Annotated in this window: 108 protein-coding genes and 3 pseudogenes (1 of these 111 running past the window's edge); 60 read left to right on the top strand and 51 right to left on the bottom strand. The window is 62.1% G+C overall.

Translation table 11 applies throughout. The features are described 5' to 3' along the window. A protein-coding gene (locus CXY83_RS15540; protein ID WP_104198220.1) for an NAD(P)/FAD-dependent oxidoreductase crosses the window boundary here: on the top strand, positions 1-1,773 show its 3' portion. 18 nt of this gene lie to the left of the window's left edge; only the last 1,773 of its 1,791 coding nucleotides appear in the window; the start codon falls outside the window, past its left edge; the stop codon is at positions 1,771-1,773. A 245-nt stretch (positions 1,774-2,018) separates the two neighbouring features. On the opposite strand, the gene CXY83_RS15535 is transcribed toward CXY83_RS15540, so the two are convergent. Next, positions 2,019-4,076: a transketolase gene (locus tag CXY83_RS15535; RefSeq protein ID WP_104198219.1), complete on the bottom strand. Its 2,058-nt coding sequence runs from the start codon at positions 4,074-4,076 to the stop codon at positions 2,019-2,021. Positions 4,077-4,127: 51 nt separating this feature from the next. On the opposite strand from CXY83_RS15535, the gene CXY83_RS15530 reads away from it, so the two are divergent. From CXY83_RS15530 to CXY83_RS15515, 4 genes are all read left to right on the top strand, one after another. After that, the gene (locus tag CXY83_RS15530) at positions 4,128-5,288 is read left to right on the top strand and encodes an ROK family protein (RefSeq protein WP_104198218.1); all 1,161 of its coding nucleotides are present in this window, start codon (positions 4,128-4,130) and stop codon (positions 5,286-5,288) included. Between the two features lie 134 nt (positions 5,289-5,422). Beyond that, positions 5,423-5,902: a PTS sugar transporter subunit IIA gene (locus CXY83_RS15525; protein WP_104198217.1), complete on the top strand. Its 480-nt coding sequence runs from the start codon at positions 5,423-5,425 to the stop codon at positions 5,900-5,902. After that, positions 5,899-6,171: a PTS sugar transporter subunit IIB gene (locus CXY83_RS15520; RefSeq protein WP_104198216.1), complete on the top strand. Its 273-nt coding sequence runs from the start codon at positions 5,899-5,901 to the stop codon at positions 6,169-6,171. The genes CXY83_RS15525 and CXY83_RS15520 overlap by 4 nt, the downstream gene beginning before the upstream one ends. 46 nt (positions 6,172-6,217) lie before the next feature. Further along, positions 6,218-7,762, top strand: a complete 1,545-nt coding sequence (locus tag CXY83_RS15515; protein ID WP_104198215.1) for a PTS ascorbate transporter subunit IIC — start codon at positions 6,218-6,220, stop codon at positions 7,760-7,762. A gap of 70 nt (positions 7,763-7,832) precedes the next feature. Here CXY83_RS15515 and CXY83_RS15510 read toward each other — a convergent pair whose 3' ends face one another. After that, the gene (locus CXY83_RS15510; RefSeq protein ID WP_104198214.1) at positions 7,833-8,810 is read right to left on the bottom strand and encodes an NAD(P)H-quinone oxidoreductase; all 978 of its coding nucleotides are present in this window, start codon (positions 8,808-8,810) and stop codon (positions 7,833-7,835) included. Positions 8,811-8,834: 24 nt separating this feature from the next. Further along, positions 8,835-9,080 (bottom strand): hypothetical protein, encoded by a 246-nt coding sequence (locus CXY83_RS15505; RefSeq protein ID WP_146069956.1) that lies wholly within the window; start codon positions 9,078-9,080, stop codon positions 8,835-8,837. Between the two features lie 65 nt (positions 9,081-9,145). Here CXY83_RS15505 and CXY83_RS18395 point away from each other — a divergent pair, with 65 nt between their 5' ends. Together CXY83_RS18395 and CXY83_RS15500 are read left to right on the top strand one after the other, a co-directional pair. Next, complete coding sequence (locus CXY83_RS18395; protein WP_255408783.1) at positions 9,146-9,268, top strand: hypothetical protein; 123 nt, start codon at positions 9,146-9,148, stop codon at positions 9,266-9,268. Between the two features lie 41 nt (positions 9,269-9,309). Then, a complete protein-coding gene (locus CXY83_RS15500) occupies positions 9,310-10,452 on the top strand; it encodes an MFS transporter (RefSeq protein WP_158251903.1) in 1,143 nt (380 codons plus the stop codon). Positions 10,453-10,562: 110 nt separating this feature from the next. On the opposite strand, the gene CXY83_RS15495 is transcribed toward CXY83_RS15500, so the two are convergent. The 4 genes from CXY83_RS15495 to CXY83_RS15480 all read right to left on the bottom strand — a co-directional run bounded on the left by CXY83_RS15495 (position 10,563) and on the right by CXY83_RS15480 (position 13,363). Continuing rightward, positions 10,563-11,057, bottom strand: a complete 495-nt coding sequence (locus tag CXY83_RS15495; protein ID WP_104198211.1) for a DNA alkylation repair protein — start codon at positions 11,055-11,057, stop codon at positions 10,563-10,565. After that, positions 11,054-11,578: a hypothetical protein gene (locus CXY83_RS15490; protein ID WP_233200999.1), complete on the bottom strand. Its 525-nt coding sequence runs from the start codon at positions 11,576-11,578 to the stop codon at positions 11,054-11,056. Before CXY83_RS15490 ends, CXY83_RS15495 begins: the two co-directional genes overlap by 4 nt. 262 nt (positions 11,579-11,840) lie before the next feature. Further along, positions 11,841-12,464, bottom strand: coding sequence for a LysE family translocator (locus CXY83_RS15485; RefSeq protein WP_104198210.1), 624 nt, complete (start codon positions 12,462-12,464; stop codon positions 11,841-11,843). Positions 12,465-12,565: 101 nt separating this feature from the next. After that, positions 12,566-13,363 carry a hypothetical protein gene (locus CXY83_RS15480; protein ID WP_104198209.1) on the bottom strand — a complete coding sequence of 266 codons (798 nt, stop codon included), beginning with the start codon at positions 13,361-13,363 and terminating at the stop codon, positions 12,566-12,568. Between the two features lie 114 nt (positions 13,364-13,477). On the opposite strand from CXY83_RS15480, the gene CXY83_RS17695 reads away from it, so the two are divergent. The 3 genes from CXY83_RS17695 (at position 13,478) to CXY83_RS15470 (ending at position 14,354) form a co-directional block, all read left to right on the top strand. After that, positions 13,478-13,627, top strand: a complete 150-nt coding sequence (locus tag CXY83_RS17695) for a hypothetical protein (protein ID WP_158251902.1) — start codon at positions 13,478-13,480, stop codon at positions 13,625-13,627. 80 nt (positions 13,628-13,707) lie between these two features. Next, the gene (locus CXY83_RS15475) at positions 13,708-13,962 is read left to right on the top strand and encodes an AbrB/MazE/SpoVT family DNA-binding domain-containing protein (RefSeq protein ID WP_104198208.1); all 255 of its coding nucleotides are present in this window, start codon (positions 13,708-13,710) and stop codon (positions 13,960-13,962) included. After that, positions 13,959-14,354 carry a PIN domain-containing protein gene (locus CXY83_RS15470; protein ID WP_104198207.1) on the top strand — a complete coding sequence of 132 codons (396 nt, stop codon included), beginning with the start codon at positions 13,959-13,961 and terminating at the stop codon, positions 14,352-14,354. The genes CXY83_RS15475 and CXY83_RS15470 overlap by 4 nt, the downstream gene beginning before the upstream one ends. A gap of 89 nt (positions 14,355-14,443) precedes the next feature. Here the strand turns inward: CXY83_RS15470 and CXY83_RS17895 are convergent, their stop codons facing one another. Beyond that, a complete protein-coding gene (locus CXY83_RS17895; RefSeq protein ID WP_199184983.1) occupies positions 14,444-14,782 on the bottom strand; it encodes a hypothetical protein in 339 nt (112 codons plus the stop codon). 417 nt (positions 14,783-15,199) lie between these two features. On the opposite strand from CXY83_RS17895, the gene CXY83_RS15460 reads away from it, so the two are divergent. The 4 genes from CXY83_RS15460 to CXY83_RS18670 all read left to right on the top strand — a co-directional run bounded on the left by CXY83_RS15460 (position 15,200) and on the right by CXY83_RS18670 (position 19,534). Next, the gene (locus CXY83_RS15460; protein ID WP_158251900.1) at positions 15,200-16,252 is read left to right on the top strand and encodes a thermonuclease family protein; all 1,053 of its coding nucleotides are present in this window, start codon (positions 15,200-15,202) and stop codon (positions 16,250-16,252) included. Positions 16,253-16,328: 76 nt separating this feature from the next. Then, a complete protein-coding gene (locus CXY83_RS17690; protein WP_158251899.1) occupies positions 16,329-16,811 on the top strand; it encodes a nuclease-related domain-containing protein in 483 nt (160 codons plus the stop codon). A gap of 979 nt (positions 16,812-17,790) precedes the next feature. Then, positions 17,791-19,056, top strand: coding sequence for a DNA (cytosine-5-)-methyltransferase (gene dcm / locus CXY83_RS15450; protein ID WP_104198203.1), 1,266 nt, complete (start codon positions 17,791-17,793; stop codon positions 19,054-19,056). A gap of 4 nt (positions 19,057-19,060) precedes the next feature. Beyond that, positions 19,061-19,534: a very short patch repair endonuclease gene (locus tag CXY83_RS18670; RefSeq protein ID WP_104198202.1), complete on the top strand. Its 474-nt coding sequence runs from the start codon at positions 19,061-19,063 to the stop codon at positions 19,532-19,534. Between the two features lie 48 nt (positions 19,535-19,582). On the opposite strand, the gene CXY83_RS18665 is transcribed toward CXY83_RS18670, so the two are convergent. Continuing rightward, the gene (locus tag CXY83_RS18665; RefSeq protein WP_369831180.1) at positions 19,583-20,221 is read right to left on the bottom strand and encodes a helix-turn-helix domain-containing protein; all 639 of its coding nucleotides are present in this window, start codon (positions 20,219-20,221) and stop codon (positions 19,583-19,585) included. A 368-nt stretch (positions 20,222-20,589) separates the two neighbouring features. On the opposite strand from CXY83_RS18665, the gene CXY83_RS15435 reads away from it, so the two are divergent. From CXY83_RS15435 to CXY83_RS15420, 4 genes are all read left to right on the top strand, one after another. After that, the gene (locus CXY83_RS15435; RefSeq protein WP_104198200.1) at positions 20,590-22,371 is read left to right on the top strand and encodes a DEAD/DEAH box helicase; all 1,782 of its coding nucleotides are present in this window, start codon (positions 20,590-20,592) and stop codon (positions 22,369-22,371) included. After that, positions 22,355-22,822, top strand: coding sequence for an EcoRII N-terminal effector-binding domain-containing protein (locus tag CXY83_RS15430; RefSeq protein ID WP_104198199.1), 468 nt, complete (start codon positions 22,355-22,357; stop codon positions 22,820-22,822). The genes CXY83_RS15435 and CXY83_RS15430 overlap by 17 nt, the downstream gene beginning before the upstream one ends. Further along, positions 22,813-24,483 (top strand): ATP-binding protein, encoded by a 1,671-nt coding sequence (locus tag CXY83_RS15425; protein ID WP_104198198.1) that lies wholly within the window; start codon positions 22,813-22,815, stop codon positions 24,481-24,483. The genes CXY83_RS15430 and CXY83_RS15425 overlap by 10 nt, the downstream gene beginning before the upstream one ends. Before the next feature lie 196 nt (positions 24,484-24,679). Beyond that, positions 24,680-25,342: an HNH endonuclease gene (locus CXY83_RS15420; protein ID WP_158251898.1), complete on the top strand. Its 663-nt coding sequence runs from the start codon at positions 24,680-24,682 to the stop codon at positions 25,340-25,342. 153 nt (positions 25,343-25,495) lie between these two features. Here CXY83_RS15420 and CXY83_RS15415 read toward each other — a convergent pair whose 3' ends face one another. The 3 genes from CXY83_RS15415 to CXY83_RS15405 all read right to left on the bottom strand — a co-directional run bounded on the left by CXY83_RS15415 (position 25,496) and on the right by CXY83_RS15405 (position 27,324). After that, positions 25,496-26,092, bottom strand: coding sequence for a hypothetical protein (locus tag CXY83_RS15415; RefSeq protein WP_146069954.1), 597 nt, complete (start codon positions 26,090-26,092; stop codon positions 25,496-25,498). Further along, complete coding sequence (locus tag CXY83_RS15410; RefSeq protein WP_104198195.1) at positions 26,085-26,609, bottom strand: hypothetical protein; 525 nt, start codon at positions 26,607-26,609, stop codon at positions 26,085-26,087. The genes CXY83_RS15415 and CXY83_RS15410 overlap by 8 nt, the downstream gene beginning before the upstream one ends. A gap of 280 nt (positions 26,610-26,889) precedes the next feature. Beyond that, positions 26,890-27,324 (bottom strand): DUF262 domain-containing protein, encoded by a 435-nt coding sequence (locus tag CXY83_RS15405; protein WP_158251897.1) that lies wholly within the window; start codon positions 27,322-27,324, stop codon positions 26,890-26,892. Positions 27,325-28,058: 734 nt separating this feature from the next. Between CXY83_RS15405 and CXY83_RS15400 the strand changes: the two genes are divergently transcribed. The 4 genes from CXY83_RS15400 (at position 28,059) to CXY83_RS15385 (ending at position 30,184) form a co-directional block, all read left to right on the top strand. Then, on the top strand, positions 28,059-28,661 hold the full coding sequence (locus tag CXY83_RS15400; RefSeq protein ID WP_146069953.1) for a hypothetical protein: 603 nt from the start codon (positions 28,059-28,061) through the stop codon (positions 28,659-28,661). A gap of 166 nt (positions 28,662-28,827) precedes the next feature. After that, complete coding sequence (locus CXY83_RS15395; RefSeq protein WP_104198192.1) at positions 28,828-29,163, top strand: hypothetical protein; 336 nt, start codon at positions 28,828-28,830, stop codon at positions 29,161-29,163. Between the two features lie 165 nt (positions 29,164-29,328). After that, on the top strand, positions 29,329-29,616 hold the full coding sequence (locus tag CXY83_RS15390; protein WP_199184982.1) for a DUF3253 domain-containing protein: 288 nt from the start codon (positions 29,329-29,331) through the stop codon (positions 29,614-29,616). Positions 29,617-29,812: 196 nt separating this feature from the next. Continuing rightward, positions 29,813-30,184 carry a PH domain-containing protein gene (locus CXY83_RS15385; RefSeq protein WP_104198190.1) on the top strand — a complete coding sequence of 124 codons (372 nt, stop codon included), beginning with the start codon at positions 29,813-29,815 and terminating at the stop codon, positions 30,182-30,184. Positions 30,185-30,466: 282 nt separating this feature from the next. On the opposite strand, the gene CXY83_RS15375 is transcribed toward CXY83_RS15385, so the two are convergent. After that, complete coding sequence (locus tag CXY83_RS15375) at positions 30,467-31,216, bottom strand: IclR family transcriptional regulator (protein WP_199184981.1); 750 nt, start codon at positions 31,214-31,216, stop codon at positions 30,467-30,469. 169 nt (positions 31,217-31,385) lie between these two features. Between CXY83_RS15375 and CXY83_RS15370 the strand changes: the two genes are divergently transcribed. The 6 genes from CXY83_RS15370 to CXY83_RS15345 are packed head-to-tail and all read left to right on the top strand — an operon-like array spanning position 31,386 to position 36,926. Next, the gene (locus CXY83_RS15370) at positions 31,386-32,204 is read left to right on the top strand and encodes an ABC transporter ATP-binding protein (protein ID WP_104198189.1); all 819 of its coding nucleotides are present in this window, start codon (positions 31,386-31,388) and stop codon (positions 32,202-32,204) included. A 1-nt stretch (position 32,205) separates the two neighbouring features. Further along, a complete protein-coding gene (locus tag CXY83_RS15365) occupies positions 32,206-33,060 on the top strand; it encodes an ABC transporter permease (RefSeq protein WP_199184980.1) in 855 nt (284 codons plus the stop codon). A gap of 30 nt (positions 33,061-33,090) precedes the next feature. Further along, on the top strand, positions 33,091-34,131 hold the full coding sequence (locus tag CXY83_RS15360) for an ABC transporter substrate-binding protein (protein WP_158251896.1): 1,041 nt from the start codon (positions 33,091-33,093) through the stop codon (positions 34,129-34,131). Between the two features lie 39 nt (positions 34,132-34,170). Next, complete coding sequence (locus tag CXY83_RS15355) at positions 34,171-35,409, top strand: CaiB/BaiF CoA-transferase family protein (protein WP_104198186.1); 1,239 nt, start codon at positions 34,171-34,173, stop codon at positions 35,407-35,409. Continuing rightward, positions 35,409-36,332, top strand: a complete 924-nt coding sequence (locus CXY83_RS15350) for a hydroxymethylglutaryl-CoA lyase (protein ID WP_104198185.1) — start codon at positions 35,409-35,411, stop codon at positions 36,330-36,332. The genes CXY83_RS15355 and CXY83_RS15350 overlap by 1 nt, the downstream gene beginning before the upstream one ends. A 54-nt stretch (positions 36,333-36,386) precedes the next feature. After that, positions 36,387-36,926, top strand: a complete 540-nt coding sequence (locus tag CXY83_RS15345) for a DUF2256 and DUF3253 domain-containing protein (RefSeq protein ID WP_233200997.1) — start codon at positions 36,387-36,389, stop codon at positions 36,924-36,926. Positions 36,927-36,978: 52 nt separating this feature from the next. Here CXY83_RS15345 and CXY83_RS15340 read toward each other — a convergent pair whose 3' ends face one another. Then, the gene (locus CXY83_RS15340) at positions 36,979-37,353 is read right to left on the bottom strand and encodes a YccF domain-containing protein (protein WP_104198183.1); all 375 of its coding nucleotides are present in this window, start codon (positions 37,351-37,353) and stop codon (positions 36,979-36,981) included. A gap of 9 nt (positions 37,354-37,362) precedes the next feature. After that, entirely contained in the window at positions 37,363-37,689 is a 327-nt protein-coding gene (locus tag CXY83_RS15335; RefSeq protein WP_104198182.1) for a hypothetical protein, read from the bottom strand. A 170-nt stretch (positions 37,690-37,859) separates the two neighbouring features. On the opposite strand from CXY83_RS15335, the gene CXY83_RS15330 reads away from it, so the two are divergent. The 4 genes from CXY83_RS15330 (at position 37,860) to CXY83_RS15315 (ending at position 42,136) form a co-directional block, all read left to right on the top strand. Then, positions 37,860-38,408, top strand: a complete 549-nt coding sequence (locus CXY83_RS15330; RefSeq protein WP_104198181.1) for a PadR family transcriptional regulator — start codon at positions 37,860-37,862, stop codon at positions 38,406-38,408. A gap of 55 nt (positions 38,409-38,463) precedes the next feature. Continuing rightward, positions 38,464-40,119 carry an AarF/ABC1/UbiB kinase family protein gene (locus CXY83_RS15325; protein WP_104198180.1) on the top strand — a complete coding sequence of 552 codons (1,656 nt, stop codon included), beginning with the start codon at positions 38,464-38,466 and terminating at the stop codon, positions 40,117-40,119. A gap of 552 nt (positions 40,120-40,671) precedes the next feature. Then, on the top strand, positions 40,672-40,890 hold the full coding sequence (locus tag CXY83_RS15320; protein ID WP_104198179.1) for a hypothetical protein: 219 nt from the start codon (positions 40,672-40,674) through the stop codon (positions 40,888-40,890). Then, positions 40,883-42,136, top strand: a complete 1,254-nt coding sequence (locus CXY83_RS15315; RefSeq protein ID WP_104198178.1) for a lysine N(6)-hydroxylase/L-ornithine N(5)-oxygenase family protein — start codon at positions 40,883-40,885, stop codon at positions 42,134-42,136. The genes CXY83_RS15320 and CXY83_RS15315 overlap by 8 nt, the downstream gene beginning before the upstream one ends. 135 nt (positions 42,137-42,271) lie before the next feature. On the opposite strand, the gene CXY83_RS15310 is transcribed toward CXY83_RS15315, so the two are convergent. The 7 genes from CXY83_RS15310 to CXY83_RS15280 form a co-directional block, all read right to left on the bottom strand. Further along, complete coding sequence (locus tag CXY83_RS15310) at positions 42,272-42,817, bottom strand: HAD domain-containing protein (protein ID WP_104198177.1); 546 nt, start codon at positions 42,815-42,817, stop codon at positions 42,272-42,274. Between the two features lie 246 nt (positions 42,818-43,063). Then, positions 43,064-44,278: a M20 family metallopeptidase gene (locus tag CXY83_RS15305; RefSeq protein WP_104198493.1), complete on the bottom strand. Its 1,215-nt coding sequence runs from the start codon at positions 44,276-44,278 to the stop codon at positions 43,064-43,066. Between the two features lie 61 nt (positions 44,279-44,339). Next, positions 44,340-45,110, bottom strand: coding sequence for an amino acid ABC transporter ATP-binding protein (locus tag CXY83_RS15300; protein WP_304466255.1), 771 nt, complete (start codon positions 45,108-45,110; stop codon positions 44,340-44,342). Beyond that, positions 45,107-46,069 carry an amino acid ABC transporter permease gene (locus CXY83_RS15295; RefSeq protein ID WP_104198176.1) on the bottom strand — a complete coding sequence of 321 codons (963 nt, stop codon included), beginning with the start codon at positions 46,067-46,069 and terminating at the stop codon, positions 45,107-45,109. The genes CXY83_RS15300 and CXY83_RS15295 overlap by 4 nt, the downstream gene beginning before the upstream one ends. Before the next feature lie 2 nt (positions 46,070-46,071). After that, the gene (locus tag CXY83_RS15290) at positions 46,072-47,004 is read right to left on the bottom strand and encodes a transporter substrate-binding domain-containing protein (protein WP_104198175.1); all 933 of its coding nucleotides are present in this window, start codon (positions 47,002-47,004) and stop codon (positions 46,072-46,074) included. Positions 47,005-47,119: 115 nt separating this feature from the next. Continuing rightward, positions 47,120-48,043 (bottom strand): IclR family transcriptional regulator, encoded by a 924-nt coding sequence (locus CXY83_RS15285; protein WP_104198174.1) that lies wholly within the window; start codon positions 48,041-48,043, stop codon positions 47,120-47,122. After that, on the bottom strand, positions 48,040-49,317 hold the full coding sequence (locus tag CXY83_RS15280) for an amidohydrolase family protein (protein ID WP_104198173.1): 1,278 nt from the start codon (positions 49,315-49,317) through the stop codon (positions 48,040-48,042). The genes CXY83_RS15285 and CXY83_RS15280 overlap by 4 nt, the downstream gene beginning before the upstream one ends. 473 nt (positions 49,318-49,790) lie before the next feature. Between CXY83_RS15280 and CXY83_RS15270 the strand changes: the two genes are divergently transcribed. The 3 genes from CXY83_RS15270 (at position 49,791) to CXY83_RS15260 (ending at position 57,737) form a co-directional block, all read left to right on the top strand. Then, complete coding sequence (locus CXY83_RS15270) at positions 49,791-51,149, top strand: M20/M25/M40 family metallo-hydrolase (RefSeq protein ID WP_104198171.1); 1,359 nt, start codon at positions 49,791-49,793, stop codon at positions 51,147-51,149. Between the two features lie 509 nt (positions 51,150-51,658). Next, positions 51,659-52,534 (top strand): hypothetical protein, encoded by an 876-nt coding sequence (locus CXY83_RS17890; RefSeq protein ID WP_199184979.1) that lies wholly within the window; start codon positions 51,659-51,661, stop codon positions 52,532-52,534. Positions 52,535-52,886: 352 nt separating this feature from the next. Beyond that, a complete protein-coding gene (locus CXY83_RS15260; protein ID WP_104198491.1) occupies positions 52,887-57,737 on the top strand; it encodes an NAD-glutamate dehydrogenase in 4,851 nt (1,616 codons plus the stop codon). A 78-nt stretch (positions 57,738-57,815) separates the two neighbouring features. Here the strand turns inward: CXY83_RS15260 and CXY83_RS17685 are convergent, their stop codons facing one another. The 4 genes from CXY83_RS17685 to CXY83_RS15245 all read right to left on the bottom strand — a co-directional run bounded on the left by CXY83_RS17685 (position 57,816) and on the right by CXY83_RS15245 (position 59,216). Beyond that, positions 57,816-57,971 (bottom strand): hypothetical protein, encoded by a 156-nt coding sequence (locus CXY83_RS17685; protein ID WP_158251895.1) that lies wholly within the window; start codon positions 57,969-57,971, stop codon positions 57,816-57,818. 242 nt (positions 57,972-58,213) lie between these two features. Further along, complete coding sequence (locus CXY83_RS15255) at positions 58,214-58,537, bottom strand: hypothetical protein (RefSeq protein ID WP_104198170.1); 324 nt, start codon at positions 58,535-58,537, stop codon at positions 58,214-58,216. Positions 58,538-58,594: 57 nt separating this feature from the next. Then, the gene (locus CXY83_RS15250) at positions 58,595-58,867 is read right to left on the bottom strand and encodes a glutaredoxin domain-containing protein (protein ID WP_104198169.1); all 273 of its coding nucleotides are present in this window, start codon (positions 58,865-58,867) and stop codon (positions 58,595-58,597) included. Positions 58,868-58,919: 52 nt separating this feature from the next. Beyond that, positions 58,920-59,216 (bottom strand): hypothetical protein, encoded by a 297-nt coding sequence (locus tag CXY83_RS15245; protein ID WP_104198168.1) that lies wholly within the window; start codon positions 59,214-59,216, stop codon positions 58,920-58,922. A 62-nt stretch (positions 59,217-59,278) separates the two neighbouring features. Here CXY83_RS15245 and CXY83_RS15240 point away from each other — a divergent pair, with 62 nt between their 5' ends. Continuing rightward, positions 59,279-59,569 (top strand): hypothetical protein, encoded by a 291-nt coding sequence (locus tag CXY83_RS15240; protein WP_146069952.1) that lies wholly within the window; start codon positions 59,279-59,281, stop codon positions 59,567-59,569. Positions 59,570-59,646: 77 nt separating this feature from the next. On the opposite strand, the gene CXY83_RS15235 is transcribed toward CXY83_RS15240, so the two are convergent. Together CXY83_RS15235 and CXY83_RS15230 are read right to left on the bottom strand one after the other, a co-directional pair. Then, positions 59,647-60,423 carry an ice-binding family protein gene (locus CXY83_RS15235; RefSeq protein ID WP_104198166.1) on the bottom strand — a complete coding sequence of 259 codons (777 nt, stop codon included), beginning with the start codon at positions 60,421-60,423 and terminating at the stop codon, positions 59,647-59,649. Between the two features lie 265 nt (positions 60,424-60,688). Next, positions 60,689-61,288 (bottom strand): histidine phosphatase family protein, encoded by a 600-nt coding sequence (locus tag CXY83_RS15230; RefSeq protein WP_104198165.1) that lies wholly within the window; start codon positions 61,286-61,288, stop codon positions 60,689-60,691. A gap of 221 nt (positions 61,289-61,509) precedes the next feature. On the opposite strand from CXY83_RS15230, the gene CXY83_RS15225 reads away from it, so the two are divergent. Beyond that, positions 61,510-62,271 carry an endonuclease/exonuclease/phosphatase family protein gene (locus tag CXY83_RS15225; RefSeq protein ID WP_134572555.1) on the top strand — a complete coding sequence of 254 codons (762 nt, stop codon included), beginning with the start codon at positions 61,510-61,512 and terminating at the stop codon, positions 62,269-62,271. Between the two features lie 25 nt (positions 62,272-62,296). On the opposite strand, the gene CXY83_RS15220 is transcribed toward CXY83_RS15225, so the two are convergent. Continuing rightward, entirely contained in the window at positions 62,297-63,040 is a 744-nt protein-coding gene (locus CXY83_RS15220) for a sulfite exporter TauE/SafE family protein (protein WP_104198164.1), read from the bottom strand. A 129-nt stretch (positions 63,041-63,169) separates the two neighbouring features. Between CXY83_RS15220 and CXY83_RS15215 the strand changes: the two genes are divergently transcribed. Both CXY83_RS15215 and CXY83_RS15210 read left to right on the top strand, forming a co-directional pair. Beyond that, the gene (locus CXY83_RS15215; protein WP_104198163.1) at positions 63,170-63,850 is read left to right on the top strand and encodes an HAD-IA family hydrolase; all 681 of its coding nucleotides are present in this window, start codon (positions 63,170-63,172) and stop codon (positions 63,848-63,850) included. 104 nt (positions 63,851-63,954) lie between these two features. After that, on the top strand, positions 63,955-64,938 hold the full coding sequence (locus tag CXY83_RS15210) for a DarT ssDNA thymidine ADP-ribosyltransferase family protein (protein ID WP_104198162.1): 984 nt from the start codon (positions 63,955-63,957) through the stop codon (positions 64,936-64,938). 64 nt (positions 64,939-65,002) lie between these two features. Here the strand turns inward: CXY83_RS15210 and CXY83_RS15205 are convergent, their stop codons facing one another. Beyond that, positions 65,003-65,560: an MOSC domain-containing protein gene (locus CXY83_RS15205; protein ID WP_104198161.1), complete on the bottom strand. Its 558-nt coding sequence runs from the start codon at positions 65,558-65,560 to the stop codon at positions 65,003-65,005. A gap of 137 nt (positions 65,561-65,697) precedes the next feature. Here CXY83_RS15205 and CXY83_RS15200 point away from each other — a divergent pair, with 137 nt between their 5' ends. The 3 genes from CXY83_RS15200 to mgrA all read left to right on the top strand — a co-directional run bounded on the left by CXY83_RS15200 (position 65,698) and on the right by mgrA (position 67,737). After that, positions 65,698-66,000, top strand: a complete 303-nt coding sequence (locus CXY83_RS15200; protein WP_104198160.1) for a hypothetical protein — start codon at positions 65,698-65,700, stop codon at positions 65,998-66,000. A 158-nt stretch (positions 66,001-66,158) separates the two neighbouring features. Beyond that, the gene (locus CXY83_RS15195) at positions 66,159-66,638 is read left to right on the top strand and encodes a Dps family protein (RefSeq protein ID WP_104198159.1); all 480 of its coding nucleotides are present in this window, start codon (positions 66,159-66,161) and stop codon (positions 66,636-66,638) included. Positions 66,639-66,711: 73 nt separating this feature from the next. After that, positions 66,712-67,737: an L-glyceraldehyde 3-phosphate reductase gene (gene mgrA / locus CXY83_RS15190; RefSeq protein WP_104198158.1), complete on the top strand. Its 1,026-nt coding sequence runs from the start codon at positions 66,712-66,714 to the stop codon at positions 67,735-67,737. Here mgrA and CXY83_RS15185 read toward each other — a convergent pair whose 3' ends face one another. The 4 genes from CXY83_RS15185 to CXY83_RS15170 all read right to left on the bottom strand — a co-directional run bounded on the left by CXY83_RS15185 (position 67,738) and on the right by CXY83_RS15170 (position 79,158). Continuing rightward, positions 67,738-70,425: a DEAD/DEAH box helicase gene (locus tag CXY83_RS15185; RefSeq protein WP_104198157.1), complete on the bottom strand. Its 2,688-nt coding sequence runs from the start codon at positions 70,423-70,425 to the stop codon at positions 67,738-67,740. Positions 70,426-70,429: 4 nt separating this feature from the next. Next, positions 70,430-72,556, bottom strand: a complete 2,127-nt coding sequence (locus CXY83_RS15180; RefSeq protein ID WP_104198156.1) for a S9 family peptidase — start codon at positions 72,554-72,556, stop codon at positions 70,430-70,432. Between the two features lie 44 nt (positions 72,557-72,600). After that, positions 72,601-73,782: an imidazolonepropionase gene (gene hutI / locus CXY83_RS15175; protein ID WP_104198155.1), complete on the bottom strand. Its 1,182-nt coding sequence runs from the start codon at positions 73,780-73,782 to the stop codon at positions 72,601-72,603. Between the two features lie 309 nt (positions 73,783-74,091). Next, on the bottom strand, positions 74,092-79,158 hold the full coding sequence (locus CXY83_RS15170) for a multicopper oxidase domain-containing protein (RefSeq protein ID WP_104198154.1): 5,067 nt from the start codon (positions 79,156-79,158) through the stop codon (positions 74,092-74,094). A 366-nt stretch (positions 79,159-79,524) separates the two neighbouring features. Between CXY83_RS15170 and CXY83_RS18660 the strand changes: the two are divergent. Then, positions 79,525-79,684: pseudogene (locus CXY83_RS18660) on the top strand (ISAzo13 family transposase); the annotation flags it as partial. A 32-nt stretch (positions 79,685-79,716) separates the two neighbouring features. Continuing rightward, positions 79,717-79,935: pseudogene (locus CXY83_RS18655) on the top strand (ISAzo13 family transposase); the annotation flags it as partial. Here the strand turns inward: CXY83_RS18655 and CXY83_RS15160 are convergent. The 4 genes from CXY83_RS15160 to CXY83_RS17475 are packed head-to-tail and all read right to left on the bottom strand — an operon-like array spanning position 79,926 to position 83,218. Then, entirely contained in the window at positions 79,926-81,269 is a 1,344-nt protein-coding gene (locus CXY83_RS15160) for a formimidoylglutamate deiminase (RefSeq protein WP_104198152.1), read from the bottom strand. The pseudogene CXY83_RS18655 and the gene CXY83_RS15160 sit on opposite strands and share 10 nt — an antisense overlap. Further along, on the bottom strand, positions 81,266-81,388 hold the full coding sequence (locus tag CXY83_RS18385; protein WP_255408782.1) for a hypothetical protein: 123 nt from the start codon (positions 81,386-81,388) through the stop codon (positions 81,266-81,268). Before CXY83_RS18385 ends, CXY83_RS15160 begins: the two co-directional genes overlap by 4 nt. 2 nt (positions 81,389-81,390) lie before the next feature. After that, positions 81,391-83,055, bottom strand: a complete 1,665-nt coding sequence (gene hutU / locus CXY83_RS15155) for a urocanate hydratase (protein WP_104198151.1) — start codon at positions 83,053-83,055, stop codon at positions 81,391-81,393. After that, positions 83,006-83,218: a hypothetical protein gene (locus tag CXY83_RS17475; protein ID WP_134572531.1), complete on the bottom strand. Its 213-nt coding sequence runs from the start codon at positions 83,216-83,218 to the stop codon at positions 83,006-83,008. Before CXY83_RS17475 ends, hutU begins: the two co-directional genes overlap by 50 nt. 85 nt (positions 83,219-83,303) lie before the next feature. Here CXY83_RS17475 and CXY83_RS15150 point away from each other — a divergent pair, with 85 nt between their 5' ends. Continuing rightward, a complete protein-coding gene (locus CXY83_RS15150; RefSeq protein WP_104198150.1) occupies positions 83,304-83,576 on the top strand; it encodes a DUF2277 domain-containing protein in 273 nt (90 codons plus the stop codon). Here the strand turns inward: CXY83_RS15150 and CXY83_RS15145 are convergent. The 3 genes from CXY83_RS15145 to CXY83_RS15135 are packed head-to-tail and all read right to left on the bottom strand — an operon-like array spanning position 83,573 to position 85,658. Next, positions 83,573-84,010 carry a hypothetical protein gene (locus CXY83_RS15145; RefSeq protein ID WP_104198149.1) on the bottom strand — a complete coding sequence of 146 codons (438 nt, stop codon included), beginning with the start codon at positions 84,008-84,010 and terminating at the stop codon, positions 83,573-83,575. The genes CXY83_RS15150 and CXY83_RS15145 overlap by 4 nt on opposite strands. Positions 84,011-84,026: 16 nt before the next feature. Then, on the bottom strand, positions 84,027-84,521 hold the full coding sequence (locus CXY83_RS15140) for a hypothetical protein (RefSeq protein ID WP_104198148.1): 495 nt from the start codon (positions 84,519-84,521) through the stop codon (positions 84,027-84,029). 39 nt (positions 84,522-84,560) lie between these two features. Then, positions 84,561-85,658, bottom strand: a complete 1,098-nt coding sequence (locus CXY83_RS15135; protein WP_104198147.1) for a type I restriction endonuclease — start codon at positions 85,656-85,658, stop codon at positions 84,561-84,563. Positions 85,659-85,901: 243 nt separating this feature from the next. Here CXY83_RS15135 and CXY83_RS15130 point away from each other — a divergent pair, with 243 nt between their 5' ends. The 4 genes from CXY83_RS15130 to CXY83_RS15115 all read left to right on the top strand — a co-directional run bounded on the left by CXY83_RS15130 (position 85,902) and on the right by CXY83_RS15115 (position 92,060). Further along, entirely contained in the window at positions 85,902-86,210 is a 309-nt protein-coding gene (locus CXY83_RS15130) for a hypothetical protein (RefSeq protein ID WP_104198146.1), read from the top strand. A 171-nt stretch (positions 86,211-86,381) separates the two neighbouring features. Next, positions 86,382-88,958, top strand: coding sequence for an Ig-like domain-containing protein (locus CXY83_RS15125; protein WP_104198145.1), 2,577 nt, complete (start codon positions 86,382-86,384; stop codon positions 88,956-88,958). Between the two features lie 25 nt (positions 88,959-88,983). Next, positions 88,984-90,138 carry a threonine synthase gene (locus CXY83_RS15120; protein ID WP_104198144.1) on the top strand — a complete coding sequence of 385 codons (1,155 nt, stop codon included), beginning with the start codon at positions 88,984-88,986 and terminating at the stop codon, positions 90,136-90,138. A 305-nt stretch (positions 90,139-90,443) separates the two neighbouring features. After that, positions 90,444-92,060, top strand: a complete 1,617-nt coding sequence (locus tag CXY83_RS15115; RefSeq protein ID WP_104198143.1) for an isocitrate lyase — start codon at positions 90,444-90,446, stop codon at positions 92,058-92,060. Between the two features lie 132 nt (positions 92,061-92,192). Here the strand turns inward: CXY83_RS15115 and CXY83_RS15110 are convergent, their stop codons facing one another. Continuing rightward, positions 92,193-93,095 (bottom strand): DUF808 domain-containing protein, encoded by a 903-nt coding sequence (locus CXY83_RS15110; protein WP_104198142.1) that lies wholly within the window; start codon positions 93,093-93,095, stop codon positions 92,193-92,195. A 279-nt stretch (positions 93,096-93,374) separates the two neighbouring features. Between CXY83_RS15110 and CXY83_RS15105 the strand changes: the two genes are divergently transcribed. Genes CXY83_RS15105 through CXY83_RS15095 form a run of 3 tightly spaced genes read left to right on the top strand, consistent with a single transcriptional unit; the run spans position 93,375 to position 96,574 of the window. Continuing rightward, positions 93,375-94,427: a permease gene (locus CXY83_RS15105; protein ID WP_369831179.1), complete on the top strand. Its 1,053-nt coding sequence runs from the start codon at positions 93,375-93,377 to the stop codon at positions 94,425-94,427. A 37-nt stretch (positions 94,428-94,464) separates the two neighbouring features. Further along, on the top strand, positions 94,465-95,172 hold the full coding sequence (locus tag CXY83_RS15100) for a TIGR03943 family protein (RefSeq protein WP_233200994.1): 708 nt from the start codon (positions 94,465-94,467) through the stop codon (positions 95,170-95,172). After that, complete coding sequence (locus tag CXY83_RS15095) at positions 95,162-96,574, top strand: Ig-like domain-containing protein (protein WP_104198139.1); 1,413 nt, start codon at positions 95,162-95,164, stop codon at positions 96,572-96,574. The genes CXY83_RS15100 and CXY83_RS15095 overlap by 11 nt, the downstream gene beginning before the upstream one ends. A 333-nt stretch (positions 96,575-96,907) precedes the next feature. Here the strand turns inward: CXY83_RS15095 and CXY83_RS15090 are convergent, their stop codons facing one another. The 4 genes from CXY83_RS15090 to CXY83_RS15075 all read right to left on the bottom strand — a co-directional run bounded on the left by CXY83_RS15090 (position 96,908) and on the right by CXY83_RS15075 (position 101,162). Then, a complete protein-coding gene (locus tag CXY83_RS15090; protein WP_146069949.1) occupies positions 96,908-97,399 on the bottom strand; it encodes a hypothetical protein in 492 nt (163 codons plus the stop codon). Between the two features lie 52 nt (positions 97,400-97,451). After that, complete coding sequence (locus CXY83_RS15085) at positions 97,452-98,786, bottom strand: acetyltransferase (protein ID WP_146069948.1); 1,335 nt, start codon at positions 98,784-98,786, stop codon at positions 97,452-97,454. 535 nt (positions 98,787-99,321) lie between these two features. After that, positions 99,322-99,945, bottom strand: a complete 624-nt coding sequence (locus CXY83_RS15080) for a response regulator transcription factor (protein ID WP_104198136.1) — start codon at positions 99,943-99,945, stop codon at positions 99,322-99,324. After that, positions 99,942-101,162, bottom strand: a complete 1,221-nt coding sequence (locus tag CXY83_RS15075; protein ID WP_104198490.1) for a sensor histidine kinase — start codon at positions 101,160-101,162, stop codon at positions 99,942-99,944. Before CXY83_RS15075 ends, CXY83_RS15080 begins: the two co-directional genes overlap by 4 nt. Before the next feature lie 187 nt (positions 101,163-101,349). Here CXY83_RS15075 and CXY83_RS15070 point away from each other — a divergent pair, with 187 nt between their 5' ends. Together CXY83_RS15070 and CXY83_RS15065 are read left to right on the top strand one after the other, a co-directional pair. After that, complete coding sequence (locus tag CXY83_RS15070; RefSeq protein ID WP_104198489.1) at positions 101,350-101,925, top strand: heme-binding protein; 576 nt, start codon at positions 101,350-101,352, stop codon at positions 101,923-101,925. A 1,006-nt stretch (positions 101,926-102,931) separates the two neighbouring features. Next, on the top strand, positions 102,932-103,372 hold the full coding sequence (locus CXY83_RS15065; protein WP_233200993.1) for a GNAT family N-acetyltransferase: 441 nt from the start codon (positions 102,932-102,934) through the stop codon (positions 103,370-103,372). A 225-nt stretch (positions 103,373-103,597) separates the two neighbouring features. On the opposite strand, the gene CXY83_RS15060 is transcribed toward CXY83_RS15065, so the two are convergent. Continuing rightward, on the bottom strand, positions 103,598-104,044 hold the full coding sequence (locus CXY83_RS15060; RefSeq protein ID WP_104198134.1) for a hypothetical protein: 447 nt from the start codon (positions 104,042-104,044) through the stop codon (positions 103,598-103,600). Positions 104,045-104,399: 355 nt separating this feature from the next. Between CXY83_RS15060 and CXY83_RS15055 the strand changes: the two genes are divergently transcribed. Next, complete coding sequence (locus CXY83_RS15055) at positions 104,400-104,918, top strand: adenylyl-sulfate kinase (protein WP_198416519.1); 519 nt, start codon at positions 104,400-104,402, stop codon at positions 104,916-104,918. Between the two features lie 324 nt (positions 104,919-105,242). On the opposite strand, the gene CXY83_RS18380 is transcribed toward CXY83_RS15055, so the two are convergent. Both CXY83_RS18380 and CXY83_RS15050 read right to left on the bottom strand, forming a co-directional pair. After that, positions 105,243-105,371 carry a hypothetical protein gene (locus CXY83_RS18380; RefSeq protein WP_255408790.1) on the bottom strand — a complete coding sequence of 43 codons (129 nt, stop codon included), beginning with the start codon at positions 105,369-105,371 and terminating at the stop codon, positions 105,243-105,245. Positions 105,372-105,680: 309 nt separating this feature from the next. Next, positions 105,681-105,869, bottom strand: a pseudogene (locus tag CXY83_RS15050) (ISL3 family transposase); the annotation flags it as partial. 1,211 nt (positions 105,870-107,080) lie between these two features. Between CXY83_RS15050 and CXY83_RS15045 the strand changes: the two are divergent. After that, entirely contained in the window at positions 107,081-107,650 is a 570-nt protein-coding gene (locus tag CXY83_RS15045) for a hypothetical protein (RefSeq protein WP_104198133.1), read from the top strand. A gap of 32 nt (positions 107,651-107,682) precedes the next feature. On the opposite strand, the gene CXY83_RS18650 is transcribed toward CXY83_RS15045, so the two are convergent. Beyond that, positions 107,683-108,156 (bottom strand): DNA-processing protein DprA, encoded by a 474-nt coding sequence (locus CXY83_RS18650; RefSeq protein ID WP_104198132.1) that lies wholly within the window; start codon positions 108,154-108,156, stop codon positions 107,683-107,685. Between the two features lie 1,091 nt (positions 108,157-109,247). Between CXY83_RS18650 and CXY83_RS15030 the strand changes: the two genes are divergently transcribed. Further along, positions 109,248-109,832, top strand: coding sequence for a recombinase family protein (locus CXY83_RS15030; RefSeq protein ID WP_104198487.1), 585 nt, complete (start codon positions 109,248-109,250; stop codon positions 109,830-109,832). Positions 109,833-109,948: 116 nt separating this feature from the next. Here CXY83_RS15030 and CXY83_RS15025 read toward each other — a convergent pair whose 3' ends face one another. Further along, positions 109,949-110,281 carry an SdpI family protein gene (locus CXY83_RS15025; protein ID WP_104198130.1) on the bottom strand — a complete coding sequence of 111 codons (333 nt, stop codon included), beginning with the start codon at positions 110,279-110,281 and terminating at the stop codon, positions 109,949-109,951. Positions 110,282-110,505: 224 nt separating this feature from the next. On the opposite strand from CXY83_RS15025, the gene CXY83_RS15020 reads away from it, so the two are divergent. The 3 genes from CXY83_RS15020 to CXY83_RS15010 all read left to right on the top strand — a co-directional run bounded on the left by CXY83_RS15020 (position 110,506) and on the right by CXY83_RS15010 (position 113,706). Beyond that, complete coding sequence (locus CXY83_RS15020; RefSeq protein ID WP_104198129.1) at positions 110,506-110,853, top strand: hypothetical protein; 348 nt, start codon at positions 110,506-110,508, stop codon at positions 110,851-110,853. Positions 110,854-111,673: 820 nt separating this feature from the next. Next, positions 111,674-112,411: an ATP-binding cassette domain-containing protein gene (locus tag CXY83_RS15015; protein ID WP_158251893.1), complete on the top strand. Its 738-nt coding sequence runs from the start codon at positions 111,674-111,676 to the stop codon at positions 112,409-112,411. A gap of 218 nt (positions 112,412-112,629) precedes the next feature. Beyond that, a complete protein-coding gene (locus tag CXY83_RS15010) occupies positions 112,630-113,706 on the top strand; it encodes a hypothetical protein (protein ID WP_146069947.1) in 1,077 nt (358 codons plus the stop codon). The last annotated feature ends 689 nt before the right edge of the window (positions 113,707-114,395 follow it).

The raw sequence follows: 114,395 nt of genomic DNA, 5'->3' as shown, positions 1-114,395 counted from the left end.
ACCGTGGTCGACAACTGGCTCGCCCGGTTCGACACGGCCCTGCAGAACCGAGATATCGACGGCGCCGTGGCGCTGTTCGCCGACGACTGCTACTGGCGCGATTTCGTGTCCTTCACCTGGAACCTGAAGACCCTCGAAGGCAAAGCCGATATCAAACGGATGCTCGCCGCCACCCTCGACGAGGTGCGCCCGCACAACTGGGCGCTCGCCGAACCCGCGACCGGGGATGCCGGTGCTGCCGAAGCGTGGGTGACCTTCGAAACCGGCCAGGCCCGCGGGTACGCCCACCTGCGCCTGCACGATGGCCGGTGCTACACACTGCTCACCACAATGCAGGAACTCAAGGGTTTCGAAGAAAAGAAGGGTCGTAACCGCGAGCAGGGCGTCTCCCACGAAATTGCGAAGGGCCGCACCTCGTGGCTCGAGGAGAAAACCGCCCAGGAGGCGCGGCTCGGCTACGAGGAACAGCCGTACTGCGTGATCGTGGGTGGCGGGCAGGGCGGCATCGGCCTGGCTGCCCGCATGCGCCGGCTCGGTGTTCCCACGATCGTGATCGAGAAGAACGCCAGGGCTGGGGATTCGTGGCGTAACCGGTACAAGTCGCTGCACCTGCATGACCCGGTGTGGTACGACCATCTGCCCTACCTGAAGTTTCCCGAGGACTGGCCGGTTTTCGCCTCGAAAGACAAGATCGGTGACTGGCTCGAGCATTACACGAGCATCATGGAACTCAACTACTGGTCGAGCACCGAATGCACGAAGGCAACCTTCGACGAGGATTCCCAGGAGTGGGTGGTTCAGGTCGTACGTGACGGCACGCCGGTCACGCTGCGCCCCAAGCAGCTGGTCTTCGCGCTCGGCGTCTCGGGGTATCCGAACACGCCGGTCTTTGCGGGTGCCCGGTCTTTCACAGGTGAACAACACCATTCCTCGAAGCACCCCGGCGGCGGCGACTACACCGGCAGGAAGGCCGTCGTGATCGGGTCGAACAACTCGGCCCACGATATCTGCGCCGACCTGTGGGAGCATGGCGCTGACGTCACCATGGTGCAGCGCTCGTCGACACACATCTCCCGCAGCGACTCGCTCATGGACCTCGCGCTCGGCGGACTCTACTCCGAGGAGGCGCTGGCCAACGGAGTGACCACCGAGAAGGCCGACCTGCTCTTTGCTTCGTTGCCGTACCGCATTCTGCCGTCCGCGCAGATCCCCGTCTTCGAGCAGATGGCACAGCGTGACGCTGACTTCTACTCGAAGCTCAGCGACGTTGGTTTCGATTTGGATTTTGGAACGGATGGCTCGGGCCTGTTCCTGAAATACCTGCGCCGCGGGTCGGGCTATTACATCGACGTGGGCGCATCGCAGCTGCTCATCGACGGCCGGGTCGCCGTGAAATCGGGTCAGCTCGATCACATCACGCCCACCTCCGTAGTGCTCGCCGACGGCACCGAGCTAGACGCGGACCTGATCGTGTATGCCACCGGGTACGGCTCCATGAACGAATGGCTGGCCGACCTGGTGTCACCGGAGGTCGCCGACCAGGTAGGCCGTTGCTGGGGCTACGGCTCCGACACCCCGAAGGATCCGGGGCCGTGGGAGGGGGAGCTCCGTAACATGTGGAAGCCCACGAACGTGCCGCAACTCTGGATTCACGGCGGCAACCTGCATCAGAGCCGGCACTACTCGAACTATCTCGCACTGCAGATCAAGGCACGCATGGAGGGGCTCGACACCCCGGTGTACGAGGTGCAGGAGTCGCACTACACCCGCTGAATCGCACGCGCCCGCTTGAGGACTGCTCGCGCGTCCGGTTTGCTGGCCCGGTGAGGCACGGACTGTGCACGTGAACGTGCACAGTCCGTGCCTCACCGGGAGAACCCGACCCGACTCGGGCCTGCCAGGCGACCGTCTCGGCACTGAAATAACTCACCCTGCGGCGGCACAGAGTGACAGATTCGACTTCCTCAGAAGACGTGGGCGCCGAAGACAGGCCACAGCGATAGCTCGAGAGATGGTGTCTACAAACGGATGGTGCTGCGCGCAAGCGTGCGCAGTGCGGCCGCTACCAGATGATCCTCGGTCACACCGCGCGCGGCCATGATTTCGGTGCCGCTGCCCGATTCGCCAAACTCATCGATGCCGACGACTTCACCCTCCAACCCGACCCAGCGCCACCAGCCATCGCTGCGTCCAGCCTCGACGGCCACCCGGGCATGCACCGTGGGCGGCAGCACCTCATCGCGATATACAGGATCGGCCTCGGCAAACCACTCCACGCACGGCATCGACACCACGCGCACCGCCAGGTCGTCGGTGCTGAGCCGCTTTGCCGCGGCAATGGCGAGGGAGACCTCGCTGCCCGTCGCAATCAACGCCAGGTCGCGCCCCGTTCCGCTCTGCCAGGCCACATAGCCTCCGGCAGCAACGCCCGCATCAAGCCCGCTGCGAAATCCCAGGACTGGCACGTCCTGACGCGAGAGCACGAGCGCCGCCGGCCCGTCGGGGCGGGCGACCAGGCGACGCCAAACGGCCACGGTTTCGGCGGCATCCGCTGGTCGAATAACGGCGAGCCGTGGCACCGTGCGCAGCGAGGCGATCTGCTCGATGGGCTGGTGGGTCGGACCGTCTTCGCCGACCGCGACCGAATCGTGGGTGAACACGTAGATGACCGGCAGGCGCATGAGTGCCGCGAGGCGCATCGCCGGGCGCAGGTAGTCGCTGAAGACGAGGTAGGTCGAGCCGAACGGACGCCACGGTCCGGCCAGGGCGATGCCACCCAGAATGGCGGCCATGGCGTGCTCGCGAATGCCGAAGTGCAGGAAATCCCCGCCGGGGTTGGTCGCCGAGACGGCCGTACCCGGCACGGTCACGTTGGTCGAGCCGCTCAGGTCGGCCGAACCGCCCCAGAGCGCCATCGCCGGCGCGAGCGCCTGGATGACCTGCCCGTTCGTTTTGCGGGTCGCCACCAAGGTGTCCTGTGCCGCGACTTCTACGGCATCGAGCGCGGCCGTGGCAGCCGTCTGGTCGGTGCCCGAGCGAAAAGCCAACCAGGTAGAGGCCGCGTCGGGGTTCTCACCGGCCCACTGGGCAAAATCTGTGGCCCAGCCGGCTTCGAAATCGAGCCCGCGCTGCATGGCCCGGCGGCAGAAAGTGAGCGCTTCGGGGGCGACGAGTTGCGCGAGGGTGGCATCCCCATCGAACCCGAGGGTGCGTTTGACGGCGGCGAGCTCGTCGGCGCCGAATCCGCCGGAGTGCGCGGCCGGCTGCCCGCCGAACTCCGCCGAGGGTGCGCCGATGGTAGTGGTCACGGCTACGAAGGTGGGGCGACCAGTGCGAGTGGCGGCGAGGCGCAATATTCGTTCGATCTCGTCGAGATCGGTTGCGTCGGCAATCTGCAGCACCCGCCAGCCGTAGGAGCGATAGCGGACGAGCACGTCTTCGTCGAAAGCATCCGTCGTCAGGCCGTCGATCGTCACGCCGTTGTCGTCCCAGATCACCACGAGATTGTCGAGACAGAGTGTGCCGGCGAGGCTGGAAGCCTCGGCCGAGACGCCCTCCTGCAGGCAGCCGTCGCCGGCGAGGGCCCAGACGGTGTGGTCGAGCAGGCCCGATGCGGGGGTGAACGTGGCAGCCTCTTTGCGCGCGGCGATCGCCATTCCTACAGCGGACGCCACACCCTGCCCGAGCGGGCCGGTGCTCATCTCCACCCCTACGGTGTGACCGTGCTCTGGATGCCCGGGGGTACGTGAACCCAGTTTGCGACTGGCCGCAATATCGTCGAGGGTGAGGCCGTAGCCGGTGAGAAACAACTGCACGTAGAGCAGCAGACTGGCGTGCCCGGCGCTGAGCACGAACCGATCGCGGGCCACCCTATGCGGGTTACTCGGGCTGTGGCGCATCACGCGGGAGAACAACACATGGGAGAGTGGGGCGAGAGCCATCGCGGTGCCCCCGTGTCCGTGTCCCTTCGACTGCACCACATGGGCGGGAATGGCGATGGCGGCGGCCACTGCCCGAGCTTCAGCGGCACGATCAACATCGACATCGGTGGTGACACGGCGAGGTTTCACAGGCATACTTCACACATTGGTATATAAATATACTTAAGTCAATCAAAGGAGTTCCTGGTGGCACACGCCATGTCGACCGGGTCGGGCGTTGTGCTCGACTTCATTCGCGCGGGCACGGCCACCACCCGGCCGGGACTGATCGCCGAGCTCGGCTGGTCACGCATCACGCTGGCTCGCCGGCTCGACGAACTGCTCGCGGCCGGCATCATCATCGTGGCCGGCCAGAGTGACTCGCGCGGCGGCCGACCGGCCGAAAGTTTCGCGATCAACAAAGACGCCGGCCTGCTCCTCAGCGTCGATATCGGCGGCTCGCACACCCGCGTTGCCGTCACCGATCTGGTTTCGACGATTCTCATTGAAGACGAAGCCGACATCGGTCTCTGGGAAGGCCCGGACACCGTTTTCACCTGGGCCAACCAGGTCTTCGACTATCTGCTGCGCCAGCTCGGCAAGACTCGCGCCGAGGTGCGGGGGATCGGCATTGGCGTACCCGGTCCAGTGGATGCCGCCACGGGCCGGCTCGCTGCCCCCCAGATCGACGAGCAGTGGAACGACGTTCTCGTGCAGAACTATTTTCCGGCCGACTTCACTGCAATTTTCGCCGTCGACCGTGACGTGAACATCATGGCGGTCGCGGAATCTCGGCTCGGCTGGCCCGAGCACCAGGACCTCACCGTGCTCAAGGTGGGGCTCGGAATCGGCTGCGCCTTCGTGCTCGACGGCCGGGTTTACCGCGGTGCCCGCGGCGGTGCCGGCGACTTCTCACACAGCTATCGCTTTGGCGCCGAGCTGTGCAGTTGCGGGCAGAACGGCTGCCTCGAGGCGGTCGCGAGCGGCTATGCCATTCGCCGCGAGCTCAATGCCCTCGGGTATCGCATTCGCACCACCGGCGACATCGTGGCGTTGTCGCGTATGGGTTCACCCGACGCTGTACGGCTGCTCGCGGCGGCTGGCGCCGAGATTGGGCAGGCCCTCGTCGACGTCGCTGGGTTACTGAACCCCGCCATGATCGTCCTCGGTGGCCAGCTGGCCGAGGCCGGTGACCCCTACCTGTCGTCGCTGCGCGAGGCGCTATTGGCGCAGGCGCGAGCGTTTTCCGGCTCCGGCCTCACTGTGGAGCCGAGTCGCCTCGGGAACAAGGCGGGTGTGCTGGGCGCCTCGCTCATTGCCCAGGATGCTCTTTTCGACGCCGACCGCATCAGCCGTCTCACCCGTTAGAGTCTGTCGCCCCGACTTCGGATCACTTGTAGACAAAAGTTTCGAATTCGCATTAGGCTCTGGGCACGGCACTAATTATTTTGGCGCAGACGATGTGGTCTTGCAGTGTGAAGGCCGGAATCAGGAGTCACCGCATGGCAGTCAATCTCGTTTCCGACCTCGACCAAGCGTCCGTTCGCACGCACGTCGCCGCTGCTGATTGGCAGGCTGCGATCACCCTGGCCGGCGATGCGCTCGTGGCTGGCGGCGTCACTACCGACAAGTACACGGCAGAAATGATCGCCGCCGTCGACAAGCTCGGCCCGTACATCGTCATCGCGCCCGGCCTGGCCATCGCCCACTCGCGGCCATCGCCCTCCGTGCTGCGCGCCGGACTCAGCTGGGTCACCCTCAAGGAACCGGTGAGCTTCGGTCACAACAAGAACGACCCGGTGTCGCTCATCATCGGGCTGGCCGCCCCAGACCATGAAGGCCACCTCGAGATGATGCAGGCCCTCGCCGGGGTACTCATGAACTCCGACCTGCTCGCCGCGCTCAAAGCTGCAGGCTCGCCCGCCGAGGTGCTCGCTCTCCTGTCCAACCCCGAACTGCTCACAGAAAAGGCACACTCATGAAGATCATCGCGGTCTGCGGAATGGGGATCGGCACATCCGTTCTCCTGAAAATGAACACCGAAAAGGTACTGCGCACGCTCGGCATCGACGCCGACGTTGAGGCCGCTGATATCGGCGTGGCCCGCGGCATGGCCCGCGACGCAGAGATCGTGCTCACGAGCGAAGAGCTCGCCGAGGAAATCGGCGACGTCGAGGCCCAGGTCATCGTCATCGACAACTTCTTCGACCTCGACGAGATCACCGAAAAGCTCACCAGCGCACTCGAATAATCCGTTCTTCAACCGCACGACTGAGTAAGAGAGGGAGCGCCCCGACATGGAGTGGTTCTTAGTCATTCTGGATTTCATCGGCCAGCAGATTTTGAATGTGCCGGCCTATCTCGTGGGCATCATCACCGCCGTCGGGCTCATCGCCCTGCGCCGGCCGGCGGGCGCCATCATTGGCGGCAGCCTCAAGGCAGCCCTCGGCTTTCTCATTCTCGGCGCCGGTGCCGGCGTGGTTGTTGCCTCGCTGACCCCCCTCGGGGACCTTATTCTGAAGGTCACCGGCGCGCAGGGCGTGATCCCCACCAACGAGGTCATCACCGCTCTAGCGGCCGAAGAATTCGGAGCGACGAGCGCCTACGTGCTCGTGGTGGGATTCATCGTGATGCTTCTGCTTGCCCGGTTCACACCGCTCAAGTACGTGTTCCTCACCGGACACCACATGGTCTTCATGGCCATGATGCTCGCGGTCGTGCTCTCGGTTGGCTTCGGTTCCGAGCTCAGCTGGCTCGTCGTCGTCATCGGCGGTGGCCTGCTCGGCGTGATCATGGTCGTCATGCCGGCCTTCGCCCAGCCGTGGACCAAGCGCATCACCGGCGACGACACCATCGCCATTGGCCACTTCGGCACCCTCGGCTACATCGCCGCCGGCGCCGTCGGCCAGGCTGTCGGCAAGCGCAGCAAAAGCACCGAGCACATCAACTTTCCGCAGAACCTGCGGTTCCTGCGTGACTCCATGGTGGCTACCTCGGTCTCGATGGTTGCCATCTACATGGTCTTCGCCATCTGGGGTCTCATCGCGCTTCCCCGAGCGGATGCCCTCGGCATCTTCGGTTCCATCGATGCCGGCGCGTTCATCATGGCTGCCTTCGCCCAGGCACTGCAGTTCGGTGTGGGTGTGGCCATCATTCTCTATGGTGTGCGTACCATTCTCGGCGAGCTCGTGCCCGCCTTCCAAGGTATCGCCGAAAAGGTTGTTCCCGGCGCGCGCCCGGCGCTCGACATTCCGATCGTCTTCCCCTTTGCGGCAAACGCCGTGCTCATCGGGTTCCTCGCGTCTTTCGCCGGCGGCCTGCTCAGCCTCGGTGTGCTGGCCATTTGGCTTGGCCCGGTGTTCGGTCTCGCGCTGATTCTGCCCGGCATGGTGCCCCACTTCTTCACGGGTGGTGGAGCCGGTGTCTACGGCAACGCCACCGGTGGTCGCGTCGGTGCCATGGTCGGTGGTTTCGTCAATGGAATTCTCATCACCATCCTGCCCGCCATCCTGCTGCTGGTACTGGGTAGCTTCGGCTTCGCCAACAGCACCTTCGGCGACACCGACTTCGGCTGGTTCGGTGCGCTCATCGGTGTGAGCCTGTCTGGTGGCAACACCGCCATCGGTGTAATTCTCACCGTGCTGATCGGTGTGGTGCTGGTGCTCACAGCTTGCCTGTTCCAGGTGAAGGTCGTCAACAAGGGTTGGCTGCCCGGTGGGAGGCACACTGCGTTCGTCGACGCGATCGACGCCGACCTCAAGGCAACCGCGGCCGTTGCCAAGGCCGAGGCTAAAGCTGCACGTGCGGCCGCGGCGGCCGAGCTGGCCGACAAGCCGGCGTAGTCGTCGAGGCTGGCCAGAGAGGGGTTGCGCCGAGCGGCGCGGCCCCTCTTCGGGCACTGCCCCGTCGCGGTCAGGGCACCAGCACGATCTTGCCCACGTGAGCGGATGCTTCCAGCCGGCGGTGCGCATCCGCTGCATTCGCGAATGAGAATCGATCGTCGATCACCGGTCGAAACTCGCCCGAGGCGATCCACGGCCAGACCGCCGACTCGAGCGAACGCATGATGGCGACCTTTTCGGCGTGCGACCGCGCGCGCAGGGTGGTGCCCCAGTAGCGGGCGCGCTTTTGCATGAGGCGAAACGGGTCGAACGTGGCCGGTTCACCACTCTGGTTGGCGATCACCATGATGCGCCCGTTCACCGCGACCGCCTCGATGTTGCGTGCCGCGTAGGAGCCGCCCATGATGTCGAGGATCACGTCGGCGCCCCGCCCGTCGGTCGCGGCGGTGATCTCGGCGACGAAGTCCTGCTCCCGATAATTGATCAGGACTTCTGCCCCGAGGCTCTCACACACGGCGAGTTTCTCGGCTGACCCGGCCGTCACGGCCACGCGCGCATCGAGCAGCCGGGCGAGCTGAATGGTGGTCGTGCCGATTCCGCTTCCGCCGCCGTGCACGAGCAACGTTTCCCCGGGCTGGAGCTCAGCGGCCATGAATACGTTCGACCACACGGTGGCCAGGGCTTCCGGCAGGGCTGCGGCGTCGATGAGGTCCATCGACAGTGGCACCAGCAACGCCAGGTCTTCGTGCACCACGGCTTCGGTGGCGTAGCCGCCGCCAGAGAGCAGCGCGCAGACGCGATCGCCGATGCCGAACCGAGTCACGTCGTCGCCCACCTCGATCACCACGCCAGACACCTCCAACCCCGGCCACTGGGGCGCGCCGGCGGGCGAGGGGTAGTGGCCCTGCCGTTGCATGATATCCGCTCGGTTCACGCCCGCCGCAGCGACCTCCACTCGAATGTCGTGGGCCCCGAGTTCCAGGTCGGGCAGGGTCGAGAGGGTGAGGGCATCCGGCCCGCCGGAGGAGCTTACGATGATTGCGCGCATATGCGCAGCCTACGCGCGAGCAACTCAGGACCTGGGCATGCCGCCCGCCGAGTACCCCGCTGCGCTCGTGCACACCCCGTAATCGTCAACGTTGGTTCCCCGCCCAGCCCCTACCGAGGCGCCATAGAACTGAAGCGTACCGGCCTGCGCCTCGGCCGCCCGCTCCCGGGTGGCCTCGTACGGCAGCGTGCGATCCACGAAGTTGCCGGCGTCGCTCATCCGTTTATTCTGCCCTGCGCAGCGTGCCAGGGCTGCGCATGGATTATTCATCGGATGCCCCGACCTCGCCGGTCGTGTGGCCCGGACGATGCTGTCCTCCGGCCTACGATGGAAGAATGTGGCTAGATGTGGTGCCCGCCGACGCGGTCGATTCAGCGAATGGCACCCCGCTGCACAGTCAGGTGGGGGCGAGCATCCGTTCTGGCAGCGCCGACACGCGAGCGCTCGTGCGCAAGTGATGTTCCGGCGCCAGTCGGGCACTCGCGCAGTGGTTCTCGCAATGGGCGCCACCATCACGGGCGGGCTTCCGGTGTTTTTGCTCGGCGCCCTGTTCGTGCGGATCCAGCTCGATATTCCGGCGCCGCAGTGGGTGCTGGGCGCGGCCGTGGCCAGTTATTGGGCCGCCGCCGCGATGATGTCAGTGCTCGCCGGGCGCGTAGTGTCCTGGTTGGGAATTCGTTCCACAACGTTGTTCGGGGTAGCGGTCGGCGCGCTGAGCCTGATTGGATCGGCTTTTCTGGTGCCGTCCTGGGCCTGGCTGCTGGTGTGGGCCGCGGTTGGTGGTGTGTGCAACGGCATCAGCCATCCTGCCGCGAATCAGCTGATCAACCTGCGGGTGCGGCGCGGAATGCTCGCGACCGCGTTCGGCATCAAGCAGTCGGCGATTCCGTTTGCCGCGTTCCTGGCCGGGCTGGCGGTGCCGGCGCTCGCGCTCACCTTGGGCTGGCACTGGGGGTTCGGCCTCGCCGGCCTGTTCGCGCTCGCCGTAGGAGGCCTGTTCTGGTGGTCTGTGCCGCGGGGGGAGCTCGCGCGTCCCCGGCTCGGCGGTTCGCACGTGCCGCTGACCCCGCCGCTGATGAAATACCTGCTGCTGATGGCCAGCGTCACCACGCTCTCGGCGGCTGCCACCGGTGCCGTGACTGCGTATGCGGTGATCACAGGCATCGAGCGCGGGCTGCCGTTGGCCGGGGCCGGCATTCTGTTGAGCGTCGCCGGGCTGCTCAGCGTCGTCGTGCGCGTTATCGTCGGCCGAATCGCCGACCGGGCCAACAGCACGTTCGCGCTCGCCACCGTGGCCGCCATGATGTTCATCGGCGGTGCCGGAGTATTGCTCATGGCGGTGGACACCCAGTGGACGTTCGTGGCGGGCATGCTGCTGGCCCTCGGTATCGGCTGGGGCTGGCCGGGGCTCACGCACTTCGTGGTGTCCCGGGTGGCGGGTCCGGCCACCCCGAGCGCGACCGGCGTCGTGCAGATCGGTACCTATGTCGGCAGCGGCGCCGGCCCGCTCGCCTTCGGACTGCTCTACGCGGCTCTACCGCAGACGACGTTGTGGATCATCGTCGGCGCGGTGCAGATCGTAGCCGGGTACATCGCGTTCGTGCTCGCCCGAAAGACGCCGCCCGCTGTGCCCGTCAGCTAGGGACGATTCGCAGCCTCAGTAAAACCCCTCCAAGCCCTGCTGTTCCGGGGCTTTCTCGCGGATCTCGGCGCACCTCAACCCCGATGAGGAGTTCCCCGTGATATCGGTAGTCACACCCGAGCGATTTTCGTGTCGACGCCGTGGGCCGCGCGGCGCAGCCACGGGTCACCATCGCTGGCCCACCGCGCCAGGGAGGCATTTGCTCGGGCACGATTCGCGCCGGTCAGCGCCTGCACCAGGGGCAGCACCACGGTGAAGGTGAGCGGATCCGCGAGTTCTGGCAGCCTCGCTCCGCGCAGAAACCCCTCAATGCGGGTGAGGTCGGTGTTGTCGAGCCGGGTCACGTTCGATTGCAGCAGCACGATCGCGGCGAGGCGGCGCTCGAACACCGGCACGTTCCAGAGCTCGGAACTGAGTGCGGTCACCTCGTCGTGGCTCATGTTCTTATGCCGGCGGGCCAGGTCGCGGATGGTTCCCCGCACGGCGCCCACCGAGGCGCCGTAGAACTCGAGCTTGTTCCCGTACCGGGCCTCTGCCTCAGCCGCCCGCTCCCAGGTTGCTTCGTACTGCAGCGTGCGGTCCACGAAGTCGCCGGCATCGCTCATCCATCTATTCTGCCTCGGTTGGTGTCTCGGGCGGCAGCCGCGCGCGCGGCGCCAATGATCAACACGATCAAGGCGAGCAGGGCGGCGGCACTGACCAGGTACAGCACGACACCCCACGGGGCGTGATCCCCGCCCGAAATCATGAACGTGTCGGCGATCGACATGCCGGGCCCGAAAGCCACAAAGAAATGCCCGGGAGCCGCGAACACGAGCAGAACGAGATAGGCCGCCACAACCGGCCCGCTCGCACCTATGTGTCGCACGATCGTCACCACGAGAACCACGGCGGCGAGCACCACCCCAATCGCCGCCCAGATGACGACGCCGTTCGCGACAAGCGGTTCATTCGCGAGGGTCATATTCGCCCGAATTTGCGCGAGCGTCGCGCCCGGTACGGCCGCCAACGGATTCCACACCAGTATTTGTAGAACCCCGACGAGCGCGTACAGCGCAACGGCCCCGAAGCCCACGGCTGCCGCCCTGATGGCGCGGCGCGGTTGTCGTGTGTCGGTGTTCGTCATCTTGCCAGCGTACCGACCGGCCGCGCCTACTCCGAAGCGGATCCCGCCCAGCGGCTCGACGCCGCGACCGTATTGCTTTCTCATCGAGGACAGGCCTGGCCGACGCTGAAGACGTCATCAACAGAAATGCGCGATAAGGCCAGGCGCAACCATTTCACGGTGCACGCTCGCCAGCCCGGCCGGTCAGACGATCTGTTCGCCGCGCGTAAAGCGGCAAGTATGGCCGCGATTCCTGAAACCGAATGGTGCGGCCGATGGGCGCTCAGTGCACCAGTGCCAGCAGCAGGGCGACGGTCACGAACAGCACGCCGAAGGTGCGGTTGAGAATGAGCTGCCCGCGGGCGGTGTTGGTGAAGCGCTGGAACGATTTGGCCGCCACCGCGAAGAAGAACCACATCACGACGACGTCGATCAGTACGACGGTGACGGTGAGCACCAGGTATTGGGGGAGCAGCGGCTGCTCCGGCCGAATGAATTGCGGCATGAACGCGAGAAAGAAGACGAGTGCCTTGGGGTTGAGCAGGTTCACCCAGAAGCCGCGGCGAAACATCGACCTGGCTGGCTCCCGGGTCACCGGCATGGTCGGGTCCCGTTGGGAGCCGGGCTTCTGCAGAATCAAGCGGATGCCCAGATACACCAGGTAGGCGGCACCGGCATAGCGAATGACGTTGAACAGCACGGGGGAACCGGCCACGAGTACCCCCACGCCGAGCGCGACCACGATGATGTGCACGATGAGCGCAGCCTGCTGCCCGAGGATTCCCCAGATCGAGCGCCGAAATCCGCTGGTCAACGAGTTGTTCATAGTGTTGATCGCGCCGGCGCCCGGGGTGAAGCTGATCAGTACGCCGGCACCCGCAAGGGCCAGCCAGAGGGAAAGTTGCACACGCCAGCGTATCGCGGGTGCCAACGTTCCGATGGCCCGACGAACGTAGGCCTACGCCCTCGCACGTCGCCCGGCGAGGACGCTACCTTCGGTGATACTGCTTATTCGCGGTTAAAAAAGCTGCCGAGTGCCGAGAGACCGGGGATCTCAAAGTTCGACCCCAGGTCGGACACCTGCTCGCCGAGGCCGGTCGCGTACTCGCCCGCCCCGTCGGCGGCGCCCTGGGTGACTCCCTCGAGACCACCGGTGACGCCCTCGAGTCCGCCGGCGAGGCCCTCGAAATCGACGCCCAGTCCGGCCGCTTGTTCTAAAAGGGGGCCAGCCACATTGCTGAGCACCGCGCCACCGGCGACGGCTGCAAGTAACCCGCCAGCACCGAGTCCAAGGGCGGCGACACCCGCTCCGGCAAGGGCGCCGCCGGTGCCTCGGCCGGACGGTCGGGCAAACAGTTTCTTCAGCAGGCCGGGCTTCTGAGCTTCGCCGCGGGTGGCCGACCGGGCCAGGTCTTCGGGGCTGGTCGATGCCGGGTATTCGTTGGCGGGCAGCTCGGTGCGCAGCTGGGCGTCGACCTCGTCTCGTTGCGCCGGCGTGAGCCGCGCGAACGCATCGCGGTGCACCTGTTCAAGCTGCTGGGGCTCTGCGGTCTGCAGCAGGTAATCGTAGCGGGCGATGGCCGCGCGGTCGTCTGCGCTCAACGCCGACGACGTGTTCGACCCAGAACGGGGAGCGGCACTCCGCTGCACGTTGCTCGCTGGGGGCCGACTGTCTCCGGTGACCTTGTCGGCTGTGGTGCGCACCATATCGCGCCAATCTGTCTTGCCCGACCCGCCGGAAGACGGCTGCCCCTTCTGCTCGAGGGCCTTCGATGCCATGCGCAGAATGCGTTGGAGGTTGCTCATTGGGGGCCTTTCTGTTTGATTGGGTCCTCAAGTGTGCCTAGCGCGCCTGAGTAAAGCCTCCCAGCCGCCCCGCCATCCGGTACTGAGCGTCGCCGTGTACAGCGGGCAGCCAGAGTGACACGTGCACACGGCAGCGCATTGCAGGTGCGCGTCGATGCAGTGCTGCAGCGGATGCATCGGTTGCGGCAGCAGAACTGGCCGTGGCGTCGCGCCTACGGCAACAACAAAACCTCCGTCGCTAACCAAGGTCATCGACGCAGCTGAGACGCGAGTGCGCTTGCTCTTACCCACGCCTGCACGACAGACCGTAGCCATATCGACTTACGTGTCATAAACTGTAAGACATGAAGACCGTCGTAACGTTGAGCAGCAAGGGGCAGCTAACGCTTCCCGCGGCCGTGCGTAAGGCCCTGCGACTCGAACAGGGTGATCGATTTGAAATCTCGATCGACGAAAAGACCGGCACGATGAATATTGCGCCGGTTGCAGGCATCGAAGCGCTCAGCGCGCTAATTTCTAGCTACGCGACCATCATCGAGCCCGTGACAGACGTCGACGCCTATTACCAGGAACATCGGAACGGCGAGCGCGCAAATTGAGCGCATCCTTGGATGCAAATGTCGTTCTCCGATTGCTACTCAACGATGTGCCCGAGCAACATGACGCCGCTGTGGTCCTGCTTCAGACGGGCGGCATGTTTTTCGTATCGGACATCGCACTCGTCGAGACAGTCTTCGTGTTGGGCCGCGCCTACGGACTGAATCGAGAGCAGCAGCAAGAAGCTATTCATGGCCTCGTGAATCTCCCCCAGATCGTCGCCAACGCGTCACTGTTTGATCGCGCGCTGACCCTGTATGTCGGGCATCCCAAATTGTCCTTCGAAGACTGCTATCTCGTAACGGCGGCAGACGTGACGTCGAACCAGCCGCTCTACACATTTGACCGCAAGCTGGCCAGCCAAACGGATGCTCGCCTGCTGCCGACGGGTTAAAATGTCCGAAACAGGCTGGCTCAGGACGGCCCCTACCCATCCGAACCGCCCGTTTCCCGCGTCGACGCCGCGGCTGGTCGCCGACAGGCCTACGCGCCCCACCAATCCCCGTCATCATCCCGCTCCTGACCAACCGCTGCAGCCGTGACCGCCGCTTTCAGAACATCCCAGGCGGTCGCGCCGCCGGACAATGATTTCACGCGCGCGATTCCGAGGCTGTTCTGATTGGTCAAGGCCAAATCGCTGCGTGGCACCACGTAGAAATCCCATTGGGCCACATTCAGCTGGTCGTAGACATCGTGCGAGGTCGCGGTTTGCACGCAGAACACGTAGACCATGGCGTTCAGCCGCCGGCCGAGAATCACCCAGGCCTGCAAGCGCTCTGGCACAAAGAGCCCGCCGAGCGCATCCGCCGTACCGACCACCAAGCGGATGCATACTAGCAAGTCGCCGCGGTACTCGCGTGAGCGGTTCTGCCGGGCTAAAGTCCTTGAGTGCACCAGCGCTAGCAGTAGGGCGACGGTCACGAAGAGCGCGCCGAAACCCGCTCTTCAGCGAATTGTTCATGGTGCTGATCGCGCCGGCGCGCGGGGCGATGCTGATCAGCACACCGGCCCCTGCAAGGGCCAGCCAGAGGGAAAAGTGCGGGCGGTAGCGTAGCGCGGGCACAGTCGTGTCCATGGCGACATAAACTCCGGCATAATCAGGATCACTGCAGAGCTCGACACCGCACGGCGATCGTTCTTGTCTGCAGTCGTATTGGGGGCACCGTGTCATTCGTATCGTCGAGCTCAAATCGTCACCGTTGGTTGTCTGCCAAGGCCTCAGCCGCCGCAACCGTGTTGATGGTAATCGCTGGAATCACGTTCACTGCTGCGCCGGCTAACGCCGCCAAAGACGATCGCGCAGTCGTGGTTCGTGTGATCGATGGCGACACCGTGGTGCTAAAAATAGATTCGAAAGAGACGCGGGTGCGCCTGCTCAACATCGACACCCCCGAAACAAAAGACCCGACCGAGCCCGTGGAATGCGGAGGCCCAGTAGCCTCGGCTTACCTCACTGCATTACTCCCTGTCGGGGCCAAGGTCACCCTGAAATACGACCGGGAGCGACTCGATCGCTACGGGCGCACGCTGGCCGCTGTCTACACTGCCGACGACAAGTTCATCAGTGAGGAAATCGCTCGACAAGGCTATGGAATGGCGGTCACCTTCGGTGCCAATGACAAGAATTTCAAAACCGTGCAGGCCGCCCAGAAAATAGCTCAGACGAAGTTCCGGGGCCTCTATTCAAAGACAACGGACTGCACCATTCGCACCCAGGTCAAGGCCTTGAAAGCCGAGACGCAGCAACTCGCGGCGGTCGACAGCGCGACCGCTCCATCCGGCGAGGTGACAGCGCTGGTCGCGCGGGCCGCTGCACTCATGGCCGGCATCGCGGCACTGCAACGCCTTGCCGATTTGGATCAGCCGTCTATCGCCATGTCCATCCTGCTGGCCACGCCCAAGATCGGCTACGGCAAGGGCTTGAGAAACATGGACACCAAGGCGAGTTCGATACACAAGAAGCTCGTAACGGCTGAGACCGGCGCAGTGGCGCGCGAGGCGGCGGCCGCGGCACAGGCAGCCGCAGACGCCGCAGCCGCAGCGAAAGCCGCTGCCGATGCACGGGCCGCTGCCGACGCACAAGCTGTCGCTGACGCACGGGCCGCTGCCGACGCGAGAGCTCTTGCCGCCCAGCGGGCTGCCGAGCAACCGTATGTCGCTCCTTACGTTGAACCGTACGTTGCGCCCGCGGTTCCCAGCGTCGACACGTACACCGGATGCCGCGCCTACGGCAACAACGGAACCTCCGTCGACGACAAAGGTCGCCGGTACACCAAGATCCCCTGCCCGTAGGGTTAGGCGGCGGCCGACTCCACTCTTGGTAGCGACGCCATGCCCGCTAGATAGGCACTCAACCATCGAGGGATACATGACAACACAGGCACCGGGTATGCGCGATCAGATCGCTGGCCAATCGGTCATCGAAGAGTTGCTCCGCCAGCAACAAGCTGTGCCGCCACGCTCGCGTTTCGCTCGGTTCTGGGGATACTCCCCGCTGGCCGCCGAAAGCGTCGCCTGGTACCTCGGCGCTCAGGGTGAGATCGAGGTCGGCAAGATTCTCGGCCGCCTCCCNCTTCCGATCGGCAAAGCCGGCGCCGATATTGACCATCTCGTGCTCGGCCCGGGCGGAATCTTCACGATCAACACCAAACACCATCGTGGCAAGAAGATCTGGATCGCCGAACGGTCGATAATGGTCAATGGCCAGAAGCAGTCCTACCTCCGCAACTCGAAATTCGAGGCCGCTCGCGTCACGAAAATGCTTCGAAAGCGGATGCCGCAGCTCCCGGCAGCGCAGGCCGTGATCGCGCTGGTCAGCCCCGGGGCAGATCACGATCAAGAAGAAGCCTGATCGCGTTGATGTTCTGGATGCGGTCAATTTGCGATGTTGGCTTTTGAAACGGCCGTGCCTTTTGCCGAATCCGAGCTGGTGGAGCTCGTTGCTCTAGTCAATGCCCCGGCGACTTGGTCTGCGCCCAAGTGACCACCGAGTCCGAATCTGCTGACACAATTCGCTGTGATCGACGGCGAAGCGAGAACTGCGCGAGTGCGGCGCGTGACACGGACCCTGATCAGCTTTGCGACAGCGGCCACCCTCGCCGTCTTCGTCGGCTTGCCCCTACAACAAGTTGTTCCTCTGACTTATTGGCGCACCGTAACGCCTCACCCTCAACGCCGAATGTCGAAGTCAACCCGTTGCGTTCGGCGCACGCAGGCCAGCGCAACAAGCTGTGCGCCTCGTATGTCGGTCGCCCGCTCGCTAGGACGGGTCCGGCGAGCGCCGACAACGAGAAGATCGAGTCTGCCCGGCACGTCATCGTGGAAGACCTACCCGTGAAGCTCGACTGCCTGCACCTTTGGTTTTAGCAAGAATTCATCAGGGGGGTGGATGCCATCACCAAACGCACAGGTGGGCACCGCTCGCCGAGCCGATAGCGCGGGTTGAGACCGACGCGCTCGCTCTTGCAACAAACAAGTTATTCGGAGCAATACAAAGTTCTACACAGAGCATTGGCAGTGAGGACTCTTCGAAGCCCACCTTCGAAAGCGTTTTCGTGATGACCTACGAGACACGTCCAGGCTGGACGCCATTTCAGGCCCCATGCCTGTAGAAACCCGACGAAGCATCCAGAACGATTTCCTCTTGGCAATGGCGCCGTTGCGCGCCGAACCAGAGTCGGTGGTAATCCGTTGGATGGTGCGCAAGCGTCAAGGAGAACCTCTAGCATGCGTGCGGAATCTACAATCATGTCTGCGCCGCTGCCCGCATCGAGTGGGCGCTCACAGTCGGTTTAGAAAAAATTGTGTCAAAAATAGGACAGACTGTCCCTATGCGCTCCCAAAAACTGCCTGCTTCGCTCCCGGCGGCCAACCTGCTTTCGAATCTCAGACATCTATATTCACAGCGTGAGCTGGCAGACAAGCTGAGCGTGAGTAACAAGACTGTCGGTCGGTGGGAACGGGGCGAGACAACATTTCCCGCCTACCTTGAGCATGCCCTGCGAGCCATCTCCCATCCCGTTCAGGCGCAAACCGAGGTGCAAGACTTTGATACAGCCGATCTCTTTGCAGGAATCGGTGGCATTCGAACTGGCTTCGCCATGCACGGAGGAAACTGTGTTTTCACCAGCGAATGGAATGACTTCTCTAAAAAGACATATTTGGAGAACTATCCGGACACGCATGAATTTGTTGGCAATATCGTCCCCTACGACGCCGCCAAAGTGCCAAACCACGACGTGCTCCTTGCAGGTTTCCCATGCCAACCATTCTCCATTGCGGGCGTCAGTAAGAAGAATTCCTTGGGTCGTGCCCACGGCTTTGGAGATTTGACGCAAGGTACTCTATTCTTCGATGTTGCCCGGATCATTGCTGAGAAACGTCCGGCTGCGTTCTTGCTTGAGAACGTCAAGAACTTGCTCAGTCACGACAAAGGAAACACCTTCCGCGTGATTCTGGCCACATTGCGAGACGAACTTAACTATGAAGTTCACTACAAAATCATCGACGGCGGACACTTTACGCCTCAGCACCGAGAACGGATAATTATTGTTGGTTTTGCGTCGCCGACAAAATTTTCTTGGACAGATCTGGATTTGCCGGTCGACCGCCCGGTCCTGTCATCCATTCTTCATAAGACGGACGGAACCGAGGCTCTAATCGAGAGTGATGGGAATCGCTTTTTCGACCACGCATCGTCGTCCGTTCTCGAAAAATACACTCTCACACCGAAACTTTGGGAATATCTTCAGTCTTACGCGCGCAAACACAAAGCTGCTGGAAATGGATTTGGGTTCGGACTCGTTACCGGAGAGAGCGTGACTCGCACACTCTCAGCACGATATTACAAAGATGGTTCCGAGATTTTGCTGAGCCAAGGCGCAGACAATCGGCCGAGACGTCTGACCCCCCGAGAGTGCGCCCGCCTCATGGGCTACCCGGATAGCTTCAGAATCCCCGTGAGCGACACGCAGGCGTACCGTCAATTTGGCAACAGCGTCGTAGTGCCAGTTATGGCAGAGATCGCCCGAATAATGAAGCCTCATATTATTGCCGTGAAGGAGCATCGAGCACTCGTTGGTCAACAGCAGGAATAAATAGATGTTCGTTTCTCCTTCCCGCAGAAAAAATATGGCGGCTATCCGATCGAAGAACACGGCCCCTGAAATGACTGTGCGAAGTGCGTTACATCACGATGGATTTCGATTTCGAATTCACGTGCAACAGCTGTGCGGTGTGCCCGATATTGTGCTCCCTAAATACAAGGCGGCGATTTTTGTCAACGGTTGTTTTTGGCACTGCCATCAGTGCTCGACCTTTCGGTGGCCTAAGACGCGCCCTGACTTCTGGCGACAAAAGCTAGAGGCTAATCGTTTACGGGACTCGTTCGTAAGGGCCGAGCTCCTCGCTAGTGGGTGGCGTGTGGCAACTGTGTGGGAATGCGGATTGCAGAGAAAGGACAGCACAGCGACTTGTCTTAAGCTGCTCGAAGGATGGCTCCGAGGTGACGATACCGAATTCGATATGCCGATTATCCCGGCACCCTGGCCCGCAATGCTTGCCATCGACGGTTGAAAAGTCAAGCCAGCATCGGCGGTGAAAATTGAGCCACCTGTTCCGCGCTCATCGTATATGGACCGGACGCATCGCTGGCACGATGTGTGCGGTGTCGATGAGCGCAGCGATGATTCCGTCACTCTTGGCACCAAGTGGCCACGGAGACCGGGCTAGACCTGCACCTACAGGAAGGTTTATACGGTCTCTTTGGGACGTCCAGACGCTCGTCGTCTGGGATCTCCGAGACCATCGGCGTGGAGATCTGTTGCGGAGACCGGCAGACAATGAGCTTGGATTCCACGTGCTGGCGGAGCCGATTATCGAAGGCGAGTTCCCCCAGTCGTGACCGTGTTCGAGCGGCGGCGAGACGTTCAACTGGGCCGACCGGTAGCCGTTCGAGCCACCATCGCGCAGTACATCTCGCGAAACGGTTGGGACGGCGCAGCCTAGTTCAGTGGCGATCGCTGTCAACGACCGATGAACGGCAAGTCCTTGCGAGATGCTCTCGCGCTCATCGAGCGATAGCCGCAGCGCCCGACACGGCTTCGTCGCCCGTAGCCGCGCGCCACCCGATCTCTTGAGCCACAGACACGCGGTGAACCTAGATATCCCTGCTAGCACCGCAGACTTTCGAAGTGACGTGCCCGAAGCACCTGCCGTGACAAATGCTATCCGTTGCTCGAGCGGCTTTGATTTCCTTCCCATTTTCATTCCTTTAACAAAAAGTTGATCACACACACCACACCGTTGCGCTGACCGTCTCAAGTTTTCAGCTCTCACCCGCTTCGTGCCGAGGCGTCGAGAGCATCATCCATATGTAGCTGTCGGCCCCTGACCATTGAAAATGTGACACAACAATTTTGGTCAGGTCTGCAAGAATGAGTGTGGTCGAGGAATGTGTTTGATATACCGCAACTCGACTCCCTTGTACGGGTGAGGAGACTGTAAGAAATCCTGCCCTTCGAAGCCATTTTATAAATCTCAACTAGTTTGGAAGATTCCCTATGCCAAATATACTTAGGCAGGTGCGCACGAGGTCGAACCCTTCCCCTCCCGCGCATTGGAGCTGATTGATGGCTTGGGTGGCGCGTGCGGGAGAAATATGGTTGGACTCTTCTAAAACGAACGCCGAGATGATATTTGCGGATGTTAGCTTGGGAAGCTCCAGTTCAATCCGTCAGGAGCTTCCAGAGCTTCGCTTCTCTCGGCGCGCCTTGCGAGCAGTGCTCCGGATCACGGGGACATTTCCGGGACAATTAGAGTGGAAAATTCTCACCGACAATGACGGAGTCTTCGGCCCCTATCCGCTCGCCAGTGATTATGTTATCGACGGCAAGACCGTACATCGCCTCAACCGCGTGGAGCTCGATGACATCTACCGTTCTCTCGGAGGGATTGAAACGAGGCTTAAGGGCCGTCTGACCGGTGGCGGCTATCTTCGCCTGCTCAGTACACCGTTGGCACAACATTTTCTGCGTGATGAGTCTGACAACAATTACGGTCTGGATTGGGCGAAGACCCAGGCAGTGCTGCCAGTTCCCCCTACGCTCAGAGCGACTCTCTACGATTACCAGATAGTCGGTTCGTCAGTGCTGAGACTGCTTGCTGACAATGGCCTGGGGTGTCTGCTGGCCGATGAAATGGGCCTAGGCAAAACGATTCAAGTGATTGCATTGGCTTTGAGCCGGCCCGCTCGCTCGAGAACACTCGTCGTGGCGCCCGCTTCGTTGATCCCGAATTGGCTTAGAGAATTTCGAGAGTTCGCACCCGACTTAGCGGTCGTTGATCACTCTGGACCGCAGCGAACCGGAGTGGCCTCGGGGCTCGACGAGTTCGACGTGGTCGTGACTTCGTATGAAACAGTCATCAACGACTTCGGCTTTATTGGCGCTTTGCGCTGGAACATTGTCGTCCTCGATGAGGCTCAGCAAATTCGGAATCCGGCTTCGCAGCGAGCTAAATACATGAAGCTGCTCATCCGCGATGTGTCGGTCGCGGTCACTGGTACACCTATTGAAAACTCACTTCGAGATCTTTGGTCATTGAGCGAATTTGTAATCCCACAGCTTCTTGGTGGGTTAGATGAGTTCGAGTTAGCTTTTGACAATCAACAGGAGGCGGCGCAACGCCTCGGCCGTATCGCTGCACAGGTCACTGTGCGAAGGCGAGTCGTAGAGGTTGCGCGCGATTTGCCAGATCGAGTCGAGATTCTTACTGCACTTCAGATGGACGACGAAGATCGCGCGCTGATGGCTCGGGTACGAAATCAATCCAAAGACGGTCTTGATCAGAAACAACTCGAAATGATCTGCGCGCATAGCAGCGAAACTTTCGATGATAATTTCGCAAAGAAGCCCAAGGTTCAACACGTGCTCTCCCTGTTGGCGGAAGGATTCGCGGGTGGCGACAAGATTCTAGTCTTTGCAAGCTACTTGCGAAGTATTGATCAATTGGCAGCTACCGTTCGGAACTTGTATCCCGACGCGTTCGTAGCCACAGTGGATGGTCGAAAACCAGTACCTGATCGAATGCAAATTATCGATGAGTTTACGGAAACCAAACGAGCGGCGTGCTTGATTCTAAATCCGACAGCGGCCGGAACGGGCTTGAATATAGTCGCTGCGAACCATGTTGTGCACTTTAATCCTCAGTGGAATCCGGCTGTAACAAAACAAGCGACCGCACGGTCCTACAGACGCCGGCAAATGAAGCCAGTCTTCGTGCATCATCTCTACTACGCCGATAGCGTAGAAGAGAGAATGGTAGAGCGCTCGAGTTGGAAGCAGCATCTCGCGGACGCATTTGACAGTGGTATCAAAGAGAAAGAAGGAAACGAAAATGGCACAGGGGTATAGCCAAAGCGTCAGCAAGCAGATCAGTGCCAACGAGTTAGGAATTACCGGCTCGCATCAGGCCGGAATTGTTGTCCCGAAGAGTGGCGCATCTCGAATACTCGAGTTCTTCCCCCCGCTTGATCCAAAGATATTCAACCCGTCGTGCATTGTGACGGTAAAGGATTCCGATACAGGCGAATATTGGGACCTAAGATTTGTTCACTACAACAACAAAATTCACGGCCGTGGGACACGAAACGAGTATCGTCTGACAGGGATGACGAAAATGTTTCGTGATATGGGAACATCCCCAGGAGATCACGTTGTTTTCACGCGGACGTCTGAAGGTGATGTTCTCATTACGACAGTCCATGATGGCGATGTGCACTCTTCAACAACGAACGTTACATCGCGGGCTGTGCGAGGCGGTTGGACAATGATAGACGATGGAGAGGCTGCTAAATGGCATTAAAAATTGTTGCACCGAACACTTCCAGACTTGTGGAGGGTCTGCGGGACACTGGATACACGTTCAACGCCTCCATATCGGACATCGTCGATAATTCCGTAGCGAATGATGCAGGAATCGTCCACATTTCTATTGATCTCGACTCAATGCTTCAGCTCAGCGTGCGAATCGCTGATGACGGCTGCGGAATGGATCGCACCGGTCTCGAGAACGCGATGAAATATGGAAGCGACCAGCAGAACACCCCCAATAGTCTCAGTAAATTTGGGATGGGGTTGAAAACTGCTTCAACCGCATTCTGCCGCAAGTTGTCACTCATCTCACTTTCTGAGGAGTCCGGTGAGGAACGAATACACTTTGCCACTTGGGATCTCGACGTCCTGACTGCGCGGGGCGAGTGGCTCTTAGACGAAGGACCAGCAGAACCTGATCAAGAGGACGAATTCAATGAGGCGATGGCTAGGATTGCGAACTTCGGTTCCCTTGCAACGCCCTCGTCTGGAACTTTGGTTTTGTGGGAGAAGGTCGACAGGCTTCTCAAGACCAAGCACGGCAAGGACCCAGTAAACTCGCGACGATTCGTCGATGACATGGTTGGCAAACTCCGGTTGCATATCGCCATGGTCTTTCAGCGTTTTCTAGATGAACAAGACGAAAGGGCTCGAAACGTAAAGATCTACGTGAACGCGGTGCCTGTGGTTGCTTGGGACCCTTTCTGCGCCAAATGGATTTCTCCTGTGGACCCAGGAGAGGTGAAGTATTGGCGCTTTGAAGGTTCCTCCGGCGACCAGCAAAGTGTCATCTGTCGTTCATATATTCTTCCTCCACGAAACGAAATCGACGACGAGGCGTATGGGACATCGGTGAAGATTTCTAATCAGAGCCAAGGAATTTTTCTTTACCGAGAGAATCGATTGATCGACGGACCTAGCTGGCTTGGCTTAGTCGGCACGTCAGAGACTCACATGAACAACTTGCGTATAGAACTTTCATTTCCTGGCGAGCTCGATGATGTTTTCGGCGTTGGGATCAAAAAATCCGGTGTACACCTCGATGCCAATTTTTCGTCGGAGTTAAACAAATACTTAGCACCTATCCGCAATGAGGCTATAAATCGATCCAGGCGGGGTAAAGCGAAAGCGGCTACAACGGCAGGGGGTGCGGATAGTCCCGGGCGCCCCAGCGAACGGACTATCGCAAGTGCCCTAAAAAGCCTCGATATTGCCGTAATCGCAGGCCAAGATGACGGTTCGGTCGTTCTGACTGGCAACCAAGGGTCGCTGACGATACTTGACTCGGCGGGCATGTCAACGGGCCACATCGCAATCTTTCCGAATGACGATACCAACCCGGTTTTTGTTCAACGGAAGGACAATTTGGAGAACGGTTCTCTCTGGGAGGGAAGTTATATACCGGGCAAAGGAATCGGAGTATCGCTGAACACGGGGCACTCTTGGTACAGAAAGGCATACTTACCGAACTCAACGAACAGCCCTCTCGTGCAGGCGATCGAGTATCTGTTCTTTGCATTGGCTCAGGCAGAGCAGAACAACACGACTCACGAGATGAAAGATAACTTTGACGATTTCCGAGCTGAAGTAAGCATGAACCTGAATAAGCTCATGAGGGATCTGCCTGAACCAGCTGAGATTGACCCTATTTAGGTGGCCACGGATGATTTCGCTACTCAACAATAATATTATTCATGGTATTGAATCCGCTATTGGAGTGGACCTAGAATCGTGCTTTGTAAACTGGGGCGGTTCGCATTCGTCAGGACTCCGACTTAAGGGTGCTCCGTTTGGCAGTTCGTTCAGTGTCTCGCTATCTCGAGTTCCGTCTCGAGCTATTGCTGTCTTCGTGGCAGATTCCTTTGCTGGACCGCTGATCCGCCACGTGGGTATTGTTGTTGCACAGGATCCTGCGGCCTGGCAGTCGATCATCCACGACGGTGAGGTAAGCTATGGCATTCGAACCAACATATATGTCAATGGCAGTGAACTTGATATGTCGGCGCCAATGGATTTTGAGACGTGGCAATCGCTTGAAATTGAGTGCACGGCTCGCATTCCTCGAGTTCGGGCTGATCCCGATGACAAAGTGATCTCCGCCGGTAGTCAATGTTTAGCCTTGATCATAGAGTGCTTAGAATTTGAAGCACTTCAGGACATTGGCGCGGTTGGTCTCCCCGAGGGCGCAGTATCGACCATCGAGGTCAACCGATACGAACGCAGTCCTGTCAACAGGTTGATGTGCCTGAGACATTATGGATACACCTGTTGGGTGTGCGACCTAGATTTTGCTGTCACTTATGGCGATATTGGCCTCGACTTTGTGGAAGTGCACCACCGTGTTCCTGTTTCGCAGATTACGCCGGGCTATTTGATTGATCCGCTGCGGGATTTGATTCCATTGTGCAGTAACTGCCATTCCATGGTTCATCGTCGAAATCCTCCTTATTCACCGGAAGAGTTGCGTCTTATGATCGGTCGGGTAACTCCGAAATCAATATTGAATCGCTAAGGCTTGTCGTTTGGGCTGCGTGAGAATGACCGACGTGAAACTTCGCATGAATTTCCTCGATTGGCTTCTTGTGCCTATCAAAGAGCAACGTAGATTGATCGCTCACGCCATAGGAACTGGTTCGCTGTCACCGACGAAGCCATTGGTGCCGGTTCACGCCGCAGTTGTATCTGTCAGCTGATCAAATTCGCCCAAGGCTAATATGATTCGGGCTACGGCGCTGTACTCATCTTGAGGGTTGACCAAAGTGCGTGAATGACCTGAGGTGTGAGCATACTCTCCGCGCGTCGCGCCCAAGGAGGTTAGGTCTGGAGCAAGGCCCGGGGGAAGTTCCCGTAATTTAATTCCTATCGCCGGCAGGAGCCGCAGCAGGTTTTGTTCTTTGATCCCATGATTACCTGCAATCCTAGATGTGAGCATTCGGCGTCCAAGCCTGACCAATTCGTCCAGTGAAATATCACCTTTTGTTGCCTGTTTGTTCGCGTCTGTAAAGGCGACTTGAACAAATGCCAACAACGATTTGTGCACTTCCCTACGTAGAATCCAAGCCTTTTCCCTTGCCTCGGCATAGCGTGATACGCGTATTTCGATATACGACTCAATTTCGGCATGAACCATCAGAGTAAATGCAGCGGCCTGTTCTCTCACATGCTGCGAATAGTCGCCGATCGGATCCCAATTGGTAGGGAGAAAGATATCTTTCAGGCTCTGGATCCGTCCATGAAGGAGTTCCATCTCCTTGCTAGTCAAGTTCTATTCCCCAACCAATGCGGCCGTCTTGTTGACGGAAGGGCAACTTTGCAGGAATTTCAATCGCGTTGAAGAAGGCTTTGCCCCAAGCCTCGAGGCGATAGAACGTGGCCCCAAGACTTTTTGTAGTTGACGTCACCGCTGTGGCGAATTGCGGGTCCTCGGTCAACAGTGTTTCAAAGGCGCGTTTAACTTTTTTCGGGTTCTTCATGGCCAATTTCGCGTACGACGGGGCGGAAAGATAGAGACACTGCACGTCGAACACGGCGCGGTTGAAAAGCGACTCATATCTGCCATCTACAAAGCGCCTAAAGGCATCGGCTCCAAATATCTGCAAGGAGGCATCTATTCCTGAATCCAAGGACTTTAGTGCGTCCTCGACGTCGTTTGCGTTGTCCTCCCATTGATCGTTGTAGAGCGACGTGGTCTTATCTAAGAATGTTTTCAGGTTTCCGCTGTACTCCGGCAATCTGAGCTTAAATGCCACAAATCGAAGTGCCAGTTCTGTATCGCGCATGCGAAAGTCAGCTTCGGTCGTGTGTAGCGCTGCATGCAAGGACCGGCTAGTCGCGGCAAATTCATTTATTCGCGATGCAAATTCCCCAGGGTAGAGTGCTTGTCTCAGTTCCTGTGATGAGAGTGCAACGCTGCCAGTGTTAAGTCGATGGAAAACGAGATTAAGATACGAGTCATCGCTCCAATTTGATATCACGACGGTCCGTATTGTTGTATTTAAGAACATTCGTACGTCGTCAGCGAATTGCGTGCTGTCTGCCAACTCGCTGAACGTGTTCCCGTTAAAATTGCTTGAGCAAATCAAGGCCGGTCAATCTCAACGGGTGTGCATCGACTTCAACGTCAAGTGCAAAACGCCTCATTGCAGACAATCGCTGCTTGCCGTCTAATACGATGAAAACTCCTCGACGTGATTTGTCGGAGGCAAGGACGAGCTGGGGGATCGGGAATCCAACAAAGATGCTCTCGATAAACCGGCTCATTCTCACGGCGTTCCAGACACTTCGCCGCTGAAAAGCCGGAGAAATGTCTATGTTCCCTTGCCTGAGCTGGCTGAGAAGGGTCTCAACAGTCCAGTCCGTGCCTTGAAGAGATGCGCTCGAGGCCGATGTCCATACTGAATCTGATTCCTCGTTCGCATCATCTGCCCACGCCTCGATGACGGTGCCCTCAATAAAATCTGTGTTGGATGAGGGATCGAGGTTTGCCGTTGTCACATTTTCCCCATCCGATTGCTTTTGAGCCAGACTAGCGAACTCGGGCCGGCCGATACGGTCCTAAAATCTTAATTCTTGTGATTCGTGATCTTGGGTGCACTGATAGAAGCCAGACAGGTGTTGCGGGCGTGGTTTGAAAGTGTTCCTGCGCGCGTCCTTATGATGTGCCCAATCAATTGCAAGTACTAGGTGAGGCAAAGCATCGCCTTCACCTACCGATGTCCCAGCGTTTTATGCCGACCGCATCGTTCATGGCGATCGTCAATTTTCGGCCGGTGAGTACTGAAAACCGAACAGCGTTAGCGCCTTGTCAGCGGGTTGCCGGCGCGTGCTGTCACCTCGGTATATTCGAAGGACCACCCGCGTGGCTCAGGTGCTGCATGTTCGGTTTCGTCGCCACCGATTTCGAGACCGCCGGATTCGTGGCGGGGGGTCTCAATCGGGGCACTGAGGTTGCCACCGTGCATATCAGCGCGGACGGGCAGATCTGGGTTCAGTGAGAGTCCTTCATCAACCGCAGTGCTCTCGGGCGTGGGGTGATCTGTCGCGTAAGCGCCGCCGTTTTCCTGTGTACTGCCGCCGTCTCTGGGGTTGAGCAATCGCCCGCAGCGCATCTCGAAGGCACTAGGTCAATGGCTCGTGCAGAGAATAGGTCCAGTTGTTCGTAGGGGGATCTTGACCGGCTCGATCAGCGGGCTGGGTGGGTCGCGTTGGCCTAGTCGTATCTTCTAACTGTGTCGTTGCCGTCGCGCCCGTGGTACGCAGGCCCGGAACTCGCGACGGAGCAGACAACATCCGCCGTTCTTGAGCGCACCAGCATGTGCCTGCCCGAGATCACCGGGCCGGCCGAACAGCAGGACTACCTCGCCCTGCTCGACCGCTGCCTGCTTGACCGGCAGCTCTCTGCCCACGAAGCGCAGGCGCTTGTGCAGCTTGCCGAGGAGCTCGGTTTCAGCCGCCACCGCTGCGAGTTGCTGCACGGCGAGTATTTTGCCGCGCTCGCCCGCATCACCTGGGCTGACGGCCTCCTCACCACGGATGAGATGGCCGACCTCGTCGACGTCGCCAACCTTTTCGACATTTCAGCGGATGCCCTGCACGCTGCGCTCGACCAGCCTGAACAGGCCATCGTCGTCGCATCGACGCGTCACTATGTCTCGCGACTATGCCCTCAACTCATCCTGGTTCCGCTGAGAATCGCAAAATGCGACGACGGTCGCGAGCGCGACCGGGAGTCGATACCTCAATGGGCGGCCAGGCGGGTCAAGCGTTCTACTTTTCACCTTTCACGGCGGCGATCAAGGCCGTGGCGCTCTGATTCGCCAGAACCTCCCTAAATCAGCCCTGTCCGAGGGCCGCGGGCCGGCTACGTGTTCACTAGAGTGCGAAGTGCGGGCTGAAGCCCGCCTCGCGCACTCAGGACGATTGTTGGAATGCACGGCCATTCAGCCGTGGGCCCTGCAACCGGATCGAACTCGCCGAGCTAGCGAGAGGACAGCCAGCATGCCGCCGACTTGGCAGCCATCCGCCTGGGGCAAGGCCCTCACCAGCTCCGGTGACTGGAAACTCGCACTCCACGGCGACTCCGTCACGGTCACCCTGGGTGGCGTCGCTATTGTGAGCGCGGTTGAGAACGTTGAGGCTGTCGTCGTCACCCGCGGCCTGTTCTGGAGTCAGATCCGGCTCGAGGTGGGGGAGTGGGTGAGTCGGCTCTACGGCATCCGCTCGAAGGACGCTGCCGCGTTCGAACGAGCCTTCGCCGCGTCCCTCAAGGCGCTGCAACTTCGGCAGCGCAGCGCGGAGTTCGATGCGGCGGCCCACCGAGCGAGCCTTGACTGAACGGCTTCACTGTCGCGCTCGCGAAACGCCTGCAGATCTAAGGGTGAATCGCCGCCGGATTCAGCACCGCATAGGAGGCCTGCAAGGCTGCCGTCGGGTTCAGTCAACTGCTCGACGACGAGGTTTTGCGCCCCTATATTGACGCCCAGTCTGCCGAACGGCTCTGTGAGCTCCACTGAAACGAATGGAGCAGAAGGCGGCGTCAATGCGACCGACCTGCAGCTCGAGGCGACCATCGTGACGCTGCTCCAGACGCGGGCGCACGATTCCACGATCTGCCCCTCTGACGCGGCGCGAGCCATCGGCGGCGAGGATTGGCGCGACCTGATGGAACCGGCCCGCCGAGCTGCACGCCGCATGGTCGCCCGCGGCGAATTGCCGATCACGCAGGGCGGAGTCGTGGTCTATCCGTCGACTGCGAAGGGTACGATCCGGTGGCGAACGCCGCGGTAAGTGGTCGCCACTTGCAGGGAGCCAGATCTGGGTATCAAATCACGGTGCCCACACACACCGGAGTGCTATCAGGGTGGGTACATTCGTTTGATGCTTGAACTTCAACTGGGTCCCCTTTGTCGGCGGGAGCAGGGCGACCGCTACATTTAGTCAAATGGGCGAATTTCGCGCCGCAAACGAAAGTAAAGAAGTCAAAATGGAAACAGCCGCAATCACTTCCTGGACGTTTGTCTCCGAAGTAGAAATCCCTGCCGATATTCACCCGATGCTCGTGGCCGGTGAGCAACCTATTGCCGCATACAAGACATTTCGAGATAGCGCAGTCTTCACAACTAAGCGCCTGATCGTAAGGGATGCGCAGGGCATTACTGGTAAGAAAGTTGAGCTTTATTCGTTGCCGTATTCCAGCATTAATATGTGGTCATCCGAAAACGCTGGAACACTCGATTTCAATGCCGAAATCGAACTGTGGACGCGCGCGGGGCACATCAAAATTAATGTGGGCAAGAAGATCGATGTTCGAAAGCTCGACAAATTGATAGCGGAAGTTGTGCTGAACGGGCATTGAACAATCTGACGCAGACGGCGCCGGCTTTCCGGAACACATCAGCGCGCTCCTTTGAGCGCTAGGGCGTGTCGACGGTCTGCTTGCCGAGAAGCATGAGGGCGACCGGGATCAACTTGAAGTTGGCGATACCGAACGGTCAGAGCGCGTAGACGCCGATGCGTGCCGCCGGGATCCCCCAAAGGATCGTAACGATGAGCACGCACATGATGAGGGCGGCCACAATATAACTGACGATAGGCCAGAAGCCCGAGAGTACGAGCCAGCTGACGTTGAGGAGGGTATTTATGATGGTTCTATTTTCTCGAACCCCAGCGCGCTCGAGATCCGCGCCGCGGCCTCCACGACCGGCTCCGTATACCCGGGAACGGCGGTCGTCTCGTTGAGCCTCGAGAACGGGGCCACGATGCCCACTACGGCCACTACGTTGCCATGGTGGTCGAATACGGGGGAGCTCACCGAGGCGACCTCGGGTTCGCGCTCCTCGAACGATGACGCCCAGCCCTGGGTGCGAATCTGATCCAGCAGCTCGGCGGGCAGCGCCTCCTCCGGCGCAACGGTCAGCAGCTCCTGTCGGGCGAATTCGTCGAAGGCGAGAAACACCTTGCCGGCCGAACCCAGGTGCAGCGGCATGACGGTGCCTACCTCGAGAACACGGGAGATGGCACGCGGCGAGCGGGCCGTGGCCACTACGGTTCGGTACTGCCGCCAGCGCACATAGAGCACCGACGACTCCTGGGTCTGTTCACGCAGGGTCTGCAGCATCGGGCGAGAGGCCTGGATGACGTCGAGGCCCTGCGTGGCATTGATAGCCCAGCGCGCCACGCCCAGTCCGATGCGGTAGCCGCTGCCGTCGCGGTCGAGAAAGCCCTCCGACACCAGGTTCTGTACGAGGCGCTGCGTGGTGCTTTCGGGCAGTCCGGCGCGCTGGCGAATCGCGCTCAGCGACAGGGTGGGTTCCTCCACGGTGAAGCAGTCCATGATCTGGCGAATCTTGCCCAGCACCAGAATGCGGTTACCAGCTGTTTCAGTCACGAGGTGTCCTTGTCTGCGCTGGGCGATCGAAGCATCCGTTTGTCACAGAATCATTATTCATTGCGTTCGGGTGCAAAGCGCCACTAGGGTTCATGTAACCACATCGCGAGTGGTTCACTCGCTATGTGAGTGAAAATCTCGACACCCGGCCTGTAAGGAATGCATGACAATGACGTCAACAGAATCAGCGCACCAACCGGCAGTCCAGCTCGATGCCTGCACGAAGGAATTTGTGACGCCGCAGGGCGGCTCATATTTCGCGGTGAAGGGTATCGACCTCACCGTGATGCCGGGCAAGTTTGTGTCGATCGTTGGCCCGACAGGATGCGGCAAGTCCACGGTGCTCAACATGGCCGCCGGGCTGATGGCGCCGAGCGAGGGTGAAGCGCGCAGCTTCGGTGCCCCGGTGGTGGGCGTCAACCGCCGGGCCTCGTACATGTTTCAGCAAGACGCCCTGCTGCCGTGGAAGACCGTGCTCGACAACGTGTCGCTCGGCCTCATTATGCGTGGCGTTGGCAAGAAGGAAGCGGCTGCCGAGGCTCGCCGCTGGCTCGCCAAGGTGGGCCTGTCGAACTTCGAAGACCGCTACCCGCACCAGCTCAGCGGCGGCATGCGCAAGCGCACCTCTATCGCGCAGGCCTGGATCGTGAACCCCGACATTCTGCTCATGGACGAACCCTTCTCCGCCCTCGACGTGCAGACCCGCCAGATCATGGAGAACGAGCTGCTCGACATCTGGCAGGAGTCGGGCAAGGCCGTGATCTTCATCACCCACGACCTCGACGAAGCCATCGCCCTCAGTGATGAGGTCGTGCTGCTCAGCGCCGGCCCGGCGAGCCACGTGGTGGCCCGCTATGACATCACCCTGCCACGCCCGCGCAACCTGCTCGAGATTCGCGACGACCCGCAGTTCGTCGAACTGCACCGCGAGATCTGGGGCAAGCTGCGCGACGAAGTGGCCAAAACCTACGCGGCACAGGCGGCCTGACATGTCAACGACGTCCACTCGAGCGCATGCCGCGCCCGCAGCATCCGCTACCCGCCCGCCCCGCAGCGGCCCGGCCCGACCTCGCGGCGAAACGCCCGCGGCGCTGATGCGCTTCTACCAACTGCTGCTCACCGCGGTGGTGCTCGGTGCCTGGGAGATTCTCGGCCGGGCTGGCGTGATCGATACGTTCTTCTTCTCGCTGCCGAGCGCCATCGGCGTGGCCGTGTGGGACTGGATCACGACCGGCTTCATCTTTCCGCACCTGTGGATCACCCTGCAGGAAGCCCTCTACGCCTTCATCATCGGTACCGGGCTCGGCCTCATTCTTGGCTTTCTGTTGGCCAGGGTGCGGTTTCTCGAGCGGCTGTTTGAACCGTTCGTGCAAATGTTCAACGCCTTGCCCCGGGTGGTGCTCGCACCCATCTTTCTGCTGTGGTTCGGGCTCGGCATCGAATCCAAGGTGGCCTTCGGCGTCACCCTGGTCTTCTTCATCGTGTTCTTCAACGTGCTGCAGGGCGTGAAAAGCGTCGACAAGGTGTTGCTCGACAACGCCCGCATGCTCGGCGCCACCGAACGTCACCTCATTCAGCACGTCGTGCTGCCGAGCGCCCTTACCTGGATCTTCTCCAGCCTGCACATCAGCGTCGGCTTCGCCATCGTGGGCGCGGTCGTGGGCGAATACCTCGGCGCCGCGGCCGGCGTCGGCTACGTCATCGCTCAGGCCCAGGGCGTGTTCGACACCGAAGGTGTGTTCGCGGGCATGTTCATCCTCATGATCGTCGTGCTCTTCGTCGACCTCGGAGTGAACCGACTCGAACGCTATCTGCTGCGCTGGCGCCCGGTTCCCGGCGCGTAAATACTGATCGTCCTAGAGAAAGAGAACACCGTGTCCCTGCCCAAAAAGTTCACCGTGGCCGCCGCAGCGTTGCTTACCGTCACCCTGTTCGCCGGCTGCAGCAGTACCGCAGGCGGGGGAGCGGATGCCGCAGCCACCCCCAAGGTCGCCATCGGCATCGGCGGCCAGACCCTGCTGACCTACCTGCCCACTACCCTCGCCGAACAGCTCGGTTACTACGAAGAGGAGGGGCTCGACGTCGATCTGCAAGACCTGCAGGGCGGGTCGAAGGCCCTCACCGCGCTGCTCGGCGGGAGCGTCAACGTGGTGAGCGGCTACTACGAGCACACCATTCAGATGCAGGCGAAGAACCAGAGCATCACCTCGTTCGTGCAGATGGGTAAGTCGCCCGCCATCGCCCTCGTCGTGGCTCCGGGATCAGCCTCCGAGATCAAGTCTCTCGACGACCTCATCGGCAAGAGCGTTGGCGTCACTGCGCCGGGCTCCTCGAGTCACACCATGCTGCGCTTTCTGCTCGAGGAGGCGGGCTTGAATCCTGATGGCGTCAGTGTCGTCGCGATGGGGGCCGGGGCATCCGCTGTGGCCGCCATGGAGTCGGGTGGAGTTGTGGCCGGCGTGATGCTTGAACCCGATGTCTCCGTGCTCGCGGAGCGCACCGGCACCGAAACCGTGAGCCTGGCCGACCTGCGCTCACCCGCGGGCGTGGAGGAGCACTACGACACCGACATGTGGCCGTCGTCGTCGTTCTACGCGCAGAGCGACTGGCTCGCGAAGAACCCCGAAACCGCGCAGAAGCTCGCGAATGTGCTCACCAAGACGCTCGCTTACATTGCCGAACACACCGGCACCGAGATCGCGGCCGAGATGCCTGAGACCTTCAGCGGCGGAGACCTCGAACGCTACGCCGCGCTCATCGAGGAGCTCAAGCCGCAGCTCACCGAAGACGGACGCAACAGCGCGGCCGGTGCCGAGGCCGTGCTCGACACCCAGCGCATCGCCAACCCAGAGGTGGGTGACGCTGAGATCGACCTCACCGCCACGTACACCAACGAGTTCGTCGGCGGAAAATAGCCACGTTTCGCATCACAGTATTGCCTGGAAGGACTTGATATGACCAACGTGGCCCCGCTCGCCGGAGTGCGTGTGCTCGAACTCGGCAACTTCATCGCCGCGCCTACGGCCGGGCGTATGCTGGCCGATTTCGGCGCCGAGGTGATCAAAGTGGAGCGGCCCGGAACCGGCGACGAGCTGCGCAACTGGCGGCTGCACGCCGGCAGCACGTCGATGCTGTTTCGCACGATCAATCGCAACAAGAAGTCGATCGTGCTCGACCTCAAGACCGAGCTGGGGCGCGATATCGTGCTGGAACTCGTGGCGCACTGCGACGTGGTGCTCGAGAATTTTCGGCCGGGTACGTTGGAGAAGTGGGGGCTCGGGCCCGCCGAGTTGAACGCGGTGAATCCCGACCTCATTCTCACCCGGGTATCGGCGTTCGGGCAGACCGGGCCGCTCTCGCAGCGCCCCGGATTTGCCGCGGTCGCCGAGGCGATGGGCGGCTTTCGCGACCTCGTGGGCGACCCCGACCGGCCTCCCGTGCGAGTCGGCGTGTCGATCGGCGACTCCATAGCCGGGCTCTATGCGGCCTTCGGCTCGGTGATGGCGCTCTTTCAGCGCGAGGTGCGTCAGGGTCGAGCGGATGCGGCGCTTGAGTTGCACGAACGCGTCATTGATGTGGCGCTCAACGAATCGATGCTGTCGATGATGGAATCGCTCATACCCGACTACTCGGCCTACGGCGTGGCGCGGGAGCGGGTCGGCGGGCGGATGGACGGCATCGCTCCCACCAACGCCTACCTCTGCGGTGACGGCGCGAGTATCGTAATCGCCGGCAACGCGGATGCTATTTACCAGCGATACATGCACGTGATCGACCGCGATGACCTCGGGCGTGATCCAGGGCTGCAAAACAACGCAGCCCGGTGGCTGCGGCGGGATGAGCTCGATGCCGCGATCGGGGCGTGGACGTTGGGGCTTTCGGCGAGAGCGGCTTTGACCGTGTTGGAGGAGGCGGGGGTTCCGTCTGGCCCTATATATACGGCCGCCGATATCTGCGCGGACTCACAGTACGAGGCGCGCAACATGATCCAGCGCTTCGATGTCTCCGATGGGTCGCAGGTCTTGCCCGGCGTGGGTTTTCCTGGCATTGTGCCGGTGATCGGCGAACGCTCTCTCGACATCCGAACCCTCGGGCCAGACCTCGGGGAGCACACCCGAGAGGTGCTGTCTCGGGTTCTGGGCAAGACCTCTACCGAGATAGACCAGATCATGAGCGAATTGCAGCCCGCCTGATGTTCACCCTCGAACCCGCAGCGGTGCTGCGCGACGTCACCCTGCGCGACGGCCTGCAACTCACTGGCGGCATGCTCTCCACCGAGCGCAAGCTCGCGACCATTCGGTCACTGCTCGCGCTCGGGGTGGAGTCGCTCGAGATCGGGTCGATGGCTCGGCCCGACCTCGTGCCGCCGATGGCGAACACCCTCGAGGTGCTCGCGGAGCTCACGCCCGCCGAGCATGCGCGGTGCTGGGTATGGGTCGCCACGCCACGGCATGTGGAACGCGCCGCCGCCGCGGGTGCCCGCAACTTTCAATACTGTTTCTCCGCAACGGATGCCCACAACCAGGCCAACATCGGTCGCACGACCGAGGCGAGCCTCGCCGCCATGCCGGCGGCTGTGGAGATCAGCCGTGACGTGGATGGGCAGATCCAGCTGTGCATCGCGACCTCGTTCACCTGCCCGTTCGACGGACAGGTCGACCCATCGCGGGTGGTGCAGATTGCGCAAGACGAACGCGCAGTCGGGGCCTCCCACGTGGTGATCTGTGACACGCTCGGGCAGGCGGTTCCGGCTCAGGTCTCGTCGCTCATTACGCGTGTGCGCCTCGAGACGCCGGCCCGCGAGATCGTTTTTCACGGGCACGACACCTGGGGGCTGGGCGTGGCCAACACCCTCGCGGCTATTTCCGCCGGGGCCACCATGGTGGACGGAGCGCTCGGTGGCCTGGGCGGATGCCCCTTCGCGCCGGGAGCGAGCGGCAACACCGCGAGCGAGGACATCCTCTTTGCCACACGCCCGCCGTGGCTGACACCCGACGTGTTCGGGTCACTCGTGCGCATATCAGAAACGTTGCTGATGGAACTCGGCGAGCCGAATCGTTCGAAAGCCGCCCAGGGCGCCCGCTCACCCGCGAAGGCGTTCGACTGGGTGCTGTGACTGGCGGCGAAAGCGAGGCTCGGCACGGCGGCCGGGTGCGTAGCTGAGCCCTGAGTGTCACTGGAGGCAGACCCTGGCATCGCGGAAACCGTCACCTCGCCGAGGAAGCACCGGTCTGCTCTGGCACCGCGCACCAAGAAGCAGGCCTGGCAGGGAGCCGTGTTGTCGCGCAAGATAGAAGGTATGGCCCACCGTCAACCAAAGCCCTCCGATGCTGACCCCGCAGCTGCCCGGGCGGAGAAAACGTGCGCCTCGTGTGGGCGTCGCATCGAGTGGCGCGCGAAGTGGGCCAAGAACTGGGATTCGGTGAAGTACTGCTCCGCGGCGTGCCGGTCACACGGTGTTAATACGACCGACCTGCAGCTTGAAGCGACCATCGTGACGCTGCTCCAGGCGCGCGCGCACGATTCCACGATCTGCCCTTCTGACGCGGCGCGAACCATCGGCGGAGAGGATTGGCGCGACCTGATGGAACCTGCACGCCGCGCCGCACGCCGCATGGTCGCCCGCGGCGAATTACAGATCACGCAGGGCGGAGTCGTGGTCGATCCTTCGACTGCGAAGGGGGCGATCCGGTTGCGAACGCCGCGATAGAGCGTTACGGAAGGTGCGGGTCGGGTGATTGCCGCCGCGCTACCGGTGAATCTTATGGCGTGTCCACGATCTGCTTGCCGAGCGGCATGAGGGCGACCGGGATCAACTTGAAGTTGGCGATGCCGAACGGGATACCGATGATGGTGAGGCAGAGAGCGATACCCGAAAGTAGATGCTCCAGGGCGATCCACCAGCCGGCCAGAATCACCCAGACAACGTTGCCGAGGAGAGACGCGACGCCGGCGTTCGGCGTCTCAATCACGGTCTTGCCAAACGGCCAGAGGGCGTAGACCCCGATGCGTGCCGCCGCGATCCCCCAGGGGATCGTCACGATGAGAATGCACATGATGAGAGCCGCGACCATGTAGCCGAGGAACAGCCAGAAGCCTGAGAGCACGAGCCAGATGATGTTGAGAAGGGTCTTCATAATAGTTTCCTAGCCGATCAAGGTGAGCATCAGTCGTGATTTCTCGAGCGCTTCGACCTCGTGCTCGAGGCTGGCATCGAGTCGAAGCAGGGCGCCGGGAACGAGGTCGGTGACCTGCCCGCCGGCCGTGACTCGCAGGCATCCGTCGAGGGCTTGCATGAGCAGAATTTTGGGCGCTGAGTGCTTCTTGAGTGTGAAACCGGCTTCGAAGGTGAGCACGACCACGCGCACCCCGGGGGAGGAGAGAACCGTGCTGTGACCGAGCCGACCGGGTTCAATCGCGGCGTCAGCCCGAATGTCCGCGATGTGCGTGAGGGGTCGCGTTGTGTGTTCCATGATTCAACGCTAGACCCGTGCACGCCTTTCTCGTGGTGGACGGTAATTGCTAAAATGAGGCTGTCTGGGAGCCGGCCCTGAGCATCGGTGTGAGTGTGTCGCTCGAAGGCATCGCTGGGTATCGTTGACCTATCGCTGTATATCGTTCGCAATACTTACAGGAGGAAATCATGGGCAATTCATTTCCAACAAGCGGGTTCAACGCTGGCAACATGGATGGCATCTGGCAGGCGATGGAGCAGTTTCGTTCGCGGTTCGAAAAGCAGACCGGTACCCGCGCCGGCCGTGGTGAGGTGCGCACGGCGGTGCTCGCGCTGCTCGCTGAGCAGTCGATGCACGGCTACCAGATCATTCACGAAATCGAAGAGCGCAGTGGTGGCAGTTGGAAACCCAGCGCCGGCTCGGTCTACCCGACCCTGCAGCTGTTGGCTGACGAGGGCCTCATTAGCGCCGAGGAGTCCAATGGTCGCAAGATCTACTCCCTGACCGATGAGGGCCGCGCCGCTGTCGCTGACTCTGACATGAGCGCGCCGTGGGAAACTACGGCGTCGACTTCTGGCCACGGGCATGGCCATGCGGCATTGCCGAAAGCGGGGATCGAGCTCGCCCAGGCCGCGGCGCAGGTTGGTCGCACCGGTTCGCCGGAGCAGGTCAAGCAGGCCGTCATGGTGCTCGACGACGCGCGTCGCAAGCTCTACTCGATCCTCGCCCAGGACTGACGGGGTGCCACTGGTTCGTCGAGGTAGCTACGATTCGAACTCGGGCGCGGGAAACATGCGCGCCCGCTACCGCCGCATTCTGCGTTTCGCCAGCTGGTATCTGGCCATAACGTGGTGGTTCGAGTTGTTCCTGCCCCGCATCGGGCTGGTGAAAATCGCCGAGCGCACGCGCTCTAAGCGGATGCAACGCTTCGCCAAGGGTTTTTACGTGCTCGCGTCCGACCTCGGTGGCCTGATGATCAAGGTCGGGCAATTCATGTCATCGCGCCTCGACGTGTTGCCGCCCGAGATCACCAAAGAACTCGAGGGCCTGCAAGACGAGGTCGCGCCGGTGCCGTTCGCGGCTATTCGCGCGGCCGTCGAGGCAGAGCTGGGCATGCCGCTCGAGCGGGCCTTTACGTCGGTCGACGAGACGCCGGTGGCCGCGGCATCCCTCGGTCAGGCGCATCGGGCGCGACTGACCGCGCTCGATGCTGCCGACACGGGGCTCGACGGGGTCATCATCAAAGTGCAGCGGCCGGGGATCGACGAGATCATCGACGTCGACCTGGCCGCCCTGCGCAAAGTGGGCGGGTGGCTCAGCCATGTGAAACTCGTCTCCAACCGCGTCGATATGCCGGCGTTGGTCGAGGAATTCGCCCAGACCAGCCTCGAAGAAATCGACTACCTGCACGAGGCAGCCAGCTCTGAACGTTTCGCGGCGGCCTTTCCCGACGACGACCGGGTGAGCGTACCCGTCGTTGCCTGGGAGCGCACCACCCGCCGCGTACTCACCCTCGAAGACGTCACGGCGATCAAGATCACCGACGTCGACGCCCTGGTCAAGGCCGGCATCGACCCCGTCCAGGTGGCGCCCGTCTTCGCTGAAGTCATGTTCGACCAGATGTTCACCATGGGGTTCTTCCACGCTGACCCGCACCCCGGCAACATCTTCGTCACCCCGCACGCCGACAGCGAGCGTGGCTGGAAGCTGACATTCATCGATTTCGGCATGATGGGTGAGGTTCCCAAGAGCACCCGCACCGGGCTGCGCAAAATGCTGATCGCCGCCGCCTCGCGGGACGGACGCGGACTGGTCAACGCCATGAACGACGTGGGAGTGCTGCTGCCCTCGGCCGAAACAACCGAACTCGAGCGCGCAATGACGCAGCTGTTCGCCCGATTCGGCGGAATGGGATTCGCCGAACTGCGCGAGGTCGACCCCCGTGAGTTCCGCGAGTTCGCGGTGCAATTCGGTGACGTCGTGCGCTCGTTGCCGTTTCAGCTGCCCGAGAACTTTTTGCTCATCATTCGGGCCATGTCCCTCACTTCTGGAGTCTCGAGCGCGCTCAACCCCGCGTTCAACCTGTGGGACTCGGTCGAGCCCTACGCGGCGCAGCTGCTGCGCGATGAGGGCGGCAACCTGGTGCAGGACTTCGCCAAACAGGCGTTGGAGACCGCCGGTCTCGCGTTTCGCCTGCCGAAGCGACTCGACGGGCTGATCACCCGCATCGGAGACGGCACCGTGGCGGTCGCCAGCCCGGTCCTCGAAAAAAGAGTCGCACGCCTCGAACGCACCGTGCGGCAGGCGGTCTCGGCGCTCGTCTTTGGCGCTGTGCTCATCGCCGGCGTCCTCCTGCGAGCGGATGACGCGGTGCTCGGCACCGTACTGATGGTCGCGTCGATCGCCCCCCTGCTGCACGCCCTGTTCGCCGGGCGCCGCGGGTTCTGACCGAGGTCCGTCTCAGAGTTCTGAAACCCAAGCGGCGTGAGCTTGGGCGCTCCGGCAACGAGACCGACGGTCGGGTAGGCTTAAAGCTTCCGGTCGAGACACTCATCTACTAGACAGTATGGTTCGTTGGAGCAGTACAACCGCACAGACTCCTGTTGTGTACCGGGGGAAGACACCAAAGACATGTACACCGATAGGGCTTGTGGTGGCGTCCGGCTCCGATTGCCGAACACCCGGACCGATATCTCGTTGGCAGAGCCAAAGACGTCGGTGCAGGAGGACAGGCTTCGTCGGTTCATTCCTTAGACCAAGCGGAGTACATCCGGGATGGGTTGCGGGGGTATCTCGACGATGCGGGGGTAGAACGCTACCAGGGTAGCGTGCACTCTTTCGATGCGTGTGCGCATCGTCTTCGTAACCCCCGCTACCTCCAGGTTTCCGCCACGGGCCGGGTGGTCTCGGCCACAAACTTCGACGGCGGAGGCCTCACACGCGCTCCTGCCCCGCACAGCAGATCGCATCTCTGATAAGTACAGAAGGACAGGTAATTTTATGAAAGTCGAACGGATCGAGGGGGCGAGCCGAAGGGCGTCGGCCAGGGAAGACCTCACCAGCCTCTTCATCGCATACCGGCAGTTCTCCGGAGGAACGGGTGATGAGGGAGAAGCAACGTCATTCATTCGTCGCCGCCTCCAGATTAGTGATTCCATCATCTGGAATGACGAAACGTTCCTGACCTATCGGCACACTCTTGGAGGCAATAATGCGTGATGTGATCGCGGTCGGGCTCGGCCCGGCTAACCTCGGACTGGCAGCCGCGATCGACGAAGCGAATCGCGACGGATCCGCCTTGGATGCACTGTTTGTCGATCGCCGTAGCCACTTCGACTGGCACCCCGAGATGCTCCTACCTTCCTCGGTCATGCAGGTCTCCTTCTTGAAAGATCTGGTGACCCAGCGCAACCCGAATAGCCCGTTCAGCTTCATCAGCTATCTCCACGCTCGCGGTCGCCTCAACGACTTCATCAACAGGCAGACGTTCTTCCCGTCCAGACAGGAGTTCGTCGACTACCTGTCATGGGTCAGCGACTCCGTCTCGCCCGAGATCCGCTGGCGAACAGAAGTGACGTCGATCGATGTCGTCGACAACGTCTGCGTCGTCCGTGGCGTCCGAGACGGTATTTCCTTCGAGGAGCGTGCGCGCACCGTCGTGCTCGGTATTGGATCCGCACCGAGCCTCCCGAGCTGGGCACGGGTTGAGACCTCGCGGATCATCCACAACTCTCGCCTGCGATCGGGCGTGGCAGGCATGCAGCTCGGTCCCGATAGCCACGTGGCCGTGATTGGACAGGGACAGAGCGCAGCTGAATCGATCAGGTTCGTCCTCGAGCAATACCCCGAGACGAAGGTTTCCTGCTTCATCTCCGGCTACGGGCTCGTTCCCGCCGACGACAGCCCCTACGCGAACAGAGTCTTCGATCCCGACGCCGTCGATGACTTCTACTTCGCCCCGGCCAACGTCCGAGATGAGATCTTATATCGCCATAGGACGACGAACTACGGCTGCGTCGATCCCGACCTGATCCATTGGCTCTATGAAACCGAATACGCTGGCAAGGTAGATGGAACGACGCGCCTCGAGTTCCGTCGAGCGTCCCAGATTCTTGGCGCTTCAGCGCACGGTAATACCGTGTCCCTTCGCGTGGATCAGCGGATGAGTAACTCTCAGTCAGTTGAGGAGTTCGACGGCGTGATCTGCGCCACCGGCTTCGCCGCAGTCACTCCGACGCATCTACTCGGCGATAGCATTCGCAGCGAATTGGGAGTGCACCTCGCCCGCGACTACCGCATCATTGCGGGCGAGGAGGTGCTGCCCATCTTCGCCGTTGGCACCACGGACTCCCAACATGGCTTGGGCGCCGGGTTGCTTTCCAACATTGCCGTTCGTTCGGGAGAGATTCTGGCCAGTATCGTGGACGCACATTCTGAGACCCGGGAGCTCTTCAGCCGTCTCTAGACACGGACCATCGAACGGTGCGCCTGGTCATCCGGTGATGACCGGCCCGGATAGACGAAGACGCTGCGCAGCTCGCCGAACCTGGCCGCAGGGCCCAGTCGTGGAGCCAGGGGCAAGACGAGTGCTCGAACGAAATTAGGGCAGCTGCTCGAGCCAGACGCGCATCAGGGCGATGTCGTCGACGGTGATGCCTACCTCGGAGCGCGGCGGAATTAGCAGCGACGGTGTCTCCAGCGTGGCGTTGCGCACCGTCTCCCCGTGCAGTTGCACGTCGGCATCGTCGATCCAGATGAACGGTGCCGGCATGTTCTGGTCTTCTTCGATGCGCTCGGACTTCCAAAGTCCCGTCTCGCCATCGGTGCGGCCGGGGCGTTTCGGCGGAGTCGTCACGTCGAGCATGCGCCCGCCGGCCAGGCCGTGCAGCTCGGGCACGAGCAGCTGCCGGGTGGCATCGAACTCGTTCCAAGAGGTGAGCCAGACCAGCTCGACTCCGTACTGCATCAGCAGGGAGTCGAGCGCCGTGATCAGGCGGGGAGCCCAGTGCACGTCGCGGGTTGCAGCGTGACCGTCACCGTATTCGATGTTGATCGATGCCTGGGCTACATCTCCCCAGGCCGGGTCTGGCTCGGAACGGGGGCACAGGCATCCGTTGACAGAGAGGTAAAGTCGTGGAACGCTCACTCTGTCTGCCCATCGTGACGGGTGGCGTGGCCGGCATCAACGATGCGTGCTCGATCGGCCGTATCGGCCATGGTGGTATCGCTGTTTAGCGTGAAATTGTGAATTGTCGAACTCCCAAGAATATGCATCTGCATATAGCTAAGCACGCACGAGCGACATGCGCCTCCCCGCGAACTGGGTGAACTTTCGGGCCGCGTCTGTGGTGGCGTTTGTGCATGATGAGCCCGCGCCAAAGATAGCCCGGGCTTAGCCCGCCAGTTCGGCCATACGCGACAGTGCCAACTGCGTGTATAAGGCCGTGCCGTCGGCCAGGACATCGTCGTCAAAGGTTGCCGCGGGGGAGTGATTGAAGGCGGGGGTGGCGGCATCCGCTTGTCGCGACATGGCCGAGAGAAAGACAAAGGTTCCCGGTACCTGTTGCAACACTCGCGAGAAGTCCTCAGAGCCGCCACGGGGATTGACCATGCGGGTGAACCGCTTTTCACCGAAGAGTTCACCGACGACGCGCTCGGCCCGGCTGGTTTCGCCCTCGTCTGTGACGGTCGATGGATATTCGGTGGCGTAATCCACCGCTACTTCAACGCCGTGCGCTGCCGCGATTCCCTCGAGCAGCCGGGGGACCACGCACGCCAGCTTGGCCCGCGACTCGGGTGTGTATGACCGAACGGTCGCCTCCAGTCGCGCGGAGTCGGGGATGATATTGCGCTTGGTGCCGGCCTGCAGCACCCCGACCGAGAGCACCACCGGGTCGAACATGTCGAATTGGCGGGTGACCATCACCTGCAGGGCGGTGACCATCTCGGCAATCACCGTCACCGGATCCTGCGCTTGATGTGGGGCCGAACCGTGCCCGCCGGCCCCGTGCACCGTCACCGTGAGGCTATCGCTGGCCGACATCAGGGTTCCGGCGCGACTGGCGAATTGCCCGTTGGGTGCGCCGGCCGACACGACGTGCAGGCCGTAGGCGGCATTCGCCCGACGGCCGGCGGCGTCGAGTACGCCCTCGCGAATCATCACTCCCGCCCCGTCGTACCCTTCCTCACCCGGCTGGAACATGAGCACGACGTCTCCGGCGAGCTGGTCACGGTGGTGGGCGAGCAGCGTCGCCGCGCCCACGAGCATAGACGTGTGCAGGTCGTGACCGCAGGCGTGCATGGCGCCGTCAATGCGCGAGCTGAACTCCAATCCGGTACGTTCCTGAACTGGAAGCGCGTCCATGTCGCCGCGCAGTAACACCACGGGCCGTGAAGCGGATGCCCCGGCGCCGGTTCCGCGCAACACCGCCGTCACCGAGGTGGTGTCGGTACCCAGACTGATCTCGTACGGAAGGCCCTGGAGGGCCTTGAGTACCTTCTCCTGCGTGCGTGGCAGCTGCAGCCCGATTTCAGGTTCCTGGTGCAAGCGGTGGCGCAGGTCGGTGATGTCTCCGGAAAGTTCACGGGCATCTGCGAGTACGGTCATGGTTTCTCCTTCGAAGGCCACGGGTGCATCCAGTGTGAGCCGCGGCGGGAGAGTTGTCGAGTCACATCAGCGTCTTGCGCACGAACTCCCGGGTGCGCGGTTGCTGCGAGTGGTCGAACACCTCGGCCGGCGAACCCTGCTCGAGAATGACGCCGCCGTCCAGAAAAACGACCCGATCGGCCGCTGCCCGAGCGAAGCCCAGCTCGTGGGTGACCACGAGCATGGTGGCGCCGCTGGCGGCCAGTGCGGCCATGACATCGGTGACTTCGCTGACGTTTTCCGGATCGAGGGCCGACGTCGGTTCGTCAAACAGAAGCAGGGCGGGTTCAAGGGCCAGTGCCCGGGCGATGGCGACGCGTTGCTGCTGCCCGCCGGAGAGCTGGCGAGGGTAAGCGTTGGCACGATCAGCCAATCCCACTCGGGTCAGCAGTGTCATGCTGCGCTCGATTGCATCGGCCTTGCTCAGTTTGAGAATGGAGCGCGGTCCGTCGGCAATGTTCTGCAGCACGGTCCAGTGTGGAAACAGGTTGAAGTTCTGAAAAACCATTCCCACTTGGCGACGCTGCACGGCGATCTGCCTTTCGCTGAGCCGGCGCACGGTCCCTTTAGGCTCTTGCCGATAGCCCATCAGTTCCTCGCCTACCCAGATCGACCCGCCGCTGGCAACCTCGAGGCAGTTCACGCAGCGCAGCAGGGTGGATTTTCCCGACCCCGACGAACCGAGGATCGCGACGGTTTCGCCCACGTGCACCTCGAGGTCTATGCCCTTGAGTACCTCGACCCCGGAGAAATTTTTACGCAATCCGCTAATGCGCAGAATGGGCAGAGTCACGATTGCAGACCGCGATTCCGGTTACGTTTGGCGGCTCGTCGATCGAAAAACCTGGCAACAATAACCGAGCTGCCATTGCGGCTGGACCCCCGGCCGTAGTGACGCTCAATGAAGAACTGCACGCCGTTGAGCACGGTCGTGATGAAGAGGTACCAAATACTCGCGACGATCAGCAGCGGCACGGTTTGATAGGTCTGGCTGTAGATCTGCTTGACCGAGAACAACAACTCGGTTCCGCCGATCACGCTTACCAGCGAAGTCCCCTTCACCAGTGCGATGACGGAGTTGAAAGTGGGCGGAACGATGAAGCGCATGGCCTGGGGTAGCTGGATTCGAAAGAAGACGCGAACCGGCTTCATGCCCAGGGCTTGCGCCGCCTCGAGCTGCCCCTCGTCAACCGAGATCAGCCCGGCGCGATAGATCTCGGCCTGATAGGCGGCATCGTGCAGTCCAAGACCGAGGATGGCCGCCAACAGTGGCGTCACCAGGGTGTTGGACTCGATGGAGGCAAATGTCGGACCGAACGGAATCCCGATGCTCAAAACCGGCACGAGCAAGCCGATGTTGAACCAGAAGATCAGTTGCACGAGCTGTGGTGTACCCCGGAACAGCCAGATGTACGACGAGGCGAGCGCGCGCAGCAGGGCGTTGTCTGACAGCTTGCACACTGCCAGAACGCCGCCGAGAACCAGACCGATCGTCATCGCCGTCACCGTGAGAAAGAGAGTCATGACAACGCCCTGGAGCACGGTTTCGCTGTTGAGGTATTGCCCGACGACGTTCCATTCAAAGTTGGGGTTCGTCAGTACCAGGTTCACGATGTGTGCGGCGACGACCACGGTAATGATGGAGAGCGCCCAGGTAGCGGGCCGCCGTGGGGCCAGCGCCCGTGCTACGTCCACAGGGTGCCGCGGGTGAGGCAATTCGATATCGGTCTGGTTACTCGGCAGGTTTGCCATGACTATTGCGGATTTGCGACAAGCCAGTCGGCGTACAGGTTGATGCCGGGCTGTTCGATAATCTCTCGTTCGAGACCGTACTTGGTCATGATCTTCTCGTAGTCACCATTGTCAAAGAGCACTTGAAAGCTCGCGAGCAGCGGGTCGGAGAGCTCGGAATCTTTCGGAAGCAGAGCTCCCATGAACTGACCGGCGAACCCGTTGGCGAACTCGTCGCCGACGACTTCCAACTCGTCGTTGGATTCTTTAGCCGCGTAGAACAGCGAGGCTCCGCCGGTGAAGAATGCATCCGTTCGCCCTGATCGCACGGCCAGCACGCCGTCGGGAACGCTCGCGACACTCAGTACGGTGAGGTCCTTACCCTGCTCCTGGCATTTCACTGCCTGAGCCTCGGCGACTTTGTAAGTGGCGGCGTTGGCGAGTGCTGCCACGGTGACATCACACAATTCGTCCATGTTGGTGACGTTCTTGGGGTTGCCCTTCTCGACCAGAAAAGGCACGACCTCCTGCAGAACGTCAACGAATTCGGCGCCTGGGCGCTCCCTCGGTCCGCCGACCGAGTCGGCGTAGGGAAAGAAACCGAAAGCGTAACGTTCGGCGCTGATCGCGGCGAACGCGCCGGAAATGTCCGGCACGGTGGCGACCGTGACATCCACGCCCATGACCTCGGCGATGGCCTCCATGAGCTCGGCGCCGGCGCCGGTGTACTCGCCGGTTTTTCCGGGCGTCGTGACCCACCATGGCGGGTTTGCACCGCTCGTGACGACAGTGAGCTCGCCAGCGTCCTGAATGTTTTGGGGTAGGGCGTCGTGGATGGCTTGGTCCATGCCAGAGGACGCTGTGGGTTCCGCCGGTTCGACCGCTGCACTGCAACCGGCTAAGAGCGAGACCGAGAGGGCTATGCAGAGGGTTTTTGCGACCTGGATACGATTCATTGACAGTGTTCCATTGCTGTAGTTGATTAGGTGAACTCAACACGCCTGCGTACAGGCCTGCGCCGATCTAGTGAAAAAGACGACGGAGCGCTGGAATTGCGCGGTAGAAGCGCCGCTATTTTTGGGGGTAGCCGAGCGTTGCAGAGATACGGTGGGCGGCGCTGACGACCGAATCTCTCCACGCACCCTCGACATTGCCCGACACCCGCGACATGGCACCCCCAATTACCAGGGCCGCGATCATGTCTCCAGAATAGTCGTAGACCGGCGCGGCGACTGCCCCTGCCCCGGCATCGACCTCGCCGAGACTGAGGCTGTAACCGCGCTGGCGAATCTCCTCCAATTGTCGGCGCAACTCGGCCTCGTCGGTGATGGTGTGTTCGGTGAACGCCGGCCCACGATGCCTGAGTACCTGGGTCAGGCGTTGCTCGTCCTGGCCCGAGAGCAGCATCTTCTGCCCAGCCCCCGCATTAAGTGGCCGTTTTTTGCCGACATCAACGGAGATACGCAGGGAATGGGTGCTCTCAATGCGGGAGATGCAGATCGCTTCCATGCCCAACGGAGCCAGCAGATAAACCGTTTCATTGGTCTGCGCCTGCAACGTCTCCAGCTCGGGCTGCGCTGCGGCCCGCAGTGCTTCGATCGGTTGGACCGCCACTTCGCTGAGGGTGAGTAATCGACTGCCTACCCGGTAGTGGTCGCCGATGCGCTGCAGAAAACCGCGCGATTCGAGGGTTTTGATCAGGCGAAACGCCTTGTTTCGGGTCACTCCAATGCGCCGGGCGATGTCGGCGACGCGCAGTTCCCTCTGCCCGTTCTCGAACTCGAGCAGGATGTCGAGGGCTGCGGCGACCGGCCCGACCGTATAGTCGGTGGCCGGGCCCGTTGCGACGGTCGGCTCCGTCGAAGTCTCAGAAGTCTCAGAAGCCTCAGAAGTCTCAGAAGTCTCAAAAGTGTCAGGCGTGTCAGGCGTGTCAGGCGTGTCAGGCGTGTCAGGCGTGTCAGGCGTGTCCGGGGTGTCAGCAGTGTCGGTTGTCATGCGGTCACCGCGATCGTTCGACGACTGTGCGCATCCGCTATAGAGAGGAGGGAACCGCTCATGAACTGGCCGCCTTTCAGCACGGCGGTGCGACGGCTCGCATCCTGCAACAAGCGGATGTCCCGATGCGGGTCGCCGTCCACGATGAGCAGGTCGGCGAACTTGCCCGCCGCGACAGTACCGACATCGGCTGACATGCCGAGGCACTGGCTGGAGTGGTCGGTGGCAACCGTGATTGCTTCGGCTTCGGTCATGCCGGCCTCGACCAGCAGTTCCAATTCCATTCCGGTGCGCCCGAATCCGTGGAACGGGTTGGTGTCTGTGCCCGCCGCGATGCGCACACCGAGTCGCACGGCCCGAGCAATGCTCTCACGATGGCGAGCAGGCATGTCGGCGGTGTGGGCGCGCACGCTGGCCTGGGACAGGGTGCTGTGCCAGTTGGAGATGCACATTGTTGGAACATACCATGTGCCGCGATCAGCCATTTCGCGCGCGCACTCTTCGCTGAGGTAGGTTCCGTGCTCAATGGTATCGACCCCGGCCCGTACGGCCAGGATCGCGCCGGGGTCGCCGTGGGCGTGTGCGCACACCGGGATCCCCTCGAGGTGCGCCTCGTCCACGATGGCGGCGAGTTCCTCCTCGGTGAACAACGGGCGGTGCGGCCGTCGTGCGGCGAACGTCATGCTCCCCGTCATCGCAACCTTGATGACGTCAGCGCCCATGCGAATAACCTCTCGAACCTTGGCCCGAGCAGCCACCGGGCCGTCGCACCAGGGTTCGGGCAGACCGGGCCAGATCTCGTAGCGCCCGCGGGAGTTGATCGCGCCGCCCGACACCGGATGGTGATCCATCAGCGAGTTGGTCGGCGACACAATGATCAGCGAGGTCTGCAAACGCGGACCGGGAATGACTCCGCGGTCAACGGCGTCGACGAAGCCGCGTTCCAGGCCCCCGAGGTCGCGGGCCGTGGTGATTCCAGCCTCGACCGTCACCTTCAGTGCCGCCACGGTCTGAGACACCAGCAGTCCGAGTGGTTCCGGGTGCGTGACCAGGCTCTGAGCCCACGCTGCATGGTGCGTGTGGCAGTCGATCAGGCCGGGCATCAGGGTGGCGCCGCCCAGATCGACGACCTCGACGGTGACGGGAAGGGGTCGATCGTCGGTCACCTCGACGATACGTTCGCCTTCGATTATCACGGTCGACCGCGCGCGGGCCGGGCTACCGGTGCCATCGATGAGACGAGCGTTGACAAGGGCACGCAGCTGGGTGGTCATGAAATGGGCTCGTTTCGGGAGGTGGAAAGAAGAGTGGATGCGCAAGCGTGGTTTCGCGCACTCGCCAGCACCGACCGCCGCATCTTGCCTGGTTCGGGTGGCGGAGTTTCGTAGGACAAGGGGATTACTCTAATTGTATCGCTGCATAGACAGTGTATCTATATGATATACAAGAGTGACCATTAATGCTCGCCGTGAAGGGTTGCGCAAATGTTGATGGCAGGACTTGCTCGGGAGATTTCCATCTCGGGAGTGGCCGAAGCGCCATTAGGGGAGATGCGGGACATGAAGACAGCAACTCCCCAATTTGAGCCGCCACACGGTCTGCCGGCACTGATCGGCCAATTCGGGCTGCTCGCGGCACCGCACCTCTCCGAATTCGGGATGACGCCCGCGTGGCGAATCGGCAGCTCCGTGCAGGTCGGCTGGCGAAATAAACGCGGGCAGGCACCGACCTTGGGGCCTGTGACACGATGACTATCGACGATGTCTACGCCCACATTGATGCGGGATTTACCGCAGCGCTCGACGAACTCGCCGGTCTCGTTCGCATCGCCGGCGTAAGTGCTCAGCCCACGGATGACCTTGTCGTGTGCGCTCAGATCGTGCTGAACAGTGTCTGCGCGAGTGGTCTGCGCGCGCACCTGATCGAGGGCTATGGACCGCCAGTGGTGTACGGCGAACGCATCGTCGACCCCTCTTTGCCGACCGTGCTCATTTACGGGCACTACGACGTGCAACCGGCAGATTTTGACGCGCACTGGCAGGATGATCCGTTCGAGTCAACCATTCGAGACGGCCGCATGTACGGGCGTGGTACCAGCGACAACAAGGGCCAGCACCTCGCACAGCTCTGCGCGCTGCGTGCCATACGCGCCGTCCACGGCGAGCTGCCGGTGAATGTAAAGGTGCTCATCGAGGGCGAGGAAGAAGTCGGAAGCCCGCATCTGGCCGAACTCGTGCGCGATAACCGGCACCTGTTGGCGGCCAATCTCGTCATCACCTCGGATGGTCCCGTGCATCGCAGCGGCACTCCGCAGCTCGTTCTCGGTACTCGCGGACAGCTCGGCGTTGAGCTGCGCACCCGCGGGGCGAACCGGGAGGCGCACTCTGGAAGCCTCGGCGGGGTGCTGCCCGACGCCGCCCAGCATCTCGTGCAGGCGATGGCGACGCTGTGGCAACCCAGTGGTGAGATCGCCGTTGCGGGCTTCTTCGATGATGCGCTGCCCCCGACGCCAACCGAAAGCGCGAATCTGGCCGGGTTGCCCCTCGACCTGAACGATCACTTGACGGACTTCGGCATTGTCGAGCTTCCCGAACCGGCGGGAATCGGCTATTACGAACGGTTGATGCTGCAGCCGACCATGACCATCACCGGTCTGACCAGCGGCTATACCGGACCGGGGATGAAATCAGTCATTGCCAACGGCGCCCGAGCGCACCTTGATATGCGGCTGGTACCCGGGCAGAACCCCAATGAAATATTTCGGTTGCTCGAGGCGCATCTGGCGGTGCATGCTCCGGATGTCGAGCTGACCCGGCTCAGCTCGGTTCCAGCATCACGCACAGCGCTCGACAATCGCTACGTTGCGATCGTGGCTGGTGCAGTAGAGCGTGCGACTGGCGTGGTTCCCTTCATCGTGCCGAGCCTGGGCAGCTCGCCGCCAAACTTCGTCTTCACAGATATCCTGGGCATTCCCTCAATTCTCGTGCCCTATGCCAATCCGGACCAGAACAATCACGCCGCGAATGAGAACTTCGAGCTGTCGCGATTCAAAGACGGGATGAGAATTTTTGCCACCATCCTCGACCACGTCGCCCGCGCGAACTAGTCGAGTTACAGCGCGAGGCGCAAAGCACCGTCTATCTGGTCGAGTTCTGTCCGGTTGACGTAACCCCGACATGCCGAGGCGCTCGGGCGCGACGGCCGAGTCTGCTCGAAGGAAAACGTGCGCCTGAAACAGGAACGCATCCAATGGAATCTCGCGCTGGAGCGCTTGCTCGCTAAATTTCGTGCAAAATAAGTTTCGATTTTTTTGAGCCTGAAGATCGCGCTCCACTCGGTCGTTATGCCCACCGATACGACGATGATCAGGCTAAAAGCTCCGTCGTACCTCTGAATGAACTCGCCAGCAGTCGCAAATTATGCCATGACAGAACGCGTGTGACCGAAAATCAGGAGTTTCGGAGAATATCGTGAGGTTTTGTTCAAAAAGGGCGGGCATGCTGGCGGCCTTGTCCGTGCCACCCCGAAGTGCACGGACCAAAAACCTAGCGAATGGGCGTACCTAGCGCCCATCATTCGCGCCAAATGAAGGATATGCGCCCAAAAAACACGGAAATGCCTCATGCCCACGTCGCCCTCAAAAACACTCGCATTCACCGTGAGCGCCGCAAACCACGAACCCGCCGACACGAGATCGTAGCGGCGACCGGAACCGCACTCGTTATTGCCGGTCTGGTCGCCAGCAGCGGATTCGTCGCCCAGTCGGCCGATGCCAGGCAAGACAGCATCGCCGCCACGACCGTACTCACCGAAAGTACGGGCCTGCAGAGCGATCAACTCGAGTTCTACGTGCAGCGCGGTGAGACGATCACTCGAGATAACGCATCCGCTGCCCTGAGCGCGGCCCACGTCGTCATCGCTGCCAGCCAAAGCAAAGTGGATGCCACCACTCTCACCTCGGTAGCCAGCTCGCTTGCCAACTACGCGATCCTGCCGATCGAGCGGGTGGAATCGCTCACGGCCGAGGCGAAGGCGGAGACCGCGTCGGTCGCTGCCGCCACGGCTACAGTCGACCGCGTCGCCGCCGAGGCCGCTGCGGCCGCCGCCGCCGCGGCTGCTGAAGCAGCAGCGCAAGCCGCGGCCGAAGCCGCTCGCGTGCAATCCTTAGCCGGCGGTAACTCCGTCGACGGTGCGCGCGCCACAGCGCGTTCGATGGCCGCCTCGCAGTACGGCTGGGGTGAGGACCAGTTCAGCTGCCTCGATCGGTTGTGGCAGAAGGAATCGCGCTGGAACTACGCGGCCATGAATTCCAGCAGTGGTGCGACCGGAATTCCTCAGGCACTTCCCGGTAGCAAGATGGCGTCGGCCGGCAACGACTGGGCTACCAACGCCACCACGCAGATCAGCTGGGGTCTCGGCTACATCAAGGCCTCGTCCTACGGAACGCCGTGCGCGGCCTGGTCGCACTCGCAGTCTGTTGGCTGGTACTGAAGCGCTAGTGGTCGGCGGTGTACGCCCCGGTCACGACCGAATCGACGAGCAGCAGGCTCTTTCCCAGTGGTCGCCGCAGGTTCTGCGGCGACCAGCCAGGGTGCAGGGCCCGGCGCTACGATGAAGTCATAAGGACTCCACGATTGAGTTCGGCGAGGCACACCGACGTGCCCGTCGCAGGAGCCCGCACTCATAGTTCGTCTGTGTACACAGTGCGCTGGTTGTTGCTCGTAGGCTGCCCGGTCAGTGCCGTACCGGATTCCCACCCGGGAATGCCGGCAGTGGCCGGTAGCTCGTGAGCGAGAACAAGCCGCACCTGCACGGCGATGAATTTGATGGAGGCGTTTTTTCAATGTCGTCTGGTTTCACCCGCTCGGGTCCGTCGCCGTCGGATCTATCCCCCTCCGGCCCAACGCTCGAAACGTTCATAGTTGATTACTATGAGCATCTAACAGACGAAGATGCGGCGGCCTACACCCCTGAGGTTCTGGAAGCTCGGGCGCGTGCCCATTGGCGGGTCGCGCAGCGCCGGGTACCCAAGACCGCGGCCGTCGAGATCCACAATGAATCCGGTCGAAGTGTCGTCTATATCGTCACCGACGACATGCCTTTTCTCGTTGACTCGGTCACGGCCGAGTTGGTGCGCCAGCACGCCGCTATTCACCTGGTCGTGCACCCCCTGCTCATCGTCGCTCGCAGCAAGTCCACGAACGACCTCGTCGATATCAACCGTATTCCGGCCAGCGTCGGCGTCTCCAGCGCCGGTGTCTCCAGTGGTGATACCTCGGCCATGCCCAATATCGCCCACCTCATCGCGACCGGTGATGATGCCTCGCACCTCGAGTCCTGGATCGCCATCGAGATCGACAGCGCGAGCGACGATGAGCACACCAGCCTCATCGGCGGGCTGGCTGCTGTGCTCAACGACGTGCGGGCCGCGGTCGAAGACTGGCCGCTCATGCGCACCAAGGCTAGGCAGATCGCACAAGCGCTCGACACAATCGTTGGTGGCGCGCACATCAAGGACCTTCACCAGACCCAGCAGCTTTTGCAGTGGCTCGACGAGGGCAATTTCACTTTTCTCGGTTACCGCGAATACAACCTCGAAACGCAGGGCGGTGAGGACGTGCTCACTCTCGTCGAGGGGAGCGGCCTCGGCCTGCTGCGTTACGCCGACGACCGTCACCAGGTTCAGCACCTGACCGATGCTGGCCGTCAGAAGGCGCGCGAGCGCACCGCCCTGGTGATCACCAAGGCCAACTCCCGGTCCACCGTGCACCGTCCCGCCTACTTCGACTACATCGGAATCAAGAGTTTCGATTCCGCCGGCGAGGTCGACGGTGAGCAGCGGTTTATCGGCCTGTTCGCCGCTAGTGCGTACACCAGCTCGGTCACCGCAGTTCCGGTGCTGCGCGAGAAGGTCGAGGCTGTCATGACCGAGGTCGGTTTTCCGCCCGAGTCGCACAGCGGAAAAGACTTGCTCGGCATCATGGAGACGTATCCTCGTGACGAGCTCTTCCAGATCGAGGTGCCCGCCCTCGTCACAGCGTCGCTCGCGATTCAGCGTCTGCAGGAGCGTCGTCGTACCCGTCTGTTTCTGCGACCCGACATTTACGGCCGGTTCATGTCGGCGCTGGTCTACCTTCCGCGTGACCGCTACAACACCGGCGTGCGACTGCGCATCGAGAAAGAACTACAAGAGACATTCAACTCGGAGTCGCTCGATTTTGAAGCGCGAATGACCGAATCTGCGCTGGCGCGATTGTTCTATCGCATCCGCCTGCCCAAAGATGTCCTGGCGGACTCCGTCGATATCGCGGCGCTGGAACAACGCCTGGCCAGAGCCGTTCGATCCTGGCCCGAGGGGATCAGCGACGAACTGTGCAAGACACACTCGGTCGAAGATGCGGAGCGGTTGGCCGACGTGTGGGCCGACGCTTTTCCCGCCAGTTACCGGGTCGACTACGAAATTACTGATGCGCTGCAAGACATTGGGCGATTCGAGGCCTGCGCCGCGAAAATCAGCCGCCCCGGACTGTACGTGTACCTGCCCAGAACGGCTGGTGACCCGGGCGAAGACGCCCGCATCAAGCTCTACATGACCGAACCGAAAAGCCTCAGCCAGATTCTGCCCTTTCTGCAGAACCTCGGCATCGAGGTGCTCGATGAGGTGCCGTTTGAAATTCAGACCACCGATGGGCGTCGCTTCTACCTCTACGACCTCGGCCTGCGCTACCCGGCCGGAGTCGACCCGGTCGCGACCGGCGCACTGCTGGCAGACTCCTTCGGCGCGGCCATCAGTGGCGCCATCGAATCCGACAGCCTCGACCGCTTGGTCTTACAAGACGGATTACCTTGGCACCGCGTGGTTATTCTTCGCAGCTACGCCAAGTACCTGCGCCAGATCGGCAACACCAACTCCTACGGTTTCGTCGCGAACGCCCTGCTGGCCAACCCGGCCGTCACACTCGGCCTCGTTGCCCTGTTCGAGGCCCGATTCGATCCAGACCTGGCCGATGACGAGCGGATGCTTCGCGTCGCCGACGTACGCGAACAGCTGCGGGTCGCAATGGAGCAGGTTGCCACCCTTGACGCCGACCGGGTGCTGCGCACGCTCATCACCCTGATCGAAGCGTCGCTGCGCACGAATTTCTTTCAGCACAAGCCCTATCTCAGCATCAAACTCGACCCGTCTCAGATCGCGCAGATGCCCTCACCCAGGCCCATGTACGAAATCTGGGTGTACTCGCCGCGAGTGGAGGGTGTGCACCTGCGTTTTGGCAAGGTAGCCCGCGGCGGGCTGCGCTGGTCCGACCGCCGTGAAGACTTTCGCACCGAGGTGCTCGGCCTGGTCAAGGCCCAAACGGTCAAGAACGCCGTCATCGTGCCCACCGGCGCCAAGGGCGGATTCTTCGCCAAGAAGCTACCCGACCCCGGTCGTGACCGTGCGGCCTGGATGGCTGAGGGTATCGATAGCTACAAGACCTTTATTCGTGGACTGCTCGACCTGACCGACAACCTGGTGGCCGACGTCGATGGCGAACACGTCGTTGCACCGCACCGGGTGGTGCGGCATGACGACGACGATAGCTATCTTGTCGTCGCCGCTGACAAGGGCACGGCATCCTTCTCCGACATCGCCAATGGGCTGGCCGCCGAATACGGTTTCTGGCTCGGCGACGCTTTCGCCTCGGGTGGTTCGGTCGGCTACGACCACAAGGAGATGGGTATCACCGCCAAGGGAGCCTGGGAGTCGGTCAAGCGCCACTTCAGCGAACTCGGTGTTGACACGCAAACCGAAGACTTCACCGTCGTCGGTGTCGGCGATATGTCCGGTGACGTGTTCGGCAACGGCATGCTGCTCTCCAAGCACACCAAACTCGTCGCGGCTTTCGACCACCGGCACATTTTTCTCGACCCCAACCCCGATCCGGCGCTCTCTTTCACGGAACGCACCCGGTTGTTCGAGCTGCCGCGCTCATCCTGGGCCGACTACGGGACCGATCTGATTAGCGCTGGTGGCGGCGTCTTCCCTCGCCAGGCCAAGGTCGTTCCCATCTCGGCCGAGGTGCGGGTCGTGCTCGGGCTACCAGAAGGGACGGCCCAGCTGAGCCCACCGGAATTGCTGCGGGCGATTCTGCTGGCGCCGGCTGACCTGCTCTACAACGGCGGCATCGGAACCTACATCAAAGCGAGCAGTGAATCGGCCGCGCAGGTTGGCGATAAAGCCAACGACGGCATTCGGGTCGACGGCCGGGACCTGCGGGTCAAAGTCGTCGGGGAGGGCGGCAACCTCGGGTTCACTCAACTCGGCCGCATCGAAGCTGCGCTTGCCGGAGTAATCCTCAATACCGACGCGATCGACAACTCGGCCGGGGTGGACTGCTCCGACCACGAAGTCAACATCAAGATCTTCGTGGACCGAATGGTCGCGGCCGGCAAACTCGACCCGGCCGAGCGGGCCGGGTTCCTCGCCGAGATGACCGACGAGGTCGGGCGGCTGGTGCTGGTGGACAACGTCGACCAGAATATTCTGCTGCTCAACGACCGCATGCTCGTGAACAACTGGAGCCCGAGCTACGAGCGCCTCATGAACTGGCTTGAAGAATCGGGAGATCTGCAGCGCGAGCTGGAGGCTTTGCCGACGACAGCCACGCTACGGGAGCGTCTGGACCGCGGGCAGGGACTGACCAGCCCCGAGTTGAGCGTGCTCGCCGCCTACGCCAAAATCGAGCTGGCTACCGCGCTGCGGGGCAGCGACCTGGCCGATGACCCGTGGTTCGGTAATACCCTGCGCGGATACTTCCCGGGGCACCTTTCCGAACGTTTCGATGCCGAGCTAGACACGCATCCGCTTCGCCGGGAGATTATTGCGACGGTCGTCGCGAACGACATGATCAACCTCGGCGGCATCACCTTTGCTTTCCGTGCGATGGAGGAGACCTCGGCTAACTCGGCGACGATCGCGCGAGCTTTCGTGGCTCTGCGCGAGGTTTTCGACCTCGACTCGATGGTCGACGAACTCAACGCGCTGCCGTCGTCGTTCCCGACCAAAAAATGGACGTCGATCCATTTGGACATTCGCCGCCTGCTCGACCGTGCCGTGCGTTGGCAGGTCAATCAGGGCGCCAACATGCCTGTCGGCGCGGTCATCGCCGCGTACAAGCCGCAGATCGCGCTCGTGCGCGCGCACCTCGGCGACTACCTACAGGGCGCCGATCGCGGGCGCCTCGAAACGCAGGAAGAGAAGGCCAGGGAGTGGGGTCTGCCTGACGACCTCGGTCGCCGCTGGTCGGAATTGTTCGAAGCGTACGCGCTGCTCGACGTGGCCATGATCGCGGCCAGGGCGAATGTGCAGGTCACCCGGGTCGCCGAAGTCTATTACACGATCTACAACCGTTTCGGCGTCGACAGTCTGCTCGAGCGCATCACCAAGCTGCCGCGCAAGGACCGCTGGCAGGCCCTCGCCCGCGCAGCTCTCCGCGACGACCTCTACTCGACCGTCGCAGACATGACGCGGTCCGTGCTCGATGAAACACATGCCGGAACTGCCGACGAGCGCCTCCTCGCTTGGGAAGAACTCAACGCCGAACAGCTCGGCCGGGCTCGTAGCGTCTTCGACGAGGTGAATTCGCTCGCGCAAGACGACATGGCGTCTCTCTCGGTCGCCGTGCGCCTGCTGCGTTCCATCGTGCGCCGCTGAGCATCGGGTGACGGCGGGTGCGACTCACCCGTGGCCGACGCTGCTGGTTGGCGCCCCCGGCGGTTGTGACAACGGCGCTCAGGCATCCCAGCCGCGCGCCGGGAGATTGTTGAGCCAGTCGTCGAGCGGCGTCGACGTAATCGTGCCGCTGCCGAGTGGGGGGCCGTGCGCTGGCGGCACGCGAGACGATGATTGCTGATCGAAATCGACGGCCGGAGTGATGGTGACACTCATTGGAGGAAGAGCTATCCCAACGGAGGTCCATGCCTCGCCGGACAACCTGCTGATCGGATGTAGGAACGTGTGAAACATCAAAACCCCTGACTCGAAGCGGTCAAAACCGCTACCAGGGTCTGGGGTAACACTTAGACGCTACGCGTAAAGATGTCAAAACATCAAGAGTTCTGTATTAACAGAAGGAGAACACGCCGCTAAAAAAGCCAGTGAGTCCCTGCCCGAGAGCGCGCCGGGTACGGCTAGGGCAGGGAGGCGATCACAATCGCGGCGGCCATCCATAACGGCATCGCTAAGACCATCAGTGCGAGGCCGACCCATTGCAGCCGCGCATACGGCTGATTGACGCCGCCGCGATTGCGGGTGCGCACAATATCGACCACCGAGATGACCATGCCGACGAACATGAGTGGAGAAACCGAAAGCAGCACGAGAACGTTGAGCGGGTCATCGCGCACAGACGAGCACACTGCGACGCCGGGCACGCAGTAAATGACGAACAGTGCCGCGCTGATCCAGAGCGAAATGGGAATGTGCCGCGTCGACGTCGTGATAGTTGCGTTCATGATGCGACCCCCGTTAGTGCCTGCGATTTTTGACAATAGCACGGGGGTGAGGCTGGGTCAGCCCATGTAGCCGAGTTGGGTGAGCCTCGTGCGTACCTCGGCGTCGCTGGGCTCGACCAGGTGCGTGTCGTCGGGAAACACGATGACGGGAATGTTGGTGCGCCCGCTAATGGCGCGGGCGCGATCGGCGCCGTCCTCGACGAGGAGCAGATCGACGTAGTCGTAGTCCACCTCGAGGCGGTCGAGCAGCGACTTGGAACGACGGCAATCGCTGCACCACTGTGCTCCATACATTGTGATGCGCGAAGCGGTGGCAGTCGATTCAGTCATATCTGCGAGTGTAAGCCGCGCACCTGAGTGTCACGGATGGGGCGCGTTCGCTTTAGTCGTGCAGGTGGTCGACCTGCCAGCCGGTGGATTGCTCGAGCAGATCCAGAATGTTTTGAGCGGATGCCCGCGCTTCGGCCTGGCCGCGCACGTTCACCACGTCGATGGTCAAGGGCAGGCTTTCGCCGAACTTGGGAATCTCCACATCAATCCGGCCGCCGTCGGGCAGCGCGATGAAAGCGTTCGCTCCAGCCGGGTTCTCTACGTTCGTACCGAGGGCGGTAGCGATGGCCGCGAGGGCATCGGGCTTGGTGCGCTGAACCTGGGCGATGATCGTGGCAGTGAACGTCATGGGGCTCCGAATGTGAGGGGTTGAGGACTCGTACAGTAAAGCAGTACCCGTACCCTGAATCCATGCCTTCTTATCGCGTCACCATGAGTATCGAATCCCTGCACACAGGAACCGTGCCTGCCTCGGTCGTGCCCCGGGCGGCTGCGGCGGCCGCCGAATTCACCACGGTGGAAGCCTCCGATCTTACGATCGTCGCCGGTGCAGCGCGGGTCATCGTGCGTTTCACGGCGGATGACTCGGCATCGGCCCTGCAGATCGGCGCCCACGTCGTGGCAGATCTGCGGGTCGTCGCCGAGTTGCGGGCGTCGCTGATCACCGAGCGAGTCAAGGGAACCTGGGTGCCGGTGCACTGACCTCGACGTTCACGCGGTAACGCACACGGGCGCGGGCGACACGACGTCAGCCGCGCCCGTGTGCATATTTTGCGAAGCTACTCGACGGGCGCGGTGACCGTGTTGCTCTGCAGTGTGACGGCCGTCTGGGCCAGGAGGCGTCCGTTGATGGTCGCTCCGGTCTTCATGGCGATCATCGTCTGGCTGAGGATGGTGCCTTCGAAGTGCGCGGTCGTGCCGATGGCGACGGATCCGCCAACCTGCCAGAACACGTTCTTCGCCTGCACGCCGCCGGCGAGAATCACGTTCTGAGCTGAAGCCTGTTCCAGGTCCTTGGAGATCTGAAAGATGAAGACGTCATCCGCGGTGCCGGTGAGGGTGACGTCGGTGGAGATGTTCACGTCGGTGCCCCACTTGTAGAGGCCCTGGGTGAGGGTCAGGCCACCGATTTCGCCGGCGCCCAGGTTGATGAAGTCCGGAGTGGTGCGCCCGGCGGCATCGGTGTACGCGATCTCGAGGTCGCTGACGGCCTCGGTGAGGTACGTGGCATCGGTCACGATGCAGGAGGGGCCCTCGGCGTCGACGCTGTAAATCGTGCCATTGGTCACCTCCGGGCAGGTGACGTGAATAGCGGCTCCCGTGATGGGGCTCGCTCCGACGTTTCCGCTGATCGCTGATGTGTAGACATCCGTGATGCCGGACTTCGAGAGGATAGCAAAGGTGCCGGCCTCTCCAAGGTCGACCACGGCGCGCGGTGCGGGCTCGGATGCGACGGCTCCGCCGACTCCGATGCTGCCCACTCCGATGATGCCGACGACCAGGAGGGCGCCGAGAAGTCGCTTGCGCGACGATGAAAGCTGTGTAAACGAACTCATGTTTTTTTCCCTCTCCAAAGACCCGCACGATGCGGGTCAGGGCAGGGCCACGTGCTGATATGGCCGCCGGTGCTGCACACCGGGCTTCTCCCGTTGACCGGGCTCGAAAGTAGGTGACGCCCCCAAGCCCCAACTGTCGTGCCCTCCGGGCGCAATACGCACATACGTTCGTGCGCCCCCACGACAATGATTCCAACGAATAGAATCTGTCTAACCCCAGACTAGGGGTAGTACGGCCGTTTGCCGTGCTTCGTTCGCCGGACGACTAAACGATCGGGTCCATCGAGCTCAGGTGGGAGGAGTCGTTCCACATCTGCAACACGCGGTTCTCGCGCTCCCAACCGAGCGTCGACACGGTTGCGGTGCCGAGGCTCAGGCTCTTGCCAGCGACGGCGGGCAAACCCATCCAGCGCGCGGTCATGATGCGCAGAAAGTGTCCATGGGCGAAAATGGCCACCCGACCCTCGGCTGCGAGGCAGGTGTCGATGGCGAGATCAGCCCGTGCGCCCACTTCCTCTACGGATTCACCATCCACAATAGGATCGCCCCACACGGACCAGCCGGGAATTTCCGAGCGGATGTCCGCGGTTCGGCGTCCCTCGTACACCCCGTAATCCCATTCCAGCACGTCGTCGGTGGCCACGCCCTGCGCGCCGTAACCGGCCCGTTCCATGGTTTCCCAGGCACGCACCAGCGGGCTCGAGTAGACCCGATCGAAGTGTCGACCGTCCAACATCTCGCCGAGAGCATCCGCTTGACGGCGCCCGAAGTCGGTCAGTGGAATGTCGGTGCGCCCAGTGTGTTGACCGGAAATGCTCCACTCGGTCTGCCCGTGGCGAATAAGAACGATGTCGTTCTGGGTCATGCGGCTCCCTCGCGTGTGCCGCAGGAACGCGGCCGATCAAGTCTACGTTTCGTGCGCCGGGCAGCCCCGACCGGGGACGCCTCGGCGTCGACCCTTGGGTTCGAAAAAGTCGGCAGGCTGGATGCCACCTGCGCATGTGTCAACTGACCCCGGATGTTCAATTTCGACCCCGGCGAGAGTCGTAGGCTGGAGGCCTAGCCATCGAGTCTGAGACGGGTGCCATGAGGGTCATTAGTTACAACCTCCGCAAGAACCGTGCCAGCGGCGAACTCGTCGACCTGGCCGAACGGTACAGTCCCAACATTCTCTGCCTGCAGGAATGCAACACCGTCGATCTGCCGGCCGAGGTCGGAAACCTGCACCTGGCCGATTCGACTCATCGCAATCGCCTCGGCCTGGCCATCTACTATCGCAGGGACCGCTTCACAGCGATCAGGACGCAGACCTTCGCGCTCAAGAAGTCGCTGCACGACCGTGTCGCCGCGCCCGCACACGAACGCCTGATCGCCACCCGCCTGGTCGATAATGTCGCGCAGCGGGAGTTCGTTGTGGCATCGTTTCACGCAGCGCCGCTGACCGCGCTCAATTCTCTGCGCCGCAACCAGATTCGCAGCGCCCACGAAGAGTTGAGCGTTCTGGGCCCCGGCCTGCCGACCCTCATGGTCGGCGACTATAACTATCCAATCTTCCAGGGCAAGCTCGGTAATAAGGTGAACCAGTCCGGCTATGACCTCACGCTCAGCGATACGCGCACGTATACCCGTTATAAGTTCTTTCGCGGACACTTCGACCTGGCGACCTCGATGGGCTTGATAATTTCCAATGTCGAGACCCTCCCGCAGGGCACCTCAGATCACATGCCCATTCTGGTAACGGCTACCTATTCCGACGAGCCTAGGATGCAGACGGATGCCGCGCATCACCTTGCCAACCCGGCCGCCTCCGAGTCGGTATCCATCGACGGCGCCGACTTCACTATCTGAGGAAGTGGCCAAATTGCCGCCCGCCTTAGACGAGCAGCTCGATTATCCCGCGCACGATGGTCGCGAACGACCCGAGATAGGCAACGATTACGAGCAGGCGGCGGGCCACGTGCGGCTCGACCACAGAGGCCAGCCGGTCACCGATGATGAGCCCCACGATGCAGGCGCATCCGATGAGCACCCAGACCAGCACGGGTAACTGGGGCAGGTCGGCCGATCCCAGGGCGAATTTTGAGGCCAGGGACGCCAGGCCGATCGTGAGAAAGTACGGCTGCATGGTCGCGGCGAATGACCGCTGCGGCCATCCCGTGGCAATCGCGTAAATGCTCACCGCCGGACCGCCGACACCGGCCGTCGTGTTCATGAACCCGCTGGTCATGCCGGCCATCACGCGAAAACCGAGGCGGTCGCGCACAACGACCCGGCCGAGATTCACCGATATGGTCAGACCGGCTGCCACGAGTACGCCGATCGAAATTTCGAGCCAGGCTACCGAAACGAACTGCAAAACGTAGGAGCCGGGCACGATACCGACGACGGCGCAGAGCGCCAGAACTATGTAGCGCCGCCAGTCCACCTGCCGAAATACTCGCGTCAGGATGATGCTTGCCGTGAGGACCCCGCAGACGTTGACCACGATGACGCCGTCAACCGGCCCGAGCAATAAAACCAGAAAAGGCGCCGCTACCAGGGCGAAGCCCATGCCGGTGATGCGCTGCATGCTCGACCCGACCAGCACGGCTGCAATCACCAGAACGGTCGTCCACACGTCAAGGTCTCCCAGCTCGGTTGTTGCTGTCCACGATACCGGCCCGGGCGGCACCGAATGGCGTGGGCAATGCTCGGTGGCCTACCGTTGACACATCGGCAGGTAGCCGGCGCGACGAAAGGACAACGGATGCCCGACCTCAGTTTTGCCACCGAAAACGTTTTGCAGGGGCGCACCTTCGACGCCGTATTGTTCGACATGGACGGTACCCTCATTGATTCCACGCCGGCGGTCAACCGCTCGTGGGCCGTTTGGGGAAGGGAATGGGGCGTGGCCAAGGACGAAACCGTCCACGGTCGCCCGGCGCGCGACATCATCGCAGAACTTGTGCCAGCCGCCCGCGTCGACGAGGCGATCGACCGCATTCTGGCCCTCGAAACCGCTGACACCCAGGACATCACCGTGTTGCCCGGCGCCGCAGCGCTCCTGGACAGCCTGCCGGAGAGTCGACGGGCGATCGTCACGTCCTGCGCGCGGCCACTGGCGGTCGCACGGCTGGCGGCATCCGCTTTGGTGGCACCGAGCGTGATCGTGACCATCGATGACACCCCGCGCGGCAAACCGTTCCCTGAACCGTTTCTGGAGGGAGCCGCCCGGCTCGGCGTCGACCCGCGCCGGTGTCTGGTAATCGAGGATGCGCCTGCCGGGTTGCAGGCCGGCCGCGCCGCTGGCTGTACCACGATCGGAGTCGCCGGAACCTATCCGGCGGCCGAACTCGTGGCCGACCTCGTCGTGCCCGGGCTCGATCATCTGCGCATTGAATGCACTGACGACGGTCTCATTGTTCGGTTCAAGTTGCCGAAAAACTAAAGAACGGTCAGCGCTGCCACCCAAATGAACGTAACGTTGATAAGCGGTATGTGCGTTCGGCTTTTCCGAGTGGTGCGAGCCGCGTAACGAAAGGTTTTTCCCTCTTGGACGACGAATGCATCCACGGACTCGAGGGCCAATTGTGCGCTCTGTGCTTTCCCAAAGTTGTTACTGAGCCCCTCACCCCGGTGAAAAAGACCCGCGCCCCGAAGCTGTCTTCGCTGCGCGACCCGCTACCGACGGCGGCTATGCCCGCCGCACGCACAGCCCGCCCGGTTCGCGTGGCCGGCGCGCCTCGCCCGGTGCGAGCTGAGAAGGTCTCGACCGACAACGTCGACGAGCAGCGCGTGTACCACCTCACGCACATCAGCAACCTCGGTGCGATCCTGCAGGACGGACGCCTGCTCGCCAACGACGCCCTCACCGCGCGGCCGACCGTCGACATCTCCGCACCGGGCACTCGCGACCTGCGCCGGGCTGCCCGCGTCTCCGGCGATGGTCGCAGTGTTGCTGAGTACGTGCCCTTCTTTCTGTCGCCGAATGCGACCGTCTGGGAGAGCGTGCGAGCTGAAGCCGCTGACCCGCGCCTGGCGCGCGATACCCACGGCTCCGAGGCCTTCGACTTCGTCATGCTCGTGAGTACGGTCAAGAAGATCAACGAGGGGATGGCGGCGCGTGCCGCAGCTGAAATTGTCTCGGCCAATGCCCCGGTAGACGAGGCCCAGGATCTGACCGCCCAAGATCTGACCGCGCCAGATGCTGACGCCGCCGAAGAGGCGGTTCCGTTCGTTGCGAGCGTGATCGCCGTCACCAACGGTGATGCCGCCGGCGCGCTGACCCGGTTCGGCGCCACGCCGGCCACCGCCGAACGCATGCTGCAGACCCTTCGCGCCGAAGCAGACGGTGCGATGATTCTCGAAGCCGAGTTGCTCGTTCCCGACGCCGTGCCGATGGACCTGATCACGCTCATCGGCGTCTGCAACGACAATGTGCGCGAAACTGTGCGCGGCATCCTGAAGGCCAGCTCGTATAAGCCCAAGGTTGCGGTCTACCCGCCGTGGTTCCACACCTCCGCTGATCCCCAGTAGGGCTTGGTTGTCGGGCCGGATCCGGAGAGTAAGCCCCTGATCTGGCCTGATCGTGAATCCAGATCTAGACGACCCCGAGCGGGAGATGCTCACCGACGGGCAGCTCCACCCGGATCCGGTCGCTCGGTTGCACGATGCCGCCGGTCACCACGACGCCCATGATTCCGCCGCGGCGTTGAACCGCGCCGGCAGCATCCGTTTTGATGAGCTGCTTCATCAGGCCTTTCTGGTAGCCGTTGATGAGCGAGCAGGGGCTGCGCATGCCGGTGATCGAGACCACGGCCTCGCTGCCGAGGTGCAGTCGGGTTCCCAGCGGCAGGGTCATCAGATCGATTCCGATGGTCGTCACGTTTTCGCCCAGCTCGCCCGGTGCGACCGTATACCCGGTGGGTACGAGGTCGTCGAACAACTCTGCGGCCATGAAGTGCACCTGGCAGAGGTTGGGCGCCGTGGGATCGCGTTTTTTGGCATAACGGTGCTGCACCGTGGGGCCCGCGTGAGAATCGCCCTCGACACCGATTCCAGCCAGCAAACGGATGCTTGCGACCACCGGCTTGCTGAAGCGGTGCGCGTCATCGCGGCTGACAGAAACGACCGCGCCGGGACGTCCCTCGAGTGCCATGCCCTTGATTCTGCCATAGCGCACGCACGTTCGAGGGAACGCATACAACACCGACTGCGCAGACGTCAAAATGTCTGCGTCAAGTGGTTGACGCACCAACACGCTGGGCCTACATTTCATCAGTGGAAAGGTTGCCGATGACCAGTGTCACCCCCGACAGTCACGACCAGTTCGATGAGGGTACGGCTGAACCACTGCCACTACCGACAGACGAAACCGCCCCGCATATTGCCCGGCCCTACCGAGCCCTGGAGCGAGAGTTGGAACGCGCGGTGCGCGATCGCGTCGACGTCAACCTGCGAGTCACCGCGGCGGTCAACGCGATGCGCGACGGCGGCTGTTCCTGGGCTGATATCGCGCGCCTCCTTGGTACCGCCCCGCAGACCGCGCACAAGAAGTACAGTAAGCCGCGCCCGCCACGCGCCCCCAAGGACGCCTGACGAGATCAGGGCGTGCCAGACGCCGCGCCCGCGATAATCCCGCGTGCCGGGGGCCGCACGTCGGGTTTGCGGCCCTCGGTCGGGTGATTGCATTGTGGCCCAGATCACACGGTCGTGATATAGCCTTGAGGCGAATTCTCCCTGATTGAAAGGACACCATGCACGCCTCCGAAACACTCAGTAACAACCTGCAGTCCGTTCTGGTCGACCTGATCGAATTGCACGTGCAGGGCAAACAAGCGCACTGGAGCGTCGTTGGAAAGAACTTCCGCGACCTGCACCTGCAACTCGATGAGATCATCGTCGATGTGCGTGAATTCTCCGACCAGGTCGCCGAACGCATGCGCGCACTCGACGCGATGCCTGACGGTCGCAGCGAGACGGTCACCAAGGCCACCAACCTGCCGAAGTTTCCCGACGGCGAAGTCGACACGGCCGAGACGGTCACCCTCATCACCGAACGGCTCGACGCCACGGTCGCCAACATGCGCAAGGTGCACAATGAGGTCGACGAGGAAGATCCCACCAGTGCCGATCTTCTTCACGCTTTCATCGAGAAGCTCGAGCAGTATTCCTGGATGGTCAGCGCGGAGAACCGCAAACCGCGCAAGCGTTCCGAGATGAAATCCGCGCACTGAGCTTGCTGACGCGTACTCCAGGTTTCTCCTGGGGTAGCGTCGGTGTGGACGAGAAAAGTGCCATCATGATCAAATGACCTATCTCGCGAATGAATCCCGTTATGAGTCCATGCCCTACCGTCGTGTCGGGCGCAGCGGCCTCAAGCTTCCCGCCATTTCGCTCGGTCTATGGCAGAACTTCGGCGATGACAAGCCGCTCGCCACACAACGAGCTATTCTTCGCCGGGCCTTCGACCTGGGCATCACCCACTTCGACCTGGCCAACAACTACGGTCCGCCCCCTGGGTCGGCCGAAACGAACTTCGGCCAGCTGTACCGCGAAGATTTCAGCGCCCACCGCGACGAACTCGTGCTCTCGACCAAGGCCGGCTACGACATGTGGCCGGGCCCGTATGGCAACTTCGGCAGCCGTAAATACTTATTGTCGAGCCTCGACCAGTCGCTCTCACGCATGGGCGTTGACTACGTCGATATCTTCTACTCGCACCGTGCCGACCCCGATACCCCGCTCGAAGAGACCATGGGTGCACTGCACACCGCCGTGACGAGTGGCCGCGCCCTCTATGCCGGCATCTCGTCGTACTCGCCGGCACGCACCCGAGAAGCAGCCGCGATTCTGGCCGACCTCGGCACCCCGCTGTTGATTCACCAGCCTTCCTACTCGATGTTCAATCGCTGGGTCGAGGACGACCTGCTCGATACGTTCGACGACATCGGCGTCGGCTGTATCGCGTTCTCGCCGCTGGCCCAGGGGCTGCTCACCGACCGCTACCTCGATGGTATTCCGGCGGACTCCCGGGTCGCCCGGGATGGCTCGGCAAACAAGTCCATGGTGAGCGCGGAGGCGCTGACCCGTATCCGCGCCCTAACCGAGATCGCCTCCGAACGTGGTCAGTCACTCGCCCAGCTGGCATTGGCCTGGGTGCTGCGCAATTCAGCGGTGACCAGTGCGCTTATCGGCGCATCGTCGGTCGCCCAGCTCGAGGCGAACGTGGGGGCACTGGACAACCTCGACTTCAGCGCCGAGGAACTGGCCGCCATCGACGAGCACGCCGTCGATAACGGCATCAACCTGTGGGCGGCGTCGAGCGCGGTCTGATCACGGCTCGAGGAGACCGCGAATGTCTTCGGCGGTCAGCGCGGTGCTGAACATGGCGTCGTCGTCGAGCACAGCGTTGAACAGCTGCGATTTTTGCTTCTGGAGTGCCACGACCTTCTCTTCGATAGTGCCGGTCGCGACGAGCCGGTAGACCATCACGTTGCGGGTCTGGCCGATGCGGTGGGTGCGGTCGATGGCCTGCGCCTCGGTTTGCGGGTTCCACCACGGGTCGAGCAGAAAGACGTAGTCGGCTTCGGTGAGGTTGAGACCGAAGCCGCCCGCCTTGAGGCTGATCAGGAACACCGGCGCCGCACCGCTTTTAAACCGGTCGATCACTTCGCTGCGCCGCAACGTCGACCCGTCGAGGTAGCAATACGGAACACCCTGCGCGTCGAGCCGGGCGGCGGCGAGCTTCAAAAATGACGTGAACTGGCTGAAGACGAGTGCCCGGTGTCCCTCGCTGATGACATCGTCGAGCTGGTCGAACAGGGCGTCGAGCTTGCTCGAACGCACGCCCGCATACTTCTTGTCGACGAGGGAGGCGTCGAGGCTCAGCAGGCGCAGCAGGGTGAGCGAGCGAAAAATGATGAACCGGTTCTTGTCGAGTTCCTCGATCAAACCGTAGAGCTTCTGCCGTTCCCGCTGCAGAAACGTGTCGTAGAGCTTCTGGTGCGCCGGGTTCAGCGCGATCTGCAACTCCTGCTCCTGCTTGGGCGGCAGGTCACGGGCAACGACGTCCTTGGTCCGGCGCAAAATCAGCGGGCGGATGCGCCGCCGCAGCTTTGCGAGCCGCTCAGGGTTCTCGCCCCGGGTCACCGGCCGGACGTAGTCCTCGATGAATTTGCGCGATGAGGCAAACAGGCCCGGCGCGACAATACTGAACAGCGACCACAGATCCATCAGGTTGTTCTCCAGCGGAGTTCCCGTGATGGCCAGTTTGAACGGCGTGTTCAATTCTTTCGCGCAGGCATAGGCGCGGCTCGTGCGGTTCTTCACGAATTGCGCCTCATCGAGAATGAGGCCAGCCCAGGCCACTGCCTGGTACGCGTCGAAATCGAGACGGAACAACGCGTACGACGTGATGAGTACGTCGACGTCGGTGGCGGCATCCGCTATGAGCGTGCGGCTTTTCACCTCCGTCGCCGTGACGGTGCGTACCCGCAGTCCGGGCGTGAATCGAGTCGCCTCGTTCTGCCAGTTCGCCACAACGGATGTCGGTGCCACGACCAGGAACGGCCCCGGCCCAGAGACACTCGCGTGCACCAGCAGCGCCAGGGTCTGGAGTGTTTTACCGAGGCCCATGTCATCGGCGAGTACCCCGCCCAGCCGGTGCTTCCAGAGAAATGCGAGCCAGGCGAACCCCTCCTGCTGGTAGGGGCGCAGGGTGGCGCGCACGCCGCCCGGAAGGGAAGTCGGGTCGATGCCGGCCAGATTTTTGAGCCCGGCGGCGGCGGCCCGCCATGAGATGGCCGGCACTGTCTCGTCGGCGAGATCCTCGAAATCGCTCCATAAACTGGCCTGGTAGCGGCTGATGCGCAGGCCGGTCGCCCACTCCTGCAGTGCGCGGGCTTCGTTGATGAGTTCGTGCAGCTGTTCGAACTCGGGGCTCTGCAGGGAGAGATAGCTGTTGTCGACCAGTTTCAGGCGGGTCTGGCCCTTGGCGAGCGCCTTGAACAGCGGGCCGAATGGCACCGTGATCGCGCCGACGGTGACGATCACGCCGAGATCGAACCAGTCGCGCTGGTCGGTCTCCACCGTCGTGATTACCAAGTGCGGCACTTCGGTGCGCTCGAAGTCGTCGGGCAGTACCTCGGGAAAGCGCACCGAGGCGTCCGTGCTGGTGACCAGGACCGTGCGTTGCAGGGTCGGGTAGACGGAGCCGAGAAACTCGGCCGTATCCTCTGCGGGGACCATCGCCGCCTCGACGCGTCCGAGCAGGTGACGCTGCTCGCGGTTCAGCGGGCCAGCGGTCGGTGCGAGCGTGATTACGGTCGGCAGGCCGAACCGCACACTGTAGATGCCGTGGCCGGCGATGATTCCGGCGGCCTCGAGGGGGTGGTTCTCCCCGTCGATGTGCAGGCGGGCTTGCAGAACCAGGGGTCCGGCAGAATCTGTTCGGGAGGCGTCGAGGCTGATCTCGGCGAGCGAACCGACCCGCACACACACCCCTTTCTTGGCGCCGACGAAGCCGATGCCGAGCTGTTCGGCCTCTCGCAGCAACGGCCAGAGCAGCGCACTGGTGAAGTTGTCGAGGTAGATCCAGTCGGTTTCCTGGCTTGTGTACACCTCGCGCACGGCCTTGTAGAGGGCGGCGAACTGGGAGATCCAGCGGTGGTGTTCGGGGTCGAGGTTGAACCGGTTCAGCTGAAAGGTAAGGTGGCTCCAGGTGACGTTGCTCCGCACCCAGTTACCCTTCGCATTCGAAATAACCGGCCGCACGCCGAGCCGAAACTCGCCGTGGCCGGGCTCGAGCGCTTTCACCGGCTTGGCCGTCGGCCCACGCCACCGGTCATTCGTGCGCGGAGTCTGCTCGCGCAGCTCGAACTGCAGCCCCATCGCCACTTTCGGGCCGGTAGCCAGTGCACGCGGTTGCCCGAAATTACCGATTCGTGGCAGAGCGGGTGCCGGCGGCTCGGGCGCCTGCACCAGCCGCTTCCACGCGGGGGTCAGGTCTGGGCCGTCCGACATTCCCCTAGCTGTCGCTCTCTGACGGATTCAGACCGGCGGTGCCCAGCACCCAGGCGTAGTTGAACGCGCGCTCACGCCACGCGCTGTAGCGACCGGAGACGCCGCCGTGGCCGGCCGACATTTCGGTCTTGAGTAGAGCATCCGCTCCGACTTCCCGGAGCTTAGCGACCCATTTCGCCGGCTCGACGTAGAGAACGCGGGTATCGTTCAGGCTGGTCACGGCAAGAATATGCGGGTAGGCGACGGCGCGCACGTTCTCGACCGGGGAGTACGACTTCATGTAGGCGTACACCTCGGCATCGTGCAGGGGATCGCCCCACTCGTCCCACTCGATCACGGTGAGCGGCAGTGAGGGATCGAGAATCGAGGTGAGGGCGTCGACAAATGGAACCTCGGCGAGGATGCCGGCGAACAGCTCGGGCGCGAGGTTCGCCACGGCGCCCATGAGCAGCCCGCCGGCGCTGCCGCCCTCGGCGACCAGTTGGTCGGGGGTCGTATAGCCCGCGTCGATGATGTGCCGGGCGCAACTGACGAAGTCGGTGAAGGTGTTGCGCTTGGTCAGGGTCTTGCCGGTTTCGTACCAGGTTCGGCCGAGTTCGCCGCCGCCGCGCACGTGCGCGATGGCGAAGATCATGCCGCGGTCGAGCAGGCTGAGCCGGGCGATACCGAATCCGGGGTCGATGCTGTGCTCGTACGATCCATAGCCGTAGAGCAGTGTCGGTGCCGGGGTGCCGGGCAGGATGAGGTCGCGGCGGTAGACCAGCGAGATGGGTACCTGGGTGCCGTCTTCGGCGGTCGCCCACTCACGGCGCTGTTCGTACAGCGTGGGGTCATAACCGCCGAGCACCGGCTGCTGCTTGAGCAAGCGGCGCTCGCCGGTAGCCACGACGAGGTCGTACACCGTTGACGGGGTGACGAAGCTCGTGAAGCCGAATCGAATGGTCGGCTGCGTCCACTCCGGGTTGCCGGCCGAGCCGACGGCGAACAACGGCTCGTCGAAGTCGAGCTCGGTCAGTCCGCTCTCGTCGTGCCGATCGATGGCGATCCGGGTGAGGCCGTCCCGGCGGTACTCCACGACCAAAAAGTCAGCGAACGCGTCGACGCTTTCGAGGCGGATCTGTGGGTCATGCGGCAGCAGCATCCGCTGGGTGCCCCGCGGATCTTCTACTGCGACGCTGACCAGCTCGAAATTGACCGCGCCGCCGCCGTTATGCACGATCAGCAGGCGGTCTTCACCGTTGATGATGGCGTGCTCAACATCGTATTCGGTGTGGTCGTGCCGGGGCCAGACCACGGTGAAGTCACCGGTGGGGTCGCTCGCATCGAGCAGCCAGGATTCGGTGGTGACGCTGGAGCCGGCCTCGATCATGAGGAATTTGCGGCTGCGAGTGATGCCGATGCCGACCCAGAACCGTTCATCGGGTTCGTGAAAGATGCTGGTGTCAGTGGTTCGTGCGGCGCCGATTTCGTGCCGCCAGACGGTGTCGGGGCGCCAGGCGTCGTCGACGGTGGTGTAAAAAAGGTAGCGTCCACTTGGGTCGAACAGGGCGCCGGCGCTCGTGTTCGGGATAGTGTCTGGCAGGTTCTCGCCGGTCGCGATGACGCGTACCCGAATCGTATAGCGTTCGTCGCCCTCGACATCGACGGCGTATAGCAGTTGGGTGCCGTCGTCGCTGAGGTCGAAGCTGCCGAGCGAAAAGAACTCGTGGCCTTCGGCTTCAACGTTGTCATCGAGCAGGATCTGCTCGCCGGTCAGGCCGATCTGGTCGCCGCCGCTGATGAGGGGAGCGGCCCAGTCGCTCGGGCTACTGATGGGCGCGCGACAGTGAATGCCGTACTCCTGGCCCTCGACCGTGCGGGTGTAGTACCAGTAGTTTCCCCGGCGCACCGGAACACTCAGGTCGGTCTCCTGGGTGCGGTTTTTGATCTCGTTGAAAATCTGCTGCCGGAGCGGTTCCTGGTGGGCGGTGCGGGCATCCGTGTAGCTGTTCTCCGCCTCGAGGTGGGCGATGACCTCGGGGCTGTCCTTGTTGCGCAACCACTCGTAGTCGTCGATATAGACGTCGCCGTGGTGTTCGCGATTTTGCGGCTTCTTGTATGCCAGGGGAGGTGTGCTCGGGCCAGAGGTCATCCCCCCAGCGTAGTTTGCGCGCGGGCGCGCGGGGGATGCCGTCCTCACGAACCACGGCGTAGCCCGTGCCTCCAGACGGCGCCGGTCAAGGGAACCCCGGGGCGGTAGGCCAGGTGCGAAATCGAGGGAGCGTTCAGAACCTGCAGGTCGGCGCGGCCGCCGACCTGCAGGGAGCCGACGGTATCCGCTCCCTGGTCTTGGCCGAGCGACCGGGCCGCACCGCGCGTCGCCGCCCAGACGGCCTCGCCCACGGTCAGGCCCATTTGCAGCACGGCCGTCGCCACGCAAAACGGCATCGACGTTGTGTAGGAGGTCCCCGGATTGCAGTTGGTCGCCAAGGCGATGGTCACGCCGGCGTCGAGCAGTCGTCGAGCCGGCGGAAACGGCTGCCGCGTCGACAGGTCGCAGGCCGGCAGCAGGGTGGCCACCGTCGTTCCCGCGGCCAACGCGTCGATGTCGGCCGGCTCCAGGTAGTTGCAGTGGTCGACGCTCGCGGCGCCCAGCTCGGCGGCGAGTCGCACGCCACCGCTGAAACCGAGCTGGTTGCCGTGCATACGGATTCCCAGGCCGGCGGCCCGGCCGGCCAGCAGCACCTCCCGGGTTTCCTCCACGTCGAACGCGCCCTGCTCGCAGAACGCGTCGATGAACTGCACATAAGGTCGCACGGCAGTGAGCATCGGCCCGGTCACGAGATCGAGGTACGTGCGACGGTCTATCCCGACGGGCACGATGTGGGCGCCGAGAAAGGTCACGACATCGGCCACCTGGGCAGCAGCGCGCGCCGAACGTGTTTCGCTTTCGACATCGAGCCCGTATCCGGTCTTTGTTTCGAGAAAGGTGGTGCCCTGCACTTCGGCCTCGTGGCGCAAACGCCGTGCCGTTGCCACGAGCTGTTCCTCGGTCGCGGCCCGCGTGGCGGCGACGGTCGTGTTGATGCCGCCCGCGGCATAGGGGTCGCCGGCCATGCGGGCCTCGAACTCCGCCGAACGGTCGCCGCCGAACACGAGATGAGTATGCGTGTCGACCCAGCCGGGCAGAACCGCGCGGCCGTCGACATCCGTTCGACGATCGGCCGCGGGAGCCTTCGCCGCGGCGCCGATCCAGAGAATGCGACCCGCGCCGATCACGAGGGCGGCGTCGCGGCGTCGTTCGCCCGATTCGTCGTGGGTGGTCAGCTCACCGATACCCGTCACAAGCTCGGTACCGTCAGGCTCGGCCGCAGTCATCTTTCGAGCCTAACGAGCGCGTGAGTAAATAACTTAGACGTAGGCCGTTTTGGGTTTCATTGTCATGCTGCGTCGGTTGCCGTGGAGGTCGAAGAGTCGTTGGCGGTCAAGTTCGCCGCGTTGTTTTCTGGGCGTGTGGAATGCGGCGTGCGCTCTGAGGACACGACGTTCAGGATATCCGGCCCGAGGGCCCCACTCGGTGGCACTCGGTGGCACTCCTGGGTCCAGCGCGCCCAGCAACGCGCGTGAGCCGGCGGCACCCGAGGTGCCGCCGGCTCACGTTCTCACGCTGTTCTCACAATGGATGGACTACTGGAGAGGCTTGAGGTCCGCCTTGGGCGAGCCCTCCACCCTGAAGATGCCCCACAGGCCCTGGTTGACCTGGTTCTCCAGACCGCCGTCCCGGTAGAGGTAGTCCCCGGGAAGCTTCTGGCGTCCACCGGCCCCACCGAGCAGGTTGTAGTTGAAGGCGTTGCCTGTGAGCAGACCGCCCTCAGCTGTCTTGATCATCGCGTTCGGGTCGCTTGGCTGGTAGCGCCACCCGTGCCCGTTCAGGCTGAAGGTGTGTGGCCGGTCGCGGTCACCACCCGATACGAGCCGCAGGTGCGTCTCGTCTCCGACATAGGCCCGCACGAGCGGTGTGGCCGGGTCGCCGTGCACCACCGACGACATGACGTTGGCCACCTCTGGGTCCTTCGCCAGGCGAGGGGCGAAACGCTCGGTCGTGTAGTTGATGCCCCGGTGCCCCTGGTCGCTGGGTTCGCCCTCCGCTGGGTAGGGGAGGATGGCCCCGGCCTTGTCTCGCAGGATCAGACCGTCGACCCAGTTGAGCACAGCCTCGCGGAAGCTGCGTTTGACGCCGGCGGAGTCGGTGTAGGTGACGTTGGCCTGTGCGCCCGAGGTGATCGCAACCCCGGAGTTGGGGTTGACGTATGTCGAGCCCTTTGGCTCGATCAACAGCGACCCGTAGGATCCGTGGTGGCGACTCCCACGCCGGTCAGCGAAGTCGAGCAGGTTCGCTGCGCCGTCCTCGACCGCGGCATGGACATACCACGTGTACTTTGTCGTAATTCCTGGCGCGACGGTCTGGTCGTAGTTGTACCCGACCGTCGCCCCGTCGGAATCAATGACGTTGTAGGTCAACAGGTTTGGGTGCATGGACACCCGGTTGGAACGTGGGAAGTTCGTCACGTCCGCAGGCAACGGTAGGTCACCGGTGTGTGCTGCGGGCGTCCGCGGCAGCTCGTTCTTGAGCGTCACCGTGACGCAGTCACCCACATTCGCTCGGATCACCAGGGGCTCGGTCTTCATGGCACCCGTGCGAACCTTGGTCACATCCTCGCTCCGCACGAACATCGTGCCGTACGGGTCGTGGTCACCTGACTTCGCGTTATACACGATGTCCTTGGCGATGGCCGACACGTTGACAGCGACCGCCCTTGACCCTGTCGGGCACGGGGTGACCGAACCCAGTGATCCTGTTGGAGCAACCTTGAGCGCGTCACCGGGCTTCAGGGCTGGCCACGCGTCGCCACTTCCAGGAGCTGCCCGGTCGGGCAGCGGCTGGAGGTCGGGGACCGCATTCTTGGGGACCCGGAACAGACCCCACATCCCCATCCACTGGTCCTCAAGCAACGGGGAGCCATACAGGTAGTCACCGGGGGAACCGGCGCCGTCCTGCAGGATCGACGGGGTGCCGTTGGCGACGCTGTTCGAGGCTTTGGCGACTGTTGCTGCAGCACCGGGGTTGGTCTTGACCACCTGCGAGCCCTGCAACTCGTAGTTGAAGTACTCCGCGAGCGAGAGGGTCTGGGTGTCGACCGTCCGAGACAGGGGATTGTCCGGCTCATTCAGCCAACGGTGACCGTGAAGGTTGAACTCGTGCATCTCCTCGTGGGAGCCAGCCACGTTGCGGATGACCACAGGGTCCTTCGAGTACGCCCTCAGGAGCGGCGTATCGGGATCGCCGTTGACCGCAGATGAGTAGGTGTACGCGGGGTCGCCCTTAGCGCCGTGAACCCCAGGTTTCGTCCGGATCTGGAACGGGGCGTTCTTGTAGTTGATCGAGTAGCCGCCCTGGTCCTGGCCGTAGTTGTCCGGTGCCGAAGGTGGGTTGATCGGTGGACCAGTGCCGTCGTCCTTCCACATGGGCGTTCGGTCGGAGTAGAAGATGGTCATCTCCCGGAAGTCCGGGCCGCTGGCTGAGCGGATATCGGCCATGGGGCCGACCCCGTTCGTCGCAGCACCAGTCTTCGGATCGTGCCACGTGGCGTCAGCGGGCTCGACGTTCATCGCGGCATAGAGGCCCTTCTGCTGGTGCAGGTTGGCGTACTGGTGGTCGTGGAAGAAGGTCGTCCGCAGGGCTGTGTCCACGAACCACCGGTAGCCGTAGGTCTGGCCAGGCATCGCCGAGGAGCTGTAGTTCCAGCCCACGCTGGTGCCGTCGGAGGCAACCTGGTCGAACTTGACCAGGTGCACGTGTGTCGAGACCTCGGACGTCTCCTCGGTGGCCATGTAATCACCGTCGAGGCGGTTCACGTGGTCGAGGGGGACGTCGGGATTCTCGTCGAGGTGCAGGTCATTGGTGGTGAACAGCTGAACGCACTCACCAACCCTGGACCGGATGGTGTACGGCTCGGGTGCCTTCTGTCCTGTCCGCACAGCGACCGCATCGGATTCCTCCACGTAGACCCTTCCCTGCTTGTCCTTCCAGCCCGCGGAGTTGTAGGTGATTGGGGTGTCGATGACGTGTGGCCGGTAGACCCGTGTTGGTGCAGTTGTCGGACACGGGTCGATGTAGCCGTTGCCGGGCTTGTCCGGGTCAAGAGCAGGCATCCCTGCGGCCTCAAGCGCGGTCGGGCCACGGGGGGCGTCGCCGGGGCGACGAATAGCAGCGAAGGTGTCCTTGACCACCGCGTTCGGCGGACGGTAGGCACGCTGGCCGACGTCACCCTTGACGAACAGTGGAAAACCGGGCTGTGCTGCGGTCGGGGCCGCCGTGGCGCCTGCACGGTTCGGCAGCTCCTGCAGTGCCTCCAGGGGAGTGCCGTCGGCATACTGTGCCGTGCCGTCGCGCAACTTGTCGAAGATGCGCAGGTGGCCCCAGAAACCCTGGGCGAAGTGCGGGTAGAGGTGGCAGTGGAAGATCGTGTCACCGACCGTGCCCTGGGTGCCGCCGGCACCTCCCTCAATCTTCAGCTCCCGAGCCTCATGTGGGCCAAACGACTGGACGTCGTTCAGTGGTGACTTCGCGTTCTTCGGGTCGGCGTTCCAGCGCTGGGTGTGCTGGTGCCATGGGTGGGTCTCCTTGGCGCCCGGGTGGACGACGTGGAACTTCAGCGGGTCACCGACGTACCCCTTCGGGATCAGGTTGTCCGAATCGGTGACCTTCACGCCGTCGACGGTTCGGGTCAGCTTGCCCTCGTCGCCGAAGACCCACGACTGCAGGTGGGACTCCTCGCCCATGCACTTGGCGCCGGGGTCGTCGACGACCTTGCCGAGCTCGGGCACGTAGCCGTTGCAGAAGTTGTCAGTTGGAGCATAGGTCTTGCCGTTGGGGAGCGTGATGGTCTTGGCCACGCCACCCGGGTTCTCCGGAGTGACGGTTCCACGGTGCTCGAGGATGGCCCGCAGCCGGTTGCGCAGCGGCTCCGAGCGGTAGTTGATGCCGAAGCTCGAGTCCTTCAGCCCGGTCGTCGGAAAGGTCGGTTGCTTCCCGTCCCGGTCCAGGACGCCCTCGTTCTCGTCGAGGAAGATCATGACGGCCGAACGAGTCGAGGCCGCGCCTGCCCGGATGTCGGCGAACAGCTGGGACTCGACGGCGCGCCCGCCCATGAGCAGGTCGGCCCCGGTGATCTGATTGTGCCAGGTCGAGTCCTTCGGGTGCACGACGACCGCGCCGTATAGGCCGTTCTGGACGGAGGTGTGCTTCGGGTCGTTCGGGTCGAGGTTGGCGTTGTCATACAGCGGCGCCTCGCCCTCCCGGTCGGCGTACCAGGTGTAGGTGCGCTCGGTGCCCGTGGAGATGGTCGTGTCCGGGTTTAGGCCCACCCGCGCGCCGTCGGAGGTCTTCACGTCCGCTTGAACGAGGCCCTGGGTGGACAGACCGATTCGCCGGCCCGCGATGTCGTTGCGTACCTTGACGGATACGCAGTCACCGACGTTGGCGCGCACGACGAGCGGCTGGGTGAGGTTGGGGTTGGCAAGGATTTTTTCCTTGTTCACCCTTGCGTCGGCGTTCTTGAGGGCATACATCAGGCCGTTGGGCAGCTTGTCGCCCCAGCCGTTGAGAGGGATGGTCACCTGGAAGGCGGCCAGGTCGTACTCAATAGCGCGGGCACCGGCCGGGCAGACCCCGTTGGCCGGGGTGATCGGATCGCCAATGACAGCTGTCGCCGAAGAGGAACCCATCAGAGCGGAAGTCGTCATCACGACGACACCGCCCGCCGCCACGGCGATGACCAGGCGAGAGCGGCGTGGCGTCGGGGCCACGACAGACCGGGCACGCCGTGTCGGCGTCGGGGCCACGACAGACCGGGTACGCCGGACCGGCTTCGGGGCATACCCACCGGTGACGTCATCGCTTCGGCGCATGCCCAGGACGAGGCCTGCCAGGGCGAGGAGCAGAAGCACCGGGAACACGCGAGCGGCCTCGATGGCTCCGTGCTCGAAGAGTGCAGCACCCGAGGTCGACTCCATGTGGCCGCCCGTGGCCGATTCGGCTACCGCTGCGCCAGTAGTGCCAGCGGAAGAGGCGCCGCCGTTGTGCGCAGCGTGCGGGTCGGCAGCGGCGGCGGCAGCGGTAGGAGCCTCAGCGGCGCCGTTGTGGGCAGCGTGCGGGTCGGCAGCGGCTTTGGCGGAGCCATTGGCTTGGCCCGTCTTGGCCAACCATGCCGCCGAGGGCTGGTGCGGGTGGAACCCGGGCTTGGTCGCGGCAGCGACCGGGGCGCCTGGCGCGCCAGGTGGCGGGACGGCACCAAGTGCGACACTGGCGCCAGGAGCTGCCTGGGCAGCCGGTGCGACAGCTGAGGCAACCGCCTGGGCGGCGGAGGCATGCTCGGAGGGGAAGATCAGCGTGTGGCCGATCGCACCTGACATGAACACAGCCGTGGTGACACCGACGACCGCGACCGTGGCGCGAGCCAAGGAGATCATCCGAGATGCCGGCCGCAGGCGAGCGATCATCGCGAACACGACCAGGACGGCCGGGACCACTAGCACAAGCGACAATGTCCCGTCCCGAAGGAAGTGCACCGCTGAGGTGCCCGAACTCCAGTCTTGCTGGGCAGAGGCTGCGTGAAGCCCGTGGAGCCAGGCCGTGCCGCCATAAGCGAGCACCACCCCCATGCCGACGCGAGCTCTCATAGAAATGTTCATCGGTCTCCCTGTAACGGCATTGATGGTGTGCTGAGGTCAAGCCGAACCTCTGAGCTGGAACAAATCAGGGCGGAGTGGCTTGGTCACGGGTGTGGTGATCCACGGGGCAACCTTGCTCGGCCGACCTTGAGAAAACCTTGAGCTAGAAATGGTCATCCGGGAGTCAAGACCCGGCTTCCGCGCGGTGTGGCAGTAGTGCGCGATCGAGGTCCCCGCTGTCACCCGACAACGGGCCACCAAGGTCGACAGGCGCACAATGCTCAAGGTCGCCACGGGACTGCCCTGGGGCGCTGGTGACGTCGACTCTTGAGATCTCATGACGGTCCCGCCTTCGCGGCGTGAATCCGGTTGCCGTGGAGATCGAAGAGTCTGTGCCACCTGGCCGACGAGCTGGCCGAGCAGGGTCACGGGGTGTCCGCGCCGACCGTGGCGGGCCTGCTGCGGGAGGAGAGTTTCAGCCTGCAGGGCAACGCCAAGACCATCGAGGGTGGCCGTCACCCGGACCGGGATCCCCAGTTCGCCCACACCAACGCCGCGGTCGAAGAGTACCTAGCGGCCGGCCAGCCGCTAACCAGCCACGAAGTCATCGTCAACCTCATTGCCGGTACCACTACCCGTACAGGCCTAACCGTCACAGCCAGACTCGACGACACGATCTACCCCAAAAGCATCAAGATCACCGACCGCGAGATGGCAGACCTGGAAACCCAACACCTCACCAAACATGGCTTCCACGGCGACTGGAACTACACCGTAAGCCCAGCAGATCAACCCTGAACTACGCGTGTTGTTGATTTACAGGCCCTAGCGAGCGCGTCGGTCATCAGTGCTGCCGGCCGCTCGCCGCCGATCAGCTGGCCACACTCGGCTACCAGTCGTCCGCCCACGAAAACGCGCAGTACATCGGAGGCCGTGGCGGTCAGCGGCAGTTGCCCGGCAAGGGAGCCGACCGTGCGCACCCCGGTCGTGCTGATCTCGACAAGATCGCATAGATCACCCGGTTGCAGCCGGTGGCGTCCGAGTCCAAGGGCGGCATAGCCGGCGGTCGACGCGGCTGCCAACAAAGCGGCGGGGGCGAAACGTCCGCGCTGCTTCGAGACGAGTCGTTCACCCATTTCGAGGCCGCGCATCTCCAGGAATGGGTCGATGACCGAGTTTTGATCGGAGCCGAGCGCAATCGGCGAACCGGCCGTGGCGAGGGCGTGCGCCGGGCCGACGCCGTCGCCGAGGTCGGCCTCGGTGGTCGGGCACATCACCACGGTCACGCCGGCGTCACCGAGCAGGGCCCGGTCGGTGTCGCTGAGGTGCGTAGCGTGCACGACACTCAGGCGTGGCGCGAGTGCCCCGACCGACTCGAGTAGGCCGGTCGGGGTCAGGCCGTAGGCGGCCAGGCAGTCCCTGTTCTCCAGCGGCTGCTCCGAGAGATGGATATGTAGGGCGACCTCTCGTGGCAGCCCTGCGAGCACCTCTCGCATCGCGTCGGGCGTGACGGCCCGCACCGAGTGCAGAGCCGCCCCGAGGGTCACCAGGTCGTCGCCCGCGAGCTGCGCGCGCAGCGACTGCCAGCGGGCCAGCCACCCGGCGGCACTTCCGTCGCTGAACGCGCGTTGCTCCGGTGCCAGTTCCCGACCGATGCCGCCCGTCAAATAGAGCGTGTCGAGTAGCACCAAACGGATGCCCACGGCCCGCGCCGCCGCCGCAAGCGCCAGTTCCATAGCGTGCGCTGGCTCATACGGTGCCCCGTCCGCGCGGTGATGCACGTAGTGGAACTCCCCGACGGCCGTGTACCCGCTCACGAGCATCTCCGCAAACACCGCGGTAGCCAGCGCCTGGTAGTTCGACGGGTCGAGCTGGGCGGCGACCCGGTACATCCGCTCGCGCCAAAGCCAGAAATCACCGCCATCCCCGTGGGTCTGGCCCCGCAAGGCCCGATGAAATGCGTGCGAGTGGGCATTACCGAACCCCGGCACAACCGTTCGCAAGCGGATGTCCGCCGCCTTCGCAGGCTCAACCTGAACGCGCGTGATGCGACCGGCCGGGTCGACTTCGAGCCGCATCCCTGCGACGTGGACCCCGTCGATCAGCAAGGATTCGCACCAGAACGCGGTCACCGCAGATCCCGCACGAGTTGTTCACGGGCGTCGATTCCGGCCACGCGGTCCGCGGCTGCGGCGAATTCCTCGGTGAGGCTGGTGGAGCATCCGTTTTGTTCAGCAGGCTGCTGGGGCATTTTTACTCTTCCCACATGGGCACGCGCAGGCCGCGCTCGCGGGCCACCTCTTCGGCCCGCTCGTAGCCGGCATCGACGTGACGCATGACCCCGGTGCCCGGGTCGTTGGTGAGCACCCGCTCGATCTTCTCGGCGGCCAGCGCGGTACCGTCGGCGACGATCACCTGCCCGGCATGGATGCTGCGGCCCATTCCCACGCCACCGCCGTGGTGAATGGATACCCAGGTCGCGCCGGAAGCGGTGTTCAGCAGTGCGTTCAACAGCGGCCAGTCGGCGATCGCGTCGGAGCCGTCCTTCATATCTTCCGTTTCGCGATAGGGCGAGGCGACCGAGCCGGAGTCGAGGTGGTCGCGGCCGATCACGATCGGCGCGCTGAGTTCACCGGAGGCGACCATCTCGTTGAACTTCAGCCCGGCGCGGTGTCGTTCCTGGTAACCGAGCCAGCAAATGCGCGCCGGCAGGCCTTCGAACGCCACCTTTTCCTGGGCTTTGGTGATCCAGCGGTGCAGCCCGGCGTTGTTGGGAAACAGTTCGAGAATGGCTCTGTCGGTGGCGAGGATATCGGCCGGGTCGCCCGAGAGCGCCACCCAGCGGAACGGACCTTTACCCTCGGTGAACAGCGGACGAATGTAGGCGGGCACAAACCCGGGAAAATCGAAAGCTCGCTCGCAGCCGCCGAGCTGCGCCTCGGCGCGAATGGAGTTGCCGTAGTCGAAGACCTCAGCGCCGGCATCCTGAAATTCGACCATGGCCTGCACCTGCTTGGCCATCGTGGCGCGGGCACGCGTGGTGAACTCGTCCGGTTTCTCGGCCGCGTAGCTGTGCCATTGGTCGACCGTGACGCCCTCGGGCAGGTAGGAGAGCGGGTCGTGCGCGCTGGTCTGGTCGGTGACGATGTCAATGGGTACCCGGCGGGCCAGCAGCTCCGTGAATACGGTCGCGGCATTGCCGACCAGGCCCACCGACAGGGCCCGGCGTTCGGTCCTGGCTGCGAGCACCCGGGCGATCGCCTCGTCGATATCGTCGGTCATCTCGTCGAGATAGCCGTGGTCGACGCGGCGTTGCAGCCGGGCCGGGTCGACGTCGACGATGAGCACGACACCGTCATTCATGGTGACGGCGAGCGGCTGTGCGCCGCCCATGCCGCCGGCCCCGCCGGTCAGGGTCAGGGTGCCGGCCAGGGTGCCATTGAATTTTTTGGTAGCGACGGCACCGAAGGTCTCGTAGGTGCCCTGCAGGATGCCCTGGGTCCCGATATAGATCCAGGATCCGGCGGTCATCTGCCCGTACATGGTCAGCCCGAGGTGCTCGAGGCGGCGAAACTCGGGCCAGGTAGCCCAGTCGCCGACGAGATTGGAGTTGGCGATGAGTACGCGCGGCGCCCACTCGTGGGTGCGAAAGACGCCGACCGGTTTGCCCGACTGGACGAGCAGGGTTTCGTCTTTTTCCAGCGTTTCAAGCGTGCGCACGATCGCGTCGAAGCATTCCCAATTGCGGGCGGCCTTGCCCGTACCGCCGTAGACCACGAGGTCGTCGGGGCGCTCGGCAACGTCCGGGTCGAGGTTGTTCATAAGCATGCGCAGCGGTCCCTCGGTCTGCCAGCTTTTCGCGGTCAATTCAGTGCCGCGGGCGGCGCGAACGGGGCGTGCGGTGTGAGGGACTGTCATGGGCATCTCCTTCGATAACAAATCCGCCGACGCGATGGTCGACCATGGCGTTGAGCTCGGCCGACGACTGCTGGACCGAGAGCAGCAGCTGGTCCTCCTCCTCGGCGAAGACACAACCGGCAGCGCGCAGTCGCGCGATCAGGTTGGCTGTGGTTGCTGACATGGACGTCTCCTGTCGAAGCCGGCGAAGCAGGAGCATCCTACGCCCGGGTCTTGAAGGGTGCGCACGCCTTGATTACCCTGACGGCATGTGCCGAAACATTCACGTCCTGAGTAACTTTGAACCCGCCGCGACCGACGACGAAGTGCACGCGGCCGCGCTGCAATACGTGCGCAAGATCAGCGGGTCGGCGCACCCGTCGAAAGCCAATCAAGAAGCCTTCGACCGCGCAGTGCACGAGATCACTCACATCTCCCAGCACCTGCTCGAAGACCTCGTGAGCGCCGCACCACCCAAAAACCGGGAGATCGAGGCGAAAAAGGCCAAGGCGCGTTCCCAGAAGCGGTTCGCTGCGGCTTAGCGGCTCAGCCTTTCCGCATAGAGCACCATGACGGCCGCCACGACGCTGGCCGCCGCACCGAACGCCAGGCCGAACGCTATGGTGATGCCGGCATACAGTCCGTCGTCCAGCACCGATAGCACAGCCGCGATCGCCGCGGACAGCAACACCACACCGCCCATCGCGCCGAATGCGGCCACTGTGACGCGCAGGCGCCGCGATTTCGTCAGGTGCCGATCGGCAATCGCTATTGCGGCGAGCCCGCCCAACAGTGCGACCGCCCCGATGACGAAGCCAATCACGCCGTAGTTCGCCATGGAACGCACGACGAACCAGAACCGAAATTCGGTTTCTCCACTACCGGCGTCGGTCATCACGACCGCCACGCCCGCCGCGAGCAGAAACCCCACGAACGGTGCAAACACCGCGATGCGCCAATAGCGCCGAATTACCATGTGCCCACCCTACGGTCTAGAAGTCCACCCAGGCACTGGGCAGCGGATGCGCGACTCGACCTGGCCGGGTGCGCTCGCGTCGCTCGGCCCGGTAAACCAGAATCGCAGCCACGCTGCCCGCCACGGTAGCGACGACCAGGCTGATAATGACCAGCAGGTAGGACCAACCGCCGTTTCCAATCGTGCCCAGCACAATCCCCAACACGATCCCCACCATCAGCACGCCGCCGGCCGCACCGAGAGCGGCCAGTACCGTGCGAGTGCCCGATGATGTCGTGAGGTGCCGGTCGAGGCAGCCGACCAGAACGAAGCCGCCGATCAGCGCGGCGCCGCTCACCACGAGACCGACGGCGCCGTAGGCCAGAATCGCCGGAACGACACCCCCGGCGCTCTGGCCGGTTCGTATGTAGGGATTACCGCCGAGGGCTATCACCCCGAACACACCTGCCCCCAGCAGAAACCCGATTACCGGCGCGACAAGCAGGATGCGCCAGTACCGGTGAATCATCATGGCTCCCACCCTCTGGCGCCTGGCATGGCGTCAAATTATTTAGTTCTGGTAGCTCTTAATCGTTTCGCGAATGTCCTTCGCGAAGAGGTATATCTCGTCAAGGGTGTCGATAGGGTGGCGAGTCTCGACCTTGTCGGCGTCGAAGACTCCAAGGTACTTCTGCTTCCGTCCATTAAAATGAAGTCGCGCCACCGGCTTGCGATTGTTGTCATCGAGAAGCACTGCGAAATAGGATTTTGAATCTCTATGCATCACTCGCTGTGGCTTTACTTCGCTGCAGGCAATCGCTTTGACGATTTGATACCCCTCTAGTTCTTCAAGAGTCGTCTCGATCTCGGTGTCTCGGGCGAGATCGATCTCAACTATGTCGTGGCTGTTAATGACTTCGCCGCGCACTTCTGACGCTGCACCCGAAAAATTCGAACCGCCCAGCGCTGTTTTCAATCGGTCGTTAACCTGATCGTTCAGGAACTGCTTTGTCGATTTTGCCACCAGGGACGTAAATTGCTCACGGATCTTTTGCGTAAAAGCACCGTCGTAAACTCGTGTCGTGAAAAATCGAATCCAGTCGTCTTCAGGCTCCGTAAACTGAGCCGCGATAGTGCGCTTTATTTGACCGATGTACTTGAGCTCCTCTGCCGAGTTAATGATCGAGTCGAGGTCAAAAACGTCCTTGGTCAGTTTCCTCAGTTCCGGAATCAGCGTTTCGTCGATGTCCATCAAATCCAGAACCAAAAACGGCTTTTCATCCATACGGTTGGGCGCGTCTAAGTCCGTGTAAAACTGGTAAATCTCGCCATTTGTGAGAACGGCGATACGCGCGTTGGTGACTGCGAAGTAGCGGAACAACTGTGAGGCGTGTTCAATCTTCAACGCTTCCGTGGACTTCTTACATTCGACAAGGATCTGGACTTCGCCGTCGCGCATAATCGCGTAGTCGACCTTTTCGCCCTTTTTCACGCCGACATCGGCGGTGAATTCGGGGACGACTTCCAACGGATTGAAAACGTCGTAGCCCAAGATGGTCGAGATGAAGGGCATGATAAAAGCGTTTTTGGTAGCTTCTTCAGTCTGAATTGCTCCGCGCTGGTTTCGTACTTTGAGAGCCAATGCCCCTATTAGTTCTGCAAATTCCATAGTTCCCCCGATGTGTGATTTTCTACCTCCGAGCTTATCGGCTCGACCTAAATCAGTTGAGCTTCGGTGGGATTTGGTGCAGCGGGGCGCGATCCTCTCCTTCCTGAATCGTGGCTAAGTTGCCCGTGGAATACGGATGCGGTGCCCGAGTGTCCTAATCTGGTCACACAATTCTTTCGCACGTTCTGATCGACGGACTCAGACGGGGAGAGCCCGACAGCGTCGACGCTCACACTCCAGCGTATGATCGACTCGTTCTGGGCGGGTCTGGGCGGGTCTGGGCGGGTCATGGCGGCGACCGCCGCACGGGGCATCCGTCTGTTGGCTTACGGGAGGGCAAGTTACGGCGGATCGACCGAAAGTGATGTCGGCCTCGCTTCCGCCGCCGGAACCGAGGGTCTCGTCGATGACGACCTGGCCTTCGTTCTGCCGTGGGGTTTCAGCGTTGCCGACATCGTGACCCCCGTGCTGTACGCGCAGGGTGGTCGGGATCGTGTGGTGCCGCCCGCGCACGCTACCTGGCTGCTGCAGAACACGCCAGAGGCGGAGTAGTGGCTGCGGCCTCGAGACGGGCACATCGCCGTTCTGGATGCCTGCGCGGTCGCGATGGATTGGCTGCGCGAGCACTCCCGACTGTGATCTGGCGCGGTGAAGCCTTGTCGGGTCGGATGAAGCGCGTTACTGTAACGGCAATGTCGTGGCCAGCACCGGAAGGACACGAGAATGACAATCGTTCGCGCTCCGAGGCCGTCCCGCATCATTCGTCGTGCGCTCGCCGCGCTCGCCGTGCTCGCCGTGCTCGCCACTATCGCCGCCTCGTTTACGCTGTTGCCGACCGATGTCGCTGATGCTTCCAGCGGGTCCGGCCCAACCGCGAGCATCGTGCGGACCGCCCCCGACCTGGCCAAACTCTGCGCCCGCCTGAAGATCACGGTTGCCAAAACCACCCTGTGCAGCCACGGGCCCGACCCTCTCGCTGCTTTCGGCGGTGCGGCCAAGCTGAAGCAGACATCTGCTTTGGAGGAGCAGCGTGTAGCCGCCGCTCCGGCGTCGGAACTGACCGCGTTGTGCAGCGCGGGCGGCGTGAGCGGCAAGCGCATCGAAGTGATCTACGGCGTACCGCAGGATCGCACCAACCGGTTCGCCGAAATGCTCGCCCCGCTGCGCGACATCATGCGGCAGGTCAACAACAACCTCGAGGCAGTGGATGCCGCCACCAGCCAGAATTACCGTTTTCTGTGCACGAATGGTGCCGATGTGACGGTGCGCAACGTGACACTGGCTCCGGTCGGAACGGATGGCACGTACACCTTCGACGACTATGTGATAAGCATGCAGAACCAGGTCGAGCGAGGCCTGGGCCCGGTGAATTACATCGCGAACGACCGCTTGTACATCACCTACATCGACCAGATTCAGGATGTCTACCCGTACGGCGGTCAGGGCGAGCTGACGGGCGACGATCAGCCGAGTGCCGCCGCCAACGCCAACAACGATTCGCGGCCGCGCTATTCCATGTCGGCTTACCTGGACATGCCCGTGATCGCCCACGAGATTGGCCACAACATTGGTGCCGTGCAGGATTCTGCGCCGCACTCCACCAAGGGCGGCCACTGCTACGACGAGAACGACCTCATGTGTTACGACGACGGGGGGCCCTATTTCGCCCTCGGCGGCCAGCTGACCTTCACCTGTGCGGGGCTCGCCTCGGCCGTCGACTGTCATAGCGAGGATTACTACTACCCGGGCACGCCGCCCGCGTCGAACTATCTCGCCACCCACTGGAACACCGCTAACAGCGGATTTCTGAGCCCGATCGTGTCAGTGGTCAAACCCTCCCCGCCGACCGCCGTCACGGCGATTGCCGGCGATGCCCGCGTGTTCGTAGGATGGGCCGGGCCTGCTACCGGGGCGCCGGTGGTGGATCTCTACCACGTGGTTGTCATTGCGCCTTCCGGTGACCAATGGCTGTGGGCCGGTGATGGAAGCGAACGAACTGCAACAATCAACGGTCTCACTAACGGGACGCCCTACACAGTGTCCGTATCTGCAGAGAATTCGTCCGGATCCAGCGCTCAGGTTTCAGCCCCCACCACCGTGGTCCCGAAAGTCGCGGCCATTCGCGAAACATTCACCTCGTCGGCCGCGAACTTCACGGAGATTCGCGGCGGCACGTGGGCTGTAGCGTCGGGCCGGTATTCGCTCACAGCCCCGTCGACAGCCGCCGCGCCAAACGCTAACCTTGCCCTGCAGAAAACAGTGATGGCCGGGGATTTCTCGGTCATGGCCACCGGGATGACCGTGGCCTCAACGTCACCGTGGAACGATTTCTCGATCGTCTTCGACTACCGCGATGCGCTCAACTATTACTTCGCGAACTTCAGCGAGGGACAAGATGCCGCCAGCAACGGTCTGTTTCGCGTTTCGCGTGGTGTTGCCGTCCAGATCGCTGACTTCACCCCCACGATCACGGCAAACACCTTCTACTCCATTCGCATCGAACGGCAGGGTGCGGCCATTCGCGTTTTTCGTGGCACCACCCTCCTCGCGGCAGCTGTCGACGCGACGTTCTCTTCCGGCCGAGTCGGCTTCGGTAGCAAGAACGACGCCGCCAAATTTGACGACCTCATCGTGACCGGAACAATCGGAGGAACCGACACGATGGCTCCCACGGTCGCGGCGAAATCGCCGGTGAGCCTGGCCACCCGGGTCGCGCAGACCGCCAATACGACGGCAACATTCAGCGAAGCCGTGCAGGGAGTCTCGCCGACCACGATGCGACTAAAAAACGCTGCCGGTACGACTGTCTCCGCCGCGGTCAGCTATGACGCGGCGACGCGAATTGCCACCCTCAACCCGAGCGCGAGTCTCGCCCCCGACACGAAATACGCTGTCAGCCTCACCGGGGGAGCTACCGCGATCCGCGACGGGGCGGGCAATCCGCTCGTGTCGACGGGGTGGAGCTTCACGACCGGGCCGGCGCCGACGATCACCATCCGTACCCCCTCCAGCGGGGCCACAGGCGTTAGTCGTACCGCGAGCATCTCGGCGACGTTCAGTGAGGGGATGGCCGGAGTTGCCGCATCCACTTTCACGCTGAAGAATACCGTGACCGGCGCACGGATCACCGGCGTCGTTTCACGCAGTGGCACGACCAACAAGTGGATCCTGAACCCCGGTTCCACGCTCGCAGCCAGGACCAGTTTCACCGTCACGGTCACTGGCGGCACCACGATGGTGCGTGACCTGGCTGGCAACCCCGTCTCGACGAGCATCTGGAAGTTCACCACGGGTAGTTGATAGCGGGGCAAGTTAGTCTGAAGCGATGCCCGCTTTACCTGACCTTGTCTGCTCCGAGTGCGCCGCAAACTGTCCGGTGGCGAGCCTGGCCTGGAGGTGCAGCTGCGGCGGTCTCCTCGACGTGGTCGATTTCGTGCTGACGATGGATGCCACGGCTCTGCCCGGCCGCAGCCCCTCACTCTGGCGCTACACCGAAGTCCTACCCATCGCGGTGGACCCCACGGTTTCCCTGGGGGAGGGGTTCTCGCCCCTCGTGCCCTCCCGCGCGTTCCCTCACGTGCAGCTCAAACTCGACTTTCTGTTGCCGACGCTGTCGTTCAAAGACCGCGGCGCAGTCGTGCTCGCCACCCTCGCCAAACGGTTGGGAGTCACACGGGCCATGGTCGACAGCAGCGGAAACGCCGGCACGGCGATGGCCGCCTATTTCAGCCGGGCCGGGATCGGCTGCACGGTGTACGTTCCCGAATCCACCTCCCCTGGCAAACTCGCGCAAATGCGCGCGCACGGCGCGACGGTTGAGCTGGTGCCCGGTTCGCGAGCGGACACCTCCGCGGCGGCACTGCTCGCGGCGGGGCAAGACGGCGTGCTGTACGCGAGCCACGTCTACCACCCGTACTTTCTGCACGGCGTGAAAACCTACGGCTACGAGATCTGGGAGCAGCGCGCACGCTCGCTGCCCGAGACGGTGGTGGTTCCGGTGGGCAACGGAACGATGGTTCTCGGCTGTTACCTCGCCTTCAGCGAGCTGGTTGCCGCTGGACTTGCCGAGCGGATGCCGCGCATCGTCGCGGTGCAGGCATCCGCGTGTTCACCGCTGGAACAGGCCATGGCGCAGGGACTCGACGCACCCGTGGCCGTTCAGAACGGCGCCACGATCGCGGAGGGCATCGCCATCACGGCGCCGCCTCGGGGAAAACAGCTTCTCCGGGCCGTGCGCGCCACCGGCGGCACCATAATCTCCGTCACCGACGAGCAGATCGCGGCCGCACGCCGGGAGCTGGCTGACGAGGGGCTCTTCGTCGAGCCGACCTCAGCGGTCTCGTTCGCCGCCGTGCGCGCCGCCGTCGACCGAACTTATGTCTCCGACAGTCCCACCTGGGCGGTGGCCGCGAGCCTGCTCACCGCCCAATCCGTGGTCGTGCCGTTGTGCGGTGCCGGCCTGAAATCACTGACACGGTGAACGAGTACCCCCTGTGTCCCGCCTGCGGCACCGAGATGATGGCGGACGGCGTAGACACCGCTGAAGGTCTCGAATCCTGCCATCGGTGTCCACGATGCCGGTTGGTCATCCTCGTACCCGGCTTGTGGCCGGAATAAGTGCATTCCTGACGCATAACTTTTTATTTGCAGAAGAACTTCATTTCTTCTGCGCACTTTTCCTGAGAAGACCGGTTGTTCTTGCGCCAATCTGGAGTTAGCAGCCGATACCGGCCAGTTGAGTCAGTTGTCCCGGCTCAGCCCAACTCAGACGTCGAAGGAAAAAACATGACTGTGTACCAGAAAGACATCGAGGACGTTGAAGCCCTCAAGCAGCAGGTCGGAAGCAGCTGGGACGCTATCAACCCCGAATCCGTCGCCCGTATGCGTGCCCAGAATCGGTTCAAAACCGGCCTGGAGATCGCTCAGTACACCGCAGACATCATGCGCAAGGACATGGGGGAGTACGACGCTGACTCCTCGATCTACACCCAGTCGCTCGGCGTCTGGCACGGGTTCATCGGCCAGCAGAAGATGATCTCGATCAAGAAGCACCTCAAGACCACCAACAAGCGCTACCTGTACCTGTCCGGCTGGATGGTTGCCGCGCTGCGCAGCGAATTCGGTCCTCTCCCCGACCAGTCCATGCACGAGAAGACGGCCGTTCCGGCCCTCGTTGAAGAGCTCTACACGTTCCTCCGCCAGGCCGACGCCCGCGAGCTCGACCTGCTCTTCACGGCCCTGGACAATGCTCGCATCGTGGGCGACGACGCCAAGATCGCCACGCTCACCGGTCAGATCGACGCCTTCGAGACCCACGTCGTGCCGATCATCGCCGACATCGACGCCGGTTTCGGAAACCCCGAAGCTACCTACCTCCTGGCCAAGAAAATGATCGAGGCCGGCGCCTGCGCCATCCAGATCGAAAACCAGGTCTCGGACGAGAAACAGTGCGGTCACCAGGACGGCAAAGTCACCGTTCCCCACGAAGACTTCATCGCCAAGATCAACGCCGTTCGATATGCGTTCCTCGAGCTCGGCATTGAAAACGGCATCATCGTGTCCCGCACTGACTCGCTCGGTGCCGGCCTCACGCAGAAGCTCGCTGTGACCAACCAGCCCGGTGACCTCGGCGACCAGTACAACTCGTTCCTCGATGTCGACGAGATCACCGAGGCCGACCTGGGCAACGGCGACGTCGTCATCAAGCGGGGCGGCAAGCTCTTGCGCCCGAAGCGCCTGGCCAGCAACCTCTTCCAGTTCCGTTCCGGAACCGGCGAGGCGCGCTGCGTGCTGGACAGCATCACGTCATTGCAGAACGGCGCCGACCTGCTCTGGATCGAGACCGAGAAGCCGCACATCGGCCAGATCGCGGCCATGATGAACGAGGTTCGCAAGGCCATCCCGAATGCCAAGCTGGTCTACAACAACAGCCCGTCGTTCAACTGGACCTTGAACTTTCGCCAACAGGCATACGATGCACTCCTCGCCGAGGGCAAGGATGTCTCCGCTTACGACCGCGCCAAGCTCATGAGCGTCGACTATGACGAGACCGAACTAGCCCTCAACGCCGACGAGAAGATTCGTACCTTCCAGCGCGACAGCTCGAAGGAGGCTGGTATCTTCCACCACCTCATCACCCTGCCGACCTATCACACGGCCGCGCTCTCGACGGATGATCTGGCCAAGGGCTACTTCGCCGACCAGGGCATGCTCGCCTACGTCAAGGGTGTGCAGCGTCGCGAAATTCGCGAGGGAATCGCCACGGTCAAGCACCAGAACATGTCCGGTTCCGACCTGGGTGACAACCACAAGGAGTACTTCGCCGGCGACGCAGCACTGAAGGCTGGTGGCGTGAACAACACGAGCAACCAGTTCGACGAACCGGCTCTGAGCAGCCACTGACTCCCACGGAGCGTGTAACGAAGAAGCCCCAGTCAATCGACTGGGGCTTCTTCGTTACACAGACCGAGGGAGATGTGGGACCAGCCGTGGAGCTGTCAGATCGCGATTGACCGCCGCCGCAATCGGCGCGTATCAGACCCGTCCGGGCACATTGCCGTCTGGTTGGTTCTGCTTGAGAAGGCGCGATATTCCGAGAACGATCACGACAATGATCAGACCAAGAATGAGGCCGAATGCGGCCGACATAGCGGTGTCGATAACCCAGACGACGACGGGTCCGGCCGTTTCGACGGTTTGGGTTGCTGCGTGCAGCACGTCGTAGGGTGCTTGCCAGAACGTATCGGCCAGGTTTGAGATAACCAGGTGGCCGCCAACCCACAACATAGCGACCGTCCCGATGATGCCGATCACCCGAAACACAGCGGGCATCGACCGCACGATGCGCGCACCGGTGCGTCGCAGCCATCGTGCTGAGTTCTCCATCAACGTCAGTCCGACGTCGTCGATCTTCACCAGCAAAGCGACCGCGCCGTAGACGAGCACCGTCATGCCGAGGCCGATCACCACCAAAGCACCGAGCGTCATCCAGATCTCGAAATCAGGATCCAGGCCTGCCAGCGAGATGAGCATGATCTCTGTGCTGAGGATTAGATCGGTGCGAATGGCGCCGAAGATGAGCTTGCGCTCATCCCGCGCTTCCGTCTCGCCAGCGTCATGATGAACGCCGAACCATTCGGTAACTTTCTCGGCACCCTCGAAGCAGAGATAGGTGCCGCCAAGGATCAGCAACCACGGCAACACCCATGGTGCGAACGCAGACAGGAGTAGTGCCAGGGGAATAATGATGATGAACTTATTGAACAGGCTGCCCAGTGCGATCCGCCAGACCACGTGAAGCTCGCGCGCCGGCGACAGCCCCTGAACGTACTGCGGGGTGACGGCAGCATCGTCGATGACGACTCCTGCCGTCTTCACACTCGCCTTGAGGGCGGCGGTGAGTATGTCATCCACTACGGCAAGCAGGCCGACCGACATCTGGTTCTCCTCGGATCGGGCATCGCCTGGTGCAGGGCGATGGCATTGGTGTCCACAATACTGCGTGGCGGAGGCGGGTGATTCCTGGCTTAGGGACGATCAAGTAACCAACGCCGCCGGGTGTCTCAAGCTCGGGTGGTGAGACTGTGTGTGAGATGCTCTTTCTGTACCCGGATGAATTGTTGGGTCTGAAACTGTCTGGCCGCGCGTGGGTCGAAACAGCGCTTCGCAAACGAAATGAGCAGAACTATCGGCACTCAGCGAGAAGATTCCGTGCTGTTGACCGATTCGGCTGCGGCGAAGCCACGTAAAGCTGCGCAGCGGGGTGGTGAAAGATTCAGGGGCCAACGCCGCGGGCTGATGGGCTTGCTCTTGGGGCTGGCCGTGTTAGCTCTCCTTGCTGTATTGCGCATGTCGGCACCTCGGTCAGTGGCTGCAGGGATGTCGGACTCTGCCAAGGACTTCGTCACACTTGCCGTGAGCGTACTTATCGAGTCACTGCCGTTTGTTTTCTTGGGTATTTTTTTGTCTGTCGTCGTACAGGTTTGGCTTCCGGATGGCTTTTTGCTTCGTCACTTGCCGCGACGGGGAGTATTGCGGCGGTTTGCGGTTTCGCTGATCGGCGTTCTGGTACCTGTTTGCGAATGTGGAAACGTACCGCTCACCCGCGGCCTCATCATGAAGGGGCTCACGGTAGCCGAGGCGATGACGTTCCTTCTTGCCGCGCCAATTCTCAACCCGATCACAATCATCACGACATATCAAGCGTTCGGCTGGGAGAACGGAATCCTGGTCAGTCGTATCGCTGGCGGGTTTTTGATCGCAAACCTCATCGGCTGGATATACAGCCGTCACCCCCGTCAGGAGACCCTCCTCACGTCGCAGTTCCAGGCGGCCTGCGCCAGCGAAGGGGAGCATCACGCTGCTGCTGGCAAACTCCAGCGCAGTGTTCGTCTCTTCACCAAAGAGACCAGCGCGATGATGCCGGCGTTGTTCATTGGTTGCGGCATTGCCGGGGCGATCCAAGTGGGGATACCCCGTGACGTGTTAGTTACCCTGGGCACCAATCCGGTGTGGTCCGTCCTGGCTCTTATGGTGCTGGCCTTCGTCGTATCGATTTGTTCGAACGTGGACGCGTTCTTCGTGTTGTCGTTTGGAGCGACATTCCTTCCTGGTGCGATCGTCGCTTTCCTGGTCTTCGGCCCGATGATCGACATCAAAATGCTCGTTCTGATGCGAACCACGTTCACGGCGCGAACGTTGGTCCAAATTACGAGCGTTGTGGCTCTCTGTTCGGCCGCGCTGGGGCTGGCGGTGAACTATGTCGCTTAGTCATCTGATCACTCGATGGCGGGGAGCCCTGTTGAGCTTGATCGGAATTGTCGCGACGGTGTGGCTGGGCATCACCGGTCAATTGGGCCTCTACATTCATCCCCGGTATTTTGCTTTTTCGATCATCATGGCGGTCCTGGCCGCCGCTGTCGTTATCGTGTCATTCGCGCTGTCCCCAGGTGACGAATACGCAGGGCACGATCACGATCACGAAACCGGGCACAAGCGTTTCTGGGCAGGCGCGAGCAGCGTGGTGATCGCCGCCTCCGCGGTAGCTCTGTTGGTTTTGCCGCCCACGACCCTAACGACAACCACCCTGGAGCAACGCGATTTGAACGGTTCCGCCGCAGCGCTGACCGAGGAAGCTTCGGCAAAGTTGACAGGAGGGGACGCCTCAAAATTCTCTGTGAAAGACTGGGCTTCACTGCTGCGACAAGGCGCCGGGGTCGAATTTTACGCCGGAAAAAAAGCCCAGCTCACCGGATTCGTGACGCCAGACCAGGATGATCCAGAGAACGTGTTCTACGTGGCACGATTCGTTGTGAGCCACTGCGTGGTCGATGCCCAACCGGTGGGAGTACCGGTGTACCGGCCGGGATGGCAGGACGAATTTCCACTCGACAGTTGGGTGGGCGTTTCTGGCGGCCTGACCGCGAATCCCAGCGTCGCCAGCAGTGAGGGAATAGTCATCATTCCTGAAGTGGTAGCCGCCGTCGACCAACCACAACAGCCGTATGTCTACTGATTTCACCCGATCCGGCCGAGACTTCACCCGGATGTTGCTCACGACCGTTATCGTCCTCGCCGTGCTGGCGGGCGCACTGGCACTGCTCAACACCACACGAGGACCCAGATTGGAATCGGCGGCCATCAACCTCGGAAGTGTCATCGATCACCCGGGGCAACGATTGTTGCTCAACACCGACCAGCCGATATCCAGCATCGACCCAGATCAGATCACGGTGACCCCGGAGGTCCCGGTATCCGTCGCCGTTGACGGCACAGTCGTAACCATCACCTTCGAAGAGGTCCTCAACTACAACACCGATTACCGGGTCAACATCGACCCGGTAATCGGATTGTTCCAAGGCGCCCAGTCGTCGATTGAGTATGACTTCACCACCGATGATGTGGACCTGTACACCCTGCATCGCGACTCAAGAACCACCGATGATGGCACGAAGCGACCGGACGAAATACGGCGCGACACGCTTCTTGGTACCGAGGTGGGGCAGGCACTATTCACAGCGGAGCGGATACAGGAATTCGCGGTGCTTCCGGGGTATCTCGCCGTGGTCACGCTAGATCAGGAAAATAGAAATCACCTCACAATGTTTTCTCTCACGGAGGAGACCGAGCTTGAAATTGTGCTGCCCTCCGATACGGTCCTGAAAGACCTTCAAACATCACGCACGACAAATCTGATCGGCTTCACGCTAACGAGCGGGCTAGTTGGTGGGGATCACGATCCGGTTGACACTCTCTACACATACGACGTCAACGAGCAGACAGCAGTGCCACAACCAGTTTTCGGGGTCGACCAGCGGCCCCTACCGGTAACGGACTACGTTTTCGTTCCCAACACCACATCCCTGGTGGCGCACGGTCCGGACGAGGTCATGTATCTGATCGACGTGACTGTGGAGGGTGACATAGTTCCCCTCGGCCAGCACGTCGAGATGCGGGGCCTCATCCCAGGAACAAACTCCCTGGTGGTTGCTGACCCGACCCAAGGCGCATCAATAGATCTGCGCGACAGTACCGTGACCCCTTTGGACTTACCTGCCGATGATGAGCTTGGTGATGCCATCCCCGCAAAACTTGAAGTCCTCAACCGGGAGGGCAAATACGTTCGCCTGTATTACGCGTGGGGTACCGATGGAACGTCCCGCCCGCTCCTGGCTCTCACCGACCGCGAAGGCAGCTCGTTCGTCTACGTGCCAGCCTCACCGGACACCGACATTCGGGATTTTTGCGTCTCCCCGAACGGTCAATATGTGGCTGTGGAAACCTTCCCTCGCGGGGGAGATAGTGATCAATACCCGACTCTGCCTGGCTCTTCCGCAATGATGACTACGTTCGTAGACCTGAGCACCGGTGTCAGCAACCGCAGCATCAACGGATTTCAACCGCACTGGTGTAAATAATTCGATTCGCTGGCAAATAAAATTCACATCATCCCCCAACCGCCAGGGCCCTGACAAGATGCCCCTGGGCGGCTACGAAAGCGCTCTCCGACACGCACGATTATTCACATTCAACTCGGGCTAAGGCTGATCTCAGGTGGCCCGTTGCTAACCGGCTCCCTGCTACTCGTGCACCGGCCCGTGCAGACCAAAGTCCTACGGGCCGGCCGCGATTTTCGGGCCTTCCCACTGGGCGGCCCACGACGCAGCGGACGGTATCGTCCCGTGCACGGTGTCGCGCGGGTGCACGGTGTGGTGGGTGCACGGTGGGGTGGGAGCACGGTGGGGTGGGAGCTATCCGGATGGCTTGGTGGCCCCGACGCGTACCGGCTCGGTCCAGGGAGTCACCGTGCCGTCGTCAAGCACGGCACGGACGCGGTAGGCCAGTGTGGAGGCCTCGGCCAGCTGGATGTCGCGTCCGAGCATCCCGGCAGCCGCGTCGTTGACGCCGCTGGCGATGTCGAGCTCCAGACACTGCCCGTCCAGCTCCCGGAGGCTGGTTCCGGACCCTTCTGTCGTCACCGCCTGCGCCTCAAACCGTGTCGTGTTGCCCCCGTACTGCTCGAAGCAGGCGCGCCAGGTGGTGGTCCAGGACACCCGGCCGTTTTGCTCGGTGGTCATCTCGTCGTTGAGGAGGGCCTCGACCACCTCAACCGGTTCGCCAGCCTCCACGGGTTCGGCCGGTGATGTCTCCGGCTGCGCGGTGCCCACCGGGGCTGCGCACCCGACCAGGAGCAAGGCGGACAGACCCAGACCGGTCAGCAGTGCGATCGAGCGCGGGTGCACGTGATGAGGCGGCAGGCGCTGCCCCATCACGTGGCGTTTCCTCAAAGAGTCGTCACCATTCGACGTCGCCGAACTTGACGCCGTTGATGATGACCGTTCGCGGCGGGACCTCGGTGCCGGGCGCCAGGTCGCTGCCGACGACCACGCTGCGCTGACCGATCACGCTGCCGTTCCCGATGGTGCTGCGGAACACGATGGACTCGTCCTCCAGCACTACGTCGTCGCCCACCACGGTGGGCTCCTCGGGCTCACCGGCAACGACCACCCTGCCGCCACCGTGCACGACGACCTTGTCGCCGTACTGCACCCGATCACCGGCGACCAGGTCAGCTTCTTCCAGCGCATGGAAGATCACGTCATCGCCCATCCGGTCCACCGATCCGACTCCGAAGGGCTCACCTTCGTCCGCCCGTAGCGAGATCCGTGCGCCACTGACGCTGGAGAAACGACTGAAGGTGTCGATCAGGTTCAAATCGCCGATCAGCCGATTTCGGAACCCGGGCACCCGCTTTTCCTGCCCGGCGAAGCTCGGCAGGTCGCGATCGTGGTTGAACTCGGTGTGCCCCGGGTCGAAGTTCACGCCGCGCACGTTGCTCGGGTTGTCCCGGTACAACCGGGTGTACTCTCGCGCGAAAGCGGTATTCACCTCGATGACGGCTTCGTTGAAGGCCACATCGGCCTCGTTGATGAGGCGCACCTTGCCCAGCGCAGGGTCGTCAGCTTCCGTCTGGGTGGTGACGTTCTTGCCGGGCAGCACGATGAAGCCGCTGCGCAGCCGAACGCCGGGGCCGACCCGGCCGAGCGCACCAACACCGGTGTTGCGTTCCAGGACAGCACCGTCCACCTGGCTCGAGAACGACAGGAAGACCTCCTGGTCGCCGGCGGGGTCCGCCGGGATGTCATTGCCCTCGACACCGATCTGGGCCGGTCCGATCACCGAGACGCCGTGCGCCAGGATGACGCGATCGCCGATCTCGACGCCGGGCTCCGCATGTCCTTCGCCGCGGACGGTCTCGCGCCCACCGTCATCGTCATCGTCGGAGTCGGAGTCGGAGTCGGAGTCACCGTCTCGTGCACCGAGGATCAGGACGTTGTCCTGGACGTTGCTCTCGTCACCGATGCTGATGGGGGCATCGTCATCGGCAACCAGCTCGGCGAACGGGCCGACGTACACGTGCTCGGCCAGGCTGATGTGCTCCGGCTCCTTGACCTTTGCTGTGGCGTCCAGGAAGGTCGCGGTCTCGGCCGGAGATCCAGCCTGGCAGACCGGACGGTTCTCCTTGGTCGGGTGGCAGCCCTCGGGCTCGGCGGCCGTGGCGCTCAAAGACACCAGCCCCGTCAGCAGCAGTGCCGACGCTGCGCCGCTCGCCACGAGTGTACGTCTCATGGTTCTTCCTCTCATGGGTCTTCCTCTCATGGGTCTTCCTCTCACGGTTTTTCCTCTCACATCCCTGGCGCTCACCCCTGTGTTACCGGATGCGGCGCGACGTCAATTCGTCAGTGAGCTTGGTGTGCGACAGTGTGACACAAGGGCTTTCCCGTTAGCTACCCCGATTTACGGGCTTGTTTTTTGGGAAATGGGGATTTCCTGGGCTGCTTGGCCGTGTCGGCGAGAGCCGACGTGAAAGCGCTTCAACGAATGCTTGGGCACGCCTCAGCGAAAGAGACGTTCGACACCGACAGCGACCTTTTTGCTGCTGACGTAGACAGCGTTGCAGCGGCACTGAATCAGGTCACGACAAAAATGAATCTGGCCAAGATGTAGGCAAATGAAACCGGACACGACGAACGGGCTGGCTGTAACGCCCAATACCCATGCGGTCCCCGTTGCGACCCCGTGACGGTCACCGTGAGAACGGGACGGTGGCTGCTCAGTGACACGCCGTTCACTCTAGGTTCGTCTTTCGCGTAGGAGAGGTGCCCTAGCGCATGCCTTCCCGGCGGAGGGCGGTGGTGATGGCGGCACCGCGGGTGTCGACACCGAGTTTCGCGTAGATGTGGGCCAGGTGGGTCTTGACTGTGGCCTCGGAGATGAAGAGGCGTTTGCCCAGTTCACGGTTGCTGAGTCCCTCGATGAGAAGGCTCAGCAGTTCGGCTTCCCGCGGGGTGAGGACCTCATCGGGGTTCCTGAGCTGCTGGAACAGTCGCGACGCGACAGGCGCGCTCATGAAACTCCTGCCTTGGATGGCGCCGCGGATGGCGCCGAAAATCTCCTCCGGGTCAGCGTCCTTGAGAAGATAGCCCATGGCTCCGGCATCGACGGCGCGAACAATGTCGGCATCGGAATCGTAGGTGGTGAAGACGAGGATCGCTGGCTGCGGGCTACGCCGACGGAGTTGCCGGATCGCCTCGATGCCGTCCATGCCTGCGCCGAGGGCTAGGTCCATCATCACAACGTCCGGAGAGCAGCGCTCAGCGGCGGCGAGTGCTTCTTCTCCGGAGGCGGCTTCGGCGATGACGTCGAGGTCGAGTTGGGTCCCCAGGAGCGCCCGCAGCCCGGTGCGGACCACCAGGTGGTCATCCACCAGGAGAACGGAGATTGTCATGGTGCTTCCACCCGCACTTCCCCCGGCACTTCCGCCGGCTGCGCCTGCCCGGTGGCGGGAACCGGGAGCTGTGCTGCCACGATGGTCCCTTCGCCCGGAACGCTTTCCACCGCAAAGACGCCGCCCAGCTGTTCCACGCGTTGGCGCATGGCCCGCAGGCCGTATCCTCCGCTTTCCGAGGGCTCGGCAAGGGCCCCGGGGTCGAAGCCGCGGCCGTCGTCGTAGACGTCGAGCGTCACCGTGCACGGAAGGTACCCGAGGGTCAGGCTGGTATTGCCGGCATCGGCGTGAAGTCTGATGTTCGCTGCGGCACTCTGTGTCACACGAAGCAGGGCATGCCGGACGTCGGCCGGGACCGGACGTGCCTCACCGGTGACCTTTACCTGGACGGTCTCCAGATAAAGCGACGCTGCTTCAAGGAGTGCCTCCGCCAGCGGCGCGTCGATTCTCGGTACGGAGAGTTCGTGCACCAGACTGCGCGTGTCGGCGAGGTTCTGGCGGAGCAGGGACCCAGCCCTGCTGATATCCGTGCGTGCCGCAGGATCCGGCCAGGTACGCAGTGCGGCTTCGAGCAGGAGCACGCCGGAGGCCAGGCCCTGGGTCACCGTGTCATGAATTTCGCGAGATACCCGCTCACGCTCGGCAGCGATTCCGGCATCGCGTGCGCTGGCCGCCAACTGGTGCTGTGCGTCGGAGACCTCCGCCGCAAGCTGTCGCTGGAGGGCTGTATCGTGCTCCATCCGGTCGTAGACCAGGGTCAGCAACCCTCCGGCGGCCAGCGGACCCAGCAACATGGCGACATCAGTGGACCCGCTCAGACGGAATAGCCCGATGGCGGTGGAGACCGCCGTCGCACCCCCGGCCAGATAGGCGGCCCAGCCGCTGAAGGCCGCGCGGCAGAGGAAGAACACGGCAAGCGAACACCAGGCGAAGCTGGGCGCGAGGATCACCAGCGCTGCCCAGCCCACCACGAGGGTGAACACCCAGGGCGTCCAGGGCCGCCGGCGTTGCGCGAGCACGGCGATTCCGGCGTATAGCGTGCAGACCGCTGCCACGAGTATCAGCACCGGAACATTGTCGGCGGGGCTGTGCCGAAGCACGTACCGGACCCCGGACGTGACCATGAGTAGGGCGAAACTCAAATGGACGACGGCGTCGATTCGGCCGAGCTCCGGGCGATCAACCGATACGGGTGGCGGGGTGGCTGCGGCAGGCATGAAGATCCAGTCGATGTGGGGCGCTGCGATCATCCTAAAGGCCCCGCGGCTACTGACCCTCAACCATTCGGCTGATATTGCCATCACAATGGTTGAGCCCGAGACCGACCGATGCCCGATGCAGGAGGACCTGCAGTTCGCCAGCATAGGAAAACAGCCGATTGCAGGACCATCCAAGGAGAATGTCATGAAGAAGTCGCACAAGGTTTTTGCCACCGTCGCCACCGCAGCATTGTTGCTGACCGCGGGTGTCGGCGCCGCTGCTATGGCAACGCCGGCTCCCGCCCCCGCGGCTGGGTCTGCTCCCGCTTCCGCATCTGACATCCAACCGGGTGCTGGAATCGTGGTGGCCCAGAACCGGATCACAGTCGGCGCGTCGGCCGATGCAGTGAGGGCGGCCCTGGCGAAGTGCCAGGCGGATAACCTACCGTTCGTCACCGTCGCACTGGTAGACCGCTTCGGCACTGTCCAGGCGCTGCTGCGTGGTGACAATGCCGCCGAACACACCATCGAAGCCGCCAAGCAGAAGGCCTACACCGCCGCGGCCTTCGGGGCGCCCACGAGCGAACTCGCCAAGCGCATCACCGGGAACGGCCCCGGCATCGACGACCTCCCCGGTACCCTCTTCCTGCCCGGCGGCGTGCCCCTGAAGGTTGACGGCGTCTCAGTAGCCGGCATCGGAGTGGGCGGTGCCCCGGACGGTAAGCTCGACGAAGCCTGCGCAGCAGCCGGAGCCGCTGCAGTCACCGGCGCTAAAGGGTAATTTTCCTCCATGGCACCCTCCCGGAGTCATGGCTGGTCCGGCGCCTTGACCGCGTATGCCGGCGGCTCGTGGATACAGCGAAAAGCAAGCTGACGATAAAAATCTAAGTTCATGTATTTTCGTCCTCGTTGGCGTAAATCTGACGCTCGCCTGATAACCCTCGTCGGAGGCATCCATGGGCGCCGGGTCAGCGTACGACACCGCAAATGGCCGTTGCTGTCGCGTGCGTTACCGCAAGCCAGACAAATCACACACGAACAAGCGAGGTTTTCGAACCCGACGCGACGCCGACTTGTTTTTCGCATCTGTTGAGATCGCCAAACATACTGGCCGATACATCGATCCCGGCCGCGCCCGAGTCAGGGTCGCCGACTGGACAGACACGTGGCTGGCCAGCTCAGACCTGCGCCCATCGACTTTAAAAGCTGGCGGATCACATGTTTGTGGGGGTCCGCGGTGACGGTGTGCTCCGCAAAAGGGTATTTCGACGCGGGCGGTTCGATTCAGCCGCTGCTGACTTAGACAGCGTTGGAGCGGCGCTAAACCAGCTCGTTACAAAAATGAATGTGGGCAAACGATGAATTGCCGACAGCTGCACGGATGGCTAAAGGGGCTTGATTCCGTGTAATCACGCGGATCTTGCGAGTGTGTGTCGCGTGACAGACCATTTTGGATATTTTGCCAGCTCTGGACTCCCGGAATTTTGCGGAAGTCGCTATTGGTTAATCCGAAAGTCTTGCCACCGTACTTCGGACACGTGACAGCGTTGAGCAAGAATGGCGCGCCCTACTGCATCATTTCTATTAACCGTTCGACCATTGGTCGAGCACTTCCAAACCGTCCCGCAAATGGAACGCTCTGCGGGAATCTTCTGAAGACCGCGAACGTGCTCCGTAATATTGGCCGTATGAATACAAGACTGTCGATTCGGCTGGCTACACCAGCGGACGCCGCGGCCATGGCACGTATTCACGTGGCGACGTGGCAAGAGACCTATCGGGGCCTCATGACTGACGAGGTGTTGGACGACTCAGAGTTCGTATCTGCGAGACAGCGTTTCTGGACGATCGGGCTGACGGATGAGCGATTCGCTCACCATCGAGTTGCCGTCGCGGAGTTCGACGGCGAACTGATCGGGATTGCCCAGAGCGCGGAGCCCACGGATGCCGATGCTACATGGAGTCAGCAACTCAACATCCTGTACGTGCTTGCCTCCGCGCACGGCACGGGGGCGGGAAAAAGCCTCCTGGAGGCTGTCCTTTTTAACGACGCAGCGGCCGCACTGTGGGTAGCCGACTCAAATCCCCGAGCCCAGGCGTTCTACCGCAAGCACGATTTCATTCCAGACGGAACTGCCAAGGAAGAATATGGAATCAAGGAGATTCGAATGGTTCGACGGGGACAGAGCAAGCTACAACCATCCGAAAGCGCACCCGATCGCGCCTGAACGCGCGCGCGCGCTGGCACCTGCCTCTCGCAATGACCGCTGAAGGAGCATGACATGCAGCGATTTCCACCGATTGAGCCGTATGCCACGGGGCGAATGGACGTTTCCAGGAGTTACGGCGCTGTCATTGAGGTTTTGAAGTCGTTCATTTCGTCGATTGCGTCGGTGAGTCAAAGACCGGACATTTACGTGCCCCTCTGACTTGGGAGGCGAAGGCTCCGTTTCCTAGCCTTCTGTGGCATACCCGAAGCCTCCGAGGGTGAAAATCTGCCCGTCTGCGTCGATACGGACATCTCCTTCAGGGCGCGGTGTGGTTGTGTAGTGGAAGCCGTAGACGAGGACAGCCTCGATGGCAAGTTTCATGAACTCGTGTTTCTCAATGTCGTCAGAAAACGCGAAGGGTTCGATACCCGCGTATCTCTTCGCGATCCCGCTGATGCCGAAGGTCTCGAAACGCCTGAGGACGTACCTTTGCCCTGAATTTGGGTCCGTTTCTTCCTCTTCACTCATATTGAAGGGAATGACGCTTTCTTCCCGGACGAGCTGGAAGGCATCTCCGGGCCGGCGTCCGACGCCCGAAACTCTTTGGAGCCAGACGCCGCGCTCATGGTCGACGACATACAGCCGGTCGCCAAGTGCGCCCCTGACCGGAGCATCCTCAATCGTGAACAAGCTCGTCCCCTCGTCGTCGCTTCCGCCAAACTCGGCCCCATCGGCAGAGTGAAGTCAACAATGACACCGAGTCACTCATAGGCCCAGCCTCCTATCCAGGGTGGCGCAGTGGTCGAGGAGTTACGGGGCTCCGCTTATGACGGCACCCTTCTTTCAAGTGGCGACGTCCACCTGCACAGTGCCTCGAAACCGAGAGACTGCCCATGGGTTTCGAGGCAGTTAGGTTACGAGACACTGCTGAAGCATCGTGCGGTGTGAGTCGCAGCGGGAACCTTGAACGAGACGATTGAGCGGTGAGTTGATCCACGCCTGCTGAGGCCCACCGGAGAGCACGTTATGTGACAGTCATCGATAGATGATCGACACCGTATTCCTCAACGGAACGGTCGGCGCCGGCAAGTCGACTATCGCGGCCGCTCTCAGCGTCCTGATGACTGAGAGTGGGCGACACCATGCCGTAATTGACCTGGACCACATCAGACGCGCCTGGCCAGCGCCCGAGGGCGACAGATTCAATCACGAACTCGAACTGCTGAATCTGCGCGATTTGGTCGTCAACTATCGGAATGCTGGTATCGAGCACTTCATCCTCGCCGGCGTTGTCGAGCAAGCCACCGAAGTGCCCCGGTTCGAAGCCGCGTTGAAGAGTCGCGGCCTTCTCCTCTGCCGGTTGGATGCCGATGGTGCCACTCTGATCAGAAGACTCAGTTTGCGCCATGCCGACAACCCGACCGAGCTGGATTGGCACCTGCGGCGCGCGGGCGAACTCGCAGCGTTCCTCCAGAGGGCGGCAATTGATCACGTCGTCGTGGACGCTTCAGGAGACGCACCAATGGTGACGGCAAGAGAAGTGATGCAGAAGGCGGGTTGGTGAGGGCGCGTTCGGTCTGTTCCGAGTGGAACCTCGAGCGACACGGATTTGGGAGGCTATGCCTACCCGGGTTCAGCCGACGTGTCACAGGGGAACCCTCTGCGGGTCTGCGTGCTCAAGCGTTTGGTCGACCGTTTCAAGGCTTTGCGGAAGGAAGGGCCAAGGTGACCTTTGCCCTGCAGAAGCCAGCTTCCGGCGTGCAAATTTCACGCATACTTCAGATTTGCTTCTGATTCGACTGCGGCCGGAGATTACCGACCCCCGGGCTCTTCGGGCTCATCGAGATTGCCCGGTGCGTTTGCCTGACCGCTTTTCCGGGGCTGTAGGTCACGCGTTCTTCGACTCTGCTTGCCGGGCCCAGTCAACGATCAGGCGCACGCCCTCGGTGAAGCTCTGGTCGTGCGGGCGATTGAGGAAGGCGGGGAACGTTCCGGGCAGCACGTGGTAATCGACCACGTCGCCGGCGGCCGAAAGTTCTTGGGGAACTGGCCACCCGATGAACGCATCGAGTCCCGATCCGCGTCGATCATGAGTGTCGACGGAAACTCGTGCCGGGCGTGGCCGCCAGCAAATGCGTAACGTTCCGTTAGCGCGGTTCGCGTGCCCGAGTAGTGGAGATACGTCAGATTGAGGAGCATTGGAGGACACCGCCGAGACGGGCCAATTGCTTCGTGAGTCACACCCAAGACGCCAGGACCACTGCCATCCTGACCAGCCAGCACCACACTCAAAGATCGCCTCGGTGGGCCCGTTCGATGTTCCGGGTCGGTCGAAGACGGTGTCCCGTGCGGCGCCCTGGCAGCCGCATCGTCGACACCACTCATCGGAATCGACCACCCGGCACTCGATCACCGCCCTACCCGGTTTCACTCGTTGTCCCACGGCTTCCAAACCGAGGGCGTCGAGGCGGCAGAACAGAGTCAGATCAGGGGCGTCGAAGGTAACGTGAGACACCTCGAGGTCTTCCGGTTGGGGAGCGTAAGAATTCCCATCATGGAAGGCCTCGACACCTACCGGCGACCAGCCCCACCGGCTCCGTTACACCCTCATCTGCGAAGAGCCTTGTCAACCGACGACGCCGAGCACGTCGCGCGGCTCGAACCTCAGGTCCGCGAGTTGTGGCGGGCGAACGCGATCGTGCGCAACGCATCGGTGGCGGGCAGCCTGTCTGCGGCGCTGCCGTCTCAGTATCGACGCGGTGGGAAGGCTTGCAGGTAGTTGCTGACTCCTTGGAGCGTGAGACATATGCTGCCTATCTGCGGTCCTTTCATCGTCACCGCGTGCAGCGCCCAGCCCGACGGCAGCGAACGCCGCCGTCGTCAATGCGCCGAGGGTGGTCGCCGCTGAGCTGGCCGGATCGTTACAGATATGCCCCGGCCGAAATCGTTGGGATAGTGCACGTTCCGCCCCGCCACAGGGTAACGCCCCCAGACATACTTGCGGACTGGTACCCGCCCACGTTGTAGCGACCAACGAACCTGTTGCCGCTGTCGTAATAAGCGCTGTTCATCCAAGCAGAGTCGTTCCAGCCAACCCCGCCCGAGGTGCCAACTGCCAAGTTTCTGTAGATGACGTTTCCGTTCGTTGAGTTGAATCCGTACGAGACGTTCATGTTTCCGCGGATCCCCAGGTTATACACGTAAATCCAACTGGAACCACAGTTGTAAGTCTGAACGGTCTGCGTAGTCACGTCACCGGGCTTGGGGCAGTAGCCGCGCGCCTGCGCGTATCTGGCAACCGCACCCTGAACTTGTCACAGTCGAGGGTGGCGCCCGCAACGACAGCACCATCCGGAATGGAACCGGCTTCTGCTGGGGGTGTGGGCGCAGCGTCTGACATCGGCGAGGCGCTCTGGGGAGCTAGGTCTGCGGCGACGGCAGCGTGGCCAGTTCCCAGCAAACCCATCGTCGCTAGTAAGCCAACGGATACTGCTGCGATCCATCGATGGCGAAGAAACGGCCTATTCTGAGTTACATCAACCTCCTCGAGCCGGATCTCGACGACCGGATTTCGACCGCTCGTCGGCTCCTTCGAGCATGATGTCCTGCCGGTCGACCTCGCGCAATACCCGAGTTCGGCTCGACCCGTCGAGTTTTAGAGCCTGGTGCGTCACCACGCGTACGTCCCGCCGGCACAACCGACGGCTTCGGGCGTAACATCGCACCATGGTCATAAGGCAGGTTGCGTTCGTCAACGGTCGAGCTCTGGCTTCCGCCCTCTGGGTTATGTCCGCATTGGGTCACAAGACGAGTTCTCTTGGAACGCTGCAACTGGCTCCGCACCAGCCGATCAGAAGCGCGTCCGACAGGGCTTTGTTGGAGGCGTGTTCCTGGGCTGCCGAGTACGGCATGGCGTTTCCAGGAGATGTTGAACGCATTCGTGCAACCGCTCCCGGTGTCGCAGAGCGACACTTCTTGGCTGAGGTGCTTGCACAGCTCGAGCCACGTCTCGACGGTTGGTTGAAGGAAGTTTGGCCGGAAAATGTAGCGGTCGAACCTGCCGCGAACGAGCATCTGCATTGGATGCTTCGACACGGAGTTCGCGGCCGCGCCTCCTCCGAAACATATCTCATCCTGCCGACAGTTGAACCCATCGGCCGCAGAGTCGAGGACTCCGCCTGGGTGGTCTCGCGGTCACTACTGAATGATCGAGACGCGTTCCGCCGCTGGTTGAGAGGTCGCGCGAAGTTGCCGATTGCGTCCTTGGACACTTTATTCGTCGACGCCGGTGCGTAAGTAAACAGCTGACTGGCGAACGGAAGACAGCATTACGGGCTCATCGCATTCGAGAGTCGTCGCCGAAGGGGCCCTGCGGTCGCGGTGTTCTCATGAATGCTGCCTTCGTTCGGCGGTGATCGGTTAGAACCGGAGGTCCGGGCCGGTCCGGCTGAACCGTCTCGTGGGCAGTACGCGAACGTGCGGTCGCCGGAGAAGCCAACCGTGGAGTCCAACAGGTCCGTCACATCTTGCGCGTCGATGACCAGGCTCGAGATGCCCTCTTGGATCAGAAGATGGCATCCGGCGCTTGCAGCGCTCGTTACCGGGCCGGGAACGGCGCCGACGGGCCGGCCCAGGGAGTGGGCTTGCGCGGCGACGTTGAGCGAGCCGGAGCGATGCCCGGCTTCGACGACGATGGTTGCGCCGAACCGGGCGACCAGTGTTCCGGTGACGATGTCGCCGGGCTCGGAGAGTGCCGCGAGCGTCATCCTCGCGTCGCGCTCGTCGTGCGTGGTCTCGGTCATGGCATTGCCTCCTCGATCTGAATACGAGGTACACCCAGGGGCCCGAGCCTCGGCGCATTCGTCTTCCTCATGGTGGTTCCCGCTACGGACAAACCTCGCACCAGTTCCGTGGGAACAGCGTTGCGTTCCGCTGCGTCCGGCGTATTTTCGAACGCGTTACCGAGGAGGACGACCTGGCCGAGATCTTTAACCTCGCCCAGTGGGCCCCGAAAAAAAGTTAGGTCATACAAAACCCAGCCGCCAAAACCAGAGTTGACCAGCACTTCTGGAACTCTGACTGAGGCTAGCTAGGAAACTCCCGCTAGATCTGCGAGAGAGCCAGGCATGATCCATCAAGGCAGTATGTGCCACGCCCGTCGAGTGTCGAGCCGGGCGGTCAGGAAGAGGGTGACACCTATTATTCCGAGGATCGCGTCGAACGTGATTCCCCAGTCCCATACGCTCGCCCGGGTGTGCACCAGAAGGAGTTCGTGCTCGCTCGGGACCCGGCGAGGGGTGGGGCTGACATGGACGCCGGACGAGGTGAAACGTGCTGCCTTGGACCAATGGCTCAGCCCACGGCGGTGTGGCGTCGGAATCTGACGGCGGCGAACATTTGGCTCAGCCGGAGATAGAGGTCGTTGTCGATGCTGTCGATCGACTTGTGAGTAGCGAATGAAGTATGAAAAGAGAGCGGTGAAAACGAACCCGACGCCAAGTAGGACGAGTGCGCCCCCGACCGCAAAGACCCGCCCTGCCGAAGAGTTCTTCATTCCCTGACCGTCCCGGTGAGCGCGGCCGCAATGACATGAGCGAGGGTCGGGGTGCTTGTCTGCTCCATGGCGCCGAGGTTAGCAAGAGGTTGTCGATTCGGCCGGGGCGTCGTCCCTGGCACAAGAACGTGTCGCGGGAGACATGACCGCGCCCGAAAGCGCCGGCATGACTCTCAGAATGCCCGCCTGGATACCTGACGCTGCGCGGTGGGTACGCATAATCGAGAACCATGCGCTCGGGGTACCACAGAATCACTCACGATGGCAGCCGTGCCCGTAAGCCGGACCCCCACTGCGACGATTATTGACCCGTTCGCAGCAGAGCGGGATGGTTTCGCCATGGATGGATTACTAATTGGATACGCACGCGTTTCCACAGAGGAACAAGACCTCACCGCCCAACAGAATGCCCTCGAACGACTGGGCGTTAGATCGTCATTGATCTACACCGATCATGGTCTGACCGGAACGAACCGGGCCAGGCCCGGACTCATGGAAGCGCTGGCCGCCTGCCGTGCTGGAGACGCCCTTGTCGTTGCCAAACTCGACAGACTCGCACGGTCACTCAGGGATGCGAAAGACATCATTGACGCGCTGACGGCTAAAGACGTCAAGCTCAGTATCGGCGGAGCCGTGCATGATCCGAACGACCCGGTCGGGCGTCTGCTCTTCAACGTCCTGGCGATGGTCGCCGAATTCGAGTTGGATCTGATTCGAGCCAGAACGCGGGAAGCAATGCAGGTGGCCAAGTCGAAAGGACGTCTTCGCGGTAAGCAGCCCAAACTGTCGGTGGCGCAACAGAAACACTTGATCGAAGTACACAACGCCGGCCTACATTCCAGCGCGGAATTGGCGGAGCTTTTCAACGTCGCGCGGTCGACCGTCTATCGAACTATTCAACGTCAGTTCAAATCGGGCCATTGAACGGGGTCTTCAACCGAAGTCTCGTTGCCGGATTGGCTGGTCCGGCAACGGGAACCCCTTGCGCACGAGTGAACCTCGCCCGGTAGCTAGATCTGGTGCTCTGCTCAGATCTGTTTTCAGCTCGTTGCTGCCCTCGCTCCTCGCCATGCGGCCACGATGGACCACCCCAGGAACAGAAACAAGAGCACGATGCCAGCGGTCGTGGCCCCCGGCGTGAACTGGGCTGCCCCTGCAGCGATCGCGACGACAACGAAGCCAATCCATGACGGCGCCCGAGCGGCTCTATGGCCTGCTACCCATGCAGCATCAGTGGCCATCGTGGGCGGAATCCTGAGCCCAACGAAACCATTGCGGCGGATCTTTCCCGACGCGCCAAGCTGCGTCACGACGACGACGAGGAGCATTGCGGCAGCGATGATGTAGGCGGTGAAATTTGCTTCGTAAGTCATTCCTCAGGGTATCGGCACCGCACAACTATGGGATGGAGACAGCTGGGTGAACCATTCCCGCATTCTTTGTTGGGACGCGCGACTCAGGCGTATGTCCTCGATTTGAATGAATGGAGCGCCCGTTAGCCGAACCCTCTGCAGGACGGCTTCGTCATTGTGTGTGCCGAGTACCTCGTCTGTGAAATGGCGTTGTTCTGACAGCGGCATATGGCGGGCGTCAGTTCGTGGACCAGCACTGGGCGCTCTTGCGCGATGTGGGCGATGCCGAATGGAATTTTCGGGCGTCTGTTTCGGGGCCTCTTGAGGGAGGCGGGCAACAGGAGGACCAGGTCTTGCGCTGGCTAGCTGATAGCGCGATTTACGGATATCGCAAAGTCAACCAATATCGACAGGGGTCTATTCATGGTGCAGCGGTGTCGTTTGACGACATGGTTGCCCTGATACTCGAAATCGTCACCGCTATATGGCGGCTGCGCGGCTGCGCTCTCTACATCCTGCAAGGGACGCGGGAAGGCCTGGCTTTGGGAGCGGTCGAAGGTGAATGGGATGGAAACGCAAGCTACGTGAGGTAGCGGGATGCAATTTGCACGGATTTCGGAGCGACAACCTAGAAGGTGAGCCCTGCCGCCTTGAGTTCCAAGCGCACAGCGTCCTTCCAATTCGTACCGGGATATTCCACGTAGCTCAGACTCGCGAGGTCAGAGGAGGCGTTCGATTTGCGTTGACGACGAAATATGTTCACTCACCCGAGTCGTAATACGCAAACAATGTTCTTTAACGCTGGAAGCCCGGGCAATGACCCTTATTTGTTTAAGACGCGAATACCCTCGCATAACTTGTTTGATTTAGGAACTTTGACGTCGCTTCAATCGCAAGTTACCCTCCAAATAGCGAATGCACATTCGAGTGAGAATTCGCCAACGGCAATTAATATGATCGGGGTAAATAAATGCGCGTAAAAACTTTAGTGACATTAGCAGTGGCAGCGACGCTGTCCATCGGTGGCAGCGTTGTAGGCGCGACCGCGGCGTTCGCTGATGCGAGTGGTACATCCAGCTATGGATGTACAGCCACCTCTTACACGCCCTACAAGGCCGGATCAGGGCAAATTTACGGACGTGGGTACGTGTCCTGTTCCGGATCTCCGAATCGGACGGTCTTTATCGAAGTCCACCGGAGCGAGGGGTGGTGGCATCCGGTAATCGCCACGAACAGCGACTCAAGCGCTAGCACTATCTATTCCATCAGTGCCCAGGGCTGCGACGACAACTCGGGGCATGTCTATTTTGACGAGGTGTCGATGTCAGGTGGCGCCGAGATAAATAGCGGCAATTCCAGAACTCTCTCCACGGACTGCCCCCTCTAGTGGTTGTCGTCCTTAGCGCTAAGGACTTGACGGTCCAATACAACGGTACCTCCTCCCCGCAAATCCAGAACTTTAACCTGGAACTGGACGGGGGCGTTGTCGCCATCGTTGGTCCCAACGGTGCAGGAAAGTCCACGCTGCTGAGGACTCTCGTGGGGATCCAGAAGGTCGGTGCCGGGACTCTGGAAGTTCTTGGCACCGACCTTCGCTCGGCTGGGCCGAAGTACGACTTGCTCAGCCGAATTGGGTTTCTGCCCCAGGACTTTGGCTATGTACCGAGCTTCACTGTCGAAGAATTCGTCATGTATGGCGCATGGCTCAAACGACTTCCGCGAAAACATATCCCCATCGCCGCGCGTGACGCCATCGAGCAAGTGAGTCTCGGCTCGGCGTGCAACACAAGAGTTGGAAAGTTATCTGGCGGAATGAGGCGGCGGGCCGGAATCGCTCAGGCAATCGTTCATTCGCCCGACCTGCTGATTCTCGACGAACCAACCTCGGGCCTCGATCCCGAGCAGCGGATCAGCTTTCGCGAACTTATTCGATCGATTCAAGCCGAACGTTGCGTTATTCTCAGCTCCCACCTTATCGAGGACGTGCGAGCACTCGCCTCTCGAGTGCTCGTCCTTGACGCAGGTAAGAACTTGTTCGACGGAACTGTTCCAGAGCTCGAGGGTCAGGAACTGCCAAATGCCCCCGGTGATTCAGCGCTTGAGCGCGGCTACACAAGCGTGATCGCTGGGAATCGGGCGGCAGACCAATGAGGCAACTAAAGCTTGAACTTCGACACTCATCGTTTCGATTCGTAGCTCCGGCCCTGGCCATCCTCGCCATAGGGGTCGGTGTCACGAGTTCATGGACTCAGGTAGCGAGCTGGCAGAACATCTCCGAAGCGCTCCTGCAGACAACACATTTCCTTGCTCCATTCCTTGCCGGATTTGGGGCGTGGGAGTCGCTCAGATCCGCACGCAGAAACCTGACGGTGTCAGAAAGTACGGCATCCCTCAGCCTCGCCTCCATACGCGCACCACAGTTCATCGCCATGGTGCTGTGGGTGATTGCCCTCACGATCGTGATCTTCCTGTCGCTCCTTATACGAGCGGGAATCATAGGTCATCTAGACGGGTCGGCTGAGATATTTAGTCTCACTCTGGCCGTTGCAGCGAACGTTTTGTTCATCACGGTCGGTTTCGTAGTCGCTGAGATCACGCGGCAGTGGTGGTCCATTCCTTTCGCTGTGCTCATTCCACTAGCCCTATATGCAATTGAGCTCTTTGGAAATGGAACGCGTTGGTTGTTGGCGCTCAACCCCCTGCATGGCTACATTGCGGCCAATGGTCAGCTCCCTGATTCATCTGCGTTTGCTGGCCAATGCCTTGTCGCACTGGCCAGCGTCCTACTGCTAATCGCGGTCGCAATGAGTCGCGACAGGACACGAAGCGCGGTGACGATCGGGTTGATTGGGATCCTCGCCATAGTTCCGCTCGTCACCGGTGGCGCTCTCGTTGCTTCGAGCAACGGCCAGGAGTGGAGGGCGCAGGCCGACGCTGAGCTGGAATGGACAACGGAAAAGAAGAACGGGGTATCGGTCACTGTTTTGAGCATGTACACGCCTGTCCTCGATCAGCTCACCAGCACCTGGGCGCGAATTTCGGACCTCACCTCGACAAGCGACCTCGCCTTCACCTCACTTCAACAGGACCTCGATCCCACCTACGACCCCGAAGCACCCAGCAAAACGTTCTTCCGTCTCGACCTGAACCCGAGAGCGGCCGACATCGTTTCAAGCTCCATCGAGGCAGGGTTTAACGATGTTTCCGCATGCACTCCTAATGATCAGTCCGGAGACTTCTGGCTGCAGGGCCATCTGATCGTCCAGTCGTGGTTCATGGATAGGCGCGCTTTTGGCTCGAATGTCTCCATTGACAGCGACCCGCGCCTAGGCGAAGGGCTGTCGGCTTTGTTCTCGCTGTCTCCCGACGAAGCACGCGCATGGGTCAAAGAGCACCCACAGAACATCCGAACCTGTTCGTGGGACTACGCAGACTTCGAGTTCTAGATGCGGCTGTTCCTCAGGAGCCGCGCTCTTCTGGCTTGCGTCCTATTCGCCACCGCCCTCGAAGCGTCATTACCGCTTTGGGGTGCGAGGGCGTTCAAGATCACTTATCCCGGCTTCTTCGAAGCCGTACCTCTTGGCGTACCAGCTCAGTTCGCGGCTGTTGCAGCGATTCTTTACAGCACCGACTCAGCGTTCCACCCCCTCGAACGGATGGCCGCACGTCCGCTATTTCCAATGCGCCTGTTGTCCCTCCTAATCGTCACAACCCCACCGCTTGGCGTGCTCGTCCTGGCCTGCGCGGTGATGGGCGATTCTGGAACTATTGGGTGGGCCGCACCCGTTCGAGCTTTCCTTGGAATGCTCGGGCTCGGATTAGTCGCCGCTCAATTTATCGATAGGCGGCTAGCGGGCCTGTCCGCTGTCCTTGCCATAGCTGCCCCCATGACCCTCAACCCGATTCAAGTTACCGGGTTCGAGGTTTGGGGATTTGCCTATTCAGGTTCCCCTGAGCCAACATCGTGGCTCGTTGCCACTGCCTTTTTCGTCTTAGGGAGCATCCTTCATGTCACATTCCTACCAAGGGGACCCCAACTCGCAAGCTGATCGTGTGTTAACGCCGACCGAAAATAGGGCCATTTCTGCCAACTGAAAACAGGACCACTTTCGTGTGGTTCTAGTGTGTCGTAGTT

This window comes from Cryobacterium sp. M15, assembly GCF_002929675.1.
Lineage (GTDB): Bacteria > Actinomycetota > Actinomycetes > Actinomycetales > Microbacteriaceae > Cryobacterium > Cryobacterium lyxosi.
Note: the sequence above shows the minus strand (reverse complement) of the source record. Positions and strands in the feature narration are given on the sequence as shown.

Coding starts and splice junctions, on each gene's coding strand:
- CXY83_RS15535 (WP_104198219.1), bottom strand. CDS start 4,076: ATGCCTGTGAAACCTCGCCGTGTCACCACCGATGTCGATGTTGATCGT.
- CXY83_RS15525 (WP_104198217.1), top strand. CDS start 5,423: ATGGCAGTCAATCTCGTTTCCGACCTCGACCAAGCGTCCGTTCGCACG.
- CXY83_RS15520 (WP_104198216.1), top strand. CDS start 5,899: ATGAAGATCATCGCGGTCTGCGGAATGGGGATCGGCACATCCGTTCTC.
- CXY83_RS15515 (WP_104198215.1), top strand. CDS start 6,218: ATGGAGTGGTTCTTAGTCATTCTGGATTTCATCGGCCAGCAGATTTTG.
- CXY83_RS15510 (WP_104198214.1), bottom strand. CDS start 8,810: ATGCGCGCAATCATCGTAAGCTCCTCCGGCGGGCCGGATGCCCTCACC.
- CXY83_RS15505 (WP_146069956.1), bottom strand. CDS start 9,080: ATGAATAATCCATGCGCAGCCCTGGCACGCTGCGCAGGGCAGAATAAA.
- CXY83_RS18395 (WP_255408783.1), top strand. CDS start 9,146: ATGTGGCTAGATGTGGTGCCCGCCGACGCGGTCGATTCAGCGAATGGC.
- CXY83_RS15500 (WP_158251903.1), top strand. CDS start 9,310: ATGGGCGCCACCATCACGGGCGGGCTTCCGGTGTTTTTGCTCGGCGCC.
- CXY83_RS15495 (WP_104198211.1), bottom strand. CDS start 11,057: ATGAGCGATGCCGGCGACTTCGTGGACCGCACGCTGCAGTACGAAGCA.
- CXY83_RS15490 (WP_233200999.1), bottom strand. CDS start 11,578: ATGACGAACACCGACACACGACAACCGCGCCGCGCCATCAGGGCGGCA.
- CXY83_RS15480 (WP_104198209.1), bottom strand. CDS start 13,363: ATGAGCAACCTCCAACGCATTCTGCGCATGGCATCGAAGGCCCTCGAG.
- CXY83_RS15475 (WP_104198208.1), top strand. CDS start 13,708: ATGAAGACCGTCGTAACGTTGAGCAGCAAGGGGCAGCTAACGCTTCCC.
- CXY83_RS15460 (WP_158251900.1), top strand. CDS start 15,200: ATGGTAATCGCTGGAATCACGTTCACTGCTGCGCCGGCTAACGCCGCC.
- dcm (WP_104198203.1), top strand. CDS start 17,791: ATGCGCTCCCAAAAACTGCCTGCTTCGCTCCCGGCGGCCAACCTGCTT.
- CXY83_RS18670 (WP_104198202.1), top strand. CDS start 19,061: ATGTTCGTTTCTCCTTCCCGCAGAAAAAATATGGCGGCTATCCGATCG.
- CXY83_RS18665 (WP_369831180.1), bottom strand. CDS start 20,221: ATGGGAAGGAAATCAAAGCCGCTCGAGCAACGGATAGCATTTGTCACG.
- CXY83_RS15435 (WP_104198200.1), top strand. CDS start 20,590: ATGGCTTGGGTGGCGCGTGCGGGAGAAATATGGTTGGACTCTTCTAAA.
- CXY83_RS15430 (WP_104198199.1), top strand. CDS start 22,355: ATGGCACAGGGGTATAGCCAAAGCGTCAGCAAGCAGATCAGTGCCAAC.
- CXY83_RS15425 (WP_104198198.1), top strand. CDS start 22,813: ATGGCATTAAAAATTGTTGCACCGAACACTTCCAGACTTGTGGAGGGT.
- CXY83_RS15410 (WP_104198195.1), bottom strand. CDS start 26,609: ATGCGCGATACAGAACTGGCACTTCGATTTGTGGCATTTAAGCTCAGA.
- CXY83_RS15395 (WP_104198192.1), top strand. CDS start 28,828: ATGCCGCCGACTTGGCAGCCATCCGCCTGGGGCAAGGCCCTCACCAGC.
- CXY83_RS15385 (WP_104198190.1), top strand. CDS start 29,813: ATGGAAACAGCCGCAATCACTTCCTGGACGTTTGTCTCCGAAGTAGAA.
- CXY83_RS15370 (WP_104198189.1), top strand. CDS start 31,386: ATGACGTCAACAGAATCAGCGCACCAACCGGCAGTCCAGCTCGATGCC.
- CXY83_RS15365 (WP_199184980.1), top strand. CDS start 32,206: ATGTCAACGACGTCCACTCGAGCGCATGCCGCGCCCGCAGCATCCGCT.
- CXY83_RS15355 (WP_104198186.1), top strand. CDS start 34,171: ATGACCAACGTGGCCCCGCTCGCCGGAGTGCGTGTGCTCGAACTCGGC.
- CXY83_RS15350 (WP_104198185.1), top strand. CDS start 35,409: ATGTTCACCCTCGAACCCGCAGCGGTGCTGCGCGACGTCACCCTGCGC.
- CXY83_RS15340 (WP_104198183.1), bottom strand. CDS start 37,353: ATGAAGACCCTTCTCAACATCATCTGGCTCGTGCTCTCAGGCTTCTGG.
- CXY83_RS15335 (WP_104198182.1), bottom strand. CDS start 37,689: ATGGAACACACAACGCGACCCCTCACGCACATCGCGGACATTCGGGCT.
- CXY83_RS15330 (WP_104198181.1), top strand. CDS start 37,860: ATGGGCAATTCATTTCCAACAAGCGGGTTCAACGCTGGCAACATGGAT.
- CXY83_RS15325 (WP_104198180.1), top strand. CDS start 38,464: ATGCGCGCCCGCTACCGCCGCATTCTGCGTTTCGCCAGCTGGTATCTG.
- CXY83_RS15320 (WP_104198179.1), top strand. CDS start 40,672: ATGAAAGTCGAACGGATCGAGGGGGCGAGCCGAAGGGCGTCGGCCAGG.
- CXY83_RS15315 (WP_104198178.1), top strand. CDS start 40,883: ATGCGTGATGTGATCGCGGTCGGGCTCGGCCCGGCTAACCTCGGACTG.
- CXY83_RS15305 (WP_104198493.1), bottom strand. CDS start 44,278: ATGACCGTACTCGCAGATGCCCGTGAACTTTCCGGAGACATCACCGAC.
- CXY83_RS15295 (WP_104198176.1), bottom strand. CDS start 46,069: ATGGCAAACCTGCCGAGTAACCAGACCGATATCGAATTGCCTCACCCG.
- CXY83_RS15290 (WP_104198175.1), bottom strand. CDS start 47,004: ATGAATCGTATCCAGGTCGCAAAAACCCTCTGCATAGCCCTCTCGGTC.
- CXY83_RS15285 (WP_104198174.1), bottom strand. CDS start 48,043: ATGACAACCGACACTGCTGACACCCCGGACACGCCTGACACGCCTGAC.
- CXY83_RS15280 (WP_104198173.1), bottom strand. CDS start 49,317: ATGACCACCCAGCTGCGTGCCCTTGTCAACGCTCGTCTCATCGATGGC.
- CXY83_RS15270 (WP_104198171.1), top strand. CDS start 49,791: ATGACTATCGACGATGTCTACGCCCACATTGATGCGGGATTTACCGCA.
- CXY83_RS17890 (WP_199184979.1), top strand. CDS start 51,659: ATGCCTCATGCCCACGTCGCCCTCAAAAACACTCGCATTCACCGTGAG.
- CXY83_RS15260 (WP_104198491.1), top strand. CDS start 52,887: ATGTCGTCTGGTTTCACCCGCTCGGGTCCGTCGCCGTCGGATCTATCC.
- CXY83_RS17685 (WP_158251895.1), bottom strand. CDS start 57,971: ATGAGTGTCACCATCACTCCGGCCGTCGATTTCGATCAGCAATCATCG.
- CXY83_RS15255 (WP_104198170.1), bottom strand. CDS start 58,537: ATGAACGCAACTATCACGACGTCGACGCGGCACATTCCCATTTCGCTC.
- CXY83_RS15250 (WP_104198169.1), bottom strand. CDS start 58,867: ATGACTGAATCGACTGCCACCGCTTCGCGCATCACAATGTATGGAGCA.
- CXY83_RS15245 (WP_104198168.1), bottom strand. CDS start 59,216: ATGACGTTCACTGCCACGATCATCGCCCAGGTTCAGCGCACCAAGCCC.
- CXY83_RS15240 (WP_146069952.1), top strand. CDS start 59,279: ATGCCTTCTTATCGCGTCACCATGAGTATCGAATCCCTGCACACAGGA.
- CXY83_RS15235 (WP_104198166.1), bottom strand. CDS start 60,423: ATGAGTTCGTTTACACAGCTTTCATCGTCGCGCAAGCGACTTCTCGGC.
- CXY83_RS15230 (WP_104198165.1), bottom strand. CDS start 61,288: ATGACCCAGAACGACATCGTTCTTATTCGCCACGGGCAGACCGAGTGG.
- CXY83_RS15225 (WP_134572555.1), top strand. CDS start 61,510: ATGAGGGTCATTAGTTACAACCTCCGCAAGAACCGTGCCAGCGGCGAA.
- CXY83_RS15215 (WP_104198163.1), top strand. CDS start 63,170: ATGCCCGACCTCAGTTTTGCCACCGAAAACGTTTTGCAGGGGCGCACC.
- CXY83_RS15205 (WP_104198161.1), bottom strand. CDS start 65,560: ATGGCACTCGAGGGACGTCCCGGCGCGGTCGTTTCTGTCAGCCGCGAT.
- CXY83_RS15200 (WP_104198160.1), top strand. CDS start 65,698: ATGACCAGTGTCACCCCCGACAGTCACGACCAGTTCGATGAGGGTACG.
- CXY83_RS15195 (WP_104198159.1), top strand. CDS start 66,159: ATGCACGCCTCCGAAACACTCAGTAACAACCTGCAGTCCGTTCTGGTC.
- mgrA (WP_104198158.1), top strand. CDS start 66,712: ATGACCTATCTCGCGAATGAATCCCGTTATGAGTCCATGCCCTACCGT.
- CXY83_RS15185 (WP_104198157.1), bottom strand. CDS start 70,425: ATGTCGGACGGCCCAGACCTGACCCCCGCGTGGAAGCGGCTGGTGCAG.
- CXY83_RS15180 (WP_104198156.1), bottom strand. CDS start 72,556: ATGACCTCTGGCCCGAGCACACCTCCCCTGGCATACAAGAAGCCGCAA.
- hutI (WP_104198155.1), bottom strand. CDS start 73,782: ATGACTGCGGCCGAGCCTGACGGTACCGAGCTTGTGACGGGTATCGGT.
- CXY83_RS15170 (WP_104198154.1), bottom strand. CDS start 79,158: ATGAACATTTCTATGAGAGCTCGCGTCGGCATGGGGGTGGTGCTCGCT.
- CXY83_RS18385 (WP_255408782.1), bottom strand. CDS start 81,388: ATGCCCCAGCAGCCTGCTGAACAAAACGGATGCTCCACCAGCCTCACC.
- hutU (WP_104198151.1), bottom strand. CDS start 83,055: ATGACAGTCCCTCACACCGCACGCCCCGTTCGCGCCGCCCGCGGCACT.
- CXY83_RS17475 (WP_134572531.1), bottom strand. CDS start 83,218: ATGTCAGCAACCACAGCCAACCTGATCGCGCGACTGCGCGCTGCCGGT.
- CXY83_RS15150 (WP_104198150.1), top strand. CDS start 83,304: ATGTGCCGAAACATTCACGTCCTGAGTAACTTTGAACCCGCCGCGACC.
- CXY83_RS15145 (WP_104198149.1), bottom strand. CDS start 84,010: ATGGTAATTCGGCGCTATTGGCGCATCGCGGTGTTTGCACCGTTCGTG.
- CXY83_RS15140 (WP_104198148.1), bottom strand. CDS start 84,521: ATGATGATTCACCGGTACTGGCGCATCCTGCTTGTCGCGCCGGTAATC.
- CXY83_RS15135 (WP_104198147.1), bottom strand. CDS start 85,658: ATGGAATTTGCAGAACTAATAGGGGCATTGGCTCTCAAAGTACGAAAC.
- CXY83_RS15130 (WP_104198146.1), top strand. CDS start 85,902: ATGATCGACTCGTTCTGGGCGGGTCTGGGCGGGTCTGGGCGGGTCATG.
- CXY83_RS15125 (WP_104198145.1), top strand. CDS start 86,382: ATGACAATCGTTCGCGCTCCGAGGCCGTCCCGCATCATTCGTCGTGCG.
- CXY83_RS15120 (WP_104198144.1), top strand. CDS start 88,984: ATGCCCGCTTTACCTGACCTTGTCTGCTCCGAGTGCGCCGCAAACTGT.
- CXY83_RS15115 (WP_104198143.1), top strand. CDS start 90,444: ATGACTGTGTACCAGAAAGACATCGAGGACGTTGAAGCCCTCAAGCAG.
- CXY83_RS15110 (WP_104198142.1), bottom strand. CDS start 93,095: ATGTCGGTCGGCCTGCTTGCCGTAGTGGATGACATACTCACCGCCGCC.
- CXY83_RS15095 (WP_104198139.1), top strand. CDS start 95,162: ATGTCTACTGATTTCACCCGATCCGGCCGAGACTTCACCCGGATGTTG.
- CXY83_RS15085 (WP_146069948.1), bottom strand. CDS start 98,786: ATGAGACGTACACTCGTGGCGAGCGGCGCAGCGTCGGCACTGCTGCTG.
- CXY83_RS15080 (WP_104198136.1), bottom strand. CDS start 99,945: ATGACAATCTCCGTTCTCCTGGTGGATGACCACCTGGTGGTCCGCACC.
- CXY83_RS15075 (WP_104198490.1), bottom strand. CDS start 101,162: ATGCCTGCCGCAGCCACCCCGCCACCCGTATCGGTTGATCGCCCGGAG.
- CXY83_RS15070 (WP_104198489.1), top strand. CDS start 101,350: ATGAAGAAGTCGCACAAGGTTTTTGCCACCGTCGCCACCGCAGCATTG.
- CXY83_RS15065 (WP_233200993.1), top strand. CDS start 102,932: ATGACTGACGAGGTGTTGGACGACTCAGAGTTCGTATCTGCGAGACAG.
- CXY83_RS15055 (WP_198416519.1), top strand. CDS start 104,400: ATGATCGACACCGTATTCCTCAACGGAACGGTCGGCGCCGGCAAGTCG.
- CXY83_RS15045 (WP_104198133.1), top strand. CDS start 107,081: ATGGTCATAAGGCAGGTTGCGTTCGTCAACGGTCGAGCTCTGGCTTCC.
- CXY83_RS18650 (WP_104198132.1), bottom strand. CDS start 108,156: ATGACCGAGACCACGCACGACGAGCGCGACGCGAGGATGACGCTCGCG.
- CXY83_RS15030 (WP_104198487.1), top strand. CDS start 109,248: ATGGATGGATTACTAATTGGATACGCACGCGTTTCCACAGAGGAACAA.
- CXY83_RS15025 (WP_104198130.1), bottom strand. CDS start 110,281: ATGACTTACGAAGCAAATTTCACCGCCTACATCATCGCTGCCGCAATG.